The organism is Acidimicrobiales bacterium (genome assembly GCA_041394245.1).
Classification (GTDB): Bacteria; Actinomycetota; Acidimicrobiia; order Acidimicrobiales; family Aldehydirespiratoraceae; genus JAJRXC01.
On the sequence record JAWKIR010000002.1, the window covers coordinates 512112 to 624336 of the forward strand.

General features: G+C 68.0%; 119 protein-coding genes, 3 tRNA genes and 1 riboswitch (2 of these 123 only partly in view). Of the genes, 74 read left to right on the forward strand and 48 right to left on the reverse strand.

Annotated features, from left to right (window positions below; genetic code table 11):
• The 4 genes in view from R2707_02545 to R2707_02560 are tightly spaced (at most 51 nt apart) and all read left to right on the forward strand, a layout consistent with a single transcriptional unit that may run on beyond the window.
• Positions 1–513, forward strand: the 3' portion of a protein-coding gene (locus R2707_02545; protein MEZ5243949.1) for a MoxR family ATPase. It extends 369 nt beyond the left edge of the window; 513 of the gene's 882 nt are visible here — the last part of the coding sequence; its start codon lies off the left edge, out of view; the stop codon is at positions 511–513.
• 8 nt (positions 514–521) lie between these two features.
• A complete protein-coding gene (locus R2707_02550) occupies positions 522–2018 on the forward strand; it encodes a VWA domain-containing protein (GenBank protein MEZ5243950.1) in 1497 nt (498 codons plus the stop codon).
• A gap of 51 nt (positions 2019–2069) precedes the next feature.
• On the forward strand, positions 2070–2750 hold the full coding sequence (locus tag R2707_02555; GenBank protein MEZ5243951.1) for a hypothetical protein: 681 nt from the start codon (positions 2070–2072) through the stop codon (positions 2748–2750).
• Positions 2751–2758: 8 nt separating this feature from the next.
• The gene (locus R2707_02560; GenBank protein MEZ5243952.1) at positions 2759–3469 is read left to right on the forward strand and encodes a signal peptidase I; all 711 of its coding nucleotides are present in this window, start codon (positions 2759–2761) and stop codon (positions 3467–3469) included.
• A 1-nt stretch (position 3470) separates the two neighbouring features.
• Here R2707_02560 and R2707_02565 read toward each other — a convergent pair whose 3' ends face one another.
• From R2707_02565 to R2707_02585, 5 genes are all read right to left on the reverse strand, one after another.
• The gene (locus tag R2707_02565; protein ID MEZ5243953.1) at positions 3471–4124 is read right to left on the reverse strand and encodes an anti-sigma factor; all 654 of its coding nucleotides are present in this window, start codon (positions 4122–4124) and stop codon (positions 3471–3473) included.
• Positions 4117–4662: a sigma-70 family RNA polymerase sigma factor gene (locus tag R2707_02570; GenBank protein ID MEZ5243954.1), complete on the reverse strand. Its 546-nt coding sequence runs from the start codon at positions 4660–4662 to the stop codon at positions 4117–4119. The genes R2707_02565 and R2707_02570 overlap by 8 nt, the downstream gene beginning before the upstream one ends.
• A 181-nt stretch (positions 4663–4843) precedes the next feature.
• Positions 4844–5893: a fasciclin domain-containing protein gene (locus R2707_02575; protein MEZ5243955.1), complete on the reverse strand. Its 1050-nt coding sequence runs from the start codon at positions 5891–5893 to the stop codon at positions 4844–4846.
• A gap of 90 nt (positions 5894–5983) precedes the next feature.
• Positions 5984–7330 (reverse strand): 3-deoxy-7-phosphoheptulonate synthase class II, encoded by a 1347-nt coding sequence (locus tag R2707_02580; GenBank protein MEZ5243956.1) that lies wholly within the window; start codon positions 7328–7330, stop codon positions 5984–5986.
• A 158-nt stretch (positions 7331–7488) separates the two neighbouring features.
• Positions 7489–8328, reverse strand: coding sequence for a sigma-70 family RNA polymerase sigma factor (locus R2707_02585; protein MEZ5243957.1), 840 nt, complete (start codon positions 8326–8328; stop codon positions 7489–7491).
• Positions 8329–8622: 294 nt separating this feature from the next.
• On the opposite strand from R2707_02585, the gene nadD reads away from it, so the two are divergent.
• The 5 genes from nadD to R2707_02610 are packed head-to-tail and all read left to right on the forward strand — an operon-like array spanning position 8623 to position 12579.
• Positions 8623–9222, forward strand: a complete 600-nt coding sequence (gene nadD / locus R2707_02590) for a nicotinate-nucleotide adenylyltransferase (protein ID MEZ5243958.1) — start codon at positions 8623–8625, stop codon at positions 9220–9222.
• Positions 9219–10472 (forward strand): hypothetical protein, encoded by a 1254-nt coding sequence (locus R2707_02595; GenBank protein ID MEZ5243959.1) that lies wholly within the window; start codon positions 9219–9221, stop codon positions 10470–10472. Before nadD ends, R2707_02595 begins: the two co-directional genes overlap by 4 nt.
• Positions 10473–10499: 27 nt before the next feature.
• Positions 10500–10883 (forward strand): ribosome silencing factor, encoded by a 384-nt coding sequence (rsfS, locus tag R2707_02600; GenBank protein ID MEZ5243960.1) that lies wholly within the window; start codon positions 10500–10502, stop codon positions 10881–10883.
• The gene (locus R2707_02605) at positions 10883–11926 is read left to right on the forward strand and encodes an alpha/beta hydrolase (protein MEZ5243961.1); all 1044 of its coding nucleotides are present in this window, start codon (positions 10883–10885) and stop codon (positions 11924–11926) included. The genes rsfS and R2707_02605 overlap by 1 nt, the downstream gene beginning before the upstream one ends.
• 50 nt (positions 11927–11976) lie before the next feature.
• Positions 11977–12579 carry a DUF4389 domain-containing protein gene (locus tag R2707_02610; protein ID MEZ5243962.1) on the forward strand — a complete coding sequence of 201 codons (603 nt, stop codon included), beginning with the start codon at positions 11977–11979 and terminating at the stop codon, positions 12577–12579.
• A 729-nt stretch (positions 12580–13308) separates the two neighbouring features.
• Here R2707_02610 and R2707_02615 read toward each other — a convergent pair.
• From R2707_02615 to R2707_02630, 4 genes are all read right to left on the reverse strand, one after another.
• The gene (locus R2707_02615; protein ID MEZ5243963.1) at positions 13309–13638 is read right to left on the reverse strand and encodes a hypothetical protein; all 330 of its coding nucleotides are present in this window, start codon (positions 13636–13638) and stop codon (positions 13309–13311) included.
• A gap of 428 nt (positions 13639–14066) precedes the next feature.
• The gene (locus tag R2707_02620) at positions 14067–14534 is read right to left on the reverse strand and encodes a hypothetical protein (protein MEZ5243964.1); all 468 of its coding nucleotides are present in this window, start codon (positions 14532–14534) and stop codon (positions 14067–14069) included.
• Positions 14535–14779: 245 nt separating this feature from the next.
• Positions 14780–15754: a tyrosine-type recombinase/integrase gene (locus R2707_02625; protein ID MEZ5243965.1), complete on the reverse strand. Its 975-nt coding sequence runs from the start codon at positions 15752–15754 to the stop codon at positions 14780–14782.
• Positions 15755–15806: 52 nt separating this feature from the next.
• Positions 15807–15879 (reverse strand) — tRNA-Ala (locus R2707_02630).
• A gap of 79 nt (positions 15880–15958) precedes the next feature.
• Between R2707_02630 and R2707_02635 the strand changes: the two genes are divergently transcribed.
• A complete protein-coding gene (locus tag R2707_02635; protein MEZ5243966.1) occupies positions 15959–17530 on the forward strand; it encodes a hypothetical protein in 1572 nt (523 codons plus the stop codon).
• 3 nt (positions 17531–17533) lie between these two features.
• Here the strand turns inward: R2707_02635 and R2707_02640 are convergent, their stop codons facing one another.
• Positions 17534–18538: a TIGR03617 family F420-dependent LLM class oxidoreductase gene (locus R2707_02640; protein MEZ5243967.1), complete on the reverse strand. Its 1005-nt coding sequence runs from the start codon at positions 18536–18538 to the stop codon at positions 17534–17536.
• On the reverse strand, positions 18535–19458 hold the full coding sequence (locus tag R2707_02645; GenBank protein MEZ5243968.1) for a PAC2 family protein: 924 nt from the start codon (positions 19456–19458) through the stop codon (positions 18535–18537). The genes R2707_02640 and R2707_02645 overlap by 4 nt, the downstream gene beginning before the upstream one ends.
• 85 nt (positions 19459–19543) lie before the next feature.
• On the opposite strand from R2707_02645, the gene R2707_02650 reads away from it, so the two are divergent.
• From R2707_02650 to R2707_02670, 5 genes are all read left to right on the forward strand, one after another.
• Entirely contained in the window at positions 19544–20242 is a 699-nt protein-coding gene (locus R2707_02650) for a tetratricopeptide repeat protein (protein ID MEZ5243969.1), read from the forward strand.
• A 101-nt stretch (positions 20243–20343) separates the two neighbouring features.
• The gene (locus tag R2707_02655) at positions 20344–21033 is read left to right on the forward strand and encodes a helix-hairpin-helix domain-containing protein (GenBank protein ID MEZ5243970.1); all 690 of its coding nucleotides are present in this window, start codon (positions 20344–20346) and stop codon (positions 21031–21033) included.
• Positions 21030–22808 (forward strand): ComEC/Rec2 family competence protein, encoded by a 1779-nt coding sequence (locus R2707_02660; GenBank protein MEZ5243971.1) that lies wholly within the window; start codon positions 21030–21032, stop codon positions 22806–22808. The genes R2707_02655 and R2707_02660 overlap by 4 nt, the downstream gene beginning before the upstream one ends.
• A gap of 26 nt (positions 22809–22834) precedes the next feature.
• The gene (gene folP, locus R2707_02665; GenBank protein ID MEZ5243972.1) at positions 22835–23671 is read left to right on the forward strand and encodes a dihydropteroate synthase; all 837 of its coding nucleotides are present in this window, start codon (positions 22835–22837) and stop codon (positions 23669–23671) included.
• A gap of 4 nt (positions 23672–23675) precedes the next feature.
• Positions 23676–24716 (forward strand): hypothetical protein, encoded by a 1041-nt coding sequence (locus R2707_02670; GenBank protein MEZ5243973.1) that lies wholly within the window; start codon positions 23676–23678, stop codon positions 24714–24716.
• Positions 24717–24827: 111 nt separating this feature from the next.
• Here R2707_02670 and rpsT read toward each other — a convergent pair whose 3' ends face one another.
• On the reverse strand, positions 24828–25247 hold the full coding sequence (rpsT, locus tag R2707_02675) for a 30S ribosomal protein S20 (GenBank protein MEZ5243974.1): 420 nt from the start codon (positions 25245–25247) through the stop codon (positions 24828–24830).
• Between rpsT and lepA the strand changes: the two genes are divergently transcribed.
• The 5 genes from lepA (at position 25213) to R2707_02700 (ending at position 30470) form a co-directional block, all read left to right on the forward strand.
• The gene (gene lepA, locus R2707_02680; protein ID MEZ5243975.1) at positions 25213–26997 is read left to right on the forward strand and encodes a translation elongation factor 4; all 1785 of its coding nucleotides are present in this window, start codon (positions 25213–25215) and stop codon (positions 26995–26997) included. The genes rpsT and lepA overlap by 35 nt on opposite strands.
• Before the next feature lie 37 nt (positions 26998–27034).
• Positions 27035–28024, forward strand: coding sequence for a heat-inducible transcriptional repressor HrcA (gene hrcA, locus R2707_02685; GenBank protein MEZ5243976.1), 990 nt, complete (start codon positions 27035–27037; stop codon positions 28022–28024).
• Complete coding sequence (dnaJ, locus tag R2707_02690) at positions 28024–29121, forward strand: molecular chaperone DnaJ (GenBank protein MEZ5243977.1); 1098 nt, start codon at positions 28024–28026, stop codon at positions 29119–29121. Before hrcA ends, dnaJ begins: the two co-directional genes overlap by 1 nt.
• Complete coding sequence (locus R2707_02695; GenBank protein MEZ5243978.1) at positions 29118–29810, forward strand: RsmE family RNA methyltransferase; 693 nt, start codon at positions 29118–29120, stop codon at positions 29808–29810. Before dnaJ ends, R2707_02695 begins: the two co-directional genes overlap by 4 nt.
• A 123-nt stretch (positions 29811–29933) precedes the next feature.
• Positions 29934–30470 (forward strand): transcriptional regulator, encoded by a 537-nt coding sequence (locus tag R2707_02700; protein MEZ5243979.1) that lies wholly within the window; start codon positions 29934–29936, stop codon positions 30468–30470.
• Positions 30471–30476: 6 nt separating this feature from the next.
• Here R2707_02700 and R2707_02705 read toward each other — a convergent pair whose 3' ends face one another.
• Positions 30477–31205: a hypothetical protein gene (locus tag R2707_02705; GenBank protein MEZ5243980.1), complete on the reverse strand. Its 729-nt coding sequence runs from the start codon at positions 31203–31205 to the stop codon at positions 30477–30479.
• Positions 31205–32341, reverse strand: coding sequence for a hypothetical protein (locus R2707_02710; GenBank protein MEZ5243981.1), 1137 nt, complete (start codon positions 32339–32341; stop codon positions 31205–31207). Before R2707_02710 ends, R2707_02705 begins: the two co-directional genes overlap by 1 nt.
• 117 nt (positions 32342–32458) lie before the next feature.
• On the opposite strand from R2707_02710, the gene R2707_02715 reads away from it, so the two are divergent.
• From R2707_02715 to R2707_02745, 7 genes are all read left to right on the forward strand, one after another.
• Positions 32459–33859 (forward strand): DUF512 domain-containing protein, encoded by a 1401-nt coding sequence (locus R2707_02715; protein ID MEZ5243982.1) that lies wholly within the window; start codon positions 32459–32461, stop codon positions 33857–33859.
• Complete coding sequence (der, locus tag R2707_02720) at positions 33856–35169, forward strand: ribosome biogenesis GTPase Der (GenBank protein ID MEZ5243983.1); 1314 nt, start codon at positions 33856–33858, stop codon at positions 35167–35169. Before R2707_02715 ends, der begins: the two co-directional genes overlap by 4 nt.
• Before the next feature lie 49 nt (positions 35170–35218).
• Positions 35219–36301, forward strand: a complete 1083-nt coding sequence (locus R2707_02725; protein MEZ5243984.1) for a PP2C family protein-serine/threonine phosphatase — start codon at positions 35219–35221, stop codon at positions 36299–36301.
• Between the two features lie 48 nt (positions 36302–36349).
• Positions 36350–36559: a hypothetical protein gene (locus R2707_02730; GenBank protein MEZ5243985.1), complete on the forward strand. Its 210-nt coding sequence runs from the start codon at positions 36350–36352 to the stop codon at positions 36557–36559.
• Positions 36560–36613: 54 nt separating this feature from the next.
• The gene (locus R2707_02735) at positions 36614–37501 is read left to right on the forward strand and encodes a fructose bisphosphate aldolase (GenBank protein MEZ5243986.1); all 888 of its coding nucleotides are present in this window, start codon (positions 36614–36616) and stop codon (positions 37499–37501) included.
• Between the two features lie 70 nt (positions 37502–37571).
• Positions 37572–37649: transfer RNA gene (locus R2707_02740), tRNA-Pro, on the forward strand.
• A 70-nt stretch (positions 37650–37719) separates the two neighbouring features.
• A complete protein-coding gene (locus R2707_02745) occupies positions 37720–38319 on the forward strand; it encodes a sulfotransferase (protein MEZ5243987.1) in 600 nt (199 codons plus the stop codon).
• Here R2707_02745 and R2707_02750 read toward each other — a convergent pair.
• On the reverse strand, positions 38307–38936 hold the full coding sequence (locus tag R2707_02750; protein MEZ5243988.1) for a hypothetical protein: 630 nt from the start codon (positions 38934–38936) through the stop codon (positions 38307–38309). The two genes, R2707_02745 and R2707_02750, sit on opposite strands and share 13 nt — an antisense overlap.
• 115 nt (positions 38937–39051) lie before the next feature.
• On the opposite strand from R2707_02750, the gene R2707_02755 reads away from it, so the two are divergent.
• The 5 genes from R2707_02755 to R2707_02775 all read left to right on the forward strand — a co-directional run bounded on the left by R2707_02755 (position 39052) and on the right by R2707_02775 (position 45590).
• Entirely contained in the window at positions 39052–41064 is a 2013-nt protein-coding gene (locus R2707_02755) for a hypothetical protein (GenBank protein MEZ5243989.1), read from the forward strand.
• Positions 41065–41113: 49 nt separating this feature from the next.
• Entirely contained in the window at positions 41114–42313 is a 1200-nt protein-coding gene (locus R2707_02760; protein ID MEZ5243990.1) for an MFS transporter, read from the forward strand.
• Positions 42310–44541, forward strand: a complete 2232-nt coding sequence (locus R2707_02765; GenBank protein MEZ5243991.1) for a hypothetical protein — start codon at positions 42310–42312, stop codon at positions 44539–44541. Before R2707_02760 ends, R2707_02765 begins: the two co-directional genes overlap by 4 nt.
• A 95-nt stretch (positions 44542–44636) precedes the next feature.
• Complete coding sequence (locus R2707_02770; GenBank protein MEZ5243992.1) at positions 44637–44840, forward strand: cold-shock protein; 204 nt, start codon at positions 44637–44639, stop codon at positions 44838–44840.
• Positions 44841–45011: 171 nt separating this feature from the next.
• A complete protein-coding gene (locus R2707_02775; protein MEZ5243993.1) occupies positions 45012–45590 on the forward strand; it encodes an HD domain-containing protein in 579 nt (192 codons plus the stop codon).
• Between the two features lie 24 nt (positions 45591–45614).
• On the opposite strand, the gene R2707_02780 is transcribed toward R2707_02775, so the two are convergent.
• Together R2707_02780 and selD are read right to left on the reverse strand one after the other, a co-directional pair.
• Positions 45615–46562, reverse strand: coding sequence for a nucleoside hydrolase (locus R2707_02780; protein MEZ5243994.1), 948 nt, complete (start codon positions 46560–46562; stop codon positions 45615–45617).
• A gap of 29 nt (positions 46563–46591) precedes the next feature.
• Positions 46592–47626, reverse strand: coding sequence for a selenide, water dikinase SelD (gene selD, locus R2707_02785; protein ID MEZ5243995.1), 1035 nt, complete (start codon positions 47624–47626; stop codon positions 46592–46594).
• A 63-nt stretch (positions 47627–47689) separates the two neighbouring features.
• On the opposite strand from selD, the gene R2707_02790 reads away from it, so the two are divergent.
• From R2707_02790 to cobO, 5 genes are all read left to right on the forward strand, one after another.
• Positions 47690–48760, forward strand: a complete 1071-nt coding sequence (locus R2707_02790) for a nitronate monooxygenase (protein MEZ5243996.1) — start codon at positions 47690–47692, stop codon at positions 48758–48760.
• A 205-nt stretch (positions 48761–48965) separates the two neighbouring features.
• Complete coding sequence (locus R2707_02795; GenBank protein MEZ5243997.1) at positions 48966–49826, forward strand: ABC transporter substrate-binding protein; 861 nt, start codon at positions 48966–48968, stop codon at positions 49824–49826.
• Positions 49826–50899: an iron ABC transporter permease gene (locus tag R2707_02800; protein MEZ5243998.1), complete on the forward strand. Its 1074-nt coding sequence runs from the start codon at positions 49826–49828 to the stop codon at positions 50897–50899. Before R2707_02795 ends, R2707_02800 begins: the two co-directional genes overlap by 1 nt.
• A complete protein-coding gene (locus R2707_02805) occupies positions 50896–51672 on the forward strand; it encodes an ABC transporter ATP-binding protein (protein MEZ5243999.1) in 777 nt (258 codons plus the stop codon). The genes R2707_02800 and R2707_02805 overlap by 4 nt, the downstream gene beginning before the upstream one ends.
• An 8-nt stretch (positions 51673–51680) precedes the next feature.
• Positions 51681–52253 (forward strand): cob(I)yrinic acid a,c-diamide adenosyltransferase, encoded by a 573-nt coding sequence (gene cobO, locus R2707_02810; protein ID MEZ5244000.1) that lies wholly within the window; start codon positions 51681–51683, stop codon positions 52251–52253.
• A 3-nt stretch (positions 52254–52256) separates the two neighbouring features.
• Here cobO and dusB read toward each other — a convergent pair whose 3' ends face one another.
• The 3 genes from dusB to R2707_02825 form a co-directional block, all read right to left on the reverse strand.
• On the reverse strand, positions 52257–53444 hold the full coding sequence (gene dusB / locus R2707_02815; protein ID MEZ5244001.1) for a tRNA dihydrouridine synthase DusB: 1188 nt from the start codon (positions 53442–53444) through the stop codon (positions 52257–52259).
• An 89-nt stretch (positions 53445–53533) separates the two neighbouring features.
• Positions 53534–53686 (reverse strand): hypothetical protein, encoded by a 153-nt coding sequence (locus R2707_02820; protein MEZ5244002.1) that lies wholly within the window; start codon positions 53684–53686, stop codon positions 53534–53536.
• Complete coding sequence (locus tag R2707_02825; protein MEZ5244003.1) at positions 53683–54285, reverse strand: Maf family protein; 603 nt, start codon at positions 54283–54285, stop codon at positions 53683–53685. Before R2707_02825 ends, R2707_02820 begins: the two co-directional genes overlap by 4 nt.
• 132 nt (positions 54286–54417) lie before the next feature.
• Here R2707_02825 and R2707_02830 point away from each other — a divergent pair, with 132 nt between their 5' ends.
• Positions 54418–55578 carry a hypothetical protein gene (locus R2707_02830; protein ID MEZ5244004.1) on the forward strand — a complete coding sequence of 387 codons (1161 nt, stop codon included), beginning with the start codon at positions 54418–54420 and terminating at the stop codon, positions 55576–55578.
• The gene (locus tag R2707_02835; GenBank protein ID MEZ5244005.1) at positions 55578–56297 is read left to right on the forward strand and encodes an SOS response-associated peptidase; all 720 of its coding nucleotides are present in this window, start codon (positions 55578–55580) and stop codon (positions 56295–56297) included. Before R2707_02830 ends, R2707_02835 begins: the two co-directional genes overlap by 1 nt.
• Here the strand turns inward: R2707_02835 and R2707_02840 are convergent.
• Positions 56284–56685, reverse strand: coding sequence for an HIT family protein (locus R2707_02840; GenBank protein MEZ5244006.1), 402 nt, complete (start codon positions 56683–56685; stop codon positions 56284–56286). The genes R2707_02835 and R2707_02840 overlap by 14 nt on opposite strands.
• A 29-nt stretch (positions 56686–56714) precedes the next feature.
• On the opposite strand from R2707_02840, the gene R2707_02845 reads away from it, so the two are divergent.
• The 11 genes from R2707_02845 (at position 56715) to R2707_02895 (ending at position 65150) form a co-directional block, all read left to right on the forward strand.
• Complete coding sequence (locus R2707_02845) at positions 56715–57347, forward strand: CDP-alcohol phosphatidyltransferase family protein (GenBank protein ID MEZ5244007.1); 633 nt, start codon at positions 56715–56717, stop codon at positions 57345–57347.
• Positions 57348–57366: 19 nt separating this feature from the next.
• Entirely contained in the window at positions 57367–59853 is a 2487-nt protein-coding gene (locus tag R2707_02850; GenBank protein MEZ5244008.1) for a sugar phosphate nucleotidyltransferase, read from the forward strand.
• Positions 59854–59894: 41 nt separating this feature from the next.
• Positions 59895–60275 carry a glycine cleavage system protein GcvH gene (gcvH, locus tag R2707_02855; GenBank protein ID MEZ5244009.1) on the forward strand — a complete coding sequence of 127 codons (381 nt, stop codon included), beginning with the start codon at positions 59895–59897 and terminating at the stop codon, positions 60273–60275.
• Positions 60276–60277: 2 nt separating this feature from the next.
• Positions 60278–60748: an FHA domain-containing protein gene (locus R2707_02860; GenBank protein ID MEZ5244010.1), complete on the forward strand. Its 471-nt coding sequence runs from the start codon at positions 60278–60280 to the stop codon at positions 60746–60748.
• 18 nt (positions 60749–60766) lie between these two features.
• Positions 60767–61684, forward strand: coding sequence for a MerR family transcriptional regulator (locus R2707_02865; GenBank protein ID MEZ5244011.1), 918 nt, complete (start codon positions 60767–60769; stop codon positions 61682–61684).
• Between the two features lie 2 nt (positions 61685–61686).
• Complete coding sequence (gene hpt, locus R2707_02870) at positions 61687–62250, forward strand: hypoxanthine phosphoribosyltransferase (GenBank protein MEZ5244012.1); 564 nt, start codon at positions 61687–61689, stop codon at positions 62248–62250.
• A gap of 10 nt (positions 62251–62260) precedes the next feature.
• Positions 62261–62758, forward strand: coding sequence for a bifunctional nuclease family protein (locus R2707_02875; GenBank protein ID MEZ5244013.1), 498 nt, complete (start codon positions 62261–62263; stop codon positions 62756–62758).
• Positions 62759–62931: 173 nt separating this feature from the next.
• A complete protein-coding gene (locus R2707_02880) occupies positions 62932–63402 on the forward strand; it encodes a MerR family transcriptional regulator (protein MEZ5244014.1) in 471 nt (156 codons plus the stop codon).
• A 4-nt stretch (positions 63403–63406) separates the two neighbouring features.
• Complete coding sequence (locus R2707_02885; protein ID MEZ5244015.1) at positions 63407–63730, forward strand: hypothetical protein; 324 nt, start codon at positions 63407–63409, stop codon at positions 63728–63730.
• Between the two features lie 31 nt (positions 63731–63761).
• Positions 63762–64829: a glycine cleavage system aminomethyltransferase GcvT gene (gene gcvT, locus R2707_02890; GenBank protein ID MEZ5244016.1), complete on the forward strand. Its 1068-nt coding sequence runs from the start codon at positions 63762–63764 to the stop codon at positions 64827–64829.
• Positions 64830–64919: 90 nt separating this feature from the next.
• The gene (locus tag R2707_02895; protein ID MEZ5244017.1) at positions 64920–65150 is read left to right on the forward strand and encodes a hypothetical protein; all 231 of its coding nucleotides are present in this window, start codon (positions 64920–64922) and stop codon (positions 65148–65150) included.
• A 1-nt stretch (position 65151) separates the two neighbouring features.
• Here R2707_02895 and R2707_02900 read toward each other — a convergent pair whose 3' ends face one another.
• Both R2707_02900 and R2707_02905 read right to left on the reverse strand, forming a co-directional pair.
• A complete protein-coding gene (locus tag R2707_02900; GenBank protein ID MEZ5244018.1) occupies positions 65152–66750 on the reverse strand; it encodes an SH3 domain-containing protein in 1599 nt (532 codons plus the stop codon).
• Complete coding sequence (locus R2707_02905) at positions 66747–67292, reverse strand: sigma-70 family RNA polymerase sigma factor (GenBank protein MEZ5244019.1); 546 nt, start codon at positions 67290–67292, stop codon at positions 66747–66749. The genes R2707_02900 and R2707_02905 overlap by 4 nt, the downstream gene beginning before the upstream one ends.
• 93 nt (positions 67293–67385) lie before the next feature.
• On the opposite strand from R2707_02905, the gene R2707_02910 reads away from it, so the two are divergent.
• A complete protein-coding gene (locus R2707_02910; GenBank protein MEZ5244020.1) occupies positions 67386–68162 on the forward strand; it encodes a M15 family metallopeptidase in 777 nt (258 codons plus the stop codon).
• An 18-nt stretch (positions 68163–68180) separates the two neighbouring features.
• Here R2707_02910 and R2707_02915 read toward each other — a convergent pair whose 3' ends face one another.
• The 3 genes from R2707_02915 to R2707_02925 are packed head-to-tail and all read right to left on the reverse strand — an operon-like array spanning position 68181 to position 71958.
• Positions 68181–69044 (reverse strand): LLM class flavin-dependent oxidoreductase, encoded by an 864-nt coding sequence (locus R2707_02915; protein MEZ5244021.1) that lies wholly within the window; start codon positions 69042–69044, stop codon positions 68181–68183.
• 22 nt (positions 69045–69066) lie between these two features.
• A complete protein-coding gene (gene aroC / locus R2707_02920; GenBank protein ID MEZ5244022.1) occupies positions 69067–70170 on the reverse strand; it encodes a chorismate synthase in 1104 nt (367 codons plus the stop codon).
• A 39-nt stretch (positions 70171–70209) separates the two neighbouring features.
• Positions 70210–71958 carry a glycerol-3-phosphate dehydrogenase/oxidase gene (locus tag R2707_02925; GenBank protein ID MEZ5244023.1) on the reverse strand — a complete coding sequence of 583 codons (1749 nt, stop codon included), beginning with the start codon at positions 71956–71958 and terminating at the stop codon, positions 70210–70212.
• Between the two features lie 24 nt (positions 71959–71982).
• Between R2707_02925 and R2707_02930 the strand changes: the two genes are divergently transcribed.
• Positions 71983–73632 (forward strand): acyl-CoA synthetase, encoded by a 1650-nt coding sequence (locus tag R2707_02930; GenBank protein MEZ5244024.1) that lies wholly within the window; start codon positions 71983–71985, stop codon positions 73630–73632.
• A gap of 4 nt (positions 73633–73636) precedes the next feature.
• Here the strand turns inward: R2707_02930 and R2707_02935 are convergent, their stop codons facing one another.
• Positions 73637–74989 carry a mycothione reductase gene (locus R2707_02935; GenBank protein MEZ5244025.1) on the reverse strand — a complete coding sequence of 451 codons (1353 nt, stop codon included), beginning with the start codon at positions 74987–74989 and terminating at the stop codon, positions 73637–73639.
• Between the two features lie 22 nt (positions 74990–75011).
• Between R2707_02935 and R2707_02940 the strand changes: the two genes are divergently transcribed.
• From R2707_02940 to R2707_02950, 3 genes are read left to right on the forward strand one after another with little or no spacing between them, the layout of a single operon-like run.
• Positions 75012–76391 (forward strand): ABC transporter substrate-binding protein, encoded by a 1380-nt coding sequence (locus R2707_02940; protein MEZ5244026.1) that lies wholly within the window; start codon positions 75012–75014, stop codon positions 76389–76391.
• A complete protein-coding gene (locus R2707_02945) occupies positions 76388–77875 on the forward strand; it encodes a hypothetical protein (GenBank protein MEZ5244027.1) in 1488 nt (495 codons plus the stop codon). The genes R2707_02940 and R2707_02945 overlap by 4 nt, the downstream gene beginning before the upstream one ends.
• 17 nt (positions 77876–77892) lie before the next feature.
• Entirely contained in the window at positions 77893–78387 is a 495-nt protein-coding gene (locus R2707_02950; protein ID MEZ5244028.1) for a MaoC family dehydratase, read from the forward strand.
• Positions 78388–78407: 20 nt separating this feature from the next.
• On the opposite strand, the gene R2707_02955 is transcribed toward R2707_02950, so the two are convergent.
• The 3 genes from R2707_02955 to R2707_02965 are packed head-to-tail and all read right to left on the reverse strand — an operon-like array spanning position 78408 to position 83892.
• On the reverse strand, positions 78408–79247 hold the full coding sequence (locus R2707_02955; GenBank protein ID MEZ5244029.1) for a CoA ester lyase: 840 nt from the start codon (positions 79245–79247) through the stop codon (positions 78408–78410).
• 1 nt (position 79248) lies between these two features.
• Positions 79249–80406, reverse strand: coding sequence for an acyl-CoA dehydrogenase family protein (locus tag R2707_02960; GenBank protein MEZ5244030.1), 1158 nt, complete (start codon positions 80404–80406; stop codon positions 79249–79251).
• A 21-nt stretch (positions 80407–80427) separates the two neighbouring features.
• The gene (locus R2707_02965) at positions 80428–83892 is read right to left on the reverse strand and encodes an indolepyruvate ferredoxin oxidoreductase family protein (GenBank protein MEZ5244031.1); all 3465 of its coding nucleotides are present in this window, start codon (positions 83890–83892) and stop codon (positions 80428–80430) included.
• Positions 83893–83955: 63 nt separating this feature from the next.
• Here R2707_02965 and R2707_02970 point away from each other — a divergent pair, with 63 nt between their 5' ends.
• Genes R2707_02970 through R2707_02985 form a run of 4 tightly spaced genes read left to right on the forward strand, consistent with a single transcriptional unit; the run spans position 83956 to position 86569 of the window.
• Complete coding sequence (locus R2707_02970) at positions 83956–84420, forward strand: nuclear transport factor 2 family protein (protein MEZ5244032.1); 465 nt, start codon at positions 83956–83958, stop codon at positions 84418–84420.
• Positions 84417–84884 carry a VOC family protein gene (locus tag R2707_02975; protein ID MEZ5244033.1) on the forward strand — a complete coding sequence of 156 codons (468 nt, stop codon included), beginning with the start codon at positions 84417–84419 and terminating at the stop codon, positions 84882–84884. The genes R2707_02970 and R2707_02975 overlap by 4 nt, the downstream gene beginning before the upstream one ends.
• 3 nt (positions 84885–84887) lie before the next feature.
• Positions 84888–86183 (forward strand): sulfotransferase, encoded by a 1296-nt coding sequence (locus R2707_02980; protein ID MEZ5244034.1) that lies wholly within the window; start codon positions 84888–84890, stop codon positions 86181–86183.
• Complete coding sequence (locus tag R2707_02985; protein ID MEZ5244035.1) at positions 86180–86569, forward strand: hypothetical protein; 390 nt, start codon at positions 86180–86182, stop codon at positions 86567–86569. The genes R2707_02980 and R2707_02985 overlap by 4 nt, the downstream gene beginning before the upstream one ends.
• Before the next feature lie 97 nt (positions 86570–86666).
• Here the strand turns inward: R2707_02985 and R2707_02990 are convergent, their stop codons facing one another.
• The 6 genes from R2707_02990 to R2707_03015 all read right to left on the reverse strand — a co-directional run bounded on the left by R2707_02990 (position 86667) and on the right by R2707_03015 (position 94765).
• Complete coding sequence (locus R2707_02990) at positions 86667–87422, reverse strand: LLM class F420-dependent oxidoreductase (protein ID MEZ5244036.1); 756 nt, start codon at positions 87420–87422, stop codon at positions 86667–86669.
• 10 nt (positions 87423–87432) lie between these two features.
• Positions 87433–88638 (reverse strand): LLM class flavin-dependent oxidoreductase, encoded by a 1206-nt coding sequence (locus R2707_02995; GenBank protein ID MEZ5244037.1) that lies wholly within the window; start codon positions 88636–88638, stop codon positions 87433–87435.
• Between the two features lie 59 nt (positions 88639–88697).
• The gene (locus R2707_03000) at positions 88698–89504 is read right to left on the reverse strand and encodes a crotonase/enoyl-CoA hydratase family protein (GenBank protein ID MEZ5244038.1); all 807 of its coding nucleotides are present in this window, start codon (positions 89502–89504) and stop codon (positions 88698–88700) included.
• A gap of 77 nt (positions 89505–89581) precedes the next feature.
• Positions 89582–92485 (reverse strand): aminomethyl-transferring glycine dehydrogenase, encoded by a 2904-nt coding sequence (gcvP, locus tag R2707_03005; protein MEZ5244039.1) that lies wholly within the window; start codon positions 92483–92485, stop codon positions 89582–89584.
• A gap of 140 nt (positions 92486–92625) precedes the next feature.
• Positions 92626–92728: riboswitch (glycine riboswitch) on the reverse strand.
• A 60-nt stretch (positions 92729–92788) separates the two neighbouring features.
• Positions 92789–93577 carry a type II CAAX endopeptidase family protein gene (locus R2707_03010; GenBank protein ID MEZ5244040.1) on the reverse strand — a complete coding sequence of 263 codons (789 nt, stop codon included), beginning with the start codon at positions 93575–93577 and terminating at the stop codon, positions 92789–92791.
• A 60-nt stretch (positions 93578–93637) separates the two neighbouring features.
• Entirely contained in the window at positions 93638–94765 is a 1128-nt protein-coding gene (locus R2707_03015) for a hypothetical protein (GenBank protein ID MEZ5244041.1), read from the reverse strand.
• Positions 94766–94826: 61 nt separating this feature from the next.
• Between R2707_03015 and R2707_03020 the strand changes: the two genes are divergently transcribed.
• Genes R2707_03020 through R2707_03035 form a run of 4 tightly spaced genes read left to right on the forward strand, consistent with a single transcriptional unit; the run spans position 94827 to position 97711 of the window.
• Positions 94827–95270, forward strand: coding sequence for an OB-fold domain-containing protein (locus R2707_03020; protein ID MEZ5244042.1), 444 nt, complete (start codon positions 94827–94829; stop codon positions 95268–95270).
• Positions 95270–96457 (forward strand): lipid-transfer protein, encoded by a 1188-nt coding sequence (locus R2707_03025; GenBank protein MEZ5244043.1) that lies wholly within the window; start codon positions 95270–95272, stop codon positions 96455–96457. Before R2707_03020 ends, R2707_03025 begins: the two co-directional genes overlap by 1 nt.
• Entirely contained in the window at positions 96454–97218 is a 765-nt protein-coding gene (locus R2707_03030) for an enoyl-CoA hydratase family protein (protein MEZ5244044.1), read from the forward strand. The genes R2707_03025 and R2707_03030 overlap by 4 nt, the downstream gene beginning before the upstream one ends.
• 1 nt (position 97219) lies before the next feature.
• Positions 97220–97711: an O-acetyl-ADP-ribose deacetylase gene (locus R2707_03035; protein MEZ5244045.1), complete on the forward strand. Its 492-nt coding sequence runs from the start codon at positions 97220–97222 to the stop codon at positions 97709–97711.
• A 24-nt stretch (positions 97712–97735) separates the two neighbouring features.
• Here the strand turns inward: R2707_03035 and R2707_03040 are convergent, their stop codons facing one another.
• From R2707_03040 to R2707_03050, 3 genes are read right to left on the reverse strand one after another with little or no spacing between them, the layout of a single operon-like run.
• The gene (locus R2707_03040) at positions 97736–98341 is read right to left on the reverse strand and encodes a hypothetical protein (GenBank protein ID MEZ5244046.1); all 606 of its coding nucleotides are present in this window, start codon (positions 98339–98341) and stop codon (positions 97736–97738) included.
• Between the two features lie 56 nt (positions 98342–98397).
• Positions 98398–98676 (reverse strand): zf-HC2 domain-containing protein, encoded by a 279-nt coding sequence (locus R2707_03045; protein ID MEZ5244047.1) that lies wholly within the window; start codon positions 98674–98676, stop codon positions 98398–98400.
• Positions 98673–99233 carry a sigma-70 family RNA polymerase sigma factor gene (locus tag R2707_03050; protein MEZ5244048.1) on the reverse strand — a complete coding sequence of 187 codons (561 nt, stop codon included), beginning with the start codon at positions 99231–99233 and terminating at the stop codon, positions 98673–98675. The genes R2707_03045 and R2707_03050 overlap by 4 nt, the downstream gene beginning before the upstream one ends.
• An 83-nt stretch (positions 99234–99316) precedes the next feature.
• Between R2707_03050 and R2707_03055 the strand changes: the two genes are divergently transcribed.
• The 4 genes from R2707_03055 to fabZ all read left to right on the forward strand — a co-directional run bounded on the left by R2707_03055 (position 99317) and on the right by fabZ (position 100933).
• Positions 99317–99529, forward strand: coding sequence for a zf-HC2 domain-containing protein (locus R2707_03055; GenBank protein ID MEZ5244049.1), 213 nt, complete (start codon positions 99317–99319; stop codon positions 99527–99529).
• Between the two features lie 41 nt (positions 99530–99570).
• Positions 99571–99966, forward strand: a complete 396-nt coding sequence (locus tag R2707_03060) for a globin (GenBank protein MEZ5244050.1) — start codon at positions 99571–99573, stop codon at positions 99964–99966.
• A 185-nt stretch (positions 99967–100151) separates the two neighbouring features.
• Positions 100152–100427, forward strand: coding sequence for an HU family DNA-binding protein (locus tag R2707_03065; protein MEZ5244051.1), 276 nt, complete (start codon positions 100152–100154; stop codon positions 100425–100427).
• A 77-nt stretch (positions 100428–100504) separates the two neighbouring features.
• Entirely contained in the window at positions 100505–100933 is a 429-nt protein-coding gene (gene fabZ, locus R2707_03070) for a 3-hydroxyacyl-ACP dehydratase FabZ (GenBank protein MEZ5244052.1), read from the forward strand.
• Between the two features lie 24 nt (positions 100934–100957).
• Here fabZ and R2707_03075 read toward each other — a convergent pair whose 3' ends face one another.
• The 7 genes from R2707_03075 to R2707_03105 all read right to left on the reverse strand — a co-directional run bounded on the left by R2707_03075 (position 100958) and on the right by R2707_03105 (position 106744).
• Positions 100958–102130: a beta-ketoacyl-ACP synthase II gene (locus tag R2707_03075; GenBank protein MEZ5244053.1), complete on the reverse strand. Its 1173-nt coding sequence runs from the start codon at positions 102128–102130 to the stop codon at positions 100958–100960.
• A gap of 1 nt (position 102131) precedes the next feature.
• Positions 102132–102362, reverse strand: a complete 231-nt coding sequence (locus R2707_03080) for an acyl carrier protein (protein ID MEZ5244054.1) — start codon at positions 102360–102362, stop codon at positions 102132–102134.
• Positions 102363–102412: 50 nt separating this feature from the next.
• Positions 102413–103132, reverse strand: coding sequence for a beta-ketoacyl-ACP reductase (locus R2707_03085; GenBank protein MEZ5244055.1), 720 nt, complete (start codon positions 103130–103132; stop codon positions 102413–102415).
• 12 nt (positions 103133–103144) lie between these two features.
• Positions 103145–104065 carry a beta-ketoacyl-ACP synthase III gene (locus tag R2707_03090; protein MEZ5244056.1) on the reverse strand — a complete coding sequence of 307 codons (921 nt, stop codon included), beginning with the start codon at positions 104063–104065 and terminating at the stop codon, positions 103145–103147.
• 1 nt (position 104066) lies between these two features.
• On the reverse strand, positions 104067–105242 hold the full coding sequence (fabD, locus tag R2707_03095; GenBank protein ID MEZ5244057.1) for an ACP S-malonyltransferase: 1176 nt from the start codon (positions 105240–105242) through the stop codon (positions 104067–104069).
• 93 nt (positions 105243–105335) lie between these two features.
• Entirely contained in the window at positions 105336–106622 is a 1287-nt protein-coding gene (locus tag R2707_03100) for a hypothetical protein (protein ID MEZ5244058.1), read from the reverse strand.
• Positions 106619–106744: a hypothetical protein gene (locus R2707_03105; GenBank protein MEZ5244059.1), complete on the reverse strand. Its 126-nt coding sequence runs from the start codon at positions 106742–106744 to the stop codon at positions 106619–106621. The genes R2707_03100 and R2707_03105 overlap by 4 nt, the downstream gene beginning before the upstream one ends.
• Positions 106745–106777: 33 nt before the next feature.
• Between R2707_03105 and R2707_03110 the strand changes: the two genes are divergently transcribed.
• A tRNA-Leu gene (locus tag R2707_03110) sits at positions 106778–106861 on the forward strand.
• Between the two features lie 10 nt (positions 106862–106871).
• Here R2707_03110 and R2707_03115 read toward each other — a convergent pair.
• Positions 106872–108056, reverse strand: coding sequence for a prohibitin family protein (locus R2707_03115; protein MEZ5244060.1), 1185 nt, complete (start codon positions 108054–108056; stop codon positions 106872–106874).
• Positions 108057–108206: 150 nt separating this feature from the next.
• Between R2707_03115 and R2707_03120 the strand changes: the two genes are divergently transcribed.
• From R2707_03120 to R2707_03130, 3 genes are read left to right on the forward strand one after another with little or no spacing between them, the layout of a single operon-like run.
• A complete protein-coding gene (locus R2707_03120) occupies positions 108207–109181 on the forward strand; it encodes a hypothetical protein (protein MEZ5244061.1) in 975 nt (324 codons plus the stop codon).
• 56 nt (positions 109182–109237) lie between these two features.
• Positions 109238–110248 carry a hypothetical protein gene (locus tag R2707_03125; protein MEZ5244062.1) on the forward strand — a complete coding sequence of 337 codons (1011 nt, stop codon included), beginning with the start codon at positions 109238–109240 and terminating at the stop codon, positions 110246–110248.
• 30 nt (positions 110249–110278) lie between these two features.
• Complete coding sequence (locus tag R2707_03130) at positions 110279–110740, forward strand: SRPBCC family protein (GenBank protein ID MEZ5244063.1); 462 nt, start codon at positions 110279–110281, stop codon at positions 110738–110740.
• A gap of 4 nt (positions 110741–110744) precedes the next feature.
• Here R2707_03130 and R2707_03135 read toward each other — a convergent pair whose 3' ends face one another.
• The gene (locus tag R2707_03135) at positions 110745–111221 is read right to left on the reverse strand and encodes a DUF3105 domain-containing protein (GenBank protein MEZ5244064.1); all 477 of its coding nucleotides are present in this window, start codon (positions 111219–111221) and stop codon (positions 110745–110747) included.
• 23 nt (positions 111222–111244) lie between these two features.
• Here R2707_03135 and R2707_03140 point away from each other — a divergent pair, with 23 nt between their 5' ends.
• The 3 genes in view from R2707_03140 to polA are tightly spaced (at most 24 nt apart) and all read left to right on the forward strand, a layout consistent with a single transcriptional unit that may run on beyond the window.
• On the forward strand, positions 111245–111547 hold the full coding sequence (locus R2707_03140) for a hypothetical protein (protein ID MEZ5244065.1): 303 nt from the start codon (positions 111245–111247) through the stop codon (positions 111545–111547).
• On the forward strand, positions 111544–112125 hold the full coding sequence (locus R2707_03145; GenBank protein MEZ5244066.1) for a response regulator: 582 nt from the start codon (positions 111544–111546) through the stop codon (positions 112123–112125). Before R2707_03140 ends, R2707_03145 begins: the two co-directional genes overlap by 4 nt.
• A 24-nt stretch (positions 112126–112149) precedes the next feature.
• A protein-coding gene (polA, locus tag R2707_03150; GenBank protein MEZ5244067.1) for a DNA polymerase I crosses the window boundary here: on the forward strand, positions 112150–112225 show its 5' portion. It continues 2579 nt past the right edge of the window; only the first 76 of its 2655 coding nucleotides appear in the window; the start codon lies at positions 112150–112152; the stop codon falls past the right edge of the window.

The following is a 112225-nucleotide window of genomic DNA, read 5'->3' on the forward strand; positions in this document are numbered from 1 at the left end:
ATCACCGCCGATGAGCCCGTCGTGCTGCTGATCGACGAGGTCGATCGCGTCGAGGTCGAGACCGAGGCGCTGCTGCTCGAGATCCTCTCCGACTACCAAGTGTCGATCCCCGAGCTGGGCACGATCGAGGCGAAGCAGATCCCGCTCGTCTTCCTGACCTCGAACAACACCCGTGAGCTCTCCGAGGCGCTCAAGCGCCGCTGCCTCTACCTCCATGTCGACTACCCCGACATGGAGCGCGAGAAGGAGATCGTGCTCACGAAGGTTCCCGACATCACCGAGAACCTCGCCGACCAGGTCGCCCGTGTGGTGCGCTCGATCCGTCAGATCGAACTCAAGAAGCACCCGTCGGTGTCGGAGACCCTCGACTGGGCGAAGACACTCGTCCTGCTCGGCGTCGAGAAGATCGACGAGAAGACCGCCACCGACACCATCAACGTCCTGCTCAAGTACCAGAGCGACATCACGAAGGCAGTGAAGGAACTCAGCACCGCCGACGGCGTCACGGTCTGAGCGGCTCCATGGCCGTCACCGAATCCGGCGAGACGCACTCGGGAGACGAAGTCCCGCCCGAGCTGGGTGATCCGATTCTCGAGCTCCTCAACGGTTTCATCGCCGAACTCCGCAACGCCGGCCTGCCGGTGTCGCTGACCGAGAACCTCGACGCGATGGAGGCGATCCGCCACGTACCGATCGGCGAACGCGAAACCTTCAAGTACGCGCTCGCGGCGACGCTCGTCAAGCACGCCAACCACTGGAAGGCGTTCGAGACCGTCTTCGAGGTCTACTTCTCGCTGCGCGGCAAGGAGTATGCGATCGGCGAGGATTCCGAACTGGCGGAGTTCGACGACGACATGGACCAGGACGGGGCCGAGGGTTCCGGCGAGCAGCAGGGCGGCGGTGGGGGAGAGAACCTCACGCCCGAGGAACTCGCCGAGATGCTCTTCCAGGCGCTCATGCGCGGCGACCAACAGATGATGCGCGGCGTCGCCCGTCAGGCCGTGAAGCGCTACGCGGGCATGGAGCCGGGGCGGCCCGTCGGCGGCACCTACTACCTGTACCGCACGCTGCGAAACCTCGATCTCGAGGGCGTGCTCGAGCGACTTCTCGAGCAGCAGCAAAACGACGACGGCGACGTGTCGGAGTTCGATCAACGACTCCAGCGCGACGAGTACCAGAGCCGCGTCGATCAGCTGCAAAAGGAGATCGAGGCGGAGATCCGTCGGCGTCTCGTGGCCGATCGTGGGGTCGAGGCCATGGCCAAGACGCTGCGCAAACCGCTCCCCGAAGACGTCGACTTCATGCACGCCTCGCGAGAGGAGATGGCGAGCCTCCGCAAGGCGATCTACCCGCTCACGCGGAAGCTGGCATCGCGCCTTCAACGCAAGCGTCGGCACGGGCGCAAGGGGCCGCTCGACTTCCGCCGCACGGTTCGGGCCTCGCTGTCCTACGGCGGGGTGCCGGCCGAGCCGAAGTTCCGCAACCCGAAGCCCCACAAGCCGGAGATCTTCGTGATCGCCGACATCTCGGGTTCGGTCGCGGCGTTCGCCCGGTTCACCCTGCACCTCGTCTACGCGATCTCCGGGCAGTTCTCCAAGGTCCGTGCATTCGTGTTCATCGACGGTCTCGATGAGGTCACCCGCTATTTCGAGGGCGTCGAGGACATCAACGAGGCCGTGCATCGGGTCAACACCGAGGCCGACGTCGTCTGGGTCGACGGCCATTCCGACTACGGCCACGCGCTCGGGGTGTTCTGGGAGCGCTACGGCAAGGACATCGGGCCCCGGACCTCGATCATGATCCTCGGTGACGCCCGCAACAACTACCACGCCTCCGAGAGCTGGATCATCAAGGAGATGAAGGAGAAGGCCCGCCAGGTGCACTGGCTGAACCCCGAGCCGCGGTCCTACTGGGACACGGGCGACTCCATCGTCGGCGAATACGCCCAGTACACCGATGGATGCTTCGAGGTGCGCAACCTCCGTCAACTCGAGGCGTTCGTCGAGAACCTGGCCTGAACTGGGCCGAATGGCCCTCATCTCGTCCGGCACGACGGCGATCCTGAGGGCATGTCCGAACCGCCGCTGCGCACATGGTTCGGTCGGATGCCGCCGGCCGAACAGACAGTCGCTCAGCCGGCCGCGTCGGAGGAGGAGCGCCCGAGGCGGCGCGGCATCGGTTCGATCATCCGCTGGACCGCGGTCGCCGGCACGTTCGCGACGATGAGTGCGCTCGTGATCACGACCTCGCAGGCGACGTTCAACGACACCACGGTCAACAGCGCCAACGCGTTCACCGCCGGCGACATCGACCTGGTGGACGACGACTCCGACTCGGCGATCTTCACCGTGGTCGACATGGAGCCGGGCCAGACGGAAGTCGACTGTCTCGTGGTGACCTACCAGGGCAGTATCCCGGATCCCTCTCGCGTGAGCGTCTACTCGGGCGGCTACACCGACTCCGGTGACTTCGCCACGTATCTCAACCTCACGATCGAGGAGGGCACCGGTGGTTCCTTCGGGGACTGCACCGGCTTCTCGTCCGTCAACACGATCGAGAGCGGCGGCACCCTGGCCGACTTCGGGACCGCGCACACGAACTACGCCAACGGCGCGGGCGTCTGGGACCCGTCGGGCACGCCGGAGTCCGTGACCTACCGGATCACCGTCGAACTCGACGCGGCGACGCCGAACGCAGAGGAGGGCGAGTCGGTGACCGGGCTCACCTTCACCTGGGAGATCCAGAACTAGTCGGGATCATGGACGAGTCGAGCAACGAGCTGCCGGCTGCTGTCGCCATTGCTCGCTTCGTGACCGGGACCGTGGCGCTCTGCGTGCTCAGCGCGCTCGCGACCCTGATGCTGTGGGCGGTCGGCTATCCCGTGGTCAGGGGGTGGTCGCCCACGGTGATCACCTCCGGCTCCATGACGCCGTCGATCGAGGTCGGCGACGTGCTCGTGGCCGGACCGGTCGACGCCGATCGGCTGGTCCCCGGATCCGTCATCGTCTTCGACAACCCGGCCGGCTCGGGCTTCGTCTCGCACCGGCTCGTCGAAGTGCTCCCCACGGGGGAGTACCGCACATGGGGTGACGCGAACGAGTCAGCCGACTCGACCCCCGTTCGCCCCGATCAGGTCCGCGGGATCGGTCGGCTGGTGGTCCCGCTGGTGGGGCGTCCCTACGCGTGGGCCGCCGCGGGCGACACCGACTCGCTGCTGCTCGGGGCTCTCGCATTGGTCGGCCTCGTCATCGCGGCGCGATGGGGATATCGACCCGAGTTCGACCCATGGGCCACGCCGCAGGAACCTCGCCCCCGCGTGGACGGAAGCCGTGTCGCCCCGGCCATCGCAGCCGGCGCGGCGATCATGTTCTTCGGCTCGAGCTTCGTCGGAACCCGTCCGGTCCATTCCGCCTTCACCGATCCGGCGCAGAGCGACGCCAGCATCACTGCCGCCGGCACCTTCCCCTGAGTCAGGTGGAAAGCACGCCGCGCACGAGCGACATGCCACTGTGGCTCTCGTTGCCGTCGTGCGGTTCGATGCTGATGTCGACGGCGACCGCGTCGTAGGCCGACCGGTCGAAATCGGCGGGCACCGTGAAGGTGCCGGGGTCGTTGGGGTCCTCGACGAGTCCGAGTGGGACGATGTCGGGGTCACCTTCGGTCACACCGATCAGCCAGATCTCCAGGTCGCTGTCGTCGCCTGCATCGGGCAGATCGGCGATCTCGACCCGCACCTTCTCGGCATCTCCGTCCGCGAGGAGGGTGACGTTGGCCGAACGGCCGATCCCGAGGTCGACGAACGCGGGATCGTCGGGCACGTAGACGAGCTCGGCCGATGCCACCTCGATCGGGGCAGTGCCGTCGTCGGAGAGGAGAACTGCCGCCACACCGGCGATCACCACGAGCGCAGCCGCCACCGCGCCGATCATGATCGGCAGCCGTCGGCGGCTCGCCAGCTGCACGATCGCAGCGACGGTCGGGGCCTGTTCGGCCTCGACCGCGGCCTGGATCCCCTCCCACACCGAGTGCGGTGGCACGTCGAACTCGAGAGCATCGTCGGACAGCGAGCGCAGGATCGCCTCGATGTCGGCGTCGGCTTCGACGGGATGGAGGTCGTCAGTCATGGGGAACCTCCATGTGCTGTCGGATGCGGTCGAGACCACGACGGATGTCGCTCTTGACGGTCCCGAGTGGGAGCTGTGTGCGCTCGGCGATCTGCGGGTGGGTCAGATCCTCGAAGTAGTGGAGCGTCAGAATCCTACGCGAGCGCTCGGGCAGGATGCGGAGTGCGTCGGCGACCAGCATTTGGTCGCCCAACGTCTCCGTCTCGGATTCGGTGGGCAGCTCGTCGGTCGATTCCGGTGCCCGTCGATCGGAGTGGCGCTTCTCGGCCCGCACCGCATCGATGATCCGGTTCTTGGCGATGCCGGTGAGCCAGGCGGCCAGATTGCCCTTGGCCGGATCGAAGCGATCCCGGGCCCTCCAGGCACTCAGGAACACTTCCTGGGTGACATCGTGCGCCCGTTCGGGCCCGAGGGCCCGTGCGCAGAAGGTGTAGATCAGCCGGCCATGCTCGTCGTAGGCCTTGCGCAGGGCGTCGTCGTCGCCTCGGGCGAAACATCCGTCGGCATCCCCGACCACACGAATCTCGGCGGCGCTCACGCCCTCAGCGTAACGGCGGTCGCCGTCGTGGTGACTGTCAGGTCTCGTGAGTGTCGAGATCATGGCTGGATCCTTGAAGCGCTGACGGCGAGCCGCCACGACCATTGGAGGGGGAAGGTCGGGGCGACTCGCCGAGCGGAGCGAGCCCTTGGGGGGAGGGTCTCACCCGGGGGTCGAGGGACTACGCCGGCGGCAGGAGGACGGCGTCGATGACGTGGATGATGCCGTTGGAGGCGGCGACGTCGGGGGTGACGACGGTGGCGGTGCCGTTGATCACGACGCTGCCGTCGACGACGGAGATGTCGATGTCGGCACCGTTCACGGTCTCGGCGGACTGGCCGTCGAGGCTGATGGCCGTTGCGGCGTCGACTTCACCGGCGACCACGTGGTACGTGAGGATGTCGGCGAGGTCGGGGCTGGCCAGGAGCTCTTCAGCCGTCAGGCCGAGATCGGCGAGCGCAGCGGCGAAGGCATCGTCGGTGGGAGCGAAGACGGTGAACGGACCGTCACCCGAGAGGGTGTCGACCAGGCCGGCGGCCTGAACAGCGGCGACCAGTGTGGTGAAGCTGCCGTTCGCCACCGCAACATCGACGATCGTGCCGGGAGCGGCATTCTCGTCGGCCATGTCGTCGTCGGCCATGTCGTCTTCAGCCATGTCGTCGGAACCGAAGTCCGGCGGGAGCAGGACGGCGTCGATGACGTGGATGATGCCGTTGGAGGCGGCGACGTCGGGGGTGACGACGGTGGCGGTGCCGTTGATCACGACGCTGCCGTCGACGACGGAGATGTCGATGTCGGCGCCGTTCACGGTCTCGGCGGACTGGCCGTCGAGGCTGATGGCGGTTGCGGCGTCGACTTCACCGGCGACCACGTGGTACGTGAGGATGTCGGCGAGGTCGGGGCTGGCCAGGAGCTCTTCAGCGGTCAGGCCGAGATCGGCGAGCGCAGCGGCGAAGGCATCGTCGGTGGGAGCGAAGACGGTGAACGGACCGTCACCCGAGAGGGTGTCGACCAGGCCGGCGGCCTGAACAGCGGCGACCAGTGTGGTGAAGCTGCCGTTCGCTACCGCAACATCGACGATCGTGCCGGTTTCGGCGCCCGGGTCGGCCGAGTCGTCGGGCGACGCCTCGGTGGTGGTCGTGGTGGTGTCCTCGTCGTCATCGCCACACGCGGCAGCGAGCAGCGTGAAGGCGAGGAGAGCGGACAGGATGCGCAGGAGGCGCTTGGACATTGTCTGGGTTCCTTCCAGGGGGGTATGTACAACCCCTGCTACGGACCCAGGTGGCGGTGCGGATGCAGCCGCGGCCAGAAAATCTTCGGCTCAGGCGCGCTCGCTGAGCAACTCGGCCACGCGGAACGCCAAATCGACCGACTGGCGCCCGTTGAGGCGAGGATCGCACATGGTCTCGTAGGCCTCCGAGAGATCGCCGTCGACGAGCCCGTCGCTCCCGCCGAGGCACTCGGTGACGGCATCGCCGGTCAGCTCGACATGGACACCGCCCGGCCATGTGCCCTCCTGGGCATGGGCGGCGAAGAATCCACTGATCTCGCGGAGCACGTCGTCGAAGTGCCGGGTCTTGTGGCCGCCCTCGGCGGTGTAGGTGTTGCCGTGCATCGGATCGCAGGCCCACACCACGGGATGTCCGGCGTCGCGCACCGCGGCGAGCAGCGGCGGCAGACCTTCGGTCACCTTGTCGGCGCCCTGCCGGACGATGAGGGTGAGTCGGCCGGGCTTCTTGTCGGGGTTCAGCGCCTCGCAGAGCGCGAGCACCTCGTCGGGGGTGGCCGTCGGGCCGATCTTGCAGCCGAGCGGGTTCTGCACGCCACGGAGGAACTCCACGTGCGCACCGTCGAGTTGACGGGTCCGCTCGCCGATCCAGAGCATGTGCGCCGAGCAGTCGTACCAGTCGCCGGTGAGGGAGTCCTCGCGGGTCAGCGCCTCTTCGTAGTTGAGCAGCAGCGCTTCGTGGGAGGTGTAGAAGTCGACCTCGTGGAGGGCCGGCACGGTGTCGCCGTTGATGCCGCAGGCGTTCATGAAGCGAAGGGCCCGGTCGATCTCGTCGGCCATCTGCGCGTAGCGCTCGCCGGCGGGGGAGGAGGCGACGAACTCGCGGTTCCAGCTCGACACCTGTCGCAAGTCGGCGTAGCCGCCGCTCGTGAACGCACGGAGCAGGTTGAGCGTGGACGCAGCCCGGTTGTAGGCGCCGAGGAGGCGCTGCGGGTCGGGACGGCGCTCGTCCTCGGAGAAGCCGATGTCGTTGACGATCTGACCGAGAAACGAGGGGAGCTCGGTGTCGCCCTGGGTCTCCGTGGGGCTGGACCGGGGCTTGGCGAACTGGCCGGCGATCCGGCCGACCTTCACCAGCGGGATCCCGCCGGAGTAGGTGAGGACCACCGCCATCTGCAGGATCACTCGCAGACGGTCTCGAATGGAGTCGGCCGAGCTCTCGAACGACTCGGCGCAGTCACCGGCCTGCAGGAGAAATGCGTTGCCGTTGGCGACGTTGGCCAGTTGGGCGGTGAGGTTGCGGGCTTCGCCGGCAAAAACGAGTGGTGGCTGGTCGGCGAGGAGCTTGAGCGCCTGGTCGAGCTCGCCCGAGTCGGGCCACGTCGGCTGGTGCTTGGCCTCGAACGAACGCCAGCTGCTGGGACTCCACGGGGTGTTCACCCGACAAGTGTGCTGCCGGGGGCCCTCGGGTTCCAACCAATATCGACGGGAAGCGCCGGAAAACGGCCGAAGCCCCTGCCCGGAGGCAGAGGCTTCGGTTCAGCGTTTTGTGACGCCGGAATCGCGCCAGGCGCGATTTAGGCCTCAGAAAAGGAGGGTCAGGCGGCGTCGACGGTGTCGGCGATGCTCGCCGCGTGCTCACGGACCGAATGGATCGCCCGCTTCACGAGGCGACGAGCGGCTTCGGCGGTGACGCCGAGGTCTTCGCCGACCTCACGGTAGGAGCGCTTGCGACCGTCGCCGAGGCCGAACCGCTGCTCGACGGCGTACTTCGCACGCTCGTCGAGGATGTCGAGCAGGCCGGTGACCATCTCTTCTTCGGCCTTCGCCATGACCTCGACCTCGGGGCCGGGGTTGGAATCGGGCAGGAGATCGACGAGCTCGTTGGAGTCGTCGTCGCCGATCGTACGGTCGAGGCTGGTGGGGGTGGTCAGCCGGTGCAGACGGGCGTGTTCGTCGTCGAGCTCGTCGCCGTCGCCCGACACGGCCCGCAGGGCTGCACGCAGCGAGGCGGAACGGTCGCCGGGGAGGCGGACCAGGGAGGCCTTCTGGTCGAGGGCCCGGCCGATGGCCTGGCGGATCCAGAAGGTGGCGTAGGTGGAGAACTTGAAGCCCTTGCGCCAGTCGAACTTGTCGACCGCGTGCTCGAGACCCAGGTTGCCCTCCTGGATGAGATCCAGGAGCTCCATACCGGGAGGGAGGGGATAACGGCGAGCGACGCTCACCACGAGGCGCAGGTTGGCCCGGATGAACCGGTCCTTCGCCGCAGCGGCATCGCGGATCGCACGATCGAGTTCGCGACCCTTCTCACCGTCTTCTTTGCGAGCACGGGCCTCGAAGCCCTTCTCGATGACCTGGGAGAGCTCACGCTCTTCCTGGGCATTGAGCAGCGCAACGGCGCCGATCTCGTTCAGGTACTGTCCAACAGAATCGCTCATGACAACTCGCTCAACGGAAACCGCACACGCGGTATTCCCGATTTCGTTCTGGCACTTCTTGCTTGGTTGAAATGCCTTGGGTGGTGTTTCGGGGGGAAGCCAGTACCGTGTGCTCGCGACTTGCGAACGCGCGCCGCACTCCGGTCCAGCCGGACTATTGAACATCATCGCGCGTGAAATGTCAGGTCAAAGCTGTATGACTTCCGTCACGTCGGCGGCGTCGGGATGCAGAGTCGGTCGATCCGTGCGGTCCCGGAGCGGTCTCGTCAGCAGCGTGGACCTAGACTCCGCCGGGTGAGAATCGGCGTCTTCGGGGGTACTTTCGATCCCCTGCACAACGGCCACCTCATGATCGCGCTCGAGGTTCGACACCGGCTTCGCCTCGACCGCATGCTGCTCGTCGTCGCAAACGACCCGTGGCAGAAGGCCGATGCGGAGGTGACGTCGGCGGCGATCCGTTTCGCACTGGTCGAGGGTGCCGTCGCCCGGCTCAACCGGCGTCTGGGTCACGTCGCACTCGAGGCGAGCGACATCGAGATACGCCGGGGCGGCGAGACCTACACCGCCGACACGCTCGCGGCGCTGCACGAAGATGATCCCGACAGTGAGCTGTTCCTGCTGGTCGGTTCCGACGCCGCGGCCGGCCTCGACAGCTGGAAACGCACCGACGAGATCCGGCGCGGTGCCACGACCGTCGTGGTCGACCGGGGGGGCCGTGAAGGGGGTCGACCGCCGGAGGGGTGGGATCACGTGGTGGTCGACGTGCCCCTGATGGAAGTGTCGTCGAGTGATCTCCGCGCGCGGATCGCCGAGGGTGCTCCCGTCGAGGCTCTGATCCCGCCTACGGTCATCGACGGCATCCGCCACCATGGCCTCTACCGCCGGAACCCATGACCGCTCCCACTCTCGACGAACCCGGTCCTCGGCCCCCGAGCGACGAGCCGGCGTCGGCCCGCACCCGACGCCGTCGGCATCCGGCCCCGCCGGCGCATCCGTTCTTCCGGTTCGTGTTTCCGCTGTTGATCGCAGCCGCCGCGGTTTTCGTCTTCGTGCTCTGGCGCGATGGCGCCAAGGCCGTTCTCGACACCACCGACGGGTCGGTGGTCGCCGCGGTCGACGATCCGGGCGAACCGGGCTTCCTCGCCTTCGCCACGCCGACTCCGACCCTGCTGGTCGCTCATGTCGACGCAGACGACACGCTCGTGGGGGTGACGGTGCTCGCCCGCACCTCGCTCGATGCCGGCGGCAGCCTCGTCGTGCTCTCTCCCAACATGTTGCTCGACCTCTCCGAGCAGGACGTGATCCTCGGCCAGCTCTACGCCTCGCAGGGCGTCGAAGCCCTGGAGCAGGCGGTGGCCGAGTACTTCGGGTTCGGGTTCACCGAGGCCGAACCGATGGTCATGTCGACCGAGCGGTTGGGAGCGTTCCTCGAGCGGGTCGAACCCGTGTCCTTCTTCCTGGCGGACGATCTCGTTCGCCTCGGGGACGACGGCGTCGGCGAGGTCGTGTACGAGTCAGGTTTCGGCCAGTTCGACGGTGCGGATCTGGCCGAGATCTACGCCTGGCGGAACCCGGCCGAACTCGACGACGGGCGCTTCACCCGTCAGCTCGCGATCTGGGAGGCGTGGCTGGCTGCGGTCGGCGAAGCCGACGATCTGCTGTCCGCCACGCTGCCGTTCGAGGAGGGTCTGCCGCCGTACTTGCGCGCGTTCGGTACGGGGACCGCAGATCTCGAGCTCGCTCCTGTCGTGCCTGTCGCGTTCGGCACGGCCGACCCGCTCTACACCTTGGCCGAGGGCAGCGCGTCGTGGCCGATCGAGAAGGGGCGCGAGATGGTGCCGGTCCCGGTGGGGTACGCCCCGGGTGTGTGGCCGACCGTGCAACTCCTCGACGGCACCGGCGATCCCGCTCGACGGGCGCGCTTCCTGCCGACGGTCGTGGCGGCCGGTGCCGAGATCTACGTCATCGGCAACGCGGCGAGTTTCGATGTGCAGGAGACCTTCGTCGCCTACCACGCGCCTGAAGACGCCGAGCGGGGAGAGGCGCTCGCCGCGGCGCTGGGCGTCCCGGTCGTCTTCGACGAGAATCTCGACCAACCGGCCCAGCTCACGGTTACCGTGGGGTTCGACTCCTCCGACCTGTGAGCGGGTCCTAGCCGTGAGTGAGAGCGTGTGACGAGTTCGACCGACGAGATCCAGGACCTGGTCAGGCTCGCGGCTGCGGCGGCGGACGACAAGAAGGCGGCCGATGTCGTCATCATCGATGTGGGCGACGTGTTCGCCGTCTCCGACTACTTCGTCATCACGAGCGGTTCGAACCCCCGGCAGGTGCACGCGATCGTCGACGCCATCGAGGAGCGGCTCGCTCGTGACGGGGGTCCGAGTCCGGTGCGGGTGGAGGGCAAGGAAGCGCGCGAGTGGGTGCTGATGGACTACGGGTCGTTCGTGGTCCATGTCTTCCACCAGGAGCAGCGCGATTTCTACCAACTCGAGAAGCTGTGGGGCGACCGGCCCCGGCTCGAGTGGGAACCGGTGCGCACGCCCGAACTGGGTTGATGCCGAGCGCCGAGGAGATCCAGCAGGATCGCCGCCTCGATCCGCGGGTGAAGCGGATGCTGAAGGCGCTGCCCGCGACGCCGCTGCGTGATGCGGCCGGCCGCGACGAGCTCGTGGCCGCCGCCAACTCGCCGCGTGGACTGGCGATTCGGGCGGCGGTCACTGCATCGATGGAGAAGAACGACGTGGAAGCGCTCGCGCCGTCGGTGGGGTTGCGTTGGGAGACGCTGGAGTTCACGTCGACCCCTGACGGCAACCGCGTGCGGTTCAATTGGATCCGACCCCGAGGCGACGACGTGGTGCCGGCGGTCGTCTACCTCCACGGCGGCGGGATGATGACGGGTTCTGCCTTCGACGGGAACTATCGGGCGTTCGGCAAGCTCGTCGCCGCCCACGGCGTCGGTGTGGCGATGATCGAGTTCCGCAACTGCCTCGTGCCGTCGAGCAGTGGGGAGGAGATCGCCCCGTATCCCGGCGGGCTCAACGACTGTGTGTCCGCCGTTCGATGGGTCGCCGGGCATGCCGACGAGCTCGGGATCGACGCCTCGCGGGTCGTCGTGGCGGGGGAGAGCGGGGGCGGCAACCTGACGCTGGCCACGGGCATGCGGCTGCTGCGGGAGGGCGACGTTGAGCTGGTCTCCGGTCTCTACGCCCTGTGTCCCTACATCGCCGGTCGCTGGCCTCAGGCGCGCCTGCCGTCGACCATCGAGAACAACGGCATCTTCGTCACCTTGGGCAGCAACCGGGAACGTCTGGCCTACGGCATCGAGGCGTTCGAGGCACGGGACCCGCTCGCCTGGCCGCTGTTCGCCACCGTCGACGACGTGGCCGGCCTCCCGCCGGTCATGATCAGCGTCAACGAGGCCGATCCGCTGCGCGACGAGGGCATCGAGTTCTACCGATTGCTCCTCGAGGCCGGGGTGGCGGCCCGGTGCCGTCAGGTGATGGGGACGATGCACGGCACCGAGTTGATGCCGATGATCTGTCCCGACATCTCCCGCGACACTGCCCGTGACCTGGCCGGATTCACGATCGACAGTTGAGGGGCCTTCGAGCGCTTTCGTCGATGAGCGAAGGGTGTCAGGCTGGCGTCATGTCCGATCTGCCTGCCCCGACCGCCGACGACATGTATGTCGTCGATTCACCCTACGAGATCGCGAACTGGCGGCCGCTGGCGCAGTGGGTCCTCTACATCCCGCACGGGCTGATCCTCCAGGCCCTGCGGGCCGTGGAGAGCGTCGTGTTCCTCGTGTACTGGCTCGTCTTCCTCTTCACCGGGAAGCTCAACCCGGGTCTGTACGGGTTCCTCGGGATGTACGAGCGCTACAGCAGCCGCGCCAACGGGTTCCTGGTGGGGTTCTCCGAGACCTACCCCGGGTTCGATTTCACCCAGGGGCCGGCCGACAACGGCGCCTACCCGCCGATTCGCCTCCACCTTCCGGAGTTGCCTCCGGTCGATCCGCCCCGCAAGGCGGCGGCCAACATCTTGCTGGCCATCCCGCACTACATCGTGATCGCCGTGTTCGGGATCGGTGCCGTCGTCGTGGCGGTCATCGCGTGGTTCGCAGTGCTGTTCACCGGTCGTTGGCCCGAGGGCATGCGCGACTTCCTCGTCCGATTCGCGAACTACTACTACCGGGTCTGGGCCTACGTCTCGATGGTGCGGCCCACCGAGTACCCCCGCTTCGGGCTCTGACACGTCGAAAACGACGAAGGCCTCCGCTCGAGAAGCGAAGGCCCTGGTCCGGTGCTGTGGAGCTAAGGGGAATTGAACCCCTGACCTGGCCTGCGGCCACGCCACGGCTCCGCTCGTGTCACTACCATGCCTTCCGCTGCTGTTCTATCACAGCCCTGCGTTGCGTCTACATCTCCCGCCGACCTTGTGTTCGGGGCTCTTTCTGAGGTGTTCTTCACCTTCGAAAGGGGCGGGTCTGGGGGGGGTACGCCGTCTGGTCCTAAGGTACTTGTCAGCCGACTCGCAGAGCCGCTTCGGACAACCGAGCGACTGTCCGACGGACAGGCACAATCCTGCGAGAGGGAGTACTGAATATCGTACACAAAGTGAATTTATGATGAATCTTTCGGCCTTGAGTGAACCTGATTTAGCGCGCCGTTCCAGTCGAAACTCCCGATCGGGACCTCTGACCGCTGTCCGCTACTAGACACAAGGGGTCAAGCAGAGGCTCGCAGTGCGAGCGAGGCCGCAGCCGAGCGAGCACAAGAGCGAGGCCGCAGCGCTGCAAGTGAGGGGCGTCTACAGCGACCGACGAAGGGAGCTGGAGACGGCCCGAACGACGCAGCTGGACGGGTGCTCCTGTAGTCGCCCACTGGCTCCTGTAGTCGCACCCATACATGCAGGTCCGAGAGCAATCGGTCGCTCGGAGCATCTGATGCCCGACCGCGCAAACCGAGGGGCGGGTGTTGGCTAGGAGATGCCGCACGCCGCTCGGCGTTCGGCAGCGTCGCGCCCTAGCTCTTGCCAGATGAAGTCCTCCGCCTGCTCCTGGTAACTACCATCCCACTGAGCGTTCATGCGCTCGACTTGCGACTCGAGCCCTTCCCCGAACCCGTCGCCATATGTGCCAATTTGGGCCACGAGAGTCATCATCTCCCGCTTTGCACAAGCCGCCGAGGCGCCCGCCTCGATCCAGTTCGAGATGCTGTGCGACAGCTGCTCACAGAGGGGCGTCCCGTTGATAGTGAAGCAACGGTCGGCCCACATGATGCGGTCTTCCTCACTGAGGAACTCTGTCACCTGTGGTACGGAGTCCGAAGTGCTCGTAGACCGTGCGGATTCCGAGGTACTGGTCGAGCACGCTGCCATCAGGGTGAGTAAAAGGAGTAGAAGCAGTCGTCGCCGCATGGGGACCATGACTTAACACACCAGTTAGGTGCCTGCCTAGCAGCTGGGCCCACTCGCGTCAGAGCGTCTCAGTCGCGATCTCCTGCGGGCGCAGCCGCCCGCGCCCCGCAGGGCCCGCAGCACTCCAGAACGCCCCATACGCGCTCTCACTGCGTACGGGGTGACCGCAGAGAGGCCTTGCGCGATCGGCGCTGGAAGGGGCGGAGAATGAGCGTCTCGTCATCTCTGAGTCACCGAACAGCGCACGGAATTGAATGCGGACTCACTTGCGGAGAGGTGTCGCCCTGTCGACGGCGTCATTGCGAGCTGACAAGTGGGCCCTACCGTCCTCTCAACTCGTCGGCTCTCGTCTCCATCGCTTCCATCTCCTCGACTTGCGATCGTGTCACGACATCAACGATCTCGTCGTCGGAGTCCAATCCGAATCGCTCTCTGAGTGCGTCGTCGTCTTGAGCGATGAGATCCTCAACCTCGGGCAGCAGATCGGCATTCGTGCCAGGGAACGCCTCGGTTACCCGTGAGATGAGGTCATCTTGAGCCGTCTGTGTGGACGGGCGATCTTGTCTGGTCGACGCGCCCGCTTCCGCCGACTGAATGCAGCTCTTGCTGAAGTCGTCCGCCGCTTGAGCTGCCCTCTCGATACGTTGCGTCTCCTCGTCAGGCACGACCAGGCGATCGCCGAGGGTGAGCACGTTGAGCGCCAGGCTGGTCATCATGAGCCCTGTGTGGCCCATCTTCTTCAGCCTCTCCCAGGAGGACGGCTGCTCGGGCGTCCATTCGAAGACCATGCGGGAGAAGTGTCTGAGCTGAGCCTGAACAAGCACCAGAAGTTCCCGTGTGTCGGAGGTTGAGGAATCGTCTGGATCGAGGCGAGCAATTCCTTGGCCCAAGACCTCTGCCATGTTTGTGAGAGATCGTGCCCAACCAACCGTGTCGGGGACTGCTCCAGTCATGAGTAACGAGGATAGTTCGCCGAACCGCGGACTGCCGTGGGCCGATGGACCTCCGACAGGCGTGCTGCGAGAGGAATCCTTCAGCGAGTAGTTAGCCACTCGTTGAGATCAGCGGCTGATGTCCTGATATACCGCATCGTCACGTCAAGCGAGGAGTGATTCATCATTGCCATCACGAGATGAGGGGGTAGCCCCGCCCGTGCCAGATTCGTGGCGGCCGAGTGTCGGCACTGGTGCGGCGTGTAGTGCGAGATGTCGACTCGCCTGCACCATTGGGTGAACCGCTTGTTGAGAGCCTCTGGGAGGGATGCCGTGCGTCGGATTGACATCAGCCAATCGCTGGAGGCTCTGGTTGAACCGATCTCAGTGAGAGCTTGGGTGAGCAGGTCACGGTGGACTAGCAGCGGAGCGAGGATCTCCGATGTTTCGTAGATGCTAAGGAGAGCCGAGATCGGGAGCTGCTTCTCGGCGCCACCCTTGCGTCGGAAGTTGGTGATGGTCTCAGTACCGAGTTGACCAGCAGTCAGCTCCCACAGCTCTCGTCTGCGGAGCCCGCCGAAGTACGCTAGGCCGAGAATCGTTCGGGTCTCGGCATCCCAGTCCGCCAGCCACAGCCGCTTCCAGTCGGCATCGGGAATCGGCTTCGGATCGCGGTCAGTGGGCTTCGGCCCATGCAGACCACGGGCCATGTGTTCCGATGTGTAACCCTCTTCCCATAGCCACGTGTAGAAGGAACGCAACACGCCGACCTCGCGCCGTTTCGTCGCAGCTGCGGGGTCGCCGCCACGGGGACGCGGGCGGAGGACAAACAGTTCCATGTCGCGTCGACTCACAGTCGTTGCGCCACGGTGAGCGAGCCACCGCGTGTAGGCGCCCAATACATACCGATAGCTGCTCACGGTCCGAGGCGAGCGGTCTCTGACACGTTCGCACCAATCGAGGTAGGCGCCCGCCAGCGCTGCGTTGGCCGTCTCGACGGAATTGTTGCGAGGTTCCGACGCTCTGGTGAGGAAGTGAACTTCCGCACAGTGCTCGGCCTGCTCCGACTCTTCCATCCTTCATCTCCCTTGTGGTTCCAAGGAAGGCAGGCAGTGCTGTCGGGTGCTGTGGAGCTAAGGGGAATTGAACCCCTGACCTCTTCCATGCCATGGAAGCGCTCTACCAACTGAGCTATAGCCCCGAAGTGTTCGGAGCGAAATCGTAGCAGGCGCCGCGGAGGCTCCCACCCAACAAATCTCGGTCGGCGTAGCGTCGCAGCGATGCCGTCGTCCCGAGCGATCCTGCGTGCTGCCACTGCGGCCCACGCGCTCGTCGGCGCATGGATCGCCACGTCGATGACGGGGCCGCTGTTGGCCATCGACGACCTGGCGTATCTCTCGATGGGGCGGACGCTGGCGGGCGGCGGAGCATCGCCGTTGCCGGCGCAGCCGCCCTACGGCGTGCTCTACCCCTTGCTGCTGGCCCCGGGCTGGCTGGTCGGACTCGACGAACCACAGATGGTCGTGTTCGCGCAGATCGTCAACGCGATCCTCGGCGCGGCGCTGCTGCCGGTGGTGTTCATGCTGGTGCGTCGGCTGAGCGACGCGTCGTTCGGGCGGGCCTTGGGCGCCGCTGCGATCGGGGCCTCGCTGCCCGCCGCGTTGTTGACGGGCACGATCGCGTGGACCGAGCGACTGCTGCCGCTGCTCGTGGGACTCGCCGTGCTCGCCCTGTTGCGACTGCGCGATGCGCCGACGCATCGCCGCGGGGTCGAGGTTGCCGTGGTCGCCGTCGGATTGTTCGCCACTCACCCGCGGATGGGGCCGGTCACCCTCGTCGTCCTCGCTGCGGCGCTGGGAACCCTCTGGACGCGGGGTGCGCGCCGACCGCTCGTGGCGACGATGTCGGTCGGAGTGCTCGGCCTCGCCATCGCCGAGCTGGCGCGGCGCGCTCTGGCGGATGCGTCGTTCGGAGCCGACGCCACCTACGACGTTGCCGACCTGGCCGGCAACCGTGGGCTCGGCGAGGTGACGGGGATGGTGGTGCGGGGTGGCGGCACCGTCGCATATCTGGTGCTGGCGACAGCCGGCGTCGCCGTGCTGGGTCTGTTCGTGCTGGTGCGGGATCGGGGAATCGCCGTCGTCTATGGCGCGATGCTCGCGGTCACGGTCGTGCTCGCCGGCTGGTTCCTCTCGGGCGTCGACCGCGCCGATGCCTTCCTCCACGGCCGCTACATCGAGGTGTTGGCGCCCCTGTTGGTGGCGCTCGGGGTCGTGGCCGCAGGAGACCTGTCGTGGCGACTCGGCGCGACCGTCGTCACCGTGTCGGTCGTCATTGCCGGCCTCTACGGCGCCTGGGCCGGGCCGGGCGACGTCTGGGCGCGGTCACGTACGCCGGTGATGATGCTCGGCACCGAGGTCGCCGGCGCGCCGTTCGGGCAGTTGATCTTCGAGCCGGGTGCGGCCGCGTCGTGCGCCCTGCTCGCCGGACTGGTGGTGCTCGCCGCGGCGCGCCGTCAGGCCTGGGTGGCCCCCGTCGTCGCCGCCGTGATCGTCGCGGTCGCGGTGCTGTCGGGTCGCGAGGCGATCGAGTCGCTCCAGGAACGCTCCGTCGTCGGTGAGGTCCAGGCGGCGCTTGGCGAGGCCGACGGCATCGACGAACTGGTCATCGACGTCGATCGGGTGCCGTCGACGCTGGCCGGCGCAGTCGCGTGGGAGGTGGGCTTCGATCACGTGTCGCCCGAACCGACGAACGACACGACCCACCTGCTTCTCGTCACCGACGCTGTCGCCCCCGACGGAGCGGTCGCGGTGGCCGAGTTCTCCGGCGGCGTGCTGTGGGCGTTGCGCTGAGCGTCAGATCGCGCGGATCTGCTCGACGACCGGGCCCCACACCTCGCGGTCGCCGTCGGCGGAGAACTGGACCCGGTCGACGAGGTCGCCGAATCGTTCCCGAACGAGCGCGGCGACGCCGTCGGGCTCGGCGACCACGGCGAAGTGCGACAGGATCTCGTCGTCGATGACGTCGGCCATCTCGACCCACTTGCCTTCCTTCGACATCCGGTTCAGCTCCGGTTGGACATCACCCCATCCGTGATGCTCGAGCACCGGCTTGTAGGCCGGGGTCGATCCGTAGAACGCGATCTGCTGCTTCACACCTTGCTTGCGCTGCGCGACCTCTTCCTCGGTCGTGCCGCTCACCACGAACATCGGGATCGACACCTCGATGTCGCTGCGGCTCCGACCCCGCTCCGCCAGTCCCTCCTCGAGTGCAGGCATCGTGACGTCGCGCAGGTACTCCGCCGTCTGGAACGAATGCGAGACGAATCCGTCCGCGACCCGACCCGCGACCTTGGTCATCAACGGGCCGACGGCAGCGAGCGAGATCTTCGGGTCGGCGAACTCGCTGACCCCGGGGGAGAACATCGGGGTCATCAGCGTGTGTTGGTAGAACTCGCCGCGGTGGTCGAGCTTCTCGCCCGTCCGCCAGCAATCCCAGATCGCGTGGATCGCCTCGATCATGTCCTGCATGCGAGCCGCCGGCTTCGACCACGGCATCGAGAAGCGCTTCTCGATGTGGGGCTTGATCTGGGAGCCCAGCCCGAGGGTGAACCGCCCCCTCGAGAACTCCTGGAGGTCCCACGCGATGTTGGCCAGGATCATCGGATTGCGGGCGAAGGCGACGGCGATACCGGTGGCCAGATCGACGCGCTCCGTGCGGTCAGCAGCGAGCAGGACCGGGAAGAACGGGTCGTGCGACAACTCGGCGGTGAGGAGGCCGTCGTAGCCGAAGGCCTCCATGGCGGCGGCGCGGTCGCCGATCCCGGTGAGGGGACCCATGATCCCGGCGTCGATCTTCATGCGTCGTTCCCATCGCTTTCGTTGTTGTCGTCACTGTCGTTGTTGTCGTTGTCGTCCTGCGAGCGCAGGAACTGCTCCACTTCGGCCGCCAGTTCGTCGCTGGTGGGCAGGGTCGCACCGTCGTGGCCGTACTGGTCGTGTTGCCGTTCGAGCTCAGCGAGCATGGCCTTGTGGGAGGCCTCGTCGGAGACGAGTTCGTCGAGATGGTTGCGGGTCGCGAGGGCGCGTTCGCCGAGCTCGCCCGACGAGACGGTGATGCCGGCGCTCTCCTCGAGCCCTTCGATGAGGGCCTGGGTCGCGGCCGGGTACGGGCCCGGAGGGATGTAGTGCGGCACCTGCGCCCAGATGGTCAGCGCTTCGAGTCCGGCTGCGTCGAAGGCCTGCTCCAACACCGCTGCCATCCCGGCCGGAACGTCGATGGTGGCCCGGGGCTCGTTGCTCCGGGCGAGGTCGACATCGGGAGAGGTGATCGTCAGCCGCGTCGAGCGGGTGTGGGGGACCGCGGCCGGATAGGCGCCCATCGAGACGACCCGACGCACGCCGAACCGGTCGGTGAGATCGACGACGGCGGTGGTGAAGGCACGCCAGTTGTGGTCGGGTTCGGCCCCGTGGAGGATCAGCACGTCGCGGTCGTTGCTGTCGCGACCCGCCGCGATCTCGAGTTTCGGCCACTCGACTCCGGCATTGACGCCGTCGACCAGGTGCATCGTCGGGCGCCGGGCCCGATGGTCCAACAGCCACTCCGTGTCGAATTCGACGAGCGGGTCGGCACCGGTCGCCTCCACGAGATACCGGGCCGCATTGCCGGCGGAAACGCCCGCGTCGATCCAGCCGTCGAAGTGGACGATGAGGACCGGATCGATCAGATCCGGAATCCGCAGGACGGTGTAGAGATCGGTGGGGTCGACGGCCTTGGTCATGCGTGGAGCATCTGACCACGGACCGACGGGCGCCGTCGACACGGCAACGGGAATGCGACGGCCGTCCGCTACGTTGAACGCCACGATGGCTGATGTAACCGACGCAACGTTCGAAGCCCAGGTGGTGGAGCGGTCGAAGACCGTCCCCGTCGTGATCGATCTCTGGGCGGAGTGGTGTGGTCCGTGCAAGCAACTCGGGCCGATCCTCGAGAAGGTGATCGCCGCGACCAACGGCCAGGTCGAACTCGCCAAGGTCGACGTCGATGCCAATCCTGCGGTCTCGCAGGCGTTCAAGGTGCAGTCGATCCCGGCCGTCTACGCGATGAAGGACGGGCAGATCGTCGACGGGTTCATGGGTGCCCAGGGCGAGGCCCAGGTCCAGGAGTTCGTCGACCGGCTGCTGGCCACCGGACCGGGCTCGGAGATCGAGCAACTCGTCGAGGCGGGCGACGAGGCGTCGCTCGTGAAGGCGCTCGAGATCCAGGCGGACCACCCCGGTGCCGTCGTGGCGCTCGCCGAACTCTTGGTCGCACAGGGTGAGCCGGAGACCGGCCTCAAGCTGCTCGAGCGCATCCCGGAGTCTCCCGAGACGCGGCGGATCACTGCGCTGGCTCGCACCGGTGGTGCGGGCGACGACGTCGAGGCGACGCTCGCCGAGTTGCTCGCCTCGGTGAAGGACGACGACGAGGCCCGCCAGAAGTATGTCGACCTCCTCGAGGTCCTCGGCGCCGCCGACCCGCGCACCGCGGAGTGGCGTCGCAAGCTCAGCGCCGCACTGTTCTAGACCAGCACTGTTCTGAACCGGCACTGTTCCAGACCGGTACTGACACAGCCCGTCGGTAGGGTCGGCGGGCACCACTTCCCCCATGAACCTCGCAGAGAGGCATGGATGTGGACGTACGGCGACGGGTGTCGGAGTTGCTCGACTCGCTCGCGGATCGGCTCGGGATCAGCGTGTGGAGTGTGGTCGTCGGCGCGGTGGCCGTGACGGTCGCCGGACTGGCCGGGTGGTGGGCGTTCAGGGCTCCTGATCCGCCGCCGGTGGAGGAGGTGTTGCCGCGGATCGACGCCGTCGATGCCGCGCCGGCAGTCGCCCCGGCAGCAGCTGTGTCGAACGACTCGCCGATCGCGACGACGATCGTCGTGCACATCGACGGGGCCGTCGCCCGCCCCGGTGTGCACGAACTCGACGACGACGCCCGGGTGGTCGACGCGGTCGAGGCCGCCGGCGGGCTGTTGGCCGAGGCCGATCGCGAGCGGCTCAACCTCGCGGCTCCGATCTCGGACGGTCAGCGCCTCTGGGTGCCCTGGGTGGGAGAGGAGGAGCCGGCGGTGGTTTCGCTGTCCGGTGGCGAGGCGCCGTCGAGCGACCGACCGAGCACCGGACCGATCGATCTCAACACCGCCGATCAGGTGGCGTTGGAGACGCTTCCGGGGGTCGGGCCGAGCATCGCCGGCGCGATCCTCCGACATCGCGAGCAGGAGGGTCCGTTCGAGCGGGTTGAAGACCTGCTCGAGGTGGCCGGGATCGGGCCCAGCCGGCTCGCGCAGCTCGAACCGCTGGTGACGGTGTGAGGGCCCATGTCGTGATGGCGGCGGCAGCGGTGGGGGCGCTCGTTGGGTTGCCCGTGCCGTGGTGGCTGGCTGCGTCGGGGTGCATCGGGACCCTCGCGCTCGCGCTCGCGGGGCGACTCGGCGGCCGACGCGGCGGCGTCTGGGCCGTTGTGGTGATGTTCCTCGTCACGAGTGCGTCGGCGCTGCATGCAACCCGATCGCTCGACTTCCCGGCCGCCGACGAGTTCGACGGCTGGGTGACGCTCGTCGACGATCCTCGCACCAGCGGCCCGGTGGGAGTGCGCGTCACCGTGCGCGCGGACCGGCGGCGGCTCGTCGCGTCGGCGCACGGGGCCGTCGCCGGACGACTCGACGATGCCCTGGCAGGAGAGCGGGTTCGCCTGGTCGGCACGATTCGTCCGGTCGCCGCCGACGACGAACGTTCGATCCAGCGTCACATCGTCGGTCGGATCACCGTCACCGCGGTGCTCGATGCGGCCGATGCGGCGCCGGTCGCGGCCGGTGCCAACGCGATCCGGCGCACGCTCGCCGGAGGGGCGGCGTCGTTGACCCGTGACGACCGATCCCTGTTCCTCGGGATGGTCATGGGCGACGACCGCGGCCAGGGCCCGGTGGTCGCCGATGACTTCCGAGCTGCGGGGTTGGGGCACCTGCTGGTGGTGTCGGGTCAGAACGTCGCGTTCGTGCTCGCCGTCGCCATGCCCGTGGCAGGACGGATGCGCCCGGCCGGTCGGGCGACCCTCCTGATGGTCGTGCTCGGTCTGTTCGCGGTCATGACCCGCTTCGAACCATCCGTTCTGCGGGCGACCGCGATGGCAGGCGTCGGCATCGGCTCGACGGCGCTCGGCCGACCGACGGATGGACGAGCAGGGCTGTCGTGGGCGGTCGCCGGGCTCCTCGTCATCGATCCGTTCCTGGTGCACAGCATCGCGTTCCGCCTCTCCGCCGCAGCCACCGCCGGGATCGTGTGGCTGGGCGGCCCCCTCGGCGAGCGACTGCCGGGACCGGGATGGCTGCGGGTACCGATCGCCACGACGGTGGCCGCACAGTTGGCCGTGTCGCCGGTCCTGATCGCCGTCTTCGGGCCGATCCCGCTGGCCTCGTTGCCGGCCAACGTCCTGGCCGGGCCCGCCAGCGGTGCGGTGATGATCTGGGGATGCACGGCCGGGCTGGTGGCCGGGGTCTTCGGCGGTGTGGTCGCCACAGTGGTGCATTGGCCGACGCAGGCGCTGCTGTGGTGGATCAGCAGCGTCGCCCGGGGCGCCGCTGCCGCCCCGTCGGCCCGCCTCGGGGGCCCCGAGCTGATCGCGCTGTCGATGGCGGCGTTGGCGGCCGTCGGGGTGCGTCGGTACCGCGTCGGAGTGCTGTCCGGCCTGGTCAGCGTGGTCGTGTGTGCGTCTGCGGCCTTCGCAACCCCTCGGCTGCCGATCGGGTCGACCGTGCTGGGCAACGGGGTGACGGTGGTGCACGGCCAGGGCGGCACGGTGGTCGTACTCGACGATCCCGGTCCGGCACGCCTCGTGCTCGAACGGCTCCGACTCGCCGGCGTGCGTCGACCCGTCCTGGTGATCGCGACCGACGGCGACCGGGCCGATGCCGATGCCGTGCTCGCGCTGACCGAGCGATTCGGTCCGCTCCCGATCGCCGCGCCTCCGCTGCATCGCGTGCCGGGCGCGCGAACCGTCACCGCGGGTCGGGTGCTCGTCGCCGGAACCATCCGCGTCGTGATCCTGGAGTCGGACCCGGAGATCGTGTTCTCGGCAGGCTCCGCATGACCGCTCGGCCGCTATGGTCGGCGGCGATGTTCCTCGCGCTGGGCGACACCCGATTCGACATCACCACCCGGGCCCTGGTGATGGGCATTCTCAACCGCACCCCCGATTCGTTCTACGACGGTGGTCAGTACTGGGACTTCGACGACTTCCTGCGCAAGGCCGAGGATCTGGTCGACGACGGGGCGGACTTCCTCGACGTCGGTGGCGTGAAGGCGGGGCCCGGTCCCGAGGTCACCCCCGAGGAGGAGATGGAGCGCGTCGTCCCGGCGATCGCCGCATTGCGCGCACGGTTCGACATCCCCATCTCGGTCGACACGTTCCGGGCGTCGGTCCTCGACGAGGCGCTCGCGGCGGGGGCCGATGTCGGCAACGACATCTCCGGCTTCGCCGACCCCGGCTATCTGCCCACGGCCGCGGCACACGGCGCATCGGTGGTGGCGACCCAGGTTCGGATCGGACCACGCATCCCCGACCCGGAGCCGATCTACGACGATGTCCGGACCGACGTCGTCGCTTTCCTGCGGGTGCGGGCCGATGCGGCGCTGGCCGCCGGTATCCCTCGCGAGCGGATCATGGTCGACGCGGGCCTCGATCTCGGAAAGAACCCGGCGATGTCCACCGAACTGCTCCGGCACAGCGACGACCTCGTCGACCTGGGCTTTCCCGTGTTCCTGTCGGCATCCAACAAGGGGTTCCTCGGCGAGTTGGCCGGTACGGAAGTCGACGATCGGCGCGATGCGACCTTCGGCGCCCACGCGCTCGGGATCGCGCTGGGATGTCGCGTGCTGCGGGCCCACGATGTGCGGGGCAATCGCCGCCTGGCCGACATGATGAGCGCGGTGCTCGCCCATCGGCGAGGCTGAGACCGTGAGCCTGCACCTCATACTCGGCGACGACCCGGTGCTGATCAGCGAGGCCGTGACCACGGTGATCGACGAACTCGTCGGCGACGGCGACCGTGGTCTCATGCTCGAGATCCTGGGCGAGGCCGACTACAAGAACGACGACGGCGGCTACGACCCGCTGCGGCTGATCGACGCGGCCCGCACCCCGCCATTCCTCACCGACAAACGTGTCGTGGTCGGCCGCCACGCCAGCCGCTTCAGCCGCAAGGACGACTACGGCCCGCTGCTCACGATGCTGGCCGAGCCGCTCGACAGCACCGACCTCGTGCTCGTGTGGGAGAAGGGGGTCGAGCCGAAGGTCGACAAGATGCCGAGTCTGCCCAAGGCGCTCAAGGACGCGATCCAGGTCGCCGGCGGCATCACGGTCTCCACGTCGGCGGGGCGGGGCAAGGAGGTCGGGGTCTGGCTACGCGACCAACTCGGCCACTCGTCACTGGAGTTCGAGCGGGCGGCGGTGACCGCGCTCGAGACCCTGATCGGCGACGACTCCGGTCGCGTCATCGGGATCGTCCGCACGCTGGAGGGCGCGCTCGGTCATGGCGCCACCGTCACCGCCGATGACATTGCGACCTTTGGCGGCAGCGAGAAGGGCGGCACCGTTCCGTGGGCCCTCGACGATGCGATCGACAGCGGCAATGTCGCCCAGGCGCTCGAGTTGCTCACCCGCCTCATTCCCTACGACGGCACGCCCGCCGATCGCACCGGTGCCGCCTTCCGGCTCATGGCCACGTTGCATCGGCGCTATGGCAACATGTTGCGACTCGACGGTGCCGGCGTCGGGTCCGACAAGCAGGCGGCCGAGCTGCTCGGGATCAAGGGATCGACGTTTCCGGCCAAGAAGGCGCTCCAGCAGAGCCGCAAGCTCGGCATCGAGAAGCTGGCCCGAGCGATCGAGTTGCTCGCCACCGCCGACATGCAGTTGCGCGGGACCGTCGACTGGCCACCGGAGCTGGTGATGGAGGTGCTGGTCGCTCGCCTCGCCAGCCTCTCCGGTCGCCGGTAGGCATCGATCCACCCAGGAAGCGACCGCGACAACGCGAAACGACCGGCCCGAAGGCCGGTCGTTCGCATCAGATCGAATGGCCCGAGCGTGATTGGCTCGAGCGGGAGTGGCTCAGGAAGCGGCGTTGAGCCGACGCATGAGGCGGCTCTTGCGGCGAGCCGCGGTGTTCTTCTTGAGCAGCCCCTTCTGGGCGGCCTTGTCGATGCGCTTGATCGCCGCCTTGACCGCCTCTTCGGCGTTCTCGCCCTCGTCGATCGCCGTCAGCGCGGTCTTGGTGCGCGTGTGGAGTTCGGAGCGAACCTTGCGGTTGCGGAGATTGCGCTTCTCGGTCTGTCGGTTGCGCTTGATCTGCGACTTGATGTTTGCCACGTCTACCTCGATGATTCCTGCGACGACGCCGTCGCAGCGCTGCGGGAACAGCGGTTGAGAACGAAGCGAAAGCGTATCGGGTACCGGCACGGGATCGCACCCATCCGTCGGTATCGTCGGCAGCGAAATGGACCTGGACCGCATTCGCAACACGTCGATCATCGCCCACATCGACCACGGCAAGTCGACGTTGGCCGACCGGATGCTGGAGCTCACCGGGGCGGTCGATGCCCGCGACATGCGCGCCCAGTATCTCGACTCGATGGATCTCGAACGCGAGCGCGGGATCACCATCAAGTTGCAGTCGGTCCGTCTCGAATGGGACGACCACATCATCAACCTGATCGACACCCCGGGCCACGTCGACTTCGGCTACGAGGTGAGTCGGTCGCTGGCCGCGTGCGAGAGCGTGATCCTCGTCGTCGACGCCTCCCAGGGAATCGAGGCGCAAACCCTGGCCAATTGCTATCTCGCGATGGAGAACGAGCTCGAGATCGTGGCGTGCCTCAACAAGATCGACCTACCGGCGGCGGAGCCCGACAAGTACGCCGCCGAGATCGAGCAGGTGCTCGGCATTCCGGCCCGCGACATCCTGCGGATCTCCGCCAAGACCGGCGAAGGTGTGTCCGAACTGCTCGATGCGGTGATCGCGACCACCCCGCCCCCGGAGGGCGATCCCGACGCGCCGCTCCAGGCACTGATCTTCGACTCGCACTTCGATCAGTACCGGGGGGTGGTCAGCTCGATCCGTGTCATGCAAGGCACGATGTCGCGCAAGGACAAGGTCCGCTTCATCCACGCCGGTACGAGCCACGACATCGACGAGATCGGCGTGCGCACACCCGACAGCATGCCCGTCGACCAGCTGGGGCCCGGTGAGACCGGCTATCTCATCGCCGGCATCAAGGACGTCGGCGAGGCCCGCTCCGGCGAGACGGTGACCACCGACCGCAAGGGTTCCGACGTTGCGCTCGAGGGCTACGCCGAGCCGAAGCCGATGGTGTTCTCCGGGCTGTATCCGATCGACGGCGACGAGTTCACCGACCTGCGCGAAGCGCTCGAGAAGCTCCGACTCAACGACTCGAGCTTCACCTACGAGCCGGAGACCTCCGGTGCCCTGGGATTCGGGTTTCGCTGCGGCTTCCTCGGCCTGCTCCACATGGAGATCGTGCGCGAGCGTCTCGAGCGGGAGTTCGGACTGTCGCTCATCTCGACGGCTCCCTCGGTCGAGTACCACGTCACCAAGACCGACGGCTCCGAGATCGTCGTGTCGAACCCGTCGGAACTACCCCCGGCCGGCGAGATCCAGTCCATCGCCGAGCCCTACCTCCGGGCGACGGTCCTCGCCCCGTCGGACTACACCGGCACGATCATGGATCTCTGCCAGACCCGGCGCGGCGTGATGAACAAGATGGAGTACCTCTCGCCCGAGCGGGTCGAGCTGCACTACCGGCTTCCGCTCGCGGAGGTGGTCATCGACTTCTTCGACCAGCTCAAGAGCCGGACCCAGGGCTATGCCAGCCTCGACTACGAGCCCGACGACTATGCAGTCGACGCCCTCGTGCGGGTCGACATCCTGCTCCACGGTGAACCGGTCGATGCATTCAGCTCGATCATCCACAAGGACAAGGCCTACGACTACGGCAAGAAGATGGCCGACAAGCTCAAGGAGCTCATCCCGCGCCAGCAGTTCGAGGTGCCGATCCAGGCGGCGATCGGCGGGAAGATCATCGCCCGTTCGACGGTGCGGGCCTTCCGCAAGGACGTCACCGAGAAGCTCTACGGCGGCGACGTCACGCGGAAGAACAAGTTGCTCAAGAAGCAGAAGGAAGGCAAGAAGCGGATGAAGTCGATCGGCAGGGTCGACATTCCGCAGGAGGCGTTCATCTCCGCGCTCCAGCTCGACGACTGATGCCGTCGCCCGCGACCGCGGCCGATAGATTGCGTTGATGCTCGACGATCGGAAAGCCGCCATCTTGTCGGCGGTCGTCCAGGAATACATCGAGACCGCCCAACCGGTCGGGTCGGGGCGTATCGCCGGCGCGCCCGGCGTTGCCGTCTCGTCCGCGACGGTGCGCAACGAAATGGCGGCGCTCGAGGAGCAGGGTTTCCTCGCCCAGCCTCACACGAGCGCAGGGCGAATCCCGACCGACAAGGGGTATCGATTCTTCGTCGATCGGCTGCGCTCGCTGGAGCCGGCTCTGGTGCCGTCCGATCGCGGTCGCGTGCGCGACTTCTTCGACGCCGTCGGCGGCGGCCTCGAGACGACGCTCGCGCGCACATCCGACCTGCTCACCTCGCTGACCGATTGCACCGCAGTTGTCGTCGGCCCCAACGCGACCGCGGCAACGATCCGCAAGACCCAACTCGTCGACCTGTCGACCCACATCGCGATGGTGGTCGCCGTGATGTCCAACGGCGTGATCGAGAAGCGGACCGTCGAGGTCGCAACCGAGCTCACACCCGAGATCGTCGAGGATGCCGGTCGTCGCCTTGCGGCCGCAGTCGACGGCAAGACGCTCGGCGACATCGAGGGGGAGTCGTTCGGCTCCGACGACCCGCTGCTCGCAGCGGCGCTCGCCGCGCTGAGCGCGGCCGGCCGCGAGGCCGAGGTGTACGTCGGCGGCGCGTCCCGAGTGGCGTCGGCCTTCGAGGCCGTCGAGCAGGTGCGCGACATCCTGACGATCCTCGAGCAGCAGATCGTCGTGGTGTCGCTGATCAGCGATGTCCTCGACCGCGGGATGACGGTTGCGATCGGTGAGGAGACCGGGGTCGAGCCGCTCGCCGAGTGTTCGCTGGTGGTCGCGCCCTACGAGGTCGAGGGTGAGTTCGCCGGCACGATCGGTGTGCTCGGACCGACGCGGATGAACTACACCCAAGCCCTCGCCGCGGTCGCGGTGGTGAGCCGACGTCTCGGTAACGTGCTGAGCGAGGGCTGATGGCTGACCACTACGAGACGCTCGGGGTCGATCCGAGCGCGACCGACGAAGAGATCAAGCGGGCCTACAAGAAGCTCGCGCGCAAGTATCACCCCGACCTGAACCCCGGCGATCCCGAAGCCGAGATCCGCTTCAAGGAGATCGGGGCGGCTTACGAGGTGCTCTCGGACCACGAGCGTCGCAGCCGATTCGACCGCTTCGGGACCGATCAGCCCCAGGGCGCCGACTTCGGTGCCGGCTTCGGCGACATCTTCGAGGCGTTCTTCGGCGGCAACATGGGCTTCGGCGGGGGCGGCGGCCGCAGTGGTCCGCCGCGGGGCGAAGATCTCGAGACCCATGTCGACCTCGAACTCGAAGACGTCGTGTTCGGTGGCGAGCGAGAGGTGACCATCCGCACCGCGGTGCGCTGCGAACCCTGCGACGGGTCGGGAGCTGCGGTCGGCACCTCGCCCGACACGTGCCGCGAATGCGGGGGAGCCGGTCAGGTCCGCCGGGTTCGGCAGTCGGTGCTCGGCCAGATGGTCACCGCGACCGCCTGCCCGAGCTGCGGAGGTCTCGGCAAGACCATCGCCACGCCGTGCGGCATGTGCGAGGGGCAGGGGCGGACCATCGAACAGCGGACCTACTCGGTCGAGGTTCCCGCGGGAGTCGACGACGGTTCGACGCTGCGGTTGACCGGTCGTGGGGCCGCCGGTCCCCGCGGCGGCAGCAACGGCGACCTCTACGTCCACGTGCGCGTGCGCCCGCATCCGACGTTTCGGCGTGAGGCTGACGACCTCGTCCACGAGCTCCACGTGGCGTTCACCCAGGCAACGCTCGGCGCTCACATCGAGTACGAGACCCTCGATGGTCCCGAAGACCTGGTCGTTCCACGCGGCACCGAATCCGGAACCGAGTTTCGCCTGCGCGGTCGGGGCATCCCCCACGTGCGGGGGCGCGGTCGCGGCGACCTGCGGGTCAACATCGTCGTCGAGGTTCCCGACGACCTCGACCAGGCCCAGGAGGACCTCCTCCGTCAGTTGGCCGAGCTCCGCGGCGAGACGGTCGCCGAACCCGGCCAGAGTCTGTTCTCCCGGATCAGGTCCGCGTTCACGTGAGCGGTGCCGATCCGGCCCCCGACGGATCACACGGCCCCCACGTGCTCGTCGACTCGGTCGAGTCGCCGCATCTGTCCGACGCTGATCGCCATCACCTCACACGGGTCCTCCGGGTGCGTGACGGCGATCCTCTGACCGTCGGCGACGGTGCGGGGAACTGGCGCCCTTGCCGCCTCGCCGCGGAGCCCGAGCCGGTCGAGCGGGTCTTCCACGTCGCCAAGCCGGAACCGGCGGTGGGAGTGGCGTTCGCGCTCATCAAGGGTGGTCGTCCCGAACTCGTGGTGCAGAAGCTCACCGAGCTCGGTGTGGACCGCATCGCGCCGTTCGTCGCCGACCGTTCGGTGGTGCAGTGGGACGAGGCGAAGGCGGCGAAGAACGGCGAGCGGTTCCGTCGAGTGGCTCGCGAGGCGGTCATGCAGTGCCGGCGGGCGTGGTTGCCCGACATCGACGAGGTCGTGCCGTTCGCGGCGGTCGTGGGCGAAGCGGGGGTCTGCATGGCGGACCGTGGAGGCGGCGCGCTGACCCTCGCCACGCCGCTGGTGATGATCGGCCCCGAGGGCGGGTGGAGCGACGCCGAGGCGGCTGCCGACGTGCCTCGGGTGCGGCTGGCCGAGCCGATCCTGCGGGCCGAGACGGCGGCGATCGCCGCCGGGGTTCTTCTCGGCGCAGCCCGGGCCACGCCCCGCTGATCGGCACCGCCTGCGGTGAACGTTGCCACCATGGGCCGTTTGGCCTAGTGTCGCCGTTCACGGTGCGTAACCACGCGGTCTCTGGATGTGGGTACCGCAGCCGTGCGGGGAAGGGTTTGGCGAATGTCAGAAACGAACATGACGCAGGAGTACAGCAAGCGCGTCGGCGATCGCTTGCGTGCCATTCGGCGCCAGAAGCGATTGTCGCTCCAGGAAGTCGAAGCTGCGTCGGCGCAGGAGTTCAAGGCGTCGGTGTTGGGCGCCTACGAGCGAGGTGAGCGGGCGATCTCCGTACCTCGACTGCAACGCCTGGCCCGCTTCTACAACGTTCCGGTCGATCAGTTGCTGCCGGCTGATGTCGGTCCGAGCTTCGGCCTCGCCCCGGCCACCGAAACCGTCATCGACCTCACCGACCGGCCGGGCCGCCGCGAGGGCGAGTCGATCACCATCGATCTCACCCGCCTCGAGAAGCTGTCGGGCCCCGAGGCCGAGATGCTCAATCGCTATCTGACGATGATCCAGGTGCAGCGTCAGGACTTCAACGGTCGCGTGCTCACGATCCGGGCCAACGACCTCCAGGCATTGGCGGCCATTCTCGGCACCGGTGTCGACGGCGCCGGGCCTCGCCTCCACGATCTCGGTCTGAGCTACCAGCCCTGACCCCGGTCACGGGAGCAGCAGCACCGTTCCCGGGTGGATCAGGTCGGGATCGGGACCGATCGCGCCCCGATTCAGTGCGATGACGGACTGCCAGTAGCGGGTCACCGACTCGTCGTCGGTGGGGTCGCCGCGTTCGGCCAGGGTCTCCTCGGCCACCCGCCACAGATGATCGCCCCGCTGGACGAGCCAGGTTTCGGCTGCGGCCGGCGCGGTGTCGGGCTCGACGTCCGCGACCGGCGAGGCCGCACCCGCGACGACCGAAGGGCCGAGATCCTGCAGGAGCGCGGGTTCCGACTCGGGTTCGGTGTCGGCCGGCCCGAGGTCGTGCAGCAGGGGCGGCGGGTCGGCGGCGAGGGTGCCGGCCGGTGCCGACGCGCCGACCACGACGGCGGACGCAAACGCGACGCGGCGGATCGCTAGCGGGGCCGCTCGGTGCCAGGCTCGCACCGCCGGCCGCCAGCGGACCGCGGTGGCGAACGCGCCGAAGGCGGTGACGGCGAGGATCCACGCGGTGAACGCGAGGGCGACATGGCGCAGGAGCGACATCGTCGCCGACGCAGTGCCGACCGCCTCCCACCATGTCGTGAACTGGTCGGCTCGGGTCGGGGGAGACGGGATCGGCAGCGCGATGAGGGTGACGAGGACGACGAGGGCGATCGCAGCCAGGCCGGCAAGGCGCCCGACCGCGGCTCGGTCTGCGCCGGTGGTGCTGGTGGTCGTGGTCGAGTGGCGCATCAGGCCTCCGGGGTGAAGAGGTGGGAGCCGTCTGGCTCGAGTACGCGGAGCCGATGACAGCCGTCGTCCTCGACCGCTTCGAGGTCGATGGCGGCGGGTTCGACGCTGGTGGCGACGGCCGCGAGGGCCGACCCTGGCTCCGGCCAGCGGTCGAAGACGGCCACCGTGCGATCGGCGATTCGTAGCAGCGCCGGTGTCGCGATTCCGTCGCAGTCCCAGTCGCCGAGCACTGCGATGTCGCCGGGCGCGCCGAGTCCGTAGCGTCGGCCGTCGTGGACGAACTCGACGCCGAGTTCCGGCCCGGTCGTCGTGGGCGGGGTCGTGGACGGGGTCGGGGTCGTGGTTGTCGTCGGGGTCGTGGGCGGGGCGGAGGCGGTGCTGGTCGTCGCGCTCGCCTCTCGCTCGGTCGTGGTTGGTGGTGCGGAGCCGGGCGGGGTGGACACCGAGAGGGTCTGCTCGTCCGATGCGTCTCCCGGTGAGCCGAGGAGCAGCGCCAGTCCGCCGATGACCAGGACGGTGAGGCAGGCCACCAGCACGACCCTCGGCGGGAGGTGGGGACGGCGGCGTGACGCAGACCGGGTCGGCGTCTGCCCGGCCAGCGACGCGAGAGCCGCTGCGAGATCGCGAGCGGTCAGCTCGTCCGATGTCGCCTGTCGGGCGAGGTCGTCGAGCTCGCGTCGCAGATCGTCGGGTGCGGCCGCAGAGAGGTCGCGGACGATGCCGGCGAGCGCCACGAGGTCGTCGCGTTCGGTGGCGGGGTCGAGCGGTCGGGCATCGGCGAGCCCGCACAGGATCGGAAGTCGATCACGGTCGACCACGATGTGTTCGGCGACGAGCGCGCCGTGGCTCGTGCCCGACTCGTGGAGATCCGCGACCGTCGAGGCGACGCGGGACAGTCCGTCGACGATGTGGTCGCCGGTGGAGGGAGGTGTGCGGGCCCAGGTGTCGGTGCCGATGTAGGCGGTCTGGAGTTCGGCCTGCTCGCCGTCGACGAAGGCGACGAGGCGAACGATCCCGGGGTGGTCGAGCCTTGCGAGCAGTTCGGCCTCGTTGCGACGCCGATGCGGGTCGTCGGGGTCGGCTCGCTTGACGGCGATGAGTTCGTCGCCGCGGCGTCCGACGGTGATGCCGCTCATGAGGGGGCCGACGTGGTGTCCATGTACATGAAATAGCATGAAAGCTATACGAAGGCAACCACGTGGGGTGCCGTGCGTCATCAGGGGTCATGGCAGCCGGACCGGTAGCCTGTGCAGATGTCGTCGCCCCGAGTCGTTGCGGTCGAGCCGGGTTCGCCGGCAGCACGCGCCGGTATTCGCGCGGACGACGAGATCAGGGCGATCGATGGCGAGGTCCCCCGAGATGTGATCCGCTGGCAGATCCTCACCGACGAGCCCGAGGTGCACCTGTCGCTGGATCGCGCCGGTACGCGGATCGAGACCGTCGTCCACAAGGCCGACGGCGAACCGCTCGGCGTGGAGGTGCACGCTGCGGTCTTCGACAAGGTCCAGACCTGCGACAACCACTGCGAGTTCTGCTTCATCCACCAGCTCCCGAAGGGAATGCGTCGCTCCCTCTACCTGAAGGACGACGACTATCGACTGTCGTTCCTCTACGGCAACTTCACGACGCTCACCCGCTTCACCGAACTCGACCTGGAGCGCGTCATCACCGAACGGCTGTCGCCGCTCCACGTGTCGATCCACGCGACCGACCCGGAGATCCGGGCCGACATCCTCCGGAATCGTCGTGGAGCGGTGTCGCTGCGCTGGCTCCGGGCGCTCCTCGATGCCGACATCGAGGTGCACGGCCAGGTCGTGGTCTGTCCGGGTCTCAACGACGGTGACGTTCTCGACGACACCCTGGCGGGCGTGCTCGAGCGGTTCTCGGAGCTCGCGACCGTGTGTGTGGTTCCCCTCGGGGTCTCGCAGTTCAACACCCAGGAGCGCATGCGGCCCCACACCCTCGCCGAGGCGGAGCGCGTGGTCGACATCGTCGAGTCGTGGCAGGCGACCTTTCTCGAGGCGGTCGGGCGACGCGTCGTGTTCGCCGCCGACGAGTACTACCTGCTCGCCCAACGCCCCTTCCCGCCCGCCGAGGTCTACGAGGACTTCCCGATGCACGAGGACGGGATCGGGATGGCCCGCACCCTCGAAGCGGAGTTCCTCGACCCGACCGCAGAGCCCACCGGTACGCAGGCGGGCTTCTTCGCATGGGTCGACGGCGCTCCGGCGGAGGGATATCGCGCCCCTCGCACCGACTCTCCGGCGCTCGCGGTGTCAACGGGCGAGGCCGTGTCCGCACCGGTCGCGCTCAAGCCCCGTCGCGGCGCGCCCGTCGGCGTGCTCACCGGCACACTCGGCGCCCCGATCATCGAACCGCTGGTGGCTCAGGTGGGTCGCGACGACGTGCGGGTGATCCCGGTGCCCAACCACTACTTCGGCGGCAACATCGGGGTGACCGGTCTCATGGTCGGCGAAGACCTCGCCCGTGTCCTGGCCGAGGAACCCGAAGGCCATCGCTACGTCCTGCCCGATGTCTGCCTCAGTCGAGGAGTGTTCCTCGACGGCACCCGGCCCGAGGATCTTCCCCGGCCGGTCGAAGTGATTCCCACCGATGGTGCAGCACTGCGCCGCGCGCTGGAGGCAGCCCGATGAGCAAACCCGTCGTCGCGATCGTCGGCCGACCCAACGTCGGCAAGTCGACCCTGGTCAACCGCATCCTCGGTCGCCGAGAGGCGATCGTCGAGGAGCGTCCCGGCGTCACCCGCGACCGCAAGGAAGTGGAGTGCGAATGGCTCGGCCACCACTTCCGCCTGCTCGACACCGGTGGCTGGATGAACGACGGCGACGAACTCGACGACAAGGTCACCGCCCAGAGCGAGCAGGCCATGAAGGACGCCGATGTCGTGCTTTTCGTGCTCGACTCGACGGTCGGGGTCACGCCCGACGACGAACAGGTCGCCAACCTGCTGCGACGTTCGCCGATCCCGGTGCTGGTCGTGGCCAACAAGGTCGACGACTCGAGCCATGAGGCCGCAGTGTGGGAACTCCTGGGGCTCGGCATGGGCGATCCGTTCCCCGTCAGTGCCCTGCACGGGCGCGGCACCGGCGACCTTCTCGACGCGCTGATCGCCGTGCTGCCCCCGGGAAGCGACGAGATCGATGTCGACGAAGAGCTCGATGCCGACGACGAGAAGATGTATTCGGTGAGCCTCGTGGGACGACCCAACGTCGGGAAGTCGACACTCTTCAACCGGCTCATCGGTGAGGAGCGATCCGTCGTCCACGACCGTCCGGGCACGACCCGCGACGCGATCGACACCATCGTCGAGACCGACAGCGGGCCGATCAAGTTCATCGACACCGCGGGGATGCGCCGCAAGTCCCGCATCGACGAGGACACCGAGTACTACTCGACGGTGCGGGCGCTGAAAGCGGTCGACAAGTCCGACGTCGCCCTCCTCGTGATCGACGCAACGGTCGGCATCACCCATCAGGACCAGCGTCTCGCCGAACGGGTCGACGGCGCCGGTTGTCCCATCGTGATCCTGCTCAACAAGTGGGAACTGCTGAACACCGAGCAGCGGGAGAAGATCGCCGACGACGTCGAACGAAAGCTGTCGTTCCTCGCCGATCCGCCGGTGCTGCGTATCAGCGCCCTCACGGGAAAGGGAGTGAACCGGCTCTGGCCGGCGCTCCAGACGGCCGTGGGGGAGTATCGGACCCGCATTCCGACCCGTGAGGTCAACAAGGTGATCCGCGCTGCGCAAGCGGCCCAACCCGCTCCCCACGGCGCGCGGGTGCTGTACGCGACGCAGGGGGCGACGGATCCGCCCACCTTCACCCTGTTCGCGAACCGTGAAGTGCCGGTGACCTACATGCGCTATCTCGAGCGCTCGCTGCGGGAGGCGTTCTCCCTCGGATCGACCCCGATCAAGCTGCGGGTCCGAAAGCGCAGCGACTGAGCGCTACCATTCTTTCACCCAGGACACCGCCGACCCCCGAGGAGGCCTGATGAGCAGCATCGTTCTCGGCGTTCTCGCCGTGATCTCGGCCGTCGCCGCCGGCGTCTACGCCCACTCTGCTCGCCTTCGTCGGCGCCTGGTGCATCTGGTCGACAGCGATCCGAGCGTCGATCGCGAAGCTCATTCGCTCGCGTTCGCCTCGTACCGCAAGGAAGCCCACACCTCGATCTTCTATGGGCTGCTCGCCCTGGCGTCGGTCGTGGTTGCAGTGGCGGGTGGCGGTGAGTCCGTCACGGCGGTCTTCGGCGTGCTGATCATTCCGGCGGCCGCAGCCCTGTGGTGGTCGCGCAGTTCGAGCCGGGAAGCCCGCATGGCCCGCAACCGCTACGACCTCGAGCGGCGGGCCGGCGAGGCGCTGGAGCAGGAGCAGCTCGCGCCGAAGGCGTGGGCCGCCCGACTGGCGCCCGAAGAGGTGCCCGACTTCAGCGGGTTCGAGATCGGCCGGGTCTACCAGGCCGGTTCGGGCCTCATGGCCGGCGACTTCTTCGACGTGCATCGCGTCGGCCCCACCCGTGTCGCCGCGGTGATCGGCGATGTCGCGGGCCACGGCATCGAGTCGTCGATCACTGCATTCCAGGCGAAGTACCTGCTCAGGGTATTCCTGCGACAGTTCCGCGACCCGGCCCAGGCCTTCGAGGAGCTCAACGCCCAGCTGGCGGCCGGCGATCGCCACGAGGAGTTCATCTCCGCCGCGGTCATCGTGTTCGACACCGAGGCCGGCACCCTGCGCTACGCCTCGGCCGGGCACCCTGCCGTCTTCTTGTTCCAGGAGGACGGCACCAAGCCGCTGCGCTCCACCGGACCGCTGCTGATGCTCGATCCGAAGGCGCACTACTTCTCCCGCGAGATCCCGATGGAGAGCGGCGACCTCGTGGTCATGTACACCGACGGTCTCGCCGAAGCCCGGGCCGGCAACTCCCTGTTCGGTGAGGAGCGCATCATCAAGACGGCGGAGCGGGAGCTCAACGCTGCCCCCGACGTGCTGTGCAAGGCGCTGCTCGACGCCGCGAAGGATCACGCCGGCGGGGTGATCGACGACGACACCGCCATCATGGCGATCCGTCGAGACTGACCGCCCGAGCGCGCAGCAATCACGCACCGGACCCGTAGCCTCGAATCGATGCCGTGGTGCGAGCCGTGTGAGAAGAACTGGACGCCGTCGTCGCTCAATGCCGACGGGACCTGCCCCGATTGTGGGGAGCCGGTCGAGGGCACTCCCGGTGTCGACCACACGCCACACAAGACGCCGTGGCACTTCTGGGTCGGGGTCGCCTTCGCGGCCGCCTACCTCGGATGGCGGGCAGTCCAGGGCTTGATGCTGCTCTTCTGAAGCAGGTCGTCCGACCCAAGCCTTCGGTCGCGGACGCGCCTATCCTGACCGCTCATGAACGCGGACATGCTCGAGAAGATCAAGACGGAGAGCGGCTTCATCGCCGCATTGGACCAGAGCGGTGGCAGCACGCCCAAGGCGCTGAAGCTCTACGGGATCGAAGAGGACGCATACAGCGGCGAGGACGAGATGTTCGATCTCATCCACGCGATGCGCAGCCGTATCTGTACCAGCCCGAGCTTCGATGGCGACCGGGTGCTCGGCGCCATCTTGTTCGAGATGACGATGGATCGCGAGATCGAGGGCATGGGCTCGGCCGAGTACCTCTGGAACGTCAAGCGCGTCGTGCCGTTCCTGAAGGTCGACAAGGGCCTGGCCGACGAGGAGAACGGCGCCCAGGTGATGAAGCCGATGCCCGACCTCGACGACCTGTGCGAGCGCGCGGTTGCCAAGGGCGTGTTCGGCACGAAGATGCGCTCGGTGATCAACGAGGCGAATCAGGCCGGCGTCGATGCGGTGGTCGATCAGCAGTTCGAGGTCGGGAAGCAGATCCTCGGCCATGGCCTCATGCCGATCATCGAGCCGGAGGTCAACATCAATTCGTCGACCAAGGCCGAGGCGGAGGAGCTGCTGAAGGCGGCGATCCTGCGCAATCTCGACGGCATCGCCGACGGCCAGCAGGTCATGCTGAAGCTGACGCTGCCCGAGGTCGACGGGTTCTACGCCGATCTGATCGCCCACCCGAAGGTGCTCAAGGTCGTTGCCCTCTCCGGTGGCTACTCGCGACAGGAGTCGAACGAGCGGCTGTCGCGCCAGCACGGCATGATCGCCAGCTTCTCCCGCGCGCTCACCGAAGGCCTGTCGGCCCAGCAGAGTGACGACGAGTTCAATGCGCTCCTCGACTCGGCCGTCGGCAGCATCGCAGCCGCCTCCGCTACCTGAGCCCCGCGCGACACTTTCGAGCGAAACGAGTGGGGCGACGGTCGTGAGACCGGTATCGTCACACCCGTCACGGGCTGTGGCGCAGCTTGGTTAGCGCGTCGGTCTGGGGGACCGAAGGTCGGAGGTTCAAATCCTCTCAGCCCGACCACGAAAGCACCCTGAGAATCCCTGCCCCGGCAGGGATTCTCGCCGTTCAGGCGCTGGTCTATGGTCTGGCGATGGATGTCCAGGTGATCGGGGCCGGTTTCGGCCGCACGGGAACACTCTCGATGAAGGCGGCGCTCGAGCAGCTCGGGTTCGGACCGTGCCACCACATGCTCGAGGTCTTCGCCCGGCCCGAAGACGCCGCCGGCTGGGCTGCGGTGGTGCGCGGCGAGCTCGATTCGCTCGATCAGCTTCTCGACGGATTCGGCAGCTGTGTCGACTTCCCTGCATGCACCGCGTGGGAGCCGTTGTGGCGGGCCCGGCCGGGGTCGAAGGTCCTCCTGACGGTGCGTCCCGCGGCTGACTGGTGGAAGAGCTTCGACGCGACGATCGGCCGGGAGATCCAGAAGGCCGATCACGAGCTCGCACAGGCGATCTCCGAGGTCGTCTTCGGCGGTCGGGCCGACGACGAGGCGACCGCCGTGGCCGCCTACGAGGCGCACAACGCCCATGTCATCGAGACGGTGCCGGCCGAGCAGCTCTGCGTCTACCAAGTGGGGTCCGGGTGGGAGCCGCTGTGCGAGTTCCTCGGGGTCGACGTGCCCGACGACCCGTTTCCCCGCTCCAACAGCACGCAGGAGTTCCTCGAGATGCGGGGCGCTCAGGGCGACTGACGGACCGTCCGAGCCTGGGTCCGCTCGTAGCCGACGCCCCAGAGGAAGAGTGCCGCGACGACGCTGAGGGCGACACCGACGAAGGGCCAGGGCTCAACGGCCGTGCGCGAGGTGAACGGATCGTCGCCGACCGAGAAGCCGGCCGACACCGGAACCCTGCGGGTCGTTCCGTCGCCGTCGGTCACTTCGAGCACCTGGCTGTCGACCTGGACGCGATGTGGACCGGTCTCGACGGCGAAGAACCGCCCGGCGGTCTCGCGACTGGTTCCCCGGCCGTTGCTGACGGTCTCGACGTCGAGCGGCTCGCCTTCCGCCGACACGCGAAGGTTCCTCGGGCCGGCACTGGCGAACCCGGCGCCGTACACGCCGTAGTACGAGCCTCCGTCCAGGTCGACGATCGTTGCGGCAGTGTGGGTTCCCCATCGATCGCGGTCCGGGCCCCGCTCGGTCGGAGTGATCCCGTCAACGAGGAACACCGCCGCCGCGATGAGAGCGGCGGCGATTCCGATCGCGAACGGCAGCCAGGTCGAGGCCGTCGTGGGCGCCCTGGGCGGTGGCGGCGGCGGGGGAGATGTACCCGGGCCATCGGCTGAGGCGCCACTCTCGGTCCACGACATGCGGACGAACGCTAGCCGCCGGGGCCGGATCTGGTCACTGATTGTGGTGGTCTCGCACCGCGGTTAGCGTCGCGATTCGGTTCGCGGGGGATGCGGACTCGAAGGGGGCGTCATCATGGGTCGGAGCCGTCGGGTGCTCAGCGCAGGCATCGTCTGCGCGTTGTTCACACTGAGTGGGTGCACGTACATCGGGCGGGTCAATGTGCCCTCCGGCAACAGCGGCGGCGCGCCGCCGAGCGTGGTTGCGAGCACCGACCCCGCCATCTCCGGCGACGGCGCAGTCGTGGCCTTCGTATCGGGTGCGACCGGCCTCGTGCCGGGTGACACCAACGCGACAGCCGACGTGTTCGTTCGTGACGGAAATTCGACCACTCGGGTGAGCCTGACCGATGCCGACGGCGAGTCCGCGGGTGTCGCGTCGGCGCCGGCGGTGTCGGCCGACGGTCGGTTCGTGGCGTTCGTGTCGACGGGTTCGGATCTGGTCGTCGGTGACACCAACGGGGTCGCCGATGTGTTCGTGCGCGATCGCGTCGCCGGCACGACCGTGCGGGTGAGCGTCCGCAGCAACGGCAACGAGGCCAACGGGGCGAGCTCCGAGCCCTCGATCAGCCCCTCGGGCGAATGGGTTGCCTACACCTCTACGGCGACGAACCTCGTCAGCGGCGACGGCAACGGCGTGGCCGATGTGTTCCTGTCCGCTCGCACCGGCGGCGACACCACACGGGCGAGCGTGCCCGACACCGTGACCCGACCGTTCCAGGAGTCGAACGGCGCCAGCTCGCAGCCCCAGGTGAGCGACGACGCGACCGGCTACCTCGGTGACGGCGCGCCGGTCGTCGCCTTCTCCTCGAACGCGACGAATCTCGAGGGCACGGATGGGAACTCCGGCAGTGACGTCTTCGTGACGACTCGCCTGTTCGGCGCGATCACCCGCACCCTGCGGCTGAGCGACAGCGCCGAGATCTCCTCCTCACCCTCGCTCGCCGTGATCGGCGGTGGCCCCCGCCTCGTGGTGGCCTTCGTCGAGGGCGACGACGTGGTGGCGGTGGAACGAGAGTCACCGGTCGACCTCGCCGGTGTCGCCCGCCGGACCGTCACGGTCGACTTCGACGGCAATCCTGCCAACGGACCGAGCTCGTCCCCGACGGTCTCGGCCGACGGACAGTTCGTGGCGTTCGCCTCGTCGGCCGGGAACCTCGACGGTGGCAGCCTTCCGGCCACCGCCGGCGACATCCGCATCGGCCGGGCCACGGAGCCTCGGATCGATGGTGTGACTCCCGGCCGCGTCGGCTTGCTCGAGACGCGTGATCTGACGATCTCGGGTCGGAATTTCCAGCCCGGCGTCGTCGCCGTGTCCCTCGACGGGCTGACCGTCAACTCCACGACGTTCGTCTCGCCGCAGGAGCTGGTGGTGAACGTCACCGCGACCGTTGCGGCCGCCGCCCAGGACTTCCACACCCTCTATGTGGTCACACCGGGCCGCGGGTCGAGCCCTGAAGGGGCGCACACCGCGACGTGCGACGACTGCATCGAGATCGCGGCGGTGGTCGAGCAACCGGGCGATGTCGACATCGAGATCACGGCGATCTCGCTTGAGATCGGTGGCTTCGACTTCGCGACGCCGAGCTGTGTCCTGGGGGCCTGCCCGGCCATCCCGGGCACCGTGACGGTTGACGGGGATCTCGAATTCGGACTCGACTCCGTCGAACTCGATCCGATCGAGATCCCGATCGAACTGATCCCCGGTCTCGAGGTGACGGTGGGCGTGGCTCCTCGCTTCGTCGCTCCGAGCGGCACCGTGGTGCCGGCCAATGGTGCCTTCACGCTCGGCTTCGGGTTCGAGGTCGGCCTCGAGAACGCCTTGCTGCCGTCGAGCTGCGCCATCGGCCCGGTGCAGGCATCGCTCTCCGCCGGTCCGGGCGGTGACCCGCTCGGCATCGCCTACGACCAGAACACGGGAACGGCGACCCTCCACGGTGGATTCACCGAGGAACTCGCCATCAGCGGCTGCGGGTTGTTCACCGGCGTGCTGAACACCGCGTTCGGTTTCCCGGTCCCGATCGCCGAGAACCAGTTGGAGTTCGCCGTGCAGCTCGACCCGGTCCTCACGGGCACGGTCGTTCCGTAGCGGACCCACGGAATCGGGCCGGGTGGGACCCCTCCGGTAGCGTCGCCGCGTGCCAGCGCCAGATACTGGAGGGGCGGTTCCCCTTCGGTCCGATCCCAACATCCCGTACTACGCCGTCACGGCCGTCCTCACGATGGGCTACGGCTCGGTCTTCACGCTGTTGGCCGAGTTCCGCACCGAGTTCGGGTTCAGTGAGAGCCAGCTCGGACTGATCGCCAGCGCCGGCTTCCTCGCCGGTTTCGTCGCGCAGGTGACCCTGGCGCCGATGGCCGACCGGGGCCGGACCGCCCAGATGATCAGGTTCGGCGTCGCCCTGGCATCGGTCGGCATGGCCGGAATGATCGTCGCCGACGAGCTGTGGATGTTCGTGGCGTCGCGGGTGGTGTTCGGCCTCAGCACCGGCGCTGTCGCTCCCGCCATGCGACGGTTGCTCATCACGCGGGATCCCGCCGCGGTGGGAACGACCCTCGGTCGACTCACCGCCTTCGACATCACGGGTTTCGTGCTGGGCCCGGCCCTGTCCGCGGTGCTGGTCGAGATCGGAGGAATCCGTCTGCCGTTCATCGTGCTCGTCGCCTTGAACCTGCTCCTGCTGGGGTGGGTGAGCCGACTCGATCTGCGGACACCTCCGGGCGACGGCGTTCGCCGGGCCACATTGCCGCTGCTGCGCATTCCCGGCATCCAGGCTGCCATGTTCGCCGGCGTCGCGTTTTTCCTGACGCTGGCCTACTTCGAGGCGACATGGGCGCTGCTGCTCGACGACAACGGTGCCGAGACCTGGTTGATCGGCGTGTCGCTGAGTCTCTTCACGATCCCGATGATCGTGTTCGCGCCGACCGGTGGCCGCATGGCGCAGGCCCGCGGACATGCCGCAGTCGTGGGCTGGTCGATCGCCGTAGCTGCCGCGTGCACGCTCGCCTACGGCTGGGTCGACGTGTTGTGGATCCTGCTGGCGGTCTCGCTCGTGCACGCCATCGCCGACGCCTTCACCATGCCGGCGAACCAGGTCGCCGTCGCGACCGCCACGCCGCCGGAGCAGCTCGCGGCCGGACAGGGCTTGTTCAGCGCAGCCGGGACGCTGGTCTCCGGGATCGTCGCCTACGGCGCCGGTGCGCTCTACGAGACCGAGGGCCCCGAGTTGCTCTTCACCACCGCCTCGGTTGCAATGGTCGTCTTCCTCGGCCTGTCGCTCTGGCGACACCGTTCGGCCCCGGCGGTTGCCGCCCCGCACACGGAGAGTGTCTCATGATCGATCGTCGCCAGTTCCTCGTCGGAGCCACGTCCCTCGCCGCGCTCACGGCATGCGGCGGAGGCGAGAGCGGGAGTCCTTCGTCGTCGACGACACTGCCGGGTTCCACCACCACGACCGGGACGGCGACGACGACCACCGCCGGGGCGGCGGCACCGACGGGGCTGCCCGCGCCGGGAACGGCAGGCCTCGTCGACGAGGCGTTCTTCCAATCACAGGTCGACGCGTATCTGGCCCACGCGACCGCATCGCCCCGGCCCGCCTCGGCGTCGGGCGTCGCCGTGCAGCTCGCCGCCGCGCGCCGCGACCCGGACTACACATGGGACATCGGCGCGGTGACGGTCGAGGGGTTCGCCGATCGCTGGACCCAGATCGACGAGTGGCGAGACACCCGCGACTTCCAGTTCATGTACTTCAACTGGATCCTCGCGCTGGGCCAGGGCGACACCGACATGACGCGGATCGATCCCGCGGTGATCGAGGCGATCACCCCGCGGGTCCTCGCGAACCGGTACCGCTACGACGATCCGCTGCCCGAGGACCGCATCGATCATCTCTGGTACTGGTCGGAGAACCATCGGATCATCAACCTTTCGAACGAGCTGCTCGCCGGTCAGTTCTTCCCCGACGAGACCTTCGCAGTGACCGGCCTCACCGGCAGCGAACACGCGACGCGGGCACGACCCGAGATTCTCGACTGGATCCACGAGCGGGCCCGCTTCGGCTTCTTCGAGTGGCACTCCAACGTCTACATGGCGAAGAACATCACGCCCCTGCTCTCGCTGGTCGAGCTCAGCGACGACGACGAGATCGTCAACGCTGCCGCGATGGGCCTGGACCTCTGCCTCGTCGACATGGCCGCCCACTACCACCGGGGTGCGTACGTGGCGCCCCATGGGCGGACCTACAAGAAGGACAAGATGACCGCACGCGACGAGGACACCTACGACGTCGCCAAGCTCCTCTTCGATCGCACGCCGACGCCGTACGTCTCCGTCGACAGCACCTCGGCCACCTACTTCTGTCTGGCCGAGCGCTACCGCCCACCGGCCGTCGCCGTGGCGATCGCCCAATCCGACGACGTGACCGTCACCCGCGAGCGCCACGGCATCCACGTGAACTCGCAGGAACCGATCAGCGACGCGCCGGAGGCACCGTTCGGCTACGACTTCAAGGACCCCGCCAATCTCGCGTTCTGGTGGTCGACCGGCGGGATCGGCCTCTGGCAGATGGCCGAGGTCAGCACGGCCGCAGCCGATGCCCACCGCCTGTGGGACGGCGACGCGTTCACCCAGATCAAGCAGCTGAGCGACATCCAGGGTGGCGACGTCGCAAGGATCGAGCAGTGGGTCTTCGACAACTACATGATCCTCAACCTCGGCGGGCTCGACGAGGCCAACACCTACTCGTGGCGCAGTCCGCAGGTGAGCTTGGCCAGCGTGCTCGACCACCGCAAGGGGCAGATGCGTGACCAGGTCCACATCTGGCAGGCGACGATCGACCCCGACGCCCGGGTCTTCACGACCCACCCGATGACGGGCCTGCCCGAGTCGACCGAGTGGCGCGACGACGGGGGAGAGCCCGGCTACTGGACCGGGGAGGCGTCGATGCCCCGCACGGCCCAGTACGAGCGCACCGCCATCCACATCTACTCGCCGTTGTACGACGAGACCACCGACCCCATCCTCGGGGCGGTCTTCCCCTACCGCGACTACACCCACGCGTACTTCCCGCAGGATCACTTCGACGAGGTGGTCCAGGTGGGGAACTGGACGATCGGCACGAAGAACGGTGGCCACATCGCGCTCTGGTCGCGACGGCCGCCGACCTGGCGGGTGTACGACCCCGCCGTCCACGCGACCAACGAGATGACCGAGCCGTTCGACCTGATCGCCGAAGGCGGTGCCGACAACGTGTGGATCGTCGAGGTCGGCACCGACGCCGACGGTTCCTTCGACGAGTTCGTGGCCGCCGTGACCGCCGTCGAGCCCGTCGTCATCGGTGAGGGGCAGGTCGACGTGTCGTGGACGTCACCGAGCAGCGGCGAGATTTCTTTCGGCTGGGAATCGCCCTTGCTCGTGGCCGGATCCGAGCAGCCGATCTCGGACTTTCCTCGCCACGATTCGCCGTGGGGCACGGTGGAACGGCTGGAGACGGTGCATCGGTGGACGGCCGGAGGCGCCTCGATCGAGCTCGATTTCGACCGCATGACCCGCACGCTGGCGTAGAAGGAATCCGGCCGCGAGGGAGGAATTGGCCGAGCGCGGCATACCGTCGTGGTTGCGCGTTGCGAATTACGCCTCGCGCTTCAAGAAAGTACGTGATTCAAGTGCAAGGCAAAGTGAAGTTCTTCAACGCTGAAAAGGGATTTGGATTCATCGAGCGCGAAGGCGCCTCCGATGTGTTCGTCCACTTCTCCAACATCGCCGGCGACGGTTACAAGTCGCTCGACGAGGGCCAGACCGTCGAGTTCGACGTCGCTCCGGGACGCAAGGGCGAAGAGGCCCAGAACGTTCGGGTCGTCTGATCCAGCCAGATCAATGACGGCGCCGTCGGCCCTCCGGGGTCGGCGGCGTTTGTCGTTTTGCGCCCCCACCGGCCCGAGCGACCGGCAGCGGTCGGGTGTGTCGAGGCCGAGACTCCCGCGGCCTGCGGGTTGTCGCTACGGTGGTGGAACCGCCGAGAGAGGAACCCCGCCATGACGGTCACCGATCCCACCGAGATCGACGCCAACCCCGATTCCTTCCGTCGCATGGACGAGTCGACGGCCGAGCAGTGGGCGCTGATCGGCGAGCGAACGTCGGCCAACCAGGGCCGCGTCGCCGACCGGCTGATCATGCTGCTCGAGTCGTTGGCCCACATCAGCGACGGATTCATCACCGATCAGCTGACCCACTGCCTGCAGACCGCGACGATGGCGGAGCGGGCAGGAGCCGACGAGGAGATGATCTTCGGGGCGCTCTGCCACGACATCGGCAAGGCGATCTCCGTGCCCAACCATGGCGCGATCTCGGCCGAGATGATCAAGCCCTACGTGCGCGACGACGTCTACCAGTCGATCAAGCACCATCAGGACTTCCAGGGCCGGCACTACTACCAGCACTTCGGCGTGCCGACGAACCTCCGTGACCGCTTCGCCGACGAGCCCTGGTTCGGTCTCTGCGAGGAGTTCACCGACGACTGGGACCAGCAGGCGTTCGACCCCGACTACGACACGCTCCCGCTCACGCACTTCGAGCCGCTGATCCGCAAGCTCACTGCAGCCGCCCGGTTCTGACGGACGCGGCCGTCGCCTTCGGCCTCAGGTCAGGCGTTCGACAACGAGATCCACGACGCGCGGGCCGTCGACCGCGGTACACACGTGGACCGGCGGTCGGTTCTTCCAGGCCGGCGGCGTCTCGTCGTCGGTGTCGCCCATGTTCGGCCATGTCTTGCCTCGGCTGAAGCTCTCCGTCTCCACGCGGAGCGGCCAGGCGTGTGTGGTGAACGCGTCGGGGTCGAGAAGGAACGCCACGGTCGACGGGTCGTGCACGAAGATGCCGTCGATGCCGTTGCGGGTCTCGTAGAACCTGCGGTAGTGGGGCATCGCCCCGGCGAGCAGCCTGGCGCCGGCCGACGTGCCGGCCGCGATCCGTTCGATCGCTGCGCCACCCATGTTGACCTGGTGCGTGACGTCGAGCCCGACCATCGTGACCTTCCAGGGCGCGCCGAACACCCGGTCTGCGGCCTCGGGGTCGTTGTTGATGTTCGCCTCGGCCACCGGGGTGGCATTGCCCGGTACGAGGGCGTTGCCCCCCATGACCACGACCTCGTGGACCAGGCCCGGCAGCTCCGGATGTCGATCGAGGGCGAGCGCCAGGTTGGTGAGCGGCCCCAGAGCGAGGAGGGTGACCGCGCCGGGGTCGGTCGCGGCGACGGTGTGGATGAAGTCGGCGGCCGGCTCGGCCACGATCGAACCGGCCGGCGTCGGCAGTACGGCGTCGCCGAGCCCGTTGTCGCCGTGGACCACCGGGACAGGGCCGAGATAGGTTCCGGCGATCGGGGCCGAGGCTCCGGCGGCGACCGGGATGTCGGGACGGCCCGCGACATCGACGAGCGTGAGGGCGTTGCGCGTCGTGACATGGGTTGCGGCGTTTCCGAAGATCGTCGTGAGGCCGACGACGTCCAACTCCGGCGAGGCGAGCGCCATGATGATCGCCATCGCGTCGTCGACCCCGGGGTCCGTGTCGATGAGGACTCGTCGTGTCATCGGCCCGACCGTAGCGCTCGGTCGCCCTGTCAGGAGCCGATGTGGATGAGTCCCCGACCGGAGGCGACCGTGCCGATGGCCGCAGCGTCGTGGCCGGAGGCCCGCAGCTCGGTGATCACACCGTCGGCGCGGGCGGGGTCGACCCCGAACAGCAGGCCGCCCGAGGTCTGGGCGTCGGCGAGGATCGTGACGTCGACCTCGGTGACACCGGAATCGATCCGCAGACGTTCGTCGACCCAGGCGAGATTGCGGCCCGTGCCGCCGGGAACCACTCCCGCTGCCGCCAGTTCTCGGGCGCCGCCGATCACCGGAACGGCACCGATCGACAGATGGAGATCGACCCCCGACTCCTCGGCCATGCGGCCACCGTGACCGAGGAGCCCGAAGCCGGTGACGTCGGTTGCGCCCGTTGCGCCTGCGGCCACGGCGACTTCGGCGGCGGTCGCATTGGTACGGGTCATGCTGGCCACCGCCGCGGCGACGATGGCGGCGTCGGCCTCGCCCCGCTTCAGACCGGTCGTGATGATCCCGATGCCGAGCGGCTTGGTCAGGATCAGCGTCTGCCCGGGCCGGAGGCCGGCGTTGGTCAGCATCCGGTCGGGGTGGACCTCACCGATGACGGCCATGCCGTACTTCGGTTCGGGATCGTCGACGGTGTGGCCGCCCGCCACGACGAACCCGCATTCGGCCGCGATGTCGTGGCCGCCCTGGAGGACGTCGCCCAGCAGGTCGGTCGAGAGTTCGTCGGTGTTCCAGCAGACGAGATTGAGGGCGAGGAGCGGGCGACCCCCCATCGCGTAGACGTCGCTCACTGCGTTGGCGGCGGCGACACGACCCCAGTCGCGGGCGTCGTCGACGACCGGCGTGATGAAGTCGGCGGTGACAACGAGCGCGCGCGAGTCGTCGAGGCGCCACACGGCGGCATCGTCGCCGGTGAGGGCGCCCACGAGGAGGTCGGGACTGTCGGTTGGGGAGAGGCGGCGCACGACCTGCGCCAGTTCGCCGGGGGCGAGCTTGCAGCCTCAACCGGCGCCGTGGCTGAACTCGGTGAGTCGACGAGCCATCGGGGAGACCTCCTCTCGATCCTGGGTGTCTGGCCCCCGCACCCTAGGTCGTAGGGTGAGGCAATGAGCGCGTCCACCACCGTCGATCCCCGCCTCCAGACCCGGGCCACCGAGCTCTTCGGGGTCGACTATCCGATCGTGCAGACGGGCATGGGATGGGTGGCGGGGCCTTCGCTGGTCACGGGCACGGCCAACGCCGGCGGTCTCGGCATCCTGGCGGCCGCGACGATGACCTTCGACGAGATGGTCGCCGCGATCGCCAAGGTGAAGTCGCGCACCGACAAGCCGTTCGGCGTGAACCTGCGCACCGACGCCGCCGACGTCGAGCAACGGGTCGACCACCTCATCGCGCAACAGGTGAAGGTCGCATCCTTCGCCCAGGCCCCCCGACCCGACATGGTCAAGAAGCTGAAGGACAACGGCGTCGTCGTCGTGCCGACCGTGGGCGCTCGTCGCCACGCCGAGAAGGTCGCCGAGTGGGGCGTCGACGCGGTCCTCTGCCAGGGCGGCGAGGGTGGCGGCCACACCGGCAGCGTGCCGACATCGCTGCTGCTCCCGCAGGTGCTCGACGCGGTCGACATCCCGGTCATCGCCGCCGGCGGATTCCACGACGGGCGCGGCCTCGCCGCAGCACTCTCGTGGGGGGCCGACGGCATCGCCATGGGCACTCGATTCCTCCTCACGGCCGACAGCAAGGTGCCCGACGAGGTCAAGGCGGTCTATCTCGAGACACCGGTGACCGGAACCGTGGTGTCCACCGCGATCGACGGTGCCCCCCAGCGGGTCATCCGGACCGAGGTCATCGACAATCTCGAACGAACGGGGTTGCTCCAGCTCCCGCGGGCCGGACTCAATGCACTGAAGTTCCGCAAGCTGACCGGTACCTCGATGCGCGACCTGCTCACCGAGGGCCTGGGAATGAAGAAGAACCAGGACCTCACCTGGGCCCAGGTCGCGATGGCGGCCAACGCAGCGATGCTCACACGGGCGACGATGGTCGAGGGCAAGCTCGAGGTCGGGATCCTGCCGACCGGACAGTGCGTCGGCGTCGTCGAGGACCTGCCGACCTGCGCAGAGCTGATCTCGCGCATCGTCGCGGAGGCGTCCGAGCGCTTCGACGCCGTCTGCGCGTAGGATCCACACGTTCGTAGGAGCGAAGTCCGGTGTGAACCCGGCGCTGTCCCGCAACGGTGATGTCCGGCCACCTCGGTGGCCGGAACAAGTCCGGTCGCCTCCGCCGGACAGACACGAACCGACCCTCGAGGAAGGGACGCTCGTGCGGATCGGACCCCCGCCTTTTCGCTCGTGCAAGTGACCTCGAGCCACAAGGAGGAATCCGTTGAAGAAGCTCAGCACCATGCTGCTCGCGTTCGCGCTGCTCGCGTCCGCCTGCGGCGAGGACGACGCGCCGGCCGATGCCGGCGCTCCGACCGTCGACCGCATCGTCTCGCTGTCGCCCACGGCGACGGAGATACTCTTCGCCATCGGCGCCGGCGATCAGGTGGTCGCGGTCGAACAGTTCTCGAACTATCCGGAGGAGGCACCACCCGGTGAACTCGACGGATTCACCGTGAACGTCGAAGCCGTGGCCGCCTACGAACCCCAACTCGTGATCATGCAGTCGAACCAGGCCTCGGCGGAGCTCGAGGCTCTCGGGATGACGGTCATCGTGCAGGATTCGCCGGCCGACATAGACGGCATCTACGCCCAGATCGAGGAAGTGGGCGCCGCGACCGGCCACGTCGACGGCGCCGCCGCCGTCGTGCTCGACATGCAGACCCGTCTCGCCGAGTTGGTCGCCGAGGCGCCCGACGCCGAGGGCATAACCTACTACCACGAGCTCGGGACCGACTACTACAGCCTCAACAGCGAGTCGTTCGTGGCCCAGATCTACGCCCTGTTCGGCCTGGTCAGCATCGGCGACGACGCCGAAGGCGATGCGTTCGCCGGATATCTGCCGCTCTCCGAGGAGTTCATCCTCGGCGCCGACCCGGACTTCATCTTCCTGGCCGACACCATCTGGGCCGCACAGACGGCGGAGACCGTCGCAGCTCGTCCGGGTTGGTCGGACCTGTCCGCCGTCCGCAACGGCGCAGTGATCGAGCTCGACGATGACGTGGCCTCCCGCTGGGGTCCCCGGGTCGTCGACTTCGCCGAGTCCATCGCGGATGCCCTGTCGACGGTGACGGCGCCCGCCTGATGGTGCTCGGTCTGCGATCCGCCGAGACGCGTGTCGGTGCTCCCGAGGGAGCTCGACTCGGGTCCGGCGCGGTCGCGGCCGGGATCGTGGCGGTTCTCGCGGCGAGCTTCGCGGGAATGACCATCGGCCCGCTCGACCTCTCGGTCGGCGAAGTCCTCCGTCAACTTCTCGACGGGCTGCCGTGGGTCGACCTCGACTCCGGGCTCTCCACGACCGAGGCGGCGGTGGTGACACAGATCCGTTTCCCGCGGGTGGTGCTCGGACTGATGGTCGGCGCGACCCTGTCGCTGAGCGGTGCCGCGTACCAGGGGGCGTTTCGGAACCCGCTCGCCGACCCTTACCTGCTCGGCATCGCCGCCGGCGCCGGTCTCGGCGCAACGATCGCGATCACCCAGGGACTCGGCGACGGGTCCGGTGTCTTCGATCCGGTGCCCCTCGCGGCCTTCGCCGGCGGGCTCGGTGCGGTCTGGCTGTCCTATGTGGCGGGCCACATCGGCGGACGCTCGACGGTGACATTGGTGCTCGCCGGCGTGGCGGTCGCCAGCTTCCTCACCGCGTGCCAGACCTACGTCCTGCAGGCGAACAGCGACGTGATCCGCGAGGTGTACACGTGGATACTCGGGCGAATCGGCACCTCCGGGTGGAACGAGCCGGCCCTCCTCGCGCCCTACTTCGCCGTCACGCTGGCCGTCGTCCTGCGGTATCGCCGGGCCCTCGATGTGCTCGCGGTCGGCGACGAGGAGGCGGCCTCGCTCGGGGTGAACCCCCAACGGGTGCGGCTCGTCGTCGTCGTGGCGTCGTCGCTCGGCGCCGCCGCGGCGGTCGCCGTCACCGGGCTGATCGGCTTCGTCGGGATCATCGTGCCCCACACGGTCCGGCTCGTGTTCGGCGCGAGCAATCGCGTCGTGCTGCCGCTGTCGGTCCTCTTCGGTGGCGCATTCATGGTCGCGGCCGATCTCGTGGCGAGGACGGTCGTCGAGCCCGGCGAGCTCCCGATCGGCGTCGTCACGGCCTTCATCGGCGCGCCGTTCTTCGCGCTCGTCCTGCGCACCAGCAGGAGGGAGGTCTGGTGACCGCGGCGCTGCGCGTCCGCGACCTCAGAGTGAGCCTCGGTGGTGTCGAGGTCGTGAGCGGACTCGATCTGGATCTGTCGGCAGGTAAGTGGATCAATGTGATCGGACCCAACGGGGCCGGGAAGACCACCCTGCTCCGAGCCGTCCTGGGCGCGCTCGACCATCGCGGGGAGATCTCGATCGAGGGGCTCGACACGGCGACGCCGATGGCCCGAGCACGGCTCGTCGCCTACGTTCCGCAGACCCCGGTGATGCCGCCCGGTGTACGGGTCATCGACTACGTACTGCTCGGGCGGACACCGCACCGGGGCGTTTTCAGTGGCGATTCCGCGCACGACATCGACGTCGCCGCTGCCGTGCTCGAGCGGCTCGACCTCCGCCCACTGGCCGAACGTGAGCTGGCCAGCCTGTCGGGCGGGGAGCGTCAGCGCGTCGTGTTGGCGCGAGCCCTCGTCCAGGAGTCGTCGATCCTGTTGCTCGACGAGCCGACGACATCGCTCGACCTCGGCCACCAGCAGGAGGTGCTCGATCTCGTCGAGGAACTGCGGCGGGAGCGAGGCCTGACGGTGCTGGCGACACTGCACGACCTGACGTTGGCCGCCCGCTACGGCGACGAGATGGCTGTCCTCGCGGCGGGTCGGATCGTTGCCTCCGGTCCGCCGGCCTCGGTCCTCACCGAGGCACTCATCGCTTCGTATTTCAATGCCCGCGTCAAGATCATCGAAGATGTCGACGGGCCGGTCATCGTGCCGCTCGCCGGTCGATCCACTTGAGGAGTCTCATGTCCACCACGGAAGAACCACCCACAGAGGATCCCCGCCCCGACGGCTTGTCGGTTGCGAAGAGTCTGGTGATTGTCAACACCGGCGACGGCAAGGGCAAGTCGTCTGCGGCATTCGGTGTCGCCATGCGGGCCCGCGCCCGCGACTGGCCGGTCGCCGTCGTGCAGTTCCTGAAGTCTCCCGACTGGGTGACCGGCGAGCAGCTGATGGCCGATCGGCTCGGCATCGACTTCTGGTCCCTCGGCGAGGGCTTCACCTGGGACAGCGACGACCTGGCAAAGGACGAGGCCGAGGCCCGGGAGGCGTGGCGGCACGGCAAGGCCGTCGTCGAGGCGGGCGAGCACAAGCTGGTCGTGTTCGACGAGATCACGTACCCGCTGAACTGGGGCTGGATCGATGCCGCGGAGGTCGAAGCGACGTTTCGCAACCGGCCCGCACACGTCTCGCTGGTGCTGACCGGTCGCGACGCCCCGCAGTGGATGATCGACCTGGCCGACACCGTGACCGAGATGGTCAAGACCAAGCACGCCTACGACTCGGGTATCGCGGCGAAGAAGGGGATCGACTTCTGAGCGTCAGCCGCCGCTGACGAGCTGCTCGGCGCCCTTCGGCAGCGCCACCGCGCCGTCGCGGTCGTCGAGCCAGCCCTCGGGCAGGTGCACGTCCTTCGGAGCTCCGTGGTGTCCGCGCACCATCCTCATGCCACCGTCGGGGAACGGGAGGGTGCGGTCGAGGCTCCCGACGAGCTCGCGCATCTCGTCGAGCGAACCGACCTTGTTGAGTCGCCGGCGGATGTCGTTGCCGGTGGGGAACCCTTTGAGGTACCAGCCGGTGTGCTTGCGGAAGTCGCGGATCCCGTGGGCCTCGCCCATCCAGTCGCACAGGAGCTCGGCATGCTCGACCATGCCGTCGAGCACCTCTCCGAGTTCGGGGCGAGCGGGAACGGGACGCCCCTCGAACACTTCGGCGAGGTCTCGGAAGATCCACGGTCGACCGAGACAGCCGCGGCCGACCACCACGCCGTCGGCCCCGGTCTCGCGCATCATGCGGAGGGCGTCGTCGGCCTCCCAGATGTCGCCGTTGCCGAAGACGGGGATCGAGGTGACCGCCTCCTTCAGCTCGGCGATCCGGCGCCAGTCGGCCGTGCCGCTGTAGAGCTGGTTCGCGGTGCGGGCGTGGAGGGCCACGGCCCGGCAGCCCTCGTCCTCGGCGATGCGACCGGCATCGAGGAAGGTGATGGCGTCGTCGTCGATCCCGACCCGGAACTTGACGGTCACCGGCACATCTCCGGCCGCTTCGACGGCCGCCTTGACGATCGACCGGTAGAGCTCGCGCTTCCAGGGCAGCGCCGCCCCGCCGCCGTGGCGCGTCACCTTCTTCATCGGACAACCGAAGTTCATGTCGATGTGGTCGACGCTGCGGCCGTCGTGGCTCTGCCCGTCGACCAGTCGGCGGGCCGCTTCGCCGATCGAGTAGGGCTCGGTGCCGTAGAGCTGGATGCTGCGGGGTGATTCGTCGGGGGCGAAGGCGGCAAGCTCGAGGCTCTTGCGATGACCCTCGACGATGGCCCGTGCCGTGATCATCTGGTTGACGTAGAGGCCGGCGCCGTAGCGGCGGCACAGCGTACGGAACGGTGCGTTGGTCACCCCGGCCATCGGGGCGAGCACGACCGGTGGCCACACCGTGAGTCCGCCGATCTGGACCGCGTCGAACTCGCCCGGTCGAGCGGGCGGCTGCGTGGCGGATGCGACGGGCTCGGTCACGCCGACAGGCTACGAAGTCCAGACCTCCGACGCGTACCGGTCGATCAGCCCGAGCAGCTCGTCGGCGTCGTCGGCGGTGACACGTGGATTCATGAACAGCAGCCGGAAGCAGTTGAGGCCGTCGAGTGGATCGTGTCGGGTGCGCCGTAGGCGAGCACCGGATCGTCGGAGGCGGGCGCTGCGAGCAGCTGCTCGCCCACGCGTGCGACGAGCCGGGCGACCAGATCCGGGTCGGGGATCACTCGACTCGTCCGAAGCCGAGGAGGTCGATGCCGGCGGCGAGACCCAGTTCGTGGAGACGCCGCATCGGGAGCCCGATGACGTTGGAGACGCTTCCGTGCACGTGATCGGCGAAGAGGCCACCGGCGCCCTGGAGGCCGTAGCTCCCGGCTTTGTCATCGGCCTCGCCGGTCGCGATGTACCACTCGATGGTGGCATCGGTCAGTTCTGCCACGTCGACCTCGGACCGCTCGTGACCGCTGGTCGTGGCCCGTGTCCCGTCGGTCGCGACGGTGACCACCGCGATGCCCGTGACGACCTCGTGGCGCCTCCCGGCGAGGCGTCGCAGCATCGCCGCGGCGTCGGCCCGATCGGTCGGCTTTCCGAGGATCTCGCCGTCGAGGACGACCGACGTGTCGGCCCCGATCACCACGGTTCCCGGGCCAGCGACCGCGTGTGCCTTCTCCTGCGCGAGCCGCACGACATAGTCGATCGCGTCCTCGTCGGGTCGCGGTGTCTCATCGATGTCGGCGGCGATGATGGTGAATGCGTCGGTGAGGCGACCGAGGATCTCGCGGCGACGGGGCGAGGACGAGGCGAGGACGAGACGGGGTTCGGTCACCCAGGCAGTCTGTCACCCCGGTGGCGCCACCCACCGTGCCCGCCCGGCGCGTACCCTCTCCCCATCGACGACGACACCTGGGACGCCGAGCGCGACCCCGACGACCACCTGGTCCTCCCGTTGGAGGACGACATGCTCGAGATTCGACCGGACCCGTTCATGGTCACCTCGGGCTTTTTGCGCGCCGGGAACCAACCGAACGTGCCCCCGAACGCCGCGGTCGGGCCGCCGTGGACCTTCGACGAGGCCGATGAACGAGCCCACGAGTTCCTCACCGCCGTCGCCGGTGAGCGGACCATGCCGGAGTATCTCGACGACCCGGTCGAGCACGCCCGAGCCAACGGGCTCATGCTGTTGTTCAGTGACGAGGTGATGGCCTCCTTCGAGACCTATCTCGCCCGCATGCCCCAGCCCAGGGTGGAGGCGTGGCGCGACCTCATCGCCGGCGGCGCGAGTTCCGAGGCCTTCGGCCCGCTCACGCTCCAGGAACAGCTCGACGAACGCCAGGTGGCCGAGGCGTTGCAGAAGGGGCGCAAGCAGCGCACCGTCAACCTCGCGGTCGGCGCGGTCGTTTTGTTGCTGGTGCTCGTCGGGGTCGTGGTCGCCTGGAACACCTTCTTCGTCGAGGAGGCACGGACCGAGGGAGCCTTCCAGTTCACCGGTCAGGACGAACCCCCGGAGGTGGCCGCTAGAAGCGGCGGTCCGCCGATCGCCGTCGAAGCGCTCACCGTTGCGCTCGCCGACCCGGTGTCGGTGGCGGCCGGGTCGGGCGCCGAGGCCGACCGCATCGTTGTTGCTCCGTTCGCCGATTTCCCGTTCACGCCCGGCGAGATCCGAGCGTCGCTCTTCGAGTACGCCGGATCGGGCCATGTGGTGTTCGTCGGACCCGACGGATTCACCGACACGGCATGCCTGCGGGCCAGCGTCGTCACCAGCGATCTCCGACCGCTCGACACCGTCACCAGTGGGCCTTGTGGGCAACCGGTCGGGAGGCCGGCGACGATCGGCTGCCTCGGGCCGGGCGCGGTGCTGCTCGACCTCGAGATCCCGCCCGGCGAAGTCCCCCTGCCCGAAGGCGGGTCCGGGTTCGCCGACGCAGTACGGGTCCAGGTGATCGGCGACGACCCGGCGTACGAGGTCCTCACCCTCCGCGGCACGATCGCAGTGGGCGGCGACGATCCCGTCGTCGTTCCGCGATTCGGTGGTGAGGTCGGCGACGAGATCGAGTTCGACCTGTCCGGCGGGCGGGTCGGTACCTGCACGATCACCGGCGACCTTCCCGGCGGTTCCTGATGTGCGGTCGCTTCGCCTCGACGACGCCGCCCGATCAGCTGGCCAAGTACTTCGGGGCCGAGCTCGTTGAGGAGCGGTTCGAGGAGGGCGCCGGCAACTTCAACGTCGCTCCGACCCAGTCCGTCTTCACCGTCGTCGAGGACGATGGTGTGCGGCGCCTCGATGCGTTCCATTGGGGGTTGGTGCCGTTCTGGGCGAAGGACCCGAAGATCGGCAGTCGCATGATCAACGCCCGGGCCGAGACACTCGCCGAGAAGAACTCCTTCAAGCGCTCGTTCGCCCGGCGCCGGTGCATCATCCCGGCCGACGGCTTCTACGAGTGGAAGAAGATCGAGGGGCGCAAGACGAAACAGCCGATGTACATGAGCCGTGTCGACGGCGAGCCGTTCGCCTTCGCCGGCCTCTGGGAGGTGTGGAAGGACGCGAACCACACCGATCCCGACGGCGAGCCCCTGCGTCTCCACAGCTGCACCATCATCACGGGTGAGCCCAACGAGAAGGTCGCTGATGTCCACGACCGCATGCCGGTCATGTTGCCGCCCGACGCCTGGGACACCTGGCTCGACCGCGACAACCACGACATCGAATCGCTCCAGGCGCTGCTGGTCCCGGCTCCCTCACACCTCATCCGCCTCCATCCGGTGTCGACCGCTGTCAACAACGTCCGCAACAACGGACCGGAACTGATCGAGGAAGCCGATCCGATCAGCGAGAGCTGAGCGCCGCCGAGAGGGCCGCTTGGAGCGCGTCGAGATCGTCCTGGTCGGGATTCGTGTCGGCTTGGCCGAAGTCGAGTGCCGCCATGGAGTTCATGGGGACGACGTGGACGTGCACGTGGGGCACCTCGAAGCCGGCGATCATCAGGCCGATGCGCGCGGGGGAGAGGAGCTCCTTCTGGGCGTTGCCGATCGCGTGGGCGACGGTCATCAGGTGCGCGACGGTGTCGGCAGGAAGGTCGGTCCACTGGTCGACCTCCTGGCGCGGGACGACCAACGCATGGCCACGGGCGAGCGGGCGGATGTCGAGGAACGAGACACAGACCTCGTCGGTCCAGAGGAATCGACCCGGGATTAGGCCATCGATGATGCGGGTATAGATGGAAGCCACGCCGGGATCGTAGGCTGCGAGAGGTGAGCATGGACGACCAGTCGACCAGGACGAGGCAGCTCGGGGTCTTCGAGGACCGCATTCTCACCGTCCCCAACCTGATCTCACTGGTACGACTCGGCTGCATCCCGGTGTTCCTCTGGCTGCTGTTCGAACAGGACGACCGCTTCTCGGCCGCGATCCTCTGGGGGATCGTCGGCGCCACCGATTGGGTCGACGGGTGGTGGGCCCGCCGTTTCGACGTCGTCAGCGAATTCGGCAAGCTGATCGACCCCGTGACCGACCGAGCGGTACTGATCGTCGGCATCCTCGCGGTGGGGATCGACGGCTCCGTGCCGTGGTGGCTCGTGATCCTCACCCTGGCCCGCGAAGTGCTCGTGGCGCTCGCCGGTCTGGCTCTCGGCGCCCTCGGTGCGCGACGCATCGACGTGACGTGGTGGGGCAAGTGCGCGACGTTCGGGCTCTATTTCGCCTTCCCGTTCCTACTCGCCGGGGCTTCCGACATCGCCATCGCCGACTGGTTCCGATGGGCCGGCTGGGTGTGTGCGGTGCCGTCTCTGATCTATTCCTATCTGTCTGCCGCGCAATACATCCCGCTCGGAATCGAGGCGCTGCGTCAGGGCCGCCTCGATCGAGCGGACCGCGCCGGAGTCGACGAATGAGGAAGCGAGGATCGAGACCGTGAAAGCAGTGATCATGGCCGGAGGTGAGGGGACGCGTCTCCGTCCGCTGACCTCGAATGTCCCGAAACCGATGATGCCCCTGGCCAACCGGCCGATGATGGAGCACATTCTCGACCTCCTGAAGCGTCACGGCTTCGACGAGGTGGTCGTGACCGTCGCCTTCATGGCGAACCACATCCGCAACTGGTTCGGCGACGGTTCCGAATTCGGTGTCCGCATGGTCTACGCCACCGAGGAGACGCCACTCGGAACCGCTGGTTCGGTCCGCAACGCGATGGATGAGCTCACCGAGCCCTTCCTCGTGATCTCGGGCGACGTGTTGACCGATGTCGACCTCACGAAGATCGTCGCCGCCCACGAGGAGAAGCAGGCGATGGCGACGATCGGGCTGATCCGCGTCGACAATCCGCTCGAGTTCGGCATCGTGATCACCCGCGACGACGGGTCGATCGAGCGCTTCCTGGAGAAGCCGGGCTGGGGTCAGGTCTTCAGCGACACGATCAACTCGGGGATCTTCGTCCTGGATCCCGAGATCTTCGACTACATCGAGGCCGATCGGCCGGTCGACTTCTCGAGCGAGGTGTTCCCCGCACTCCTGGCCGACGGCAAGGCGCTCTACGGCGCCGTCGCCGAGGGCTACTGGGAGGACGTCGGCAATCTGGAGAGCTACGTCAGTGCCCACGCCGACATCCTCGACGGCAAGGTCGAGGTCGCGATCGACGGCTTCGAGCAGACGGAAGGACTCTTCATCGGCGAGAACGTCCGCGTGCATCCCGATGCGGTCATCACAGGCCCCGGGGTGATCGGCGACAACTGTCGGATCCAGGCCGGTGCCCGCATCGGTCCGTATTCCGTACTCGGCGCCAACGTGCGGGTTCGGGCCGACGCCGACATCGAGCGGTCGGTGATCGCCGACAACACCTATCTCGCCGAGCATGTCAACATCCGCGGGGCCGTCGTGGGTCGGAGCTGTGACCTCCGGGCCGGCGTCAAGGTCGATGAGGGTGCCGTCATCGGTGACGAGTGCTTCGTCGGCGACGGTTCCCACATCGCGTCGGGCGTGAAGATCTACCCGTTCAAGACCATCGAGGCGGGCGCCGCGGTCAACTCCTCGATCGTGTGGGAGACGAAGGGCTCGCGGAGCCTCTTCGGTCGGTGGGGAGTGTCCGGACTGGCCAATGTCGACATCACACCGGAGCTCGTGACCCGGCTCGCCATGGCCTACGGCTCGACCCTCAAACAGGGCGACGTCGTGGTCACCGCGCGCGACTCGTCGCGTTCGGCGCGGATGTTGAAGCGGGCGGTGCACGCCGGTCTCAACGCGGCGGGAGTGTCGGTGCAGGATCTCGAGGTCGTGCCGCTGCCGGTGACCCGCTTCACCACCCGTCGACCGGGTGTGGCCGGAGCGGTGGCGTTGCGCCTCGATCGCAACGATCCCAACAGCATCGTCATCCAGTTCATGGACGCCGAGGGCGCCGACATGTCCGACAACGGGCATCGCAAGATCGAGCGGGTCTTCAACCGTGAGGACTACCGCCGGGTGTTCCCGTCCGAGATCGGCGACATCGACTATCCGCCGAGAGCGGTCGAGCACTACGCCACCGCACTCGAGGCGATGGTCGACCTGCCCCGGATCAGGGCGGCCGAGATCAAGGTCGTGGCCGACTACGGCTATGGCGCGGTGTCGTTCATCATGCCGAACCTGCTCTCGAAGCTCGGTGCCGAGGTCCTCGCCATCAACCCGTTCGCCAGTACGAGCGGTGCCGTCGATTTCGATCCGGTGAGAAACGGCGAGGTCGTCGGCGACCTCGTCACGTCGTCGGGAGCAGGACTCGGCGTGATGTTCTCGGCCGGCGGACAGCTCCTCAGCGTGGTCGACGACGCCGGTCGGCTGCTCGGCCACACCGAGCTCGTCCTCGCCCTGATCGAGCTCCGAGGCCCACTCGATGGGGCTCGCGTGGCCCTCCCCGTCTCGATGACGAGCAAGGCGACCGAGTTGGTCGAATCCCATGGTGGGACCGTGCTGCTCACGCAGACATCGGGCGCTGCCATCATGGGGGCGGCCTCGGAGCCCTTCGTGTGTCTCGCGGCCGACAGCAGTGGCCGCTTCGTCGTCCCTGGTTTCATGCCGGCTTTCGACGCAACGGCGACCTTCGTGTCGTTGCTCGATCTGCTCGCCGCGAGCGATCGCAGCCTGAGCGACGTGGTCGACGGCTTGCCCGAGGTCCACATGGTGACGCGAGAGGTCGTGACCCCATGGGAGCAGAAGGGGGCGGTGATGCGTGTCCTGGTCGAACAATCCAAGGACCGAGAGGTCGATCTCATCGACGGGGTGCGGATCCATCACGACGACGGATGGGCGCTCGTGCTGCCTGATCCCGATGATCCGCTGACGAGGGTCACCGCGGAGGGAGCCGACCTGGCGGCAGCCGAACGACTCGCCGACGAGTACGTGCGCCGGATCGAGCAGCTGGTTCGTCCCTGACCAACGCGCCTGGCCCGAGAGCATGGGTTAGGTTCTCGATCATGAACGTGCCAGAAGGACTTCGATACTCGTCGGATCACGAATGGGTCGCCGTCGACGGCAACCTCGCACGCGTGGGGATCACCGACTATGCGCAGGACGCGTTGGGTGATGTCGTCTACGTGGACCTGCCGGGCAGCGGGACTGCGGTCGCCGCGACCGAGTCCTTCGGCGAGGTCGAATCGACGAAGTCGGTGTCGGAGTTGTACGCCCCGGTGTCGGGCCAGATCGTGGCCGTCAACGAGTCGCTGGCCGACGCCCCCGAGAAGCTCAACAACGACGCCTACGGCGAGGGCTGGCTGATCACGATCGAGATGTCGGACCCGTCGGAGCTCGACGCGCTGCTCGACGCCGGCGCCTACACGGCGATGATCGAGGCCTGACCATGGCTGACCTCGTCTGTCGCGAATGTGGCCACGCGAACCAGTCCTCGGCGAACTTCTGCTCGTCGTGCGGCGCGCCGCTGCCGCAGGGCGACACCACCGGAAATCTTCCGGTCGTCGACATCGATCACGATGGCGCCCATGAGATCGATCGGTCGGCCTTCGGCAAGCACGAAGGGCTGCTCGTCGTGCCCCAGGGGGCCAAGGCCGGAGCCCGCTACGCCCTCGACGCCGACAAGGTGACGGTCGGCCGCCACCCCGACAGCGACATCTTCCTCGACGACATCACGGTGTCGCGACGCCACGCCGAGGTGCGGCGCGAGGGCGCGCGCTACTGGGTGAGCGACGTCGGCTCGTTGAACGGCACCTACGTGAATCGTGAGCGGGCCGACGACCGGGAGCTGGTCGACGGCGACGAGGTCCAGGTCGGCAAGTTCAAGCTCGTCTTCGTGCACGGCACGGGAAGCGCGTGAGCGGGGGAGAGGCGACCCATGGCTGAGGCACGACACCACTCGATCGGCGAAGTCCTGTCGATGCTCAAGGACGAACACGCCGACGTCACGATCTCGAAGATCCGCTTCTTCGAGAGTCAGGGTCTGATCGATCCGGAGCGCACGCCGTCGGGCTATCGCAAGTTCTACGACAGCGACATCGACCGGCTGCGCTGGATCCTGGTGCAGCAGCGCGACCACTTCCTTCCCCTCAAGGTCATCAAGCGGCGGATGGAGGAGCCCGGGTTTGACCCGAGTCTCGACGACATCGTCGTCATCCCCGATGCGCCGCTCCCGGAGCCGACGCTGTTCACCCGCACCGACGAACGCGCGACCGACGAGTCCGAGACGGTGCAGGACATTGCCGAGCCGGAACCCGATGCCGATCCGCAAGCCGATGTCGAGCCGGAACCCGATGTCGAGCCCGAGCCCGTCGTCGACCAGAACGACGACGATGCCGACGAAGATCCGGGACCCGAACCCGTCGAGGTGCCGCCGGCGCCCGCGGTCGCCTCGGGTGATCCGCTCGACACGCCGACCGGATCGGTCAGCTTGTCGGCACGGGAGCTGGCCGAGAGCGCCGGTGTCGACCTGGGCCTCGTGGCCGATCTCGCCCGTCTCGGCCTCATCCAGACCGTGGTCGAAGGCGAGGGTCAGACCTATGACCACGAGGCGTTGGTCGTCGCCAAGGCCGCCGGGGTGTTCATCGCCCGTGGCGTCGAACCGAGACACCTCCGGATGTTCAAGGTGAGCGCCGATCGCGAGTCGGGCGTGCTCGAGCAGCTGGTGAGCGCTCGGTTGAAGAAGGGCGGAGAGACCCAGCGTGTCGCCCGCGCCGAGCTCAACGAGCTCGTCGGCCTCGGAGAGGTGATCCATCGGTCGATCCTGCGTCGGAACTTCGGCAACCAGATCGACTGACCGTGTCGCCCGCCCCCGTCGACGTCATTCTCGATGAATCCGAGATCGCCGCCACGGTGGCGCGCCTCGCCGAGGCCATCAGCGCCGATTTCTCCGACGGGGTCGTGCTGGCCGGGGTCCTGCGCGGCAGTGTGCCGTTTTTGTCCGACCTCGCCCGCATGTTGACCATCCGACCGCTGATCGACTTCATCGCCATCACGCCGTATGCGCCCAACACCGGCCGCGTGCGGATGCTGAAGGATCTCGACATCGACGTCGCCGGGCGCGAGGTGGTCATCATCGAGGACATCGTCGACACCGGTCTGACCACTGCGTTCATCGTCGGTGAGATCAGCCGGCGATCGCCCGAGCGCCTCGCCGTGTGCACCTTCGTCGACCGTCCTGCTCGCCGGGTGGTGCCGGTGCAGCTCGACTATGTCGGCGTGGAGATTCCCGACCAGTTCGTGGTCGGCTACGGGCTCGATCACGAGGGCCGCTATCGCAACGCACGGGTGCTGGCCTGTGCCGATCGCGATCTGCTCGCCGCCGATCCCGATTCCTACGTCGCGGCGTTGTACCCGGCCTAGGGTGGATGCCATGCACGAGATGGAACTCATCGGTGTCCGGGTGGAGATGCCCACCAACGCGCCGATGGTGCTGCTGCGGGAGCGTGGCGGCGAGGGACGTACGGTTCCGATCTACATCGGAGCTCCCGAGGCCACCGCGATCGCGCTGGCGCTCGACGGCGTCGACACGCCCCGGCCCATGACCCACGACCTGCTGCGCGACATCCTGGAGGAACTGGCCGTCGACGTCGAGCGTGTCGTGGTGACGGATCTCCACGACAAGACCTTCTTCGCCGAGATCCACATGGTCCGCGATGGCGAAGCCCACGTGGTGTCGAGTCGTCCCTCCGATGCGATCGCCCTCGCGGCCCGAACCGGCACACCGATCTTCGCGGCCACCTCGGTCATCGACGATGTCGGCTACACCGACGCCGACGAGGCCACGCCGGACGGTCCGCCCGCGGAGGAAGTGGTCGAGGAGTTCAAGGAGTTCCTCGACAACATCACCCCAGAGGACTTCGAGGACTGAGTTCCTGATCGACCGTCCGCGTGCTCGTCTTCGCGCGGACCGCGCGCAAGTTCGCGCGGGTCGTTGACCTCGGCGCGCGGCCGTCGTATGGTCATCCACACTCACACCGACGTAATTTCGTCCATGTCGCCCGCCGCGGCGTCATCGTGGGAAACGGAACCAGGAGAATGCACATGACGGGCGAAACCGGCTTCAGCGGGAAGCGAACCGCAGAGATCGTCGACATCACCTATCGCCAGCTCGACTACTGGGCCCGCACCGACCTCGTGCGACCGTCCCTGGCCGACGCCAGCGGGTCCGGGAGCCGCCGCCAGTACTCCTATCGCGATCTCCTGGAGCTGAAGGTCATCAAGAGCCTGCTCGACTCGGGGATCCGTCTCGAGCAGGTGCGCAAGGTGTTCGAGTACATGCGCAACCATCTCGGGGAGGACGTCGCATCGGCCAATCTGGTGATCGACGGATCCAACTCCGTGCTGGTCAACACCGGCGAGGAACTGATCGATCTCCTGCAGAACGGACAGGGTGTGCTCAATGTCCTCCCGCTCGCCGGCGTGAAAGACGAGGTCGATGCCCGCATCGTCTCGCTCTACCCCGAGATGGCCGAGGCGGTCGTCGAGGTTCCCCGGGCTGCGGGCGACGCCTGAGCCGGTGCCCGACTTCGCTCATTCCTCGGAGCGCGAGCTGGCGGCACTGCTCGACAGCTACGGGATCGCGTGGGAGTACGAGCCGACCACCTTCGTCCTCGCGGCCGACGACGAAGGAAATCCGACTTCGGCCTTCACCCCCGATTTCTATCTTCCCGACTTCGACACCTATGTCGAGGTGACCATGCTGCGCCAGCCGTTGGTCACCCGCAAGCACCGCAAGATTCGGTTGCTCGCCGAGCAGCGGCCGGATGTGCGGGTGAAGATCCTGTATCGCAAGGACCTCGAGCGCCTCGGCGCGAAGTACGGTCTGGCCGACGCCGCGTAGCGTCACTCACCGCCGACCCCGGAGTCCCACAGTGTCGAACGACCGCCGATCGCCCCTTCACGACGCCCATGTGGCGCTCGGCGCCAAGATGGTGCCCTTCGGCGGCTGGGAGATGCCGCTGTCGTACGCCGACGGCACCCTGGCCGAGCATGCGGCGTGTCGCAACGACGCCGTCGTGTTCGACGTCTCCCACCTCGGCACGGTGCGAGTGACCGGTGAGGGCGGCCTGGCTGCGCTCCAGTGGGCCTTCACGAACGACCTCGGCCGCATCGAGCCGGGTCGGGCCCAATACACCCACCTCCTCGACCCGTCCGACGCGTCGGTGCTCGACGACATCATCGTGTGGTGGGTCGACGACGAACGTTTCGACGTGATGCCGAATGCATCGAACACCAGCCGCGTCGAGAAGGCACTGGCCGATGGCCCCACCTCGCCCCGGATCACCGATGTGACCTCGACCCGGGCGGTGCTGGCGGTGCAGGGACCGAACGCGCGCGAGCGGCTGGCCAAGGTGGCCCCCGAAGCTGCCGCCGTCGGACGCTTCCGCGTGGTCGAGACCGAGATCGCCGGCCATCCCGTCGTCGTGGCCGGCACGGGCTACACGGGTGAGGACGGTGTGGAGATCGCCGTGCCGGTCGATGCCGCGGTCGCCGTGTGGGACCTCGTTCGCTCCGCCGGGATCACGCCCGCCGGGCTCGGTGCGCGCGACACCCTGCGCCTCGAAGCCGGCCTGCCGCTGCACGGCCACGAGCTCGGCCCCGGTATCACCTCGCTACAGGCCGGCCTCGGCTGGGTGGTGCGCTTCGACAAGGACGACTTCCGGGGCCGCGAACCGCTGCTGGCCGAGCGGGAGCGCGGCGTGGAGCGGCTGTTGACCGGCCTCGTGGTCGACGGCCGCCGGCCACCCCGCGAAGGGCAGCTCGTCCGGCACGGAGATGTCGAGATCGGCGTGATCAGCAGCGGCAACTTCTCGCCGGTGTTGGAGCAGGGCATCGCGCTCGCCTTCCTGCCGCCCGACATCGAACCGGGAACGGCCGTCACGATCGATGTGCGAGGCACCGATGTGCCCGCAGTGGTCACGTCGCCACCCTTCGTCTGACCCTGTGACCACTGTCTCGGACGGCGAAGGAACACACCCCTGGAGGGACCGGTTGTAGGTGATGCAACCGCCCTGAAGGGGACACGACGAATGACTGCCAACACAACCGCCCAGATCACCCGGACCGCTCAGGTCGACGGTCGCACGCTGCTCGATGTGAGCCTCCTGCGATCGAAGGCCGCCGACCTCCGTGGTGCTGCCTCCGACCTCGGTGCGCCGCTCTCGACAACGTACCGTCGTCGTGCCGCCGAGCTGGAGCTCGAAGCGGCTGCGTTGGCCGCCCGCTTCGGTCTCATCGAAGAACTGACGCTGGCCGCCTGACTCACGGCGTCCAGCCCCACACCCACACCGCACTGATGGTCGGCGTGCCGTCGACCAGGTCGAAGGCGAAGGTGTAGCGCCGCCAGTCGAGCTCGATCTCGCTGGTGGGGGGCACGTAGGCGACGACCGTCATGTGATGGTCGTAGTAGTCCTGCTCGTGGCCGGTGAAGTACTGGAGCATGTCGAGCGATGCGGCGTCGGGACCGATCGTGAACTGCGCGTCGGCGGCGTCGCGCGCTCGGACACCGAGGAACTCGCCGACCGGGAGGAGGCAGAGGTCGTCGCAGGGGTCGTCGTCGGGGAACGGGTTCCAGTCGTGGACGGTGTCGTCGTACAGATCGTCGATCGTGGTGAACGGGGTCGGTGCGTCGGCGAACACTCCGATTCCGCCGATCTGCGTACCCGCCGGGTGCGGCCGCGGAACCGTCGGATCCAGGGTGGCCTGGTCACTTCCGAGGGCAGTGAGGAAGTCGTGCGCGAGCTGCTCCATCGCCGCAGCGAGCGCCGAGTCGGGCTCGACCGCTCGCCACACGGTCAGGTAGCGGGCGTTGGCCCATCCGGTCTTCGCGCCGTCGGGGCCGACGATCTCCCACCAGGTTTCCCCGTCGACAACATCGGTCCCACCGGTGTGGGCCAGGCCGGTCGCGTCCGGCGGGAGAGTGAACGCGACCGCGTTCGCCACACCGGGGGCGGTGCGGACATTGAGTACGTCGTCGTCGGCGACCCGAGTGACCCGCACGTCGGTGACCGGGTCGGCAGGATCGACGGCGAACGCGTGGATCGACGGCACCTCGTCGTCCATTGCCCGGCCCGTCTCCAGCCGGACCCGGACGGGGGCGTCGCCGTCCCACGGTACGACCACCGAGAAGTGGTCGGACTCGATGTTGCCGAGCGACACGATCGTCGGGCCCTCGTCGTCGATCCAGAGCAGGCCGGTCCCTTCGAAGGCGTTGCCGAGTCCGCTGACCCGGAGCCCGTCAGCCTCGCCGTTGCGTTCCACGAGCTCGACCCGCAGGTCGGGCGTCTCGGCCCGTTCGACGAACCAGTGGTCGCCACCATCCGGCGAGACCACGGTGATCGTCACGAGGCCGGAGACGAACGCTCCGTCCTCGCCGACCTTCGACAGGATGAACGACGCCGTGGACGGGTTGGCCGGACCAGCCTCGAGACGCGCCGGGGCGACCTCCAGCACGTTCTCGACCCAGCCGCGGGCCGCGGCCTCGGCCGAGGTCTCGCCCGGGCCGTCGAGCGGCCAGATGACGGCGCCGGCACCTTCCGGGCCTTCCGGCGAGGACGTGGTGGTGTCGGGGACGGTGGTGGTCGACGTCTCGCCAGGGACCGTCGAGGTCGTCACGTCGAGCGTCGTGGTCGTGGCGGGGTCGACATCGGTCGCGTCGTCGTCGCCGCTCAGGTAGGCGAAGCCGGCGATCAGGGCGAGCGCGGCGGCCACCGCGCCATACGTGGCCGGACGGATCCAGCGGGGCGTGGCGTTGCGGCGGCGGATGGACTCGAGCGCGTCGGGGGTCACGGTGGTCTCCTCGGCTCGGGCCTGGAGGGCCCGGCGGATCAGGTCTTCGGTGGGGTCGTGGTGGTCGTTCATCGGGATTCCTCGAGTCGGGCGCGTACGGCGGCGAGGCCGCGGCTGGCGTGGGTCTTCACGGAGCCGGGCGTGATGGCGAGGGTCTCGGCGATCTCGGCCTCGGAGAGCTCGGCCTGGAAGCGGAGCAGGAGCACCTCGCGCTGGCGGCGGGGCAGGGCCCGAATGGCGGCGAGGACGCGCTGGTTCTCGACCCGCTCCAGGGCCGTGTGCTCGGCCGCGTCGGCGACGCCGGCGACCGGCTGGAGATGGCGCCGCCGCACCTGACGGCGTCGTAGCTGGGACCGGGCCCCGTTGAGCACCGCCGAACGGAGATAGGCGAGTTCGCGACCCGGTCGGGGTGGCGACGTGCTCCGGAGCATGGCCGCGAAGGCGTCCTGAACCACCTCCTCGCACGTCGCGTTGTCGTCGACCAGGCCCGACACGAGGCGGACCAGGCCGCGATAGTGGTCGACGAACAACCTTTCGAGCGTCTCGTTGCCGGTGAGCGGAGTCGTCATGGTGGCGGCCGATGGGTGGAACTGGGGGATCGGGGTCGATTGCATCGCACCTCCTCACCCCACAGAGACGCTGCAACCACCGATCGCGTTGACACCGGCGCCCGCATTCTCTCCCGCCGGGCTGGCAGACTCGTGGACGTGGCACGAGGATGGCCGATCGCGCTCGCCGGAGTTCTGTGGCTGTGGGCGTGTGGCGCCGGCGACGAAGGAGTGCCGTTCATGAACGACCAGGCGGCAGCGAACGAGGATCGTCCGGCCGTCCCGTCGGCCCCGCCGCGTCTCCCGGCCACGAGCACGAGCACGAGTTCCACGACCCCGAGTACGACCACGAGCACGACGACGGTGGCGCCGGTGTTCGCGGCGTCGATCGGGACGGTCACCGCCGAGGAGCTCGGCGGGTCGTGGCGGCCAGGGTGCCCGGTCGGGATCGACGATCTCCGGTGGGTGGGGGTGACCCACTGGAACGACCACGGCGAGACGGTCGCCGGGGTTCTGGTCGTCCACGCCGACCACGCCGACGCGATCGTCACTGTGTTCGCGCGCCTCTTCGATGCCGGCTTCCCGATCCACTCGATGCGACCGGTGACCGAGTTCGACAGCGACGACGACCGGTCGATGCAGGCCAACAACACGTCGGCGTTCAACTGCCGGGAGATCGCCGGCCGCCCCGGCGTGTGGAGCCAGCACGCCTACGGCGGCGCCGTCGACATCAACCCGCTGGTCAACCCGTGGGTGCGGGGCGCTCGGGTCGACCCGCCGGAGGGGGCTCCCTTCGTCGAACGAGACGCCTCGGTCACGGGCTTGATCGTCGACGGCGATGTCGTGACGCAGGCATTTGCCGACATCGGTTGGGGTTGGGGTGGCGACTGGACGGGCACCCTCGACTACCAGCACTTCTCCCACAACGGGCGATGACGCCCCGAGGGCTCTGCCCTAGCGGAGCGGGCCGATGACGGTCTCGCCGAACTCCGCCAACGTGTCGGGGTGGGCGAAGTCGCTGGTCCACACGTAGGTCCGCTCGATGCCTGCGGCCGACCGGGCGGCGTAGTGCTCGACGAGCTCCGCCGCGTTGCCCACTGCATGGCCGGTGTCGGAGAAGCGCCGCATCGCCGTCTCCACGATCGCGGCGCGGTCGCCGCCCTCGGGAATGAAGGTGACTCGCTCCTGCAAGGAGGGCTTCGCGTCGCCGGTCTTCTCCCGGAGCTGTTCGAACTGGTCCAGCTTGTTGATCGGGAGATTCCACCAGTCGGCGAACCGGGCGACGAGGCCGAGGGTCCGAGGTCCTGCCCCCCCGATCACGATCGGGATCCGATGCTCGGGGGCCGGCGCCTGTTGGGCATCGACGAGGGTGTGGTGCTCGCCGTCGTAGGAGATCTGCTCGCCGGACCAGAGGGCCTGGAGGACCTCGAGCGTCTCGGTGAGGCGATCGACGCGGGCGCGGGGTGCGTCGTCGCCGACGCCGAAGGTGGAGAACTCCGCCGGCACGCTGCCCCAGCCGATGCCAAGCTCGAAGCGCCCCTCGGTGGCGTGATCGAGGCTGACGGCCTGGCGGGCGAGGACTGCCGGGTGGCGGAAGGCGTCGCACAGGACGAGATGGCCCACGGTGCCGGTGGTCCTCGCACCGAGCCAGGTGGCGGCGACCATGGCGTCCCACATCGGCTGGGCTTCGGCCATGGGTGGCGCGAGATGATCCATGAGGGCAACGCCCCCGAAGCCGGCATCGACCGCGATCTGGACGCGCTCGACCATGGTCGGCAGCGTCATCCGCATCTGGGGTAGGAACAGTTGGAACTCCATCAGACGCCGAGTGTGGCCTGATTCAGGGCCGGACGTCGAGTTGCGGGAGCACGTCGACGGCTCGCTGGCGGAGCCAGTGGTCGGCGAGCGACAGCAACACCATGGCCTCGACCATCGGCACGGCCCGCGGCAGGACGCACGGATCGTGGCGCCCCCTGGCTGCGAGTGTGGTGGCCTCGCCGCCGCGGGTGACCGTCTGCTGCTCGCTGGCGATCGTTCCCGTCGGCTTGAAGGCGACCCGACAGGTGATGTCGGCGCCGTTGGAGATGCCGCCCTGGATGCCCCCGGAGTGATTCGTGGTGGTGCGAGGTCCGTCGGTGCCGGGCTCGAACGGATCATTGTGGGCCAGCCCGGTCATCCGGGTACCGGCGAACCCGCTGCCGATCTCCACACCCTTGGCCGCAGGGAGCGACATGAGGCCGCCGGCGAGATCGGCATCGAGCTTGTCGAAGACGGGCTCCCCGAGCCCGGCGGGCACGTGCCGGGCGACGCAGCCGACGACGCCGCCCAGAGAGTCGCCGTCGCGGCGGGCCTGTTCGATCGCAGCGGTCATGGTCGCGGCGGCTCCGGGATCAGGACAACGGGTCGGATCGGCCTCGACGTCGTCGAGCGTCAGGGACCCGACATCGACGTTCGCTTCGATCTCGCCGACCGACTGGACCCACGCGAGGACCTCGATGCCGGCGACCGTGGCGAGCAGCTTGCGGGCGACGGCGGCCGCGGCGACTCGGCCGATCGTCTCCCGGGCACTGGCCCGGCCGCCCCCGGCCCAGTTCCGGATCCCGTACTTGGCGTCGTAGGTGAAGTCGGCGTGGGAGGGGCGGTAGACGTCTTTCAGATGGTCGTAGGCGCCGCTGTTGTGGTCCTTGTTGCGGACGAGCACCGCGATCGGCGTGCCGGTGGTGTAGCCCTCGAAGACCCCCGAGAGGATCTCGGCCCGGTCGGCCTCGTCACGCTGGGTCACCAGGCGGCTCTGCCCGGGCCGTCGGCGATCGAGATCGGCCTGCAACTCGTCGACCGTGATCGGCAGGCGCGGCGGAACCCCGTCGATCACGACGCCGACACCACCCCCATGGGACTCACCGAAGGTGCTGACGCGAAAGAGCGTGCCGAACGAGCTGGTCATTGGCGGAAAGTGTATGGCCCAGAGGGGGCCGGACCCGAGCTATTCGTGGGGCTCGACGTCGATGAGGCCGCGTGCGTCGACCGCTCGGCGCCGCAGCGCATCGGCCGACGCGTCGTCGGGGGCGTCGTTGGCCGCCCGCTCGGCGGTCACCCGGCGGGTCCAGGCGGCGATCTCCTCGGCCGTCCGGGCGTCGTCCCAGCCGAGCTCCGCGGCCATCAGTTCGGCCGCGGCGTCGGCGACCATCGTGCCGCGCTCCTCGGTCTCGATCGAGATGCGCAGTCGCCGGGCGAGCACATCTTCGAGATGCAGCGCTCCCTCGTGACGGGCCGCGTGGACCACCTCCGCAGCGAGATACAACTCGCCCAGAACCGTGGCCAGGGAGGGGTCCTCGTCGGAGATGGAGAGCACGTCGTCGATCCGGCTGCCGTGGCGCCACAGGAGGCGGGTCACCAGCGCCTCGGGCAGGCCGTGCTCCGCCGCGATCTCGCCGGCTCGATCCACCCACGCATCCCACCCGTCGCTGCCGACGACGGTCACGTCCTCCGTGCACGACGGAGGGACGCGACGGCCGAGGCCCTCGGCAACCATGTCGATCGTGTCGGCCGCCATGACCCGATAGGTGGTGTACTTCCCGCCGGCGATCGAGATGAGGCCCGGCACCGGCTGGGCGACGGCGTGCTCGCGGCTCAGCTTCGCAGTGTCGTCGGCCTCGCCGCTCACCAGAGGGCGCAGGCCCGCGTAGACGCCGACGATGTCGTCCTCGGTCAGCGGTCGCTCGAGGGCGACATTGGCCTGCTCGAGGATGTAGTCGATGTCGGCCTGTGACGCCGCGGGGTGGGCCCGGTCGTAGTCCCAATCGGTGTCGGTGGTGCCGATCAGCCAGTGCGCGCCCCACGGAATGATGAAGAGGACACTGCGAGGGGTGCGAAGGACGATGCCGCTGTCGCTGTCGATGCAGTCTCGGGGGACCACGATGTGGACGCCCTTGGCCGCGCGCACCGACAGCCCGGCGGGGCCGGCCATGTCCTGGATGTCGTCGATCCAGACGCCGGTGGCGTTGACGACCTTCTTCGCCCGGCAGGTGAAGCTCTCTCCCGACTCGAGATCGGTGAGTTCGGCGCCGACGACGGTCTTCACCGGCGCGTCGGTGTCGAACACCAGATCGCGGACCTGCGTGCTGGTGACGACCGCAGCCCCGTGGCGGGCGGCGGTACGGGCAACCGCGAGCGTGTGGCGGGCGTCGTCGATCTGCGCGTCGGAGTAGAGGATCCCGCCGATGAGCGACGACTTCTTGAGCCCGGGCACCAGCTCGAGCGCCGCGGTGCGAGACAGATGACGATGCCGGGGGAGGGGGTTCTTGCCGGTCCACGCCAGCAGGTCGTAGAGGAACACCCCGGCGCCGTAGTAGAGCCGTTGCCAGACACGGTGGGTCAACGGGATCAGGAACCGCACCGGACGCACGAGATGGGGGCAGACCTTCTTGGTGAGGAGACCGCGCTCGTGGAGTGCCTCGCGGACCAGGGCGAAATCGCGCTGTTCCAGGTAGCGCAGCCCACCGTGGAGGAGCTTCGAGGAGCGGCTGGAAGTGCCGCTGGCGATGTCTCGCTGCTCGACGAGGGCGACGCTGAGCCCCCGGGTGGCGGCGTCGAGCGCACAGCCGACCCCGGTGATGCCGCCGCCGATGACGAGGACGTCGAACTCCTCGTTGCGGAGGCGTTCGAGATCGCGGCTGCGCTGCAGCGGGCCGAGAGACCCGGGCACCTGACGGTCGGACGTGGGCGCGGACACCCGTGCAGCCTACGCTGCGATGCCATGGCCGGGACCGAGAGCGACACCTCCTTCGACGCAGTGAACTTCGCGACGATCTGGGAGGGCATCGCCGACGCGCTTCCGGAGAAGACGGCCGCGAGCCACGGCCTCGACTCGCGTGACTGGGCCACCTTCGAAGACCGGTCGGCACGGCTGGCGGGCGCGCTGCACGCCGACGGCGTCGGCGCCGACGACAAGGTCGCCCTCTACCTCTACAACGGGTTCGAGTACGAGGAGGCGCAGTTCGCCGCCTTCAAGCAACGGGCCGTTCCGTGCAACGTCAACTATCGCTACCTCGAAGACGAACTCGCGTACCTCCTGGAGAACGCCGACGCGAAGGTGTTGTTCTTCGACCAGACGCTGGCCGACCGTGTCGCCCATGTCCGCGAGCGTTGCCCCGACGTCGTGCGATACGTCCAGGTCGGCGGAGGCGATCTCCTCCCGGGCGCCGTCCACTACGAGACGCTGATCGCGGACCACGAGCCGGCCGAGCGGATCCCGAGGTCCGGTCACGACCTCTGGTTCCTCTACACCGGCGGCACCACGGGGAATCCGAAGGCGGTCATGTGGCCGCACGACCAGATGATCGCCAACATGGCCGCGCACTATGGCGTGCTCGATCGTGGGATCCCCACGAGCGCCGCCGAAGCGGTCGACGGAGCGATCGAACTCCATGCCCGCAACCGCACCACCAGGCTGCTCGCCGCCGCGCCGCTCATGCACGGCACCTCGGGGATCAACGCCCTCCACACACTCACCCAGGGCGGCATGGTCGCCACACTCGACAGCCGCAGCTTCGACGCCGACGAACTCTGGACGACCGTCGCCCACCACCGGCTGACGATGCTCACCATCGTGGGCGAGGCGTTCGCCCGCCCGATGCTCGAAGCGCTCGATCGCGCCGAGGCCGCGGGTCGACCCCACGACCTGTCCAGCGTGTTCCAGATCATGTCGTCGGGCGTCATGTGGTCCCAGGAATCGAAACAGGCGTTCCTCGCCCACAAGCCCATGACGTTGATGGACAGCCTCGGATCGAGCGAGTCGGTCGGGCAGGCCCTCCAGATCACCCGCCGCAACGAGAAGGTCGCGAGCACGGGTCGGTTCTCGCTCGGCGCGACCACACAGGTCATCACCGATGACGGACGCATGGTCGAACCCGGGTCGGGCGAGGTCGGGCGCCTCGCCAACCGGGGAGCCAACCCGCTCGGCTACTACAAGGACCCGGCCAAGACCGAGGAGACGTTCCCGACGATCAACGGCATCCGCTGGTCGATCCCGGGCGACTACGCAACCGTCGAGGAAGACGGCACGATCACCCTCCTCGGACGAGGCTCCGTCTGCATCAACTCCGGCGGCGAGAAGATCTACCCCGAAGAGGTCGAGGAGGCGGTGAAGACCCATCCGGCCGTCGCCGACTGCAACGTCGTCGGGCTCCCCGACGACCGCTGGGGACAGTCGGTCAACGCCGTCGTCGCGATCCATCCCGGCGTCGACGTCGACGACGACGAGATCATCGCCCACACCCGCACCCAGATCGCTGCGTACAAGGCGCCCAAGCGGATCCTGCGCACCGACAGCTTCCTACGAAGCCCCAACGGCAAGTCCGACTACAAATGGGCCAAGGCCGAGGCCGAGAAGCTCGCCGGCATCTGACCCCTCACAGTTCGAGCAGTGCCTGCTCGATCACCTCGGGCATGGCCGGGTGGATGTAGTACTGCCCGGTCGCCATCTGATCGACGGTCAACCCGAACACCATCCCCTGGATGAGCTGCTGCACCAGCGTCGGTGCCTGCGGCCCCATGACATGCGCGCCGAGGAGCTGCCGCGTCGCATTGTCCATGATCAACTTGCAGATGCTCTCGGTGTCCTCCATCGCCCAACCGGCCGCGGCCGAGCCGTACTCCTGCACGTGGGCGGTGTAGTCGAGACCCCGCTCGATGCACTGCTGCTCGGTGAGCCCGACGGTGCCGATCTGGGGATGTGCGAACACCGCCGCCGGGATCAGGTCGTGATTCATCTCCCGCAGATCGTCGGGATACGTCAGGTTGTGGGCCACGATCTTCGCTTCGTGATTCGCCACATGCTTCAGCTGGACCGGGTTGGTGATGTCGCCCAGAGCCCACACGCCTTCGATGTTGGTGCGTCCGAAGGCATCACTGATGACGTAGCCGTTGTCGCCCAACGCGACGCCGGTGGCCTCAACGCCGAGCTGGTCCCCGTTCGGGACCCGACCGGTGGCGACGAGGAGTCGATCGCCACGAAGCGTCGTGCCGTCGCCGAGGCGCATCACGATGTCGCCTTCGGTGTCGCGTTCGACCCCAAGGATGTCGGCGCTGCGGTGGGTGGGGTAGCGGCGGCTGTAGATCTCGGTCATGCGGGCGCTGATGTCGTGGTCCTGATCGCGCAGCATGGCGTCGCCCCGTAGGACATAGGTGACATCGCTCCCGAGCGCGCCGAAAACGGCGCCGAGCTCGGCGGCGATGTAGCCACCGCCGAGCACGATCAGTCGCTCGGGCAACTCGTCGACCCGCATGATCGTGTCGGACGTGTCGAAACCGACCGTGTCGATGCCGGGGACGGCGGGAACGTTGGCCCGGGCGCCGGCGGCGAGCACGATGTGGTCGGCGGTGATGATCTCGTCGCCGACGCGAAGCTGCTTCGGTCCGACGAAGCGGGCGTCGTGCTGGAAGACGGTGACATTGTCGAGGCTCTTGCGATAGTCCTCGCCGCCTGCGGCGATCGGGTCGATCCGGTCGAAGACGCGATCCCGGATGGCGGGCCAGTCGGCGCCCTCGAACCGGGTCCGAACGCCGAACTCTGGCCCGCGCCGTGCGAGGTCGGCGATCTCCGCGGCGTACACGAACATCTTCGACGGGATGCACCCCACGTTGAGGCAGGTGCCGCCGAAGAGCCCCCGCTCCACGATGGCAACATCCCAGTCGTCGTGCTCGGGGCCGATGATCGAGTTGCCCGACCCCGCGCCGATGATGATCAGATCGAACCGTTTCACGGGCGCAGGCTAGCTTCGCGCCATGGCGCGCCTACCCGTTCCGGTTCGTTTCCTTCTCTTCGGCGTCATTGCCCTGGCGACAGTCGCGACGGCCTGCGGCGACGACACTGCGGCCGAAGACCCGGCGCCCGTGTCGACCGGGGCATCGGACGACACCACCCCGTCCGTACCCGGTAGCGAAGATCTGGACGGTGACGACACCACCACCACGATGCCCGACGTGGAACTCACCGACTCCTTCCGCGGCGTGACCGCCGAGGCGATCAAGGTCGGCGTTGTCGGTCCCGATCTCGAGGCGCTCAGAGGGCTCGTGGATCTCGACCACGGTTCCTACGAGGCCGCGTACCGGGCCCTGATCGACGACGTGAACCGCCAAGGCGGTGTCAACGGCCGCGAGATCGAGATGGTGTACGAGTCGTTCCTCCCCATCGGAACCGAGGGGATGGACACGGTGTGCTCGCGTTTCACCGAGGACGAGCAGGTGTTCGCGGTCTTGGGCAGCGTCCTCGACGACGGCCCCCTCTGCTACACGGAGCTGAGCGACACGGCCATGATCGGGAGTACGCAGAACAACCGTCGTGTCGAGCGGTCGTCGGCGCCCTGGTTCACCGGCTTCCGCAACAGCGACGACGTGGTGCAGACGATCATCAGCGGCTTCGACGAACGCGGCGTGTTCGACGATGCGGCGGTCGCTGTCGTGGCTGCGGTGGCCGACAAGACGCAGGTCGAGTCGATCGCGCTGCCCCTGCTCGACGACCTGGGCGTCGACGTCGTCGACGTGTCGTTCATCGAGGCCTCCGCACTCGACACCGCAGCATCTGAGGCCGAGTCGGCACTGATCGCCGAGAAGCAGAAGACGGCCGGGGCCGAGGTCGCCCTGGCCATCGGAGGGGGCACGCCCAGCTATGTCGGCGGGCTCGAGGACTCCGACTTCCGCCCCCGGGTGGCGACGACGACGCTGAGCTCCCTGCGGGCCTACATCCGTGACCGGGGCGGCCGGGACCTCTCGGTCCTCGAAGGTTCGGTGGCCGGCAACATCGCGGAACAGGTGGGGTGGTGGGCCGACCCGGCGATCCAGGACTGCATCGCGATCGTGGAGGCGGCGGGCGAGCCCACGATCCTCGACCCGAACACGCGGGCGCCCGAAGAACCCGAGAACATCGTGTCGGTCGCCGCGGCGTGCCGTGACGTCGCGTTGTTCGTCGCCATCGCCACCGCGGCGGGCCCCGACCTGACGAACGACACCTTCCGGGCCGCCGGCGAATCGCTCGGTGAGTTCCACGTCCCGGGCTTCGGCCCCGCCTTCTACAGCGCCGACTCGCCCGATGGCGGTGCCCCGATCTACTTCTACGAATGGGACGACGAACTCCAGGACCTGGCGACCGATGGGACGACTCTGTGAGCCCTGCGTTCGAGCGTCGGGCCTACATGCTCGACGTGAGTCGGGATCGGGTGCCGACGAACGAGACGCTCGAGTGGCTCGTCGGTGTGCTCGCGGCTTGCGGGTTCAACGAGTTGCAGCTCTATGTCGAGCACACGTTCACCTATCGGGGCCACGAGACCGTCTGGGCCGATGCATCGCCCCTCACCCACGCCGAGATGCGATCGCTCGACGATGCCTGCGAACGCGCCGGGATCGACCTGGTGGCCAACATGAACGGCTTCGGCCACATGGGTCGATGGCTGGTCCACGACGAGTACCGCAGCCGGGCGGAGTGCCCGGACGGGTTTCCGAGCCTGTTCGGTGGGGGCCGCAGCGATGCGACGTGTCTTGCGCCCACGCCGACGAACGCCGAGCTGGCTGTCGAACTCGCCCGCGACATGGCGTCGGTCGTGCGGAACCCTCGGATCCACATCGGTGGTGACGAACCGTTCGAACTGGGGGAGGGCGCCTCGGCCGCGGCGGTGGCCGAGCGGGGGCGCGATCAGGTCTATCTGGAGCATCTCCGCCGCATCATCGAACCGCTGGTCGCCGACGGCCACGAGGTGATGTTCTGGGCCGACCTGTTCCGCCGCGATGCGACCCTGATCCCGTCGATTCCGGCCGGCGCGGTGCCGGTCGTGTGGAACTACGAGGCGCCCTCGGCTGCGAGCTGGCTCGACTTGCTGCCGGCGGATCTCGTCGAGCGACTCGGGTTGCCCCACGATGCGAACCTCGGCTTCGTGGCCCACGCCCGGCTGTTCGTCGAAGCGGACGTACCGTTCTGGGTCGCCCCGGGAACATCGACGTGGAACACCGTCATCGGCCGGAACCGAAACGCCGTGTCCAACATCGCCGACGCCGTGACCGTCGGCCGCGCGAACGGCTCACCCGGTCTGCTCCTCACCGACTGGGGCGACGGCGGACACTGGCAGCCGCTCCCCGTGTCGTTGCCCTCGATCGTGCGTGGCGGAGCCGCGGCGTCCACCGGAACGGTCCCCGACGATGCCGAGGTGTGGTCGGCCATCGACGCACTGCTCGGTTGCGAGGCAGGCATCGGGGAGCTGATCGACCGGCTCGGGAACATCGGCGAGTCCGTCGGGGTGACCTCACCCAACTCGTCGCCGCTGGCCGCAGCCCTCGGCGCAGGCGGTTTCCCGGTCATGGGGGAGCCCGACGTGGCCGGCGTCGAGGCGGCCGACCTGCTGCTCACCGACGCAACGGAGCGATTCGACGCAGGATCGATCGGCGGCGATCGGGGCGAGGTCATCGCCGCGGAGATGGCAGCGGCGTGCCGGCTGGCCCATCACGGCCTGCGGCGGCTCGCCGACGAGCGAGGGATCGGCCTCGCCCGGCCAGTCGCGCTCGGTACCGCCGCCGAGGTCATCGAGGCACAACGGGCTGCGTGGTTGCGCACCAGCCGTCCCGGCGGTCTCGACGACTCCATCGCCAAGCTCGCCCTCTGATCTGCGAGGATGCGGGCATGATCGAAAGCGACGAGCGGACGGATGCGAGCGGGCGGCCGGTGAGCGGCCGGTGGTTCGAGGAGTTGACGCCCGGCCTGGTGATCCAGCATGCGTTGCGGCGCACGATCACCGAATCCGACAATGTGGCGTTTTCGACGATGACGATGAATCCGGCATGGCTCCATCTCGATTTCGACTACGCCGCGAAAGAGACCGAATTCGGTCGACCGCTGGTGAACTCCCTGCTCACGCTGGGTGTCGTGGTCGGGATCTCGGTGCACGAGACGACGCTCGGCACCACGGTCGCCAACCTGGGGTTCGACAAGGTCGACTTCCCGGCACCGCTGTTCCACGGCGACACGATCCGGGTCGAGACCGAGGTACTCGCCGCCCGAGCGTCGTCGTCGCGCCCCACCCAGGGAATCGTGACGTTCGAACACCGGGCCTTCAACCAGGAGGACACTCTCGTCTGTCGGGCAGTACGCAATGCGCTGATGTTGCGACGACCCTGACGCTTCGAGTCCGCGGGGGTTCAGTCGTCGGCCAGAGCGAGTAGCCGGTGGGCCTGGCGCGCGACCGGCTCATCGACCATCTGCCCCTCGAAGTCGATTGCGGCCACGCCTTCGGCCGATGCTGCCTCGTAGGCGGCGATGAGGCGACGGGCCCGATCCACGTCGTCGGTCGAGGGTGTGAAGACGTCGTTCGCGACACCGACCTGGCTGGGATGGATACAGAGCTTGCCGGCGTAACCCATCGCCCGGGCCTGCTCGCACTCGAGCCGGCAGCGTTCGTCGTCGCGGAAATCGGCGACGACCTGGTCGAGGGCGGGGATCTCGGCCAGACGGGCCGCAAGGGCGACCTTGCTGCGGGCGAAGCGCACTTCATCGTTCGACGAGGTGCGGACACCGCCCATGTCGGCGATGAAGTCCTCGGCGCCGAAGTAGGCCGCGCCGACCGACGGATGGGCGAGCGTGAGGCGGGCGTCGGCCACGCCGAGGGCCGTCTCGATGCCGGCGATGACCGCGAGATCGGAGCGTCCGGCTGCGGCCAGCGCGGCACGGACCTGGTCGAGGCCGGCGATGGTCTCGACCTTCGGCACGACGATTGCGGCCAATCCGTCGGGAAGCGCAACGATGTCGTCGACGAACCACGGGGTGGACGGGTCGTTGACCCGCACCGAGACGGCGACGGCGCTCCCCACACTGCGCAGCAGCCGAGGGAGCTCGGCGCGTGCGGAGTCCTTCGCGTTGACCGGGGTTGCGTCCTCGAGGTCGATGGCGATCAGGTCGGCGCCGGTGGCCGGCATCTTGGCCACGAGATCGGGCCGGACGGCGGGAGCGAACAGCAGCGAGCGCAGGCGTGCAGGAAGCATGTCAGCCGTTCCCCATGCGCTTGGCGACCTCTTCGAGCATGACTTCGGTGGCGCCGCCGCCGATCGGGAGGATGCGGGCGTCGCGGCTCATTCGCTCGACCGTGGTCTCGCGCATGTAGCCCATGCCGCCGTGGAACTGGACACAGTCGTACATCACGGCGTTGATCATCTCGCACGCCCAGGCCTTGAGCCCGGAAGTCTCGCGCACCGGATCGTGACCCTGCTCGGCCAACCAGGCGCAGTGGTACATCGAGGCTCGTGCGGCATCGACCTGTGCCTGGAGCATCGCCAGGCGCTGACGGATTGCGCCGAGGTCGAAGAGATGGCCGCCGAATGCTGCGCGTTCCTTCGTGTAGTCGACCGTGATGTCGATGGCCCGCTGTGCGGCACCGACTCCCATGCCCACGAGGACGAGTCGTTCGTTCTGGAAGTTCTTCATCGTCTCGTAGAAGCCGCGATGGACGGTACCGAGCAGCTGGTCGTCGCCGACCCACACGTCGTCGAGGTGGAGTTCGGCGGTGTCGGAGCATCGCCACCCGGTCTTGTCGAGCGCTTTGGCGACCGAGAACCCCTCGGTTCCCTTCTCCACGAGGAACATCGAGATGCCGTAGCGATCCTCCGGCTGCGTGCGGGCCGCGACGATCGTCATGTCGCCGTGCACGGCATTGGTGATGAAGAGTTTCGACCCGTTGATCCGCCAGCCGTCGCCGTCCTTCTCGGCCCGCGTACGAATGCCGGCGACGTCGGAGCCGGCATCGGGTTCGGTGACACCGATCGACAGGATCCGTTCGCCGGCGAGAACACCAGGGAGATAGCGGGCGAGCTGCTCGGGCGAGCCGGAATTGATCAGATGGGGCAGCGCCATGTCGGTGTGGACGAGCACCGTGACGTCGAATCCGGCGTAGGTCGATGATCCGAGCGCTTCTGCGAAGGTCAGCGAAGCCAGCGGACCGAGACCGAGACCACCGAGCTCCTCGGGCACCCGTAGGCCGAACATGCCGAGCCCGCCCATCTTCTTCAGCACCTCACGGGGCACGTGGCCGGCCGCTTCCCATGCGTCACCGTGGGGAACGACCTCGCGGGCCACGAAGTCCAGCGTCTGCTGGTGGATGGCGGCGAGATCGTCGTCGAGCTGGGCGACGTTGGGAACTGAACGCATCATGTCAGCGTAGGCGCCGGGTCACGTTGACGCGAGGTCTGCCAGCGCCGCCCGGAATCGCTCGACGTTGGCGAGCTTGACGCCTTCGTACCCCCGGACGAGCTCCGCGGCCTCGGCGATCGCGATCGCACGGTCGATCGCGTCCGCCGCCGGTGCCGCTCCGAGGGCGGTGTGGATGGCTGACAGATACTCCGATGGCAGCGCCCGCTCGACCCTGCGGACCTCGGCCCGCCCGAATGGGTCGAGCACCGTACCCCTGAGCCGCTTGCCCTTCACCAGGAGGCCGATGGCCGGCCGCCATCGAGTGCTCACCGAGAGCTTCGACGATCGGCCGAGAGCGCGCAGTGTCGGCGGATGGAGGCGCCACGCGACCCTGTCGCCACGTCGGGCGACGGCGGCGACCTCGCGTTGCCCGTCGGCGTCGAGCATGAGCCGGGCAACCTCGTATTCGTCCTTGTACGCCATCAGCTTGAACAGTCCTGCAGCCGTGGCGGCCACGAGGGCGCTCGACCCGGTCGACCGTCGGAGCATCTCGAGCTCGTCGAGGTACCTGCTCGCCAGACGGGTGTTCTGGAAGGCGATCAACTCGCCGGTGAACCGCCTGATCTCGCTGCACATCGCCTCGTCGCCGTCCGCGATCTCCCGGGCGCGGTCGTCGAGTCCGGCCGGCAGCGGGTTCGCCGCAGTTGCGCCCACACGGGACCCACGAGCGGCGTCGACCTTCGTTGGGTCGGCGACCTGCCAGCGGCCCCAGCGGAAGGCCTCGCGATTGACCTCGACGGCCACGGCATTGAGCTCGATCGCCCGCTCGATCGATTCGGGCCGGACCGGGAGCAGGCCGGCCTGGACGGCCATCCCGATCACGAAAACGTTCGCGCCGACGGTGTCGCCGATGAGATCGGCGCAGATCTCGGAGGCGTCGGCCCAGTGCCGCTGGCCCTCTCGCGTGCCTTCGGCGATGCGGTGGAGGAGGAGATCCTTGGTCGGCATCTCGGTCTCGGGATGTGCGGTCTTGGCGCCCGGCGGGGTGAGCTCGAGGGAGCCGACGACGGAGGTCCGGTCCGGATCGGCGGCCTCGAGGCCGGTCCAGGACGATGCGACGAGCAGGTCGAAGGCCAGGAGCAGGTCGGCCTGCCCGGCCCCCACCCGGCTGCTCCCGGGCTGGCGGCCGTGAGTGATGCGAACGTCGGACACCACCGGACCGGCCTTTTGCGACAGACCGATCTGGTCGAGCCCGTGCACCTCGGCGCCGTCGAACATCGCCGCCGTGCCGAGCAGCTGCGACGCGGTGACGACGCCGGTTCCACCGATGCCGGTGATGTGGACGCTGACGTCGTCTGCGTCGTGGGGAACCGGGGCGGGCAGGTCGGCCGGCGCCGCAGCGACGTTGGTGCGCGCATCCTCCGGACGCGCCCGCCGCCACCAGCGCGACGGGGGGCGGGTGATGGACACGAACGCAGGACAGTCGCCCTCGAGGCACGACAGGTCCAGATTGCAGCTGTGCTGCTCGATGGTGGTCTTGCGTCCGAAGTCGGTCTCGATCGGCTGCACGGAGAGACAGTTCGACACGCGGGCGCAGTCGCCGCACCCCTCGCACACCCGATGGTTGATCACCACGCGGGTCGGTGGGGTCTCGACCAGTCCACGCTTCCGATCGCGCCGCGCTTCGGCCGCGCAACGCTGGTCGTGGATCAGCACGGTCACGCCGGGGATCGCAGCCAGGGTTCTCTGGGCCTCGGCCAGCCGATCGCGATCCCACACGTCGACCTCGGGGGGAAGGCGCAGCGCCCGCGCTCGACCCGGGTCCTCGCTGGTGACGATCACCCGGCGCACCCCCTGCGCCAGCAGTTGGGCGCACACCCTGTCGAGCCCGATGCCGCCGGTGGGGTCCTGCCCTCCCGTCATGGCGACCGCCCCGTTCCACAGCAGCTTGTAGGTGATGTTCGCCTCGGCCGCGATCGCGGCGGTGACGGCGAGCTGCCCGGAGTGGAAGAAGGTGCCGTCGCCCAGGTTCTGCACCATGTGCGGCGTCTCGACGAATGGCGCCATGCCGATCCACTGGGTGCCTTCGTTGCCCATGCAGGTGAGGCCGGCGATGTCGCCGTAGCGGGGCTCGTCGCCCAGAAGGATCATCGTGTGGCAACCGATGCCGGCGCCGACGAGCGTCCCCTCTTCGACGACCGTGCTGCGGTTGTGGGGACAACCGGAGCAGAAGTACGGCGTGCGGGCCACGCTCAGCGGTATCCGCTCGCGTTCGCGGGTCTCGGGTCGGAGCCGCTCGCCGACACGTTCCGCGAGCGTCGTGCGCAGCACGGCGATGAGTTCGTCGGCGTGGAGCGCGCCGGCGGCCGGGACGAGCGGCTCCTCGAACTCGTCGGTACGGCCAACGACCGTCGGATGATGGCTGGCGTTGTAGAGGGCGTCCTTCACCAGCGACTCGACGTTGGGGGTCTTCTCCTCGACCACGAGGATCCGTTCGACACCGCGAGCGAAGGATCGGATCGTCGACGCGTTGAACGGCAACGGCATCCCGAGCTTCAGGAGCCGGATGCCGGCTGCGGCGATCTCGCGGTCGGACTCGAGCCCGACGCGACGCAGGGCCTCGCGGAGCTCGCGATAGGTGATGCCCGACGCGATGATGCCGATCCACGCGTCAGGCGGATCGATCGTCACATGGTTGAGTCGATTGGCGGCTGCGTATTCGAGGGCCAACGGTGCCCGAACCTCGACGATCTCGCGCTCGATGTCGAGCGAGCGGGGGGTGAGCAGAAGACCGTTCGGGCGATGGTCGTAGGGCGCGCCATCGACGGTCGGGATCACCGGGGAGACCCGTTCGGAATCGAGCGCAACCGTTCCCGATCCGTCGGCCACGTCGGCAACGATCTTCAGGCTGACCCACAGTCCGCTGGCCCGGCTCAACGCGATCGCATGGCGGCCGAGGTCGAGGGCTTCGCCCGGATCACCGGGATAGAGCACCGGGATGTGCATCGACGCGAGGACACCGGCGGATGTGGAGGGAATGGTGGAGGACTTCGCCGCGGGGTCGTCGCCGACGATCGCGACCGCGCCCCCGTGCGGGTCCGCGCCTGCGAACACCGCGTGACGCAACGCGTCGGCGGCGCGGTCGACGCCGGGCGCCTTTCCGTACCAGAGGCCGACGACACCGTCGTAGCGGGCATCGGGACGGGCTGCGGCGAGCTGGCTGCCCATGACGGCAGTTGCTGCGTACTCCTCGTTGACGGAGGGACGAAGCGTGATCGGGAGGTCGGGTGCCTCGCGAACGGCTCGCTCGAAGGCCCCGTCGAGTCCGCCGAGCGGCGACCCGGGATAGCCGGCTGCGAAGGCAGCGGTGCGCAAGCCGGCCCGACGATCGATTCGGAGCTGTTCGATCGGGAGCCGTGCCAGCGCCTGGATCCCCGTCATGAAGACGGTTCCGTCGTCCTTGGCGTAGCGATCACTCAGGCGGTAGGTGTCGGCGTCTGTCATTCTCGGCCTCTCCGCGTCGCGGGTTTTCAGCGCAACGCGAGTATCGCACTACCTTCGGGGGTCATGGCTTCGAACCCCGACACCCTCGCCGACATCGAGGCGATCCGGCAGTTGAAGGCCCGCTACTTCCGGTTGATGGACCAGAAGCGTTGGGACGACTGGCGCGACGTCTTCGTCGAGGAGGTCGAGATCCGTACACCCGACGACACCGGAGATCCGAATCCTGTCGTCGGTCGCGACGGATTCATCGACGGTCTTCGCGTCATGCTCGAGCCCGTCATCACGATCCACCACGGGCACATGTCCGAGATCGATGTCGACGGCGACTCGGCCAGCGGCGTCTGGTCGATGGAGGACCACCTGTTCTGGCCCCCCGAGTCGGGGCTGGGTCACATGTGGGGGACCGGATGGTACGAGGAGACGTATCGCCGTGGCGACGACGGCTCGTGGCGTATCGCCACCATGTATCTGCGTCGGATCCGAGTGGAATCCGACGGAAAGCAACTGTTCCCGAGGAGGAGCGAATGAGCGAGAACGTGACCCGTCAACGAGGCGTCAACCGGGTGGTGATGGCGGTACGCGACCTCGAGGCCGGACGGGAGTTCTACGAAAAGCTCCTCGGTTGCACATTCCACCCGGGCAACGACGAGGAGGCGGCGGCGTTCGGGGTCCGCATGAGCTTCAGCTGGGATGCCGGGATCGAGCTGATCTCGCCGATCGCAGGGCAGGGGAGCTTCGTCGAGTCGATCCTCGACGAGCGGGGCGAGGGTCTGATCGGTGTCGTGTGGGCGGTGGCCGACGCCGACGCGTCGAAGGAGGCCGGCGCCGAACTCGGTGTCTCCACCTTCCACACGCTCGACTACTCGCAGGAACAGATCGACAGCGATCTCCAGGGTCGGTTCCGTCGGTACTACGAGCACTTCATGGCCGGGCCGAAGACCCCGCTCGGGACCGCGTCGGTCCTGGTCGGCGAGTTCGATCTTCCGGAGTAGACGATGAACCGACCCGTACCGGAACGCATCGAGGACCTCGTCGCGCCGGTATTCCCGGCGGAGATCGCCGCGGCCTTCGACATGGTCGCCCCGATGGCCGAGGCCCTCGACTGGTCGCCCGATGCAATCCTCGGCCAGGCCTGCGCCGAGACCGGTCTCGACGACTTCGGCGACGACCTCCACGAGGCCCCGCTGTCGGTGCTGGCACCGGCGATGATCGGTGAGGGTGAACTCTCGACCCTCGGACAGTTGTCGAACCACGCCACGCTCGTCGAATGCGCCAAGCAGAAGCTGCTCGTTGCCGACCTGCTTCGCCGCCACCCCGAGATCCTCGACATCGAGATCGTCCGGCCTGTCGTCATCGCCGGCCAGGGCCGTACGGGCACGACGCACCTGCACAACCTGATGTCGAGCGATCGCTCGTTCCGGACGATGCCGTATTGGGAAAGTCTCGAACCGGTGCCGCCACTCGCCGAGCAGGGCGTGCAGCACGGCACCGACTTCACCGCGGATCCGCGCTACCAGCGCTGCGTCGAGCGCCTGGCCGGGCTGAACGGCGCGTTGCCGTACTTCAAGCGGATGCACGACATGTATCCCGAGCACGTCCACGAGGAGATCGCGTTGCTGACGATCCCGTACGGCGGCATGTCACCCGAGACGATGGCCGTGATGCCGACCTGGAGAGACTGGTACCTGGCCAGCGACCAGACCCCGTTCTACGAATACATGAAGACGATGCTGAAGGTGATGACCTTCCTGGGTCGCGGCACCGAACGCGAGGCGGATCGCTGGCTCCTCAAGTCGCCGCAGCACGTCGAACGCCTCAACGAGCTGATCACGGTGTTCCCCGACGCCACCGTCGTCTGCACACACCGCGATCCGGTGGCGGTCGCCAAGTCGATGGCGACGATGCTCACCTACACGTCACGCATGAGTCGTGATCCCGAGAAGCTGGCCGACGTCGGCCGCTACTGGATCGACCGGATGGGGCTCATGCTGCACGCCATGGCCGACCAACGGGACCTCCTGCCCGCCGATCAGTCGATCGACGTGAAGTTCCACGAGTTCATGGCCGACGACATCGGGATGGTCCGCCGCATCTACGAACTCGCCGAACACCCCTGGGACGCAACGACGGAAGCGGGGATGCACGCCTACATGGCGGATCACCCTCGCGGCGTCCATGGGAGCGTGACGTACCACATCGAGGAGGACTTCGGCGTCGACCCGGCCTCGCTCGCCGACGAGTTGCGCTTCTATGTGGATCGCTTCGACGTCGCAGTCGAGGGGCCGAAGTGAGCAGCACCGAAGCCTCCAAGGCCGCGCTGGCCCGCTGGTACGACGACATGTGGTTCCAGAAGAACTTCGATCTGGTGCCGGAGTGTGTCGGGCCGATCTACACGCGTCACGAAGCCGGTGGCACGCGGACCATCACCGCCGAGGAGTACCGCGACTTCCTCAACGTGGCGATGGTCGACGCCGAGATCGCCGACGGGCGCTACCGCCTGATCGCCGAAGACGACCATGTGGTGGCGATCGGATCGTGGACGTTCAACGGCCAGCAGTGGGACTGGGTCCAGGCGTTCCGGGTCGAGAACGACAAGCTCGTCGAGACGTGGCTCAGCGGCATCGGTTTCGACACCCTGTGGAGCCCCGAGGCCATCCGCCCCCCACGGGCCGATTGACCCCAACCCCGTCAAATCAAGGCGAGTTCGCCCGGGTTTCTCGGGTCGAATCACCTTAATTTGGTTGGGGGTGGGCTCCGGTGGCCGGGGTGGACGGTCAGGCGTCTCGCTGGTCGATCAGGGACTGGAGCGGGGCGAGGTCGAAGGGCGACGACATCATCACGATGACGTGATCCGCGCCGGCGTCGACGTAGCGGCCGATGTCGTGCACGTCGTCGCCCTGGACGGCGACCGTGCGTTCGATCTCGGACGGGTCGCGCCCGACCTTGGCACACCAATCGTCGAGCACACCGTTGAGCCGCTCCAGGTTCTCGGGCGGCCCGAAGGTGTTCCAGGCCTGGGCGTGCTCGGCGACGAGTCGCAGAGTGACCTTCTCGCCGGATCCGCCGATCAGGATCGGCAGCGACCCGACGGGCGGCGGATTGAGCTTGCCGAGCCGGTCCTTCATGCGACCGAGATCCGTCTCGAGCTGGCGCAGGCGCGAGCCCACCGTGCCGAACTCATAGCCGTATTCCGTGTAGTCGCGTTCGAACCATCCGGCGCCGACGGCCAGGTACATCCGTCCCTCGCTCACATGGTCGAGCGTGCGGGCCATGTCGGCCAGGAGTTCGGGATTGCGGTAGCTGTTGCCCGTGACGAGCGTGCCGAGCATCGCGTTGGAGGTGTCGGCGGCCATCGTGGACAGCAGCGTCCACGCCTCGAAGTGTGTGGCGTCGGGGTCGCCGAAGAGCGGGTAGAAGTGGTCCCAGATCCAGATGGAGTCGGCGCCCATCCGGTCGGCTGCCTGCCACGCCGTGCGCATCTCGGCGACCGACGTGCCCTGGGGTTGGATCTGGATTCCGACCTTGACCATCAGACGCCCCTCAGATCGAGATCGGGAACGCCGGCGGCTCGGCCATGTCGACGATCGGATCGACCGGGCCGTTGAACATCGGGAATCGCCGCTCGGCCGCCTCGCGCTGACGGGTCGTCGAGTGGACGGGGTCCTTGTCGAACTCGGGGATCACGTACTTGCCGAAGACCTCGATCATCTCGATGGTCTGCTCATGGGTGTAGCCCTCGTCGGGCGTGCCGAACGCGACCTGGTCACAACCGACCTTCTCGTAGGCCTGCACCTGCTCGCAGACCTCCTCGGGGTTGCCGCAGAGCATGTAGCCCTCGCGGATCGCGTAGTCGAGGGTGTCGTCGTCGAGCTCGAACTTGTTGGTGGGGTGCGGCCAGACGATGGCGTCGGGGCTCTGGGGCATCGAGTCGTGGTAGAGGTTCACCATGGTGACGCGATAGCCGCGCAGGTTGCGCTTCGCCATGGCCCGGGCCTCTTCGCGGTCCTCGAGGCAGATGACCGCGTTGGTCATCATGACGTTGTTGTTCTGGAACTGCCCGATCTGGTCGGTGACGTTCTCGGCCGCTTCCTTGTAGGCCTCGACACGGCCCTTGAGATTGTGGATCGGCTCGAAGTTGAACGCGATCGCCCCGATGCCGTGGCCGCCGGCCTTCGCGAAGGTGGCGGGGTTGCCGCAGGCGACCCACATCGGGGGGTGGCCCTTGCCGTAGGGCTTCGGGAGGATGTTGTGGGGCTTCGGCACCGAGAAGTGCTCGCCCTCGTAGGAGTAGTCCTTCTGTTCCCACATGCGGGGGATCTCGTGGGCGACCTCGTCCCACATCGACTTGGTGACGGAGAGCTCCGTGCCGCCGAAGGTGGCGACCTCGTGGCTGCCGGCGCCGCGGCCGGTGCCGAACTCGAAGCGGCCCTCCGACAGGTGATCCATCATCGCGGCGCGCTCGGCGATCCGGACCGGGTGTTCCTTCGTTGTCGGGAACGAGGTGATGGCCGAGCCGACATGGATGCGTTCGGTCTTCGCGGCGACGTAGCCCATGAACGGGTAGGGCGCCGACATGTGGCTGTACTCGGTCAGGGCGTGGTGCTCGCCGAACCAGGTGTACTTCCAGTTGAACTTGTCGGCGTGGATCGCGTACTCCGCCTCACGCATGAGCATGAGGTGCTCGGATTCGGGATCGTGCGCTGCCGGGCCCGGCAGGTAGCCGTTGAAGAAGAGGCCGAACTCCATGGGTGCTCCTGTAGGTGAAGAAAAGTAGAACGCGTTCCGGTTTTACCGTACCGCAGAAGTCAGGTGCCGGTGAACTTCGGGGTGCGCTTCTCGGCAAAGGCTTTCGGGCCTTCCTTGGCGTCGTTGCTGGCGAAGACGGCCTGGCCGTATTCCCATTCGTGACGCAGCGCATCGTCGAGTTCCATGCCGTCGCACTCGTGGAGTGTGCGGGTGATGGCTGCGGTCGCGAGCGGGCCGTTCTCGGCGACCACGTTGGCCAGTTCCATCGCCTTTTCGAGCGCGGATCCGTCGGGGACGACATGGCCGATCAGACCGATGTCCTTCGCCTCGGGGGCGAGCAGGTGCTTGCCGGTCAGCAGGATCTCGGCGGCCTGGGTGTAGGGGATCTGGCGGGGGAGGCGCACGGCCGAACCTCCCATCGGATAGAGCGACCAGCGAGCTTCGCTCACGCCGAACCGGGCGCTCTCGCCGGCGACGCGGATCTCCATCGCCTGGAGCAGTTCGGTGCCGCCGGCGATGGCGACTCCCTCGACTGCGGCGACGATCGGCTTCGTCGGGCGGTAGTGGCGGAACAGCGCTTTGTAGACGATGTCGGGGTCCTCCGCCATGCGCGCTGCGGTGTCCATCGGGTCACCGTCCTTGGCATCGCCCGCCATCGCCCGCAGGTCGGCGCCGGCGCAGAAGTTGCCGCCGGCGCCGGTCACGACGATGCAGCGGATGTCGGGGTCGTTCGACGCCTCCTCGTACGCGTCGTACATGCGGATCAGCATGGCGCCCGACAGCGCGTTGAAACGCTCGGGTCGGTTCATGGTCAGGATCAGGATGTGTCCGTCGCGCTCGACGAGAAGATCGTGGGTTTCAGCCATGGCCGAAAACCTACGCCCGCACCCTCCTCACCCCGAAATCAGGGCGGGTCGACCACCGTTTCGGGGGTCAACCCGCCTTAATTTGCGGGTGGGGTGGCGAGGTCCTCGATGGGGGGGCAGCTGCAGACGAGGTGGCGGTCGCCCTGGACGCCGTCGATACGACTGACGGGCGGCCAGTACTTGTTCTCGCGGGCGAAGTCGTCGGGGTAGACGGCCTGTTCGCGGGTGTAGGGATGGGGCCACTCGTCGGCGGTCGCTTCCGCTGCGGGATGGGGAGCGTTGACGAGTGGGTTGTCGTCGGCGGGCCAGTGGCCGGCCTCGACCTGCTTGGCCTCGGCATGGATCGCGATCATGGCGTCGCAGAACCGATCGAGCTCCTCGATGCCCTCCGACTCGGTCGGCTCGACCATCAGGGTGCCGGCGACCGGGAACGACATCGTCGGCGCGTGGAACCCGAAGTCGATCAGCCGCTTCGCGATGTCGTCGACCTCGATGCCGGCCTCTGCCTTGAGCACGCGGGTGTCGAGGATGCACTCGTGGGCGACCCGGCCGCTCGCGCCCGTGTAGAGGACGGGGTAATGGTCGCGCAGCCGGGTGGCGATGTAGTTGGCGTTGAGGATCGCCATCTCGGTCGCCTCCCGGAGACCGGCGCCGCCCATCATCCGGATGTACATCCAGGGAATCGCGAGGATGCCGGCCGACCCCCACGGTGCCGCCGCGATCGGGCCGGCCCCGGTGGGCGGACCGGCGACGGGGTTCAGCGGATGGTTGGGGAGGAACGGCACGAGGTGGGCACCCACACCGATCGGTCCCACTCCCGGCCCGCCGCCGCCGTGCGGGATGCAGAACGTCTTGTGGAGGTTGAGGTGGCTCACATCGGCGCCGAACTTGCCCGGCTGGGCGAGGCCGACCATGGCGTTGAGGTTGGCGCCGTCGAGATACACCTGGCCACCGGCATCGTGGACCATCTCGCAGATCCGGCGGATCTCGACCTCGAACACGCCGTGGGTCGACGGGTAGGTGACCATGAGCGTCGAGAGCCGGTCCCGGTGCTCGCTCACCAGCTTGTCGAGATGCGCGAGGTCGACGTTGCCGAGGCTGTCGCACTCGACGACGACGACCTTCATGCCCGCCATGACGGCGCTGGCGGCGTTGGTGCCATGGGCCGACGACGGGATGAGACACACGTCGCGCTCGTGGTCGCCGCGCGATCGGTGGTAGGCCCGGATGGCGAGCAGGCCGGCCAGCTCGCCCTGGGCCCCCGAGTTCGGCTGGAGCGACACGGCTGCGTAGCCGGTGATCTCGACCAGCCAGCGTTCGAGCTGGTCGATCATCCGCTGGTAGCCGACCGTCTGGTCGACCGGCGCGAACGGGTGGATCTTCGCGAACTCCGGCCAGCTGATCGGCTCCATCTCGGTCGCCGCGTTGAGCTTCATGGTGCAGCTCCCGAGCGGGATCATCGACCGATCGAGGGCGATGTCGCGATTCACGAGCTTGCGCATGTAGCGCACCAGCTCGGTCTCGCTGCGATAGGCGGAGAAGATCGGATGCGACAGCGCCGGCGACGTACGGCGCAGCTCGGCCGGCCGGGGGTCGTCGACGGTCGCGTCGAGCCGGTCGAGGTCGGCGTCGACGCCGAACGCACGCCAGACGGTCTCGACCACCTCGCGACCGGTTGTCTCGTCGAGCGATGCGGCGACCGTGTCGGCATCGATCCGGCGGAGATTGATGCCCTCGGCGAGGGCGATCGCCATGACCTTGTCGGCCCGACCGGGCACGCGGGCGCACACGGTGTCGAAGAACCGGTCGTGGACGACCTCGACGCCGCCTTCGCGGAGGCCTTGGGCGAGCACTGCTGCGAGACGGTTGACCCGGCGGGCGATCCGGCGCAGACCGACGGGTCCGTGGTGCAGTGCATACATCGACGCCATCACCGCGAGCAGCACCTGCGAGGTACAGATGTTGGAGGTCGCCTTCTCCCTGCGGATGTGTTGTTCGCGGGTCTGCAGCGCGAGGCGCAGCGCCGGGCGGCCGGCGGTGTCGACCGAGACACCGACGAGTCGGCCCGGCAACGAACGCTGGTGGCTTTCGCGGACTGCGAAGTAGGCCGCGTGGGGACCGCCGAAGCCCATCGGCACGCCGAAGCGTTGCGTCGAGCCGAGCACGACGTCGGCACCGAGCTCGCCGGGTGGGGTGAGGACCGTGAGTGCGAGCGGGTCGGCGGCGACGGCGACGAGGGTGTCGGCCGCCTTGCAGCGCTCGACGATCGCCGCGAGGTCGGGGATCGCCCCGGTGGTGCCGGGGTACTGCACGAGGACGGCGTAGACGCCGTCGAGGTCGGCGTGCCGCGGATCGGCGATCACGGTCTCGAGGCCGATGGGCTCGGCCCGGGTCTCGACGACGGCGATCGTCTGGGGATGGCATTCCGGGTCGATGAGGAAGCGGTCGCCGGCGGCGCCGCGGCTGAGACGATGCAGCATCGTCATCGCCTCCGCAGCGGCGGTTCCCTCGTCGAGGAGCGACGCATTGGCCATGTCCATGCCGCTCAGTTCCGCGACCATGGTCTGGAAGTTCAGCAGGGCCTCGAGCCGGCCCTGTGAGATCTCGGGCTGGTAGGGGGTGTAGGCGGTGTACCAGCCCGGGTTCTCCATGATGTTGCGACGAATCACGGGGGGCGTGATCGTGTCGTGGTAGCCCATCCCGATCAGCGAGGTCAGGGGCCGGTTGGCGGATGCGATGGCCCGCAGTTCGTCCTGGGCGGCCTGCTGTCCGACCGGGTCGGGGAGCTGGATCGGGGTGGTCATCAAGATGTCGGCCGGCACGGTCTGTTGCACCAGTTCCTCGACGGAGTCGACCCCGAGGACCGAGAGCATGGCCTCGCGGTCGCGAAGGGTGGGTCCGATGTGGCGGCCGACGAAGGCGTCGCGGCCCTCGAGTTCGACGAGCGTCGGTCGGTCACTGGCATTCGAGCTGAGTGTCACGGGGAACTCCGGGGTCGCGAGCGAGGTTTCCCCGCTCGGTCCGGAGGCCTGAGAGCTTCACGTCGGCCGGTCGCCCGATCTTCGCTTTCCCCTTCGGCGGATGCCCGACCTCGCGGCCGGCATCACTCTCCCGAGACGCCCACGCAGTGGCGGTCGGGGTGCCTGAGAGGTTCCCGGGGAGGTTGCTCCTTCGGCGGATGCCCGAGCCCGAGGGTTCGCACATCGCTCTCCCGCCGCTGCAGACGACGTGGGGTGAAAGGTAACAGTCCTCTGATGGTCGATGGTGGTCCGGCCACGAAGATGTCAGGAAAGGTCGATGAGCAGGAAGATCATCCCGATCGCGTTGACGTACATGTGGGCGGCGATCGAGGCCCCGATCCGTCCGGTGACGAGCCGGCCGAGTCCGATGGCGAGGCCGAGCATGAAGAGGACAGGTGTCCGGACCGGCTCGAGATGCACGAGCGCGAAGATGCCGCTGGTCAACACGAGGATGACCACCGGGTGCATTCCCCGCTTCTCGAGGGCGCTCCACCACAGGCCGCGGTAGACGAGCTCCTCCACCAGGGGGATGAGCGTCGCTGCGAGGAAGGCGAAGACGTAGATCCAGATCGTGAGGCCGTTGCCGCCTTCGCTGTCCTCCACGAGTTCGGCTGCGGACGCCGTCGGCTCCTGGTCGAAGAGTTCGAAGATGAGGCTGGCGGTGATGCCCGCGAGGATGAGTCCAGCGACGCAGAGTGCCGCGCCGACGGCGACGTCGCCGAATTTCACCTGCAGTCCGAGGTCGCGCGACAGCCCGGCCCCTCGTGCCCGCGCGATCCAGGTGACATGTCCGAGCTGGATCAGGGGCGGGACGGCGACGACCGCCGGCAGCCAGAACCCGGTGATGACCGTGCCGTCGATCGCGAAATAGGCGACGAATCCGATGGCGATGGAGACGGTGAAGAACAGCGCCATGGACAGCAGGGCGTCGCCGATGCCCCAGCGCGACACCTCGTGGTCGTAGGTCGCTCGGTGGATCGACCCGGAGGGCCCCGGCGGGGCCGGCGGTGGCAGTCGCGGTGGGGGCGGCGGTGGCGGCGGCAGGGGAGCCATGTGCGCGCCAGCGTAGGACCGACGCAGCGCGTAGGGGTGGAGGCGAGGAGGGCGGAGGTACTAGGGGTGGACGTCGCCCTGATCGTGGAGGTTCATCTTCTCGAACGGGCCGAAGAAGCCGTGTTCGTAGAGGCCGTAGCCCGTCTTGCCGTCGTAGGTGAACTCGCCGACCGAGTCGACCACGCCGTACTGGGCGAGTGGCCTGATCTCGTCGACCTGGTACTCGAGCGCCTGGACGACCTCCTCCTCGCCCTGCCACATGCCGTGGCGCCAGTCCTCGTCCATCCCGTAGCCGGTGCCGATCGAGATGAAGTTGGTGAGCAGCGGCTTGCAGTCGACGGTGATCGGACCCTCGGGGGCGTCGGGGAACGTGATCCGACTGCCGCTCAGGAGGCGAGTGCCCGGAATCATGTCGTGCTCCCACTGCGGATGGCCGAGCCATTCGGGCTCGCGAGTCGGGTCCTTCCAGACCCGCATCGCCTCTTCCAGCGGCCGGTTCTCGGACGGCTCCTCGTGGCACATGTAGATGATCGAATGGTCGCCGAAGTCCATCGGCATGTAGTTCCACATGCCGGCCATGGTGTGGATCGACTGGCGGATGCCGTCGGGTTGCTTCTCGCCGACGGGACGGACACCCCAGCTGCGGTCGCGGGACCCGCCGCAGATGTCGGGTGTCACCGCGATCTCCTCGCCGGCGATGGTGATCTGTCCCTCCCAGCGGCCGCACTGGGCGAAGCGCTGGGTGTCGAACATGACGGTGCCGCGACTGCGGATGTATTGCCGGGGCTCCTCGAACGCAGGGTGGCTACCCGTCCACGTGATGTCCATCGAGATGTCGGCCTCGTTGGGTTCGACCACGACCCGCAGTTTGTGGAGCGGCTCGATGATCTCGATCCGAAACGGACCGACCGAGATGTCCATGCGGTCCTCGAGCGGCTTCGACGCCCGCATGATGCGTTGCACGCCGTTGCGGGTCACCGCCAGGAACGCGTCGGTCGTGCCGAGGTTGGGGTAGACGCCGAGGCCGAAGATCGCGAAGTACTCGTCGGAGCTGGGGTGGAGGTTGAAGTAGTAGCGGTCGTAGAAGTTCCGATCGCTGGTCGCCACGTGCCGGATGTACTCCGACGTCTGGTGAACGGGGAAGTCGTCCCAACTGGAGATGCTCTGGTTGTACTGGCTTGCGTTCATGGTCGGTGACGGTAACCGTTACTCTGACGGTGCGTCAGATTCCCGACGGGAGACAACCACCGTGACGAAGCAGCGAGTGCCAGTGGTCGAAGGCATGTTCACCATGGACGACGAGCCCCGGCTCATCGGCGGCAAGGTGCCCGGACGGGAGACGTACTTCTTCCCGAAGCATGTCGCCGGAGGCGACCCGGCCGCAGTCGGGGCGGAGCTGGAGGAGGTCCTGCTCTCGCGGACCGGCACCGTCTGGTCCTACACGTCCTCGGACTATCAGCCCCCGCCACCCTTCGTCCCCAACACCGACCCGTACGAGCCGATCACCATCGCCGCGGTCCAGCTCGAGAAGGAACAGATGGTCGTGCTGGGGCAGTGCGTGCAGGGCGTCACCCCCGCCGACCTCTCGGTCGGCACCGAGGTCGAGTTGGTCCTCGACACCCTCTACGAAGACGACGAGAACGAATACATGGTCTGGAAATGGAAGCCCGTGCACGCAGGGGAGAACGGCTGATGGAAGAGATCGCGATCCTCGGCGTGGGTATGCACCCGTGGGGCAAGTGGGGCCGGAACTTCACCGACTACGGCACCGTTGCCGCCCGTGAGGCGTTGGCCGACGCAGGAGTCGACTGGAACGACGTCGGCTTCGTCTCCGGCGCGATCACGGTGCGATGTGGCTACCCGGGCTACGTCGCCGGATCGACCTTCGCCCAGAAGCTCGGCTTCAACGGCGCCCAGGTCGCCTCCTCCTACGCCGCATGCGCCTCGGGTGCGACGGCGTTGCAGGTGGCTCGGGGTCAGATCCTCTCGGGGGCGACCGACGTCGCCCTGATCGTCGGGGCCGACACCACACCCAAGGGCTTCCTCGCCCCCAACGAGGGCGATCGTCCCGACGACATGGACTGGCTGCGGTTCAAGCTCGTGGGGGCCACGAATCCCGTCTACTTCGGTTTGCAGGCCCGCCGCCGGATGGATGTCTACGGCGCCACCCAGGAGGACTTCGCCCGGGTGAAGGTCAAGAACAGCCGCCACTCGGTCCACAACCCGAGGGCACGGTTCACGAAGGAATACGACATCGACGACGTCATGAACTCGCCGGTCGTGTCCGACCCGCTGCGGCTGCTCGACATCTGTGCGACATCCGACGGTGGCGCCGCCATCGTGGTGTCGTCGATGGAGTACGCCAGGGCCCATGGCCACGCCGACCCGGTCCGTGTCGCAGGGATCTCCACCGTCACGCCGACCTTCCCCGACACCGTCATCGACCTGCCCTACATCGCGACCGACTCGGCCGGGGCCACGAGTCGGCCCGAGCGCGGCTTCAAGCAGTCGATCGGCGACCGGGTCTACGCCGAGGCCGGCCTGGGCCCCGACGACATCGATGTCGCCGAGGTCTACGACCTCTCGTCGGCGCTGGAGCTCGACTGGTACGAGCAGCTCGGTTTCTGTCCCGAGGGCGAGGCCGAGAAGCTCCTCAACGACGGCGTGACCACCATCGGCGGTCGACTCCCCGTGAATCCCTCGGGTGGCCTCGGTGCATTCGGCGAAGCCGTGCCCGCACAGGCGATCGCCCAGGTGTGCGAGCTCACGTGGCAGCTCCGCGGCCAGGCCGAAGGCCGCCAGGTCGAGGGGGCAAAGGTCGGCATCACCGCCAACCAGGGCCTTTTCGGTCACGGATCCTCGGTGCTGGTGCGCAAGTGACCATCCACGAGGCTCTCACCGACGACGGCGTGCTCGAGCTCGTCATGGACAACCCGAAGGTGAACGCGTTGCCGATCGCCGACACGCTCCGCATCGCCGAGGTGCTCGACGGCATTCGACACCGACCCGAGGTCACGGCGGTGATCCTCACCGCCGCCGGGCGCGGGTTCTGCGCGGGCGTCGACATCAAGGAGATGCAGGCGATGCCCGGCAACGAGGGGATCCTCGGGGTCAACCAGGCCTGCTTCGACGCATTCCGCGCCGTCTACGAGTGCGCCGTGCCGGTGATCTGTGCGGTCAACGACTTCTGCTTGGGAACGGGGATCGGGCTGGCCGGGAGCGCCGACATCGTCGTCGCTGCCGAGGGTGCGAAGTTCGGACTTCCCGAGATCGACAACGGCGCGCTCGGCGCCGCGACCCACCTTGGTCGACTGGTGCCCGAGAAGCATCTCCGGTGGATGCTCTACAGCTGTGAGCCGGTGACGGCCGAACAGCTCGCCGACTGGGGCACCGTCCTGCGGGTCGTCCCGCTCGACGAGCTCATGGAGACCGCCCGAGAAGTCGCACGCGTGGTGGCGTCGAAACACCCGACCGTCATGCGAGCCGCCAAACGGTCGCTCAACGGCATCGACGACGACCCGAGCCGCAGCTATCGCTACGAGCAGGGCTTCACCTTCGAGCTGAACCTCCACGGGCTCGGCGAAGAGGCCCGCGAGGCCTTCGTCAAGGGCGAGCGCGAGAGCAACTCCGCTGCCGGCTGAGATCTCCGTCGTTCGCGGCGACATCACCACCATCGCAGTCGACGCCATCGTCAACGCGGCGAATGCCGCGCTCGCTGGTGGGGGCGGTGTCGACGGTGCGATCCACCGTGCCGGTGGCCCTTCGATCATGGCGGCGTGCCGTCGGATCGGCGGGTGCGATCCCGGCGACGCGGTGGCGACCCCCGCCGGTGATCTACCTGCGAAGTGGGTGATCCACACCGTGGGTCCGATCTGGACCGACGACGACGCCGACCAGCACCGTGAGACCCTGGCGTCGGCCTATCGGCGCTGCATCGAGGTCGCCGACGACCTGGGTGCCCGGTCGGTCGCGTTCCCCAACATCAGCACGGGTGTCTACCGGTTCCCGAAGCCGCTCGCCGCCGACATCGCCGTCGCCACGGTGCGGTCCGCCCTCCCGAGCACGTCGATCGAGCGGGTCTTGTTCGTCTGCTTCGACGACGAGAACGAGCTGCTCTACCGCGACCGGGTCTGACGCTTCCCAGACGTCGTCGGCGAGCTATTCCCGGACGTCGTATGCGACGTTGATCTGGTTCGTCACCCCAGTCGGCAACGCGGCGCGGACAGCGGCGAACACGGCCTGTGCGAGCGATGCGCGCTGTTCCTTGGTCGTCGATGCAGGACCGTAGGTCGTGGCCTGGATGTTGCGCCGGTGACGGGTGACGACCGTGTCGAACGGTCCTTCGAGTCCGAGACGATCGGCAATGCCGGCAACGGCGCCACGGGCAGCGTCGGTGAGCCGGGGGAGGGGCTCGCCCTGGAGGCCCTCGACGGCCTCCACGAGCTCATCGCCGAGTCCGTCGACCATGGCGGCGGCGAAGGGCCACAGCTCGTTGGCGCTACGGTTCGTGTCGATCACGAGCGGGATGTGTTGGCGTACGACGCAGCCCACACCGGCATCGGGTCGGCCGTCGGGTGTGCCGAGTGCGACGGCGGCATCGATGCCGTCGTCGAGCGGGCAGACGTCGTCGATCGCGGAGCAGGGCCAGCGATGGCCGGCCGCCCCGTCGGGATGACACCCGATGACCTCGTGGCCGTTGCGCTCGAGCGGTTCGGCCGCTTCGCGAAACTGACCGTCGTTGTCGGCGAGGAGAAGAATCCGCATGCCCGCACCTTCGCAGCGCGCCGGCGCGGCCTGAAGGGCCGAAGGTCCCGACGCGGCTAGGGCCCGGAGGTCTCGCCGCTGATCCGCGCGCCGAACTCCCTGAGTCGTTCCACCGCGGCCGGGTCGACCTCCGGCATGCTCGACGACAGCGACGCCTTGATCATCCGGTAGGTCTCGAACTCGAGACCGCAGTGCTTGCACGCCTCGAGGTGGCCGGCGATCTTCCGAGCGAAGTCCTCCTCGACGGCGCCATCGAGATAGCTCTGCAGCACCTTGCCGACTTCGCGGCAGTTCACCTCGGGCTTGTTTCGTCGGCCCCAGCTGCGGCGGATCATGCCGGACGTCCGTTCACGTAGGCGCCACTCGATTCGAGATGCTTGCGGATGCGGGTACGGGCACGGTGGAGGCGACTCATCACGGTGCCGGTGGGGACCCCGATGATCTCGGCCGCCTCCGCGTAGGAGAGGCCCTGGATGTCGACGAGTTCGACGACGGTGCGGAACTTGGCGGGAAGGGACTGGACCGCCGTCTCGACGGCGGCGTCGTAGCCCGAGTCGACCACGATGCCTTCCGGACCGAGTTCGGCGGAATCCTCGTCGGCCAGACGCTCCATGGTCGCGTCGGGGTCGCGCAGGAGCTCGGGGCGCTTCCGGCGGACCCGGTTGATCTGTGCATTGCGCATGATGGTGAGGAGCCAGGCGCGGGGGTGTCGACCGTCGAAACGCAGGATGGCCCGATACGCGCGGAGCATGGTGTCCTGGACGAGGTCCTCGGCGTCGGTCGGGTTCCGGGTGATGGAACGCGCGACCCGGTAGAGCACCTCGATCTCGGGAACGACGTAGCGATCGAACGCCGCCTTCTGGGCCTTGTCGTCGGCGACGGACTCGGACATGCGTCTGCGAAGCTAGCAACGGCGCCGGGCCTATGCGGGGGCGCCGGCGGGAATGGTCGAAGGGGCGGTGGGGTTTCGGCGGCATGGGACGCCTGCACCTGCGACACGTGCACCCGAGACACCTCCACGAGGCCCGCTGGGCCCGAGCACTCGAGGGGTTCCTCGACGACGAGCTCGACGCACGACAGGTCGCCCGGGTGCTCGATCATCTCGAGAAGTGTCCCGGCTGTCTCGCCGAGCTCGAGTCGCTGGCCCGACTGCAGCGCTCCCTGTCGCGCCTCGCCGCCGTGCGCTGATCGCGATCGGCCGATGACGGCGCGGCGGTAGCGTCGACGAGATGAGCGAGCCGCAGGAGCTGAGTGTCCACGATGTCGTCGGCAGCGACTTTTTCGCCGACCTCGTCGACGCGTTCTACGAAGGTGTCGAGAACGACGAGGTGTTGCGCCCGATGTACCCGGCCGACCTCGCCGGGGCGAAGGCCCGCCTCGCCATGTTCCTCGTGCAGTACTGGGGCGGCCCCACCACCTACAGCGAGCATCGCGGGCACCCACGTCTGCGGATGCGACACATGCCGTTCAGGATCGACACCGCCGCGCGCGACTCGTGGCTCCGTCACATGCGCGCCGCCCTCGCCGCAACCGCAGAACGGCGGGGCACGCCGCCGGTGGTGATCGACGCCGTCGACGACTACTTCGTGCGCTCGGCGGACTTCCTCCGCAACGTCGCGGAGTGAGCGTCACTCTGAGCGTGTGATTTGGCACTGTGTGTCGAGAAGTGGACCGTCTTCCGCAACATTTCACGCCAGACGATGGGACGCGAAGGGCGGAAATGCTTGACTCGCGTGCCGTTTTCGACTCGCGTGTAATTCACAAGCCCGCGATAGCCGTGGATTTCACAACGGAGTACAGGAGCAACAACATGAACAAGAGTGAACTCGTCGCCGCAATGGCCGAGTCCGCTGGCGTCAGCCAGAAGGACGCCGGTGCATGTCTCGACGCGATGTTCGAGACCATTGCCGCTCAGGTGAGCAAGGGCAACGAGGTTGCCATCACCGGATGGCTCAAGGCCGAGAAGGCCAAGACCTCGGCCCGCACCGGCCGCAACCCGCAGACCGGCGAGGAGATCAAGGTTCCCGCCGGCACGCGTACCAAGCTGACCGTCGGCTCCAAGCTGAAGGCGGCGGGCAAGAGCTGATCCTCGCCTCGGCGAAGATTCTCTGATCGGGAGCGGCCACGGCCGCTCCCGATTCGCGTCCCGGCTAGGTTCGGGCCATGAGCTTCCCGAATCCGATCGACGTCTTGCCCCATCGAGACCCGTTCCTCTTCGTCGACGAGATCACCGCCATCACACCGGGAGCGTCGGCAGCAGGCCGGTGGCACCTGTCCGGCGACGAGGCGTTCTTCGCAGGGCACTTCCCGGGTCGGCCGACGTTGCCGGGGGTGCTCATGTGCGAGGCGATCGCCCAGGTCGGCGCGTTCGCGGTGCTGACCGACGAGCGCTACGCCGGCAAGCTGCCGCTGTTCGGCGGACTCGACAAGGCTCGCTTCCGTCGTCAGGTGGGGCCGGGTGACACGCTCGAGATCGAGGTCACGATGACGCGCATGTCGGCCCGGGCAGGCAAGGGCGAGGGCCGAGCGAGCGTCGACGGCGAACTCGCCACCAGTTGCGAGCTGATGTTCGTGATCGTCGACGCAACCTGACGCAGTCGCGGCAGGTGACCGGCGTCAGGCCGGGCCGAGGACGATGGTGCCGTTGTGGCCGCCGAAGCCGAAGCTGTTGGACAGCGCGGGACCCGGGGTCCAGGGACGGGGTTCACCGACGACCAGGTCGATGGCGGGCATGTCGGGGTCCATCTGCTCGTGACCGGCCGTGGGTGGGATGACGCCTTTGCCCATGGCCGCGAGCACGGCGACGGCTTCCAGAGCGCCGGCACCGCCCAGTGCATGACCGGTGACACCCTTCGTGGAGGTGACGGCCGGGCCGGGAAGGCCGAAGACCTCGGCGACCGCAGCGGCCTCCGCAGCGTCGTTCTTGTCGGTGGAGGTGCCGTGGGCGTTGATGTGGACGACATCGGCGGGGGTGATCCCCGCGTCCTGCATCGCGAGTCGCATGCAGTTGATGGCCCCGGTGCCGCCAGGTGCGGGCGCAGTGATGTGGTGGGCATCGGCCGTCGACGCGGAGCCGAGCACCTCGCCGAGGATCGTGGCGCCGCGGGCGACGGCACGATCCCATTCCTCGAGCACGAGCACACCGGCACCTTCGGCCATCACGAAGCCGTCACGGTTGGCGTCGAACGGGCGACTCACTCCGGAGTTGCTCAGCGCGGTCATGTTGCTGAAGCCGGCGACCGCGGTCGGCGTGAACGGCGCCTCGCTGCCCCCGGCCAGCACGGCGTCGCAGCGACCATCGGCGATCATGCGGGCGGCGTTGCCGATCGCATGCGTGCCGGCCGCGCAGGCGGTCACGGTGTTCTCACAGGGGCCCTGCCAGCCGTAGCGCATCGAGAGCGTGGCAGCAGCGGCATTGGCCATCATCATCGGGACGAGGAAGGGCGACACACGCCGCTCACCCTTCTCGATGCGGACCTCGATCTGGGCTTCGAGGGTCTGGATGCCGCCGACGCCGGTGCCGATGAAGGTCCCCCGGCGCGTCGGGTCGGCGTCGATCTCTCCGGCCTGGGCCAACGCCTCCTCGGCAGCCGCGAGCGCGAACTGGCTGAAGCGGTCGCTGCGGCGGGCTTCCTTGGGATTGTCGAAGTAGAGCGTCGGATCGAAGTCCTCGAGGATGCGCGGCCCGACCGGCGCCGGCGAACAGAGCCCCTCGAAGAACGCATCGACGCCGACCCCGCACGGGGCCACGACGCCGATCCCGGTGACGGCGACCCGACGACCCTTCATCTCAGAGCTTCGACTCGACGAGGGAGAACGCACCCTGGATCGTGGTCACGCCCTCGAGCTCTTCCTCTTCGACATTGACGTCGAACTCTTCCTCGAGCGCCATGACGAGCTCGACGAGGTCGAGGCTGTCGGCATCGAGGCTCTCGAACGTGGCTTCGGGGGTGATCTGGGCTTCGTCGACGGAAAGCACGTCGACTGCGCACTTCTTGAAGCGCTCGAAGTTGTCACTCACTGGGTTCTCCCTGGTTGGGTTGTGGGTCGAGGCTAGTCAGCTTGGCCTGATCAGCCCATGGAAAGGCCGCCATCGACGGGAAGCACGGTACCCGTGATGTATCCCGCGTCCTCGGATGCGAGGAAGGCGATGGCGGCGGCGATCTCGTCGGGGGCACCGAGCCGGCCGGCAGGCACCATGGCCAACATCGCGGCTCGTTGCTCGTCGTTGAGTGCGGCGAGCATGTCGGTCTCGATCGGCCCCGGTGCGACGACGTTGACGGTGATGTTGCGGCTGGCGAACTCCTTCGCCAGTGAGCGGGCCAGGCCGACCAGCCCGGCCTTGGACGCGGCATAGTTGGCCTGCCCGGCCTGTCCGCCGAGACCGACGACCGACGAGACGAAGACCATGCGCCCCCAGCGGGCCCGCATCATGCCCTTCACGACTCGCCGGGCGACGCGGAAGCCGCCCGTGAGGTTGGCGTCGACCACGTCGGTGAAGTCGTCGTCGCTCATCCGCAGGACGAGTCCGTCCTTGGTGATCCCTGCGTTGCTCACGAGGATCTCGATCGTGCCCAACGACTCCTCGATCTCGGCGACCGCCGCGTCGACGGACTCGCTGCTCGTCACGTCGCATCGCACGACCGTGAGCCCGTCGGCATCGTCGGCCGTACCGCTGCGGGCGGTGATCGCGACCTTGTGGCCGGCCGCCTGGAACCGCTTGGCGGTCGCGAGGCCGATGCCCCGGTTGCCGCCGGTCACGAGAACGACGCGTTCGGTGGATTCGTTCATGGGTCTCTCCTCCTACCAGCGCAGCACGGCGGAACCCCAGGCCATGCCCGCGCCGAATCCCGACATGAGAACGATGGCACCTGGCACGAGCACGCCGTCGGCCTCGGCTTTGGCCATCGCGAGCGGAATCGACGCCCCGGAGGTGTTGCCGGTGGTCTCGAGGACGTTGTGGGTCTTCTCGATCGGAATGCCGATGCGCTGGCACACGGCGTCGATGATGCGGATGTTGGCTTGATGGGGGAGGACGACGTCGACCTCCGCTGGTGAGATGCCGGCCTTCGCGAGCACCTTGTCGACGGATTGCGCGACCGCGCGCACCGCCTTCTTGAAGACCTCGCGGCCCTCCATCTGGATGAACCCGTCGTGATCGCAGTAGAGGATCGGCTGCAGGTTGCCGTCGGCGCCGAGATCGAAGGCGAGCATCTCACCTTGTCGATGCTTCTCCATGACGACCGCGGCGGCACCGTCGCCGAAGAGGATCGCCGTGCCCCGGTCGGTCCAGTCGGTGATGCTCGACATGGTGTCGCTGCCGATCAGCAGAACCCGGTCGGGTCCGGTCGGGATCGACATGATCCCGTAGGCGGCGACATACCCGTAGGTGAACCCGGCACACACGGCGTTGACATCGAACGCGCCACAGGTGAGGCCCAGTGCCGATTGAACGACGGCGGACGTCGCCGGGAAGCGCTGGTCGGGAGTCGTCGTGCAGAGGACGAGCAGGTCGATGTCGTCAGGACCGAGGTCGGCCGCCGCCAGGGCGTTGGCGCCGGCTTCCACGGCCATCTCCGAGGTGACGCCGCCGACGTGGCGGGCGCCGATGCCCGCTCTGGCGCGGATCCATTCGTCGGACGTGTCCATCATCGTGGAGAGGTCGTCGTTGGTCAGGATCTTCTCGGGCAGCGCCGTTCCGATGCCGTTGATGCGAATCGTCATCTCAGCGTGTCCGCAGCCACGCGATGGGCTGGCGGGACCCCACGCGCTCGCCCTCCAGCGCGAGCACGCCCATCACCTCGCCCGCGAAGGACGAGATGACGTCGTGCGACCCGACCGTGCCGATCACGTCGCCGACCGAGATCGACATGCCGGCCTCGACACCGGCTCCGAGCACGAACACGCCCGTTGCGGGCGACACGACGAGACGCTCGGTCGCGAAGAGATGCTCGCCTTCGAGAACACCCGCGTCGGCTTGTGGCTTGCCCGCGAGCTGTTCGAGCAGCCCGTCGAGGTCCGCCGGTGTCGCGATGTTGATCCGGTTGCCGGTCTTGACCGTGCGCTTCACCAGGCCGGTGAGGACCGTGCCGGGGCCGAGTTCGACATAGGTGGTGAAGCCGTCGTCCTCGAGGTTGCGAAGGGTCTGGCGCCAGCGCACCGGCGAGCAGAGCTGGGCTCCCAGCAGGTCGGGCCAGTCGGCGGCGTCGTCGTGGGCGACGCCGTCGACGTTCGCGTAGACGGGCTGCTCCGGCGCACGGAACTCGACCTGATCGATCGCCTTGCGCAGACGGTCCCGGGCCGGCGCCATCAGCGGCGTGTGGAACGCTCCACCGACCGGCAGCCGCATGGCCCGCTTGGCGCCGAGTTCCTTGGCGATCTCGCACGCCCTGTCGAGATCATCGGGCACCCCGGCGATGACGACCTGTCCCGGAGCGTTGTAGTTGGCGATCCACACCTCGCCGGCGGCTCGCTGGCAGGCGATGTCGGCCTGGTCGTCCTCGAGGCCGAGGAGCGCGGCCATCGTGCCGTGCTGCTCGTCGGCCGCGGACTGCATGGCGTCACCGCGTTCGTTGACGAGGCGGACGGCGTCGCTGAAATCGAGGGCGCCGGCTGCGGTCAGCGCCGAGTACTCACCGAGGCTGTGGCCGGCGTGGGCAACGGCCTCCGCGCCCACCCGGCTCACCGCGTCGAGCACGACCATCGAGGTCACGAAGGTCGCGAGCTGCGCGTTGCGTGTCATCGTCAACTCGTCGGCGTCGGTGTCGAGCAGGAGCGCGGCGACGTCTCGGTTGGCGGCCTCCGATGCCTCGTCGACCAGCTCCCACGACGGGTGGTCGGCCCACGCGGAACCCATTCCGGGTGCTTGCGAGCCCTGGCCCGGGTAGGTGAAGACGATCATGTGCGGGTGCCTCCGAAGGCTTGCGTGAGCGTTCTGACCCGCGATCCTTCCAGTTGGTTTCGTTACCCGCTGGTAGGGGTCACGTGATTGCGGTCACGGGCCGAGACGCCACACATCGTCGTCGACCCGCAGGTAGTTCTCGGGATCGCTGAAGTCGAACGTCTCGCGGTCGCCGCCGACCGTCAGAATCGCCGGACCTGTCTCGGTTTCGATGGTGATCGAGTCGAAGTCGTAGCGCACGTCGGCCGGCTCCGCTGCGTTCCACGGCCTTCCGGGGAGCAGCGTCCACTCGATGCCGTCAGGACTTCGCCAGACATCGTCGGGATTCTCGATCAGGCCGAATCCGCCGAAGCACACGAACTCCTCGCCGAGCAGCTCGCACTGGTGGCCGGGTCGGGGGCTCCACGCCGCCGCCTCGGTCACGCGGGTCCACTCGATCCCATCGGGAGTCTTCCAGACATCGTTGAAATAGGGAGCGTCGCAGTCGGGCAGTGGCGAGCAGGTGAACCCGTCCTCACCCCCGAAGAGCCAGATCTCGCCGTTGCGAACGAGCGTGGATGCGCCGGCGCGCGGCTCCCAAGGTGCCGCAGCGGTGAGCTCCTCCCAGTCGACACCGTCGGCGGATCGCCAGACGTCGTTGTAGTAGACGCGCTCCGGACCGTTGGCACCGATGATCGAGCTGTCGTCGTTCTGTGAGCCGCCGAAGACGTACAGGGCGTCGTCGAGCGCCACGGCGCTGAGACCGGCTCGGCCCGCCCACGGCGCGGCGGCGGTGCGCTGCTCCCATGTGATGCCGTCGCTCGAGGCCCACACATCGTTGAAGAAGTTCGAGGTGGGCACGAACTCGGGACAGGGCGCATCGGGGTCGATCCCGAGACCCGGCGGCGGGGCGATGCCCTGCTCGAGGAGGGCGCAGAACGGGTTTGCTTCGAGGCCGAAGTCCTGGCCACCGATCACGAAGATCTCGCCGCCCATGGTGACGGCTTGGAAGTAGGCGCGAGCCGGCCACGTCGCGGTGTCGTCGCCGAGGTCGACCTCGGTCCACGACGCGCCGTCGTCGTCGCTTCGCCACACGTCGCCCCAGATGATGCTGTCGCCGGGGACCTCGGAGTCCTTGGGTGTCCGCCCGCCCAGCACGAAGAGCGCGTCGTCGAGCTCGACGACGCGCAACCCGGCCCGGCCGCCCCACGGTGCACCGTCGGCAACGAGACTCCATCCAACGCTCTCGGTGTCGGATGTGGGCGGTGCTGTCGTGGCGACGCTCGTGGTGGTTGGCGGCGCGACAGTCGTGGTCGTCGGGCTCGTCGTGGCGGCATCACCCCCGCAGCTCGCTGCCACGAGGGCGAGGGACGCGACGGCGGAGGCGAGTTTCCGGCTCACGACGGACGAGGCCAGTCGTGGAGCGCGGACTCGTGTCGGCGGATCGATGCCTCGCGAAGCGCGACGATCACCGCAACGACGACGAGCAGCCGAACGATTCGATTCCGGGTGCGGGGCGCCATGCCGGGAAGGCTACGCTGCGCGGACGCACACTCGCCCGGGTGGTGGAATTGGCAGACACGACGGACTCAAAATCCGTTGCTTTCACGAGCGTGCGGGTTCAAGTCCCGCCCCGGGCACCGATCGCGCTCAGTTGCCGGGCGCGATGAGTTTCGTCGCCGCGTCGCCGGACGCAGTGCCATCGGCCGGTGTCGTGGCCGGTGGCGTCGAGTCCACGCTGGTGTCGACCGATGCCGGCGGCGCCGTGTCACCGCCGATGTTCAGCAGCGGCGTGAGATTCTGATCGAACGGCAGGATGATCGTGCTGTTGTTGGGCGAGTCGACGAGGCCTTGGAGGGCCTGGATGTAGGTCCACTGGAGGTACTGGGGTGTGAGCTGCGCCTGCGAACAGTCCTCGACGGGGTTCGGCACGACCTCGATATAGGTGTTGCCGCGCGGGTCCAGCGCCTCGGTCTCGACGCCGCCACAGGCGAGGATCTGTTGCGAGTCGGCTGTCGCCTTCGCGTCGACCCTGGTGATCTCGGCCTTGGCCTCGGCGATCGCCAGCTCGAACCGTTGCCGTTCGGCGTTCTGCTCGGCGGCGGTCTTGGCGGTAACGGCTCGCTGAAGAGTGTCTTCGAGACGGACCTCGCGCAGCTGGAAGTCTTCGAGGAGGATGCCCCGGCCATCGAGCTTGTCGCCCATGCAGCGGGTCACCTCGTCTTCGATGTCCTGCCAGCCGGTCGTGGCGGCGTCGACCATCGCCAACTCCGTGAACACCGAGCGGATGCAGGAGCGGGCCGACGGGCGGATGAGGGTTCTGATGAAGTCCTGGCCGAGCGTGACATAGACCTGCGACGCCCGGTTCTCCTCGACGCGGAAGAGCACCGTCGAGTCGACGGTCCCCGAGGCACCGTCGGCGCCGAGCACCTGGACCGAGTCGTCCTGGCTGCCGCGGTCACCTTCGCCGCTGGTCGCGGCCATCGTGTAGGCCGTGGTGCGAATGGAGATCGGCTTCACCTCGGTGAAGGGCCAGGTCAGGTGTATCCCCTGGTCGAGCCCGGTGCCGGCATGGCCCAAGGTCACCGGCACGCCGACGCTGCCCGCGGGTACCACCGCGATCACCGATCCGAGGAGCCAGAAGGTGAAGGCGGCGGAGAGGATGCCGAGAAGGCGGCGTGTCCTGCGCGGGGCGAGTGATCCATCGGCTCGTCTCGCTCGGCGAAGGCCGACGGCGACGAGCAGTCCCTTGGCGACACCGCGGACGCGTTCACCGATGGTCGGAAAGTACGGCGGTTCGGAGCCCACCGGAGCCCCCGATGTGTGTGTGGTCATGAACGCGAAGCGTAGAACGTTTGCAGAAGATGTCACTATCGCGGATGGAGAATATGAGAGTTTCTGCGGATGGTCGCCAACGTCGTGCACGAGCGTGCTGGGTCGGGGCCCGCACCCGGGCGCTCTCGGCGTGAGGCCTAGGCTTCGGCAGTGAAACGATTCGTGCTCGCCCTCGTCGTCGTGGCCTGCATCGCGGGCTGCTCCGAGCCCGCACCGTCGGATGCCACGTCGTCGACCACGACCTCCTCCACGCCCTCCACCCCGCCCTCCACCCCGCCCTCCACCCCGGCCGACGACGCAGAGCGCCCACCGAAGTTCGACGTGACGCCGACCAACGTGGCTGCAGGTGAGCCCGTGGTCGTCGCAGGGTCCGGGTGCCCCGGCGATGCGTCCTGGGCCGACGACACCGGCTTCGACTACTTCGTCGTCGTCGGCGCGGTGGTCGACGGGCGTGTCCGGGACGCGGCGGCCGTTCATCCGCCGAGTGAGGAACCCGGCCACGTGAGCTTCGAACTCGTGCCGGAGTACGACGAGCAGCGGGTGGCCGACGCAACCCCCGACGCGGCAGGCGACTGGTCGACGACCTGGGTGCTGCCGGCTGACGCCGCGACCGGTGAGCTCGTCGTGTCGGCACTCTGCCTCGGCGGCCCGGGGCTGGAAGCGGGTTTCGTGGACTACGGCGCCGTCGTGTTGGGTGTGCAGGGCACCGGGGACTGTCCGCGGCGCCCGGGGTCGAGCCCAGCGGTCTTCGATGCCGATCGCGGCACGTACTCGGCGGAGATCGTGTCGTTCGACGCCTCCTCCAATCTGATCGAGTTCGATGTCGTCCAGTGGCTGAGCGGTGAGGACGCCGGCGACGCGTGGCACGAGGAGTATCCCGACGACCCGGACGGCCCGCCGAACGACTACTTCATCCGCAACGACAACCCTCTCGTGCGGGAGGCGTCGGTCGCCGAGGGGGCCGACGTCCGACTCGTTCGGCTCGAGACCGATGGCTCCGCCGACGTCACCGCGGGGACGCTCTCGGAACTGCCGTCCTATCTGGCGACGACGCCGTTCTCCACGTTCTGGCTGACGTTCGACGGCGGCACCGTGACGGCCATCTGCGAGCAGTACGTTCCGTGAAGAGCGTCGGGGTTCGGGTGCCTCGGCGAGCCGAGGGTCATCGCTAGTGTTCCACCATGAGCCGCCGCTCGATCAAGATCGTCGTGGACGACGAGAACATCAGTAACACCACACAGTTCTACGCCGGTCCCCAGGTGCGCCTGGCGACCGCCACCGATGTCGTCTTCCTGCCGCATCGTCGCCTCCTGGTGTCGCACCTCGCCGGCCAGACGCTGCATCTCGTCCAGCGCCGGCGGTTCTCCGACGAGTACCGGGTGCTCGACACCGTCATCACCGAGGCGGCCGGCCAGCCCACCATCAACGACCTGCTCTCCTACAACGGCAAGGGCGTGGTCGCGGTGTCGAATTGTCGGGTCCCGTCCGTGTCGCTCTACCGAGTCGGCCGGTCGACCCTGACGTTCCTGCGCGAGATCGAGATCCCCGAGAAGAAGCCGGGATTCACCCACGGTGTCGAGTTCACCCCGGACGGACGTCACGTCTGCATCGTCAACAGCGGTGGGACCTGCCGTGTCAGGATCCACGAGGTCGGGTCGGGCGACGAGGTCTTCACGTTCGAGCTGGCCGGCTGGCGGCCCAAGGACGCCACCTATCTCGACGACAACCACCTGATCCTGCCGCTGTGTGACGGGTCGCCGACCTCCGAAGCAGGGGAGCAGTACAACAGTCGGATCGCGGTGGTCCGTGTCGATCTCGATCGTCCCGGGTTCCAGGTCGTCGCCTACGCCGACCTTCCGGGTGCCCACGTCGACGGGGTGTTCTACTTCGACGGTCACGTGGCGGTCGCTGATCAAACCAACGATCTGGTCCGGTTCTACAAGGTCGACCGGCGCAGTATCGAACAGGTGTCGACCGTGTCGGGAATCGACTTCCCCCACGGCGTCTGCTTCGATCGCCACAAGGTCGGTGTCACGAGCTATGGCGACTCTTCGCTCAACATCTTTCCCCGGGGGACCACGCACTTCGTGCCGGACATCACGACGACGCTGCGCCGGGATCCCGCCGCGTCGGCGCACCTCGACGCCCAACGCGTGGCGTTTTCCTCGATGCTCGAAATGGCCGACACCTGACATCGTCGTGCGCCGTGGGAGGCTGCACCCATGACGTCTCGCTCCGTGTCCCGGTCCCGCCTCATCCACGCTTCACCCGAAGCGATCTTCGCCATCGTCTCGAGTCCTGCCGGTCATGTGCGCATCGACGGCTCGGGATCCCTGCGCGACAGCATCGAGGGACCCGATCACCTGACGCTCGGCGACAAGTTCCGCATGGACATGAAGATGGGCGTCCCGTACAAGATGTGGTCGACCGTCGTGGAGTTCGAGCAGGATCGACTCATCGCGTGGGCGCACTTCGGCAAGCACCGGTGGCGCTTCGAGCTCGAGCCGGTCGGCGACTCGACGATGGTCACCCACACCTTCGACTGGTCGACGGCGCGCTCTCCGAAGTTCATCGAGCTGATGGGCTACCCCAAGAAGCACCCCGCAAATCTCGAAGCCACACTCGAGCGCCTCGCAGCGGTGGTCGAGGGCGACAGCGTCGAAGGCGACAGCGTCGAAGCCTGACCCTTCAGTCGATCCCGGGAGCCGCGGTGGTCCGCGCCGTTGCGAACTCGAGAATCCGGGCGACGTCGGGTCCATCGCAGGTGAGCTTCCACGTCCAGGCCGTGGCGACGACCGGTGACGGAAGCGCCACGGCGGGAGCGATCACGAAGCGCGCGGCGCCGTCGTCGAGCAACGGACGCAGGCTGTCGAGCGCCGCGGCATCCTCGTACTGTACGACGACGGCACCGGACTCGAGCGTGCGCACCTGGGCCGCGCCGGTGATCGGCTGCGCAACGATCCCCTCGAGTGCAGGCCCGGCGAGGTGCGGGCCCGAGGTCGGCGGGTTGGTCCGGAACACGACGGCATCGGGATCGATCACGTGCTGGATGCTCAAAGGGTCTTCCGGCTCGCGGACCTCGAGGCAGGAGCCGCCGGCCGTGCCATCGCCGCACGCGGTCGCCGACATGATGACCGTCACCAGCAAAGCGCTCAACAAACGCATGCACACAGCCTAAGGTGATCGCCATGCCGTCCTCCGCCGCGAATGCCCAGGTAGAGCGCAAACTGCGCAAGGTGGGAGAGCAGCTGCGTTCGCTCCGCGACGACCTGCGGGTCACCGAGGAACACCTCGCCCAGCTGGCCGGCGAAGAGGACGACGCCCGCATCCGCGCCCTCGTCTCCGAAACGCCGCTCGCAGAGAAGGAACACCGCAAGGCCAGCCGCCACGCCGACCGGCTGCGCTCCTCACGCGACAAGGCGATCGCGAAGATCGCGGAACTCGAGCAGTACCAGGACGACCTGCTCGACCGGCTCACCGCGAACACGTGACGGCGCCCACCCGGGTCGTCGTCGCCGAGGACGAGGCCATCATCCGCCTCGATCTCGTCGAGATCCTCCGGGACGAGGGCTACGAGGTGGTTGCCGAGACCGGCCGCGGCGACGAGGCCGTCGAGCTCGTCGCGAAGTTCCAGCCCGAGATCGCGCTGCTCGACGTGAAGATGCCGGGCCTCGACGGCATCGAGGCGACCCGCGCCATCGCCGACGACGGTCGGACGGCGGTCGTGCTGCTCACTGCCTTCAGCCAACGTGACCTGGTCGAACGGGCGACCGATGCCGGTGCGATGGCCTACCTGGTCAAGCCGTACCAACGGGCCGAGCTCGTGCCGGCGATCGAGACCGCGTTGGCGCGGTTCCGCGAGCTGCGGGCACTCGGTGCGCAGGTGGGCGAACTCGCCGACCAGCTCGAGATCCGCAAGCTCGTCGACCGAGCCAAGGGCCGACTGATCGACGACCATGGGATGAGCGAGGCCGAGGCGTTTCGGTTCCTGCAGCAGTCCGCGATGTCGAGTCGACGGACGATGGGCGAGGCCGCCACCGACGTCTTGGCCGGCACGCTCGTCCCCTGACTTCGAGCGCTAGGGTCGCCGGCAATGGCCAAAGTGATGCTGATCGACGGGAACTCGCTGACCTATCGCGCGTTCTTCGCTCTCCCGACCGACATGGCGA

What these genes read in the sequence shown, in the direction of transcription:
- folP (MEZ5243972.1), top strand. Translation starts at nt 22,835, where the DNA reads ATGTTCCTCGCGCTGGGCGACACCCGATTCGACATCACCACCCGGGCC.
- R2707_02895 (MEZ5244017.1), top strand. Translation starts at nt 64,920, where the DNA reads ATGACTGCCAACACAACCGCCCAGATCACCCGGACCGCTCAGGTCGAC.
- R2707_03010 (MEZ5244040.1), bottom strand. Translation starts at nt 93,577, where the DNA reads ATGGCTCCCCTGCCGCCGCCACCGCCGCCCCCACCGCGACTGCCACCG.
- R2707_02655 (MEZ5243970.1), top strand. Translation starts at nt 20,344, where the DNA reads ATGGATGTGGACGTACGGCGACGGGTGTCGGAGTTGCTCGACTCGCTC.
- R2707_02635 (MEZ5243966.1), top strand. Translation starts at nt 15,959, where the DNA reads ATGCCGTCGTCCCGAGCGATCCTGCGTGCTGCCACTGCGGCCCACGCG.
- R2707_02735 (MEZ5243986.1), top strand. Translation starts at nt 36,614, where the DNA reads ATGAACGCGGACATGCTCGAGAAGATCAAGACGGAGAGCGGCTTCATC.
- R2707_03125 (MEZ5244062.1), top strand. Translation starts at nt 109,238, where the DNA reads ATGAGCCGCCGCTCGATCAAGATCGTCGTGGACGACGAGAACATCAGT.
- R2707_02560 (MEZ5243952.1), top strand. Translation starts at nt 2,759, where the DNA reads ATGGACGAGTCGAGCAACGAGCTGCCGGCTGCTGTCGCCATTGCTCGC.
- R2707_02970 (MEZ5244032.1), top strand. Translation starts at nt 83,956, where the DNA reads ATGGCTTCGAACCCCGACACCCTCGCCGACATCGAGGCGATCCGGCAG.
- R2707_03045 (MEZ5244047.1), bottom strand. Translation starts at nt 98,676, where the DNA reads ATGATCCGCCGCAGCTGGGGCCGACGAAACAAGCCCGAGGTGAACTGC.
- R2707_03135 (MEZ5244064.1), bottom strand. Translation starts at nt 111,221, where the DNA reads ATGCGTTTGTTGAGCGCTTTGCTGGTGACGGTCATCATGTCGGCGACC.
- R2707_02750 (MEZ5243988.1), bottom strand. Translation starts at nt 38,936, where the DNA reads ATGTCGTGGACCGAGAGTGGCGCCTCAGCCGATGGCCCGGGTACATCT.
- R2707_03090 (MEZ5244056.1), bottom strand. Translation starts at nt 104,065, where the DNA reads ATGACGATTCGCATCAACGGCATCGGAACGGCGCTGCCCGAGAAGATC.
- cobO (MEZ5244000.1), top strand. Translation starts at nt 51,681, where the DNA reads ATGTCCACCACGGAAGAACCACCCACAGAGGATCCCCGCCCCGACGGC.
- rpsT (MEZ5243974.1), bottom strand. Translation starts at nt 25,247, where the DNA reads ATGATCGACGTGTTGCGAATGCGGTCCAGGTCCATTTCGCTGCCGACG.
- R2707_02875 (MEZ5244013.1), top strand. Translation starts at nt 62,261, where the DNA reads ATGCACGAGATGGAACTCATCGGTGTCCGGGTGGAGATGCCCACCAAC.
- dnaJ (MEZ5243977.1), top strand. Translation starts at nt 28,024, where the DNA reads ATGGCTGACCACTACGAGACGCTCGGGGTCGATCCGAGCGCGACCGAC.
- R2707_02745 (MEZ5243987.1), top strand. Translation starts at nt 37,720, where the DNA reads ATGGATGTCCAGGTGATCGGGGCCGGTTTCGGCCGCACGGGAACACTC.
- R2707_02565 (MEZ5243953.1), bottom strand. Translation starts at nt 4,124, where the DNA reads ATGACTGACGACCTCCATCCCGTCGAAGCCGACGCCGACATCGAGGCG.
- R2707_02605 (MEZ5243961.1), top strand. Translation starts at nt 10,883, where the DNA reads ATGCCGAGCGCCGAGGAGATCCAGCAGGATCGCCGCCTCGATCCGCGG.
- R2707_03050 (MEZ5244048.1), bottom strand. Translation starts at nt 99,233, where the DNA reads ATGTCCGAGTCCGTCGCCGACGACAAGGCCCAGAAGGCGGCGTTCGAT.
- R2707_02845 (MEZ5244007.1), top strand. Translation starts at nt 56,715, where the DNA reads ATGGACGACCAGTCGACCAGGACGAGGCAGCTCGGGGTCTTCGAGGAC.
- R2707_02775 (MEZ5243993.1), top strand. Translation starts at nt 45,012, where the DNA reads ATGACGGTCACCGATCCCACCGAGATCGACGCCAACCCCGATTCCTTC.
- R2707_03015 (MEZ5244041.1), bottom strand. Translation starts at nt 94,765, where the DNA reads ATGAACGCAAGCCAGTACAACCAGAGCATCTCCAGTTGGGACGACTTC.
- R2707_02765 (MEZ5243991.1), top strand. Translation starts at nt 42,310, where the DNA reads ATGATCGATCGTCGCCAGTTCCTCGTCGGAGCCACGTCCCTCGCCGCG.
- R2707_03000 (MEZ5244038.1), bottom strand. Translation starts at nt 89,504, where the DNA reads ATGGCTGAAACCCACGATCTTCTCGTCGAGCGCGACGGACACATCCTG.
- fabD (MEZ5244057.1), bottom strand. Translation starts at nt 105,242, where the DNA reads ATGATCGTCTTCACCTACCCGGGCCAGGGCTCGCAAGCACCCGGAATG.
- R2707_02915 (MEZ5244021.1), bottom strand. Translation starts at nt 69,044, where the DNA reads ATGGAGTTCCAACTGTTCCTACCCCAGATGCGGATGACGCTGCCGACC.
- R2707_02980 (MEZ5244034.1), top strand. Translation starts at nt 84,888, where the DNA reads ATGAACCGACCCGTACCGGAACGCATCGAGGACCTCGTCGCGCCGGTA.
- R2707_02835 (MEZ5244005.1), top strand. Translation starts at nt 55,578, where the DNA reads ATGTGCGGTCGCTTCGCCTCGACGACGCCGCCCGATCAGCTGGCCAAG.
- R2707_02905 (MEZ5244019.1), bottom strand. Translation starts at nt 67,292, where the DNA reads ATGCAATCGACCCCGATCCCCCAGTTCCACCCATCGGCCGCCACCATG.
- aroC (MEZ5244022.1), bottom strand. Translation starts at nt 70,170, where the DNA reads ATGACCAGCTCGTTCGGCACGCTCTTTCGCGTCAGCACCTTCGGTGAG.
- R2707_02900 (MEZ5244018.1), bottom strand. Translation starts at nt 66,750, where the DNA reads ATGAACGACCACCACGACCCCACCGAAGACCTGATCCGCCGGGCCCTC.
- R2707_02800 (MEZ5243998.1), top strand. Translation starts at nt 49,826, where the DNA reads ATGGTGCTCGGTCTGCGATCCGCCGAGACGCGTGTCGGTGCTCCCGAG.
- lepA (MEZ5243975.1), top strand. Translation starts at nt 25,213, where the DNA reads ATGGACCTGGACCGCATTCGCAACACGTCGATCATCGCCCACATCGAC.
- R2707_02645 (MEZ5243968.1), bottom strand. Translation starts at nt 19,458, where the DNA reads ATGACCAAGGCCGTCGACCCCACCGATCTCTACACCGTCCTGCGGATT.
- R2707_02595 (MEZ5243959.1), top strand. Translation starts at nt 9,219, where the DNA reads ATGACCGCTCCCACTCTCGACGAACCCGGTCCTCGGCCCCCGAGCGAC.
- R2707_02710 (MEZ5243981.1), bottom strand. Translation starts at nt 32,341, where the DNA reads ATGAGCGGCATCACCGTCGGACGCCGCGGCGACGAACTCATCGCCGTC.
- R2707_02650 (MEZ5243969.1), top strand. Translation starts at nt 19,544, where the DNA reads ATGGCTGATGTAACCGACGCAACGTTCGAAGCCCAGGTGGTGGAGCGG.
- R2707_02865 (MEZ5244011.1), top strand. Translation starts at nt 60,767, where the DNA reads ATGGCTGAGGCACGACACCACTCGATCGGCGAAGTCCTGTCGATGCTC.
- R2707_02990 (MEZ5244036.1), bottom strand. Translation starts at nt 87,422, where the DNA reads ATGGTCAAGGTCGGAATCCAGATCCAACCCCAGGGCACGTCGGTCGCC.
- R2707_02975 (MEZ5244033.1), top strand. Translation starts at nt 84,417, where the DNA reads ATGAGCGAGAACGTGACCCGTCAACGAGGCGTCAACCGGGTGGTGATG.
- R2707_03115 (MEZ5244060.1), bottom strand. Translation starts at nt 108,056, where the DNA reads ATGACCACACACACATCGGGGGCTCCGGTGGGCTCCGAACCGCCGTAC.
- R2707_02625 (MEZ5243965.1), bottom strand. Translation starts at nt 15,754, where the DNA reads ATGGAAGAGTCGGAGCAGGCCGAGCACTGTGCGGAAGTTCACTTCCTC.
- R2707_02780 (MEZ5243994.1), bottom strand. Translation starts at nt 46,562, where the DNA reads ATGACACGACGAGTCCTCATCGACACGGACCCCGGGGTCGACGACGCG.
- R2707_02620 (MEZ5243964.1), bottom strand. Translation starts at nt 14,534, where the DNA reads ATGGTCTTCGAATGGACGCCCGAGCAGCCGTCCTCCTGGGAGAGGCTG.
- R2707_03105 (MEZ5244059.1), bottom strand. Translation starts at nt 106,744, where the DNA reads ATGGCGCCCCGCACCCGGAATCGAATCGTTCGGCTGCTCGTCGTCGTT.
- R2707_02950 (MEZ5244028.1), top strand. Translation starts at nt 77,893, where the DNA reads ATGATCGAAAGCGACGAGCGGACGGATGCGAGCGGGCGGCCGGTGAGC.
- R2707_02700 (MEZ5243979.1), top strand. Translation starts at nt 29,934, where the DNA reads ATGTCAGAAACGAACATGACGCAGGAGTACAGCAAGCGCGTCGGCGAT.
- R2707_03140 (MEZ5244065.1), top strand. Translation starts at nt 111,245, where the DNA reads ATGCCGTCCTCCGCCGCGAATGCCCAGGTAGAGCGCAAACTGCGCAAG.
- R2707_02995 (MEZ5244037.1), bottom strand. Translation starts at nt 88,638, where the DNA reads ATGGAGTTCGGCCTCTTCTTCAACGGCTACCTGCCGGGCCCGGCAGCG.
- R2707_02830 (MEZ5244004.1), top strand. Translation starts at nt 54,418, where the DNA reads ATGCTCGAGATTCGACCGGACCCGTTCATGGTCACCTCGGGCTTTTTG.
- hrcA (MEZ5243976.1), top strand. Translation starts at nt 27,035, where the DNA reads ATGCTCGACGATCGGAAAGCCGCCATCTTGTCGGCGGTCGTCCAGGAA.
- R2707_02790 (MEZ5243996.1), top strand. Translation starts at nt 47,690, where the DNA reads ATGAGCGCGTCCACCACCGTCGATCCCCGCCTCCAGACCCGGGCCACC.
- der (MEZ5243983.1), top strand. Translation starts at nt 33,856, where the DNA reads ATGAGCAAACCCGTCGTCGCGATCGTCGGCCGACCCAACGTCGGCAAG.
- R2707_02755 (MEZ5243989.1), top strand. Translation starts at nt 39,052, where the DNA reads ATGGGTCGGAGCCGTCGGGTGCTCAGCGCAGGCATCGTCTGCGCGTTG.
- R2707_03085 (MEZ5244055.1), bottom strand. Translation starts at nt 103,132, where the DNA reads ATGAACGAATCCACCGAACGCGTCGTTCTCGTGACCGGCGGCAACCGG.
- R2707_02715 (MEZ5243982.1), top strand. Translation starts at nt 32,459, where the DNA reads ATGTCGTCGCCCCGAGTCGTTGCGGTCGAGCCGGGTTCGCCGGCAGCA.
- R2707_02725 (MEZ5243984.1), top strand. Translation starts at nt 35,219, where the DNA reads ATGAGCAGCATCGTTCTCGGCGTTCTCGCCGTGATCTCGGCCGTCGCC.
- R2707_02965 (MEZ5244031.1), bottom strand. Translation starts at nt 83,892, where the DNA reads ATGACAGACGCCGACACCTACCGCCTGAGTGATCGCTACGCCAAGGAC.
- R2707_02930 (MEZ5244024.1), top strand. Translation starts at nt 71,983, where the DNA reads ATGGCCGGGACCGAGAGCGACACCTCCTTCGACGCAGTGAACTTCGCG.
- R2707_02610 (MEZ5243962.1), top strand. Translation starts at nt 11,977, where the DNA reads ATGTCCGATCTGCCTGCCCCGACCGCCGACGACATGTATGTCGTCGAT.
- R2707_02940 (MEZ5244026.1), top strand. Translation starts at nt 75,012, where the DNA reads ATGGCGCGCCTACCCGTTCCGGTTCGTTTCCTTCTCTTCGGCGTCATT.
- R2707_03130 (MEZ5244063.1), top strand. Translation starts at nt 110,279, where the DNA reads ATGACGTCTCGCTCCGTGTCCCGGTCCCGCCTCATCCACGCTTCACCC.
- R2707_02550 (MEZ5243950.1), top strand. Translation starts at nt 522, where the DNA reads ATGGCCGTCACCGAATCCGGCGAGACGCACTCGGGAGACGAAGTCCCG.
- R2707_02880 (MEZ5244014.1), top strand. Translation starts at nt 62,932, where the DNA reads ATGACGGGCGAAACCGGCTTCAGCGGGAAGCGAACCGCAGAGATCGTC.
- R2707_02955 (MEZ5244029.1), bottom strand. Translation starts at nt 79,247, where the DNA reads ATGCTTCCTGCACGCCTGCGCTCGCTGCTGTTCGCTCCCGCCGTCCGG.
- R2707_03025 (MEZ5244043.1), top strand. Translation starts at nt 95,270, where the DNA reads ATGGAAGAGATCGCGATCCTCGGCGTGGGTATGCACCCGTGGGGCAAG.
- R2707_02640 (MEZ5243967.1), bottom strand. Translation starts at nt 18,538, where the DNA reads ATGAAGATCGACGCCGGGATCATGGGTCCCCTCACCGGGATCGGCGAC.
- R2707_02960 (MEZ5244030.1), bottom strand. Translation starts at nt 80,406, where the DNA reads ATGCGTTCAGTTCCCAACGTCGCCCAGCTCGACGACGATCTCGCCGCC.
- R2707_03075 (MEZ5244053.1), bottom strand. Translation starts at nt 102,130, where the DNA reads ATGAAGGGTCGTCGGGTCGCCGTCACCGGGATCGGCGTCGTGGCCCCG.
- R2707_02585 (MEZ5243957.1), bottom strand. Translation starts at nt 8,328, where the DNA reads ATGAGCGATTCTGTTGGACAGTACCTGAACGAGATCGGCGCCGTTGCG.
- R2707_02575 (MEZ5243955.1), bottom strand. Translation starts at nt 5,893, where the DNA reads ATGTCCAAGCGCCTCCTGCGCATCCTGTCCGCTCTCCTCGCCTTCACG.
- R2707_02860 (MEZ5244010.1), top strand. Translation starts at nt 60,278, where the DNA reads ATGGCTGACCTCGTCTGTCGCGAATGTGGCCACGCGAACCAGTCCTCG.
- R2707_03040 (MEZ5244046.1), bottom strand. Translation starts at nt 98,341, where the DNA reads ATGCGGATTCTTCTCCTCGCCGACAACGACGGTCAGTTTCGCGAAGCG.
- R2707_02555 (MEZ5243951.1), top strand. Translation starts at nt 2,070, where the DNA reads ATGTCCGAACCGCCGCTGCGCACATGGTTCGGTCGGATGCCGCCGGCC.
- R2707_02705 (MEZ5243980.1), bottom strand. Translation starts at nt 31,205, where the DNA reads ATGCGCCACTCGACCACGACCACCAGCACCACCGGCGCAGACCGAGCC.
- R2707_02730 (MEZ5243985.1), top strand. Translation starts at nt 36,350, where the DNA reads ATGCCGTGGTGCGAGCCGTGTGAGAAGAACTGGACGCCGTCGTCGCTC.
- R2707_03065 (MEZ5244051.1), top strand. Translation starts at nt 100,152, where the DNA reads ATGAACAAGAGTGAACTCGTCGCCGCAATGGCCGAGTCCGCTGGCGTC.
- R2707_03060 (MEZ5244050.1), top strand. Translation starts at nt 99,571, where the DNA reads ATGAGCGAGCCGCAGGAGCTGAGTGTCCACGATGTCGTCGGCAGCGAC.
- gcvH (MEZ5244009.1), top strand. Translation starts at nt 59,895, where the DNA reads ATGAACGTGCCAGAAGGACTTCGATACTCGTCGGATCACGAATGGGTC.
- fabZ (MEZ5244052.1), top strand. Translation starts at nt 100,505, where the DNA reads ATGAGCTTCCCGAATCCGATCGACGTCTTGCCCCATCGAGACCCGTTC.
- R2707_03055 (MEZ5244049.1), top strand. Translation starts at nt 99,317, where the DNA reads ATGGGACGCCTGCACCTGCGACACGTGCACCCGAGACACCTCCACGAG.